Raw genomic sequence first — 114,509 nt, forward strand, 5'->3', positions numbered from 1 at the left:
CATCATCGAGAGCCATATCACGTAGTCCTTCGACTCCGAGGAAAGCATACTTGGCCATCTCCCCCAACCCGCTCCGGTACTCACGGGGGGGAAGAGTGGTGAGGGTTTCGGTGTCACAGAGAACCGCGCCTGGTTGCCAGAAGGCACCGACGAGGTTCTTGCCTTCGGGCAGGTTGACCCCAGTCTTCCCGCCAATCGCGGCGTCGACCTGGCCCAACAGAGTCGTAGGGACGTGGATTACGGCCACTCCCCGGTGGTACACCGCAGCGGCGAACCCCGCGACGTCGGTGACAACTCCCCCTCCCACTGCGACGACGACGTCTGCGCGGGTCAACCCCCACGCGGTGAAACCGCGACAAAGCTGCTCGACCGACTCGAGATTCTTTGCCTCCTCACCTTGATCGAGAGTGAAGGTCCGCTGTTCGATCCCGGAGTCAACTTGCCAGGGGATGGACTCCTGTGTGACTACGGCTGCCCTGTTGGACTTTGGCGGGAGGTACTCGAGCACGCGGTGGCGGGCGCCCGACCCGACGATGACTGGATAGGAACGGTCACCGAGCTCGACGTTCAGCTCGCGCATTGGTGCTCCCTCACCGCCTTGGCAACCCGCCGGGCGACCTCCCGAGGGTTTACCCGGTCGACATCGAAGACCAGGTCGGCGATGCCCTCATAGATCGGGGCCCTGGCCTCGCTGAGCTCGTTTAGCGCTTTTGCGGGGCCTCCCTTCAACAGCGGTCTTCCCCGGCCATCGCCCACCCGCTTGGTAAGGGTGTTCGGGTCGGCGCGTAGCCATACAACAAGCCCCGCGGACTTGATGGCCTCGCGGTTCCTCGGGTCGAGCACCGCGCCTCCACCGAGGGCCACCACCAGCTGGTCCGGCCGGGAAGCCAGGTCGGCGACGACCTTCACTTCAAGGGAACGGAATCCAGATTCCCCCCCCTGTTCCCAGAGCTCAGCGAAAGGTCGGCCGGCGACCCGGACGACTTCTTCATCGCTGTCGATTTGGGGCCACCCAAGGGCTTCAGCCAGCAAACGACCCGCGGTGGTCTTGCCGACTCCCATCATCCCGATCAGGAAGACCTTCTCGACCCGATCGCTCACCGGCGAAGATGATCTAGGTACGACTCGTGGTTGCGAAGCACTTCCGGCATCGAGTCACCACCGAATTTCCGCAGTGCCTCGCCAGCCAGTACGAGCGACATCATCGTCTCGGCTACCACTCCCATCGCCGGTACGGCAGTCACGTCAGTGCGTTCCTTGAAGGAAACGGTCTCCTCTTTCGTGTCCACGTCTACCGTCTTGAGGACAGGCCGGTTCAATGTTGCGAGCGGCTTCATGGCCACCCGTGCGACGATCGGCTCGCCGTTGGTCATCCCGCCTTCAATTCCACCGCTTCGATTAGTGCCACGCCGGTATTCGCCAGCCGGAGCATCCCAACCGATCGCGTCATGGGCCTCCGAACCACGCCGGCCGGCCACATCCATCGCATCACCGATCTCGACGCCCTTGACTGCTTGGATGCTCAGCAGGGCCTGAGCCAGTAGCCCGTCGAGCTTGCGGTCCCAATGGACGTGGCTGCCCAGCCCGACGGGTACGCCGTAGGCGATCACCTCGACGACACCTCCAAGCGAGTCCCCGACCTTGGCCGCTGCCTTGATCTCGGAGATCATCGCCTCTTCCGCCTCTGGGTCGAAGCAGCGGACCTGGGACTCGTCCACACTGGAAAGATCCTGAGGCAGCGGCCGCTTGGCGGACTTGGAGACCACCGGCCCCATCTGAACGACGTGGCTGACCACCTCGACACCGAGTTCCCTCAGAAACGCCTTGGCGACGGCGCCCGCGGCCACTCTCGCCGCGGTTTCCCGGGCCGACGCCCGCTCCAGGACGTCGCGAGCGTCGTCGAAGCCATACTTCTGCATCCCCGGCAGGTCGGCGTGACCGGGCCTTGGCTGGGTGAGAGGCTTGTCGGTGCGCCCTGGCGCCGGGGACATCTCCTGCTCCCATTTGGGCCATTCGGTGTTGCCGATCTCAATCGCCACCGGGGAGCCGAGTGTCCGCCCGTGACGAATGCCCCCGATGAGAGTCAGCTGGTCCTGCTCGAACCGCATTCTCGGTCCTCGCCCGAATCCCAGCCGTCGGCGGGCCAGCTCGTCCTGAATCTGCTCCGTCGTGATCTGGAGGCCGGCGGGCAAGCCTTCGAGGATCACAACCAGGCCTTGGCCGTGAGATTCGCCGGCGGTTAGGAAGCGGAGCATCGCCGACGATCGTACTGGCAGATTCAGATGGATCCCGAGCCAAATCGCATTCGGCTGCTGGAATCTAAGGGACGGTGAAGCTCCTCGGATTGATCTGCGAATAACCCGAGATAGACGGCGGGCCGTAGAGTGACGACAGCGCGTTGTCGTAATAGACCTGGAGGTGCGGACCGCCGTTGCAGGTCAGGGTATTTATCGTGAGCGAACCGTAATACGCGCTCTTGCACCCGTTGCCAACAAGGTTCGCCTCTGGAGCGTATATCACGCCGCCGAACGTGTACGGGCCGTTGGCGCCTCCGCCGTTCGCACTCCCCATCGTTCCGGTGCTGTTGCTCAGAATCTGGAGTGCCGAGGCAACCGGGAGAGTGGTGCCAGCGGGTGGAGTCCCGGCGGTACCGTCGAATCCAGTGTTCACGGTTGACCCGCCGGCGATGTTCAGGGTTTGGACACCGTTGTTTATGAAGGCGTTGTCGGTTGTGGCGTTCAGGATGATGTATAGCGTGACATTGGGCTGGACCAACACTGTTCCTGCGATCGTCACCGCCGCGTTCTGGCAGAGATAGGTCCCAGCGGGAAGCGAAGAGACACCGTAGGTTGAGCCGAGCTCGTAAATGGTGTCGCCCTTTGCATCAGTCGTTTGAATGCCCGGGCAGGTGCTGGCGGAACTGGGGGCGGTGGGAACAGGTAAAACGTACTTCGAGCTGTTGGCGATTGGACGTGCGCACGAACTCGCCCCGCCTCCACCCGTGTAATACACCTCGCCTACGTTCGTTGGAAGCCCGCCGGCGCATTTGATGGGTCCGTTACTCCCTACCTGAATACAAGACGCGTCGTCCGAGTCCCCGTCATTGTCGCCTCCTAGTGCTCCGCCATTGTCCCCGTCTGAGTCGGAGCAGTCGCCGGTCGCCGTGTCAGGATTCGAGGTAGAGGAAGTGCTCTTGTCGTTGTATGCGCCAAGGGTGTTGCCACTCTGTCCGTTGAAGTCCAGGCCGCCGTTTCCGAAGATCGCGAAAGGATAGAGAACACTGTAGTTGACAGTCTCCTGTACTGCGCCCAACACTCCGTTCACGACCGCCTTGGCCTGAAGAGTCCAGCTTGTGCCTCCGGCGTTCGGAGTCGCCACGTAGCTGACTCCGGTGAGACCGCCCTGCGCCTGGTCACAGGTCGCCGTGCCGACGGTGCCGGTGCCCGTCGCGTCCATGCAGAAAGCGCTCCCGGTAGCGGGCGCCAGCTGGTCAAGTCGGAAGACCGCATCCGAAAGCCCGGCGTCGGCGGCGGAAACGCTCGAGGCCGCGTTGGACTTGGACACGATGTTCAGTTGGTTGCCCGCTACTTCTACCCCGATCGCAGAAACAAGTAGGACCAGTACGAAAATGACTGCTAGGGCGACAACCAGACTTCCGCGCTCGTCACGAGGCTGACGTGTTCGTTTCATGAGCACGGAAGTGACCCCCACTGGTTGTCTTGGTCCGTGATGGCGACATCGTTCCCGATCTGGAACGTCGCGACGCCCGAGATGCTCTTCTGGGTACCAACGGTCAGAGAAACCAAGACTCGAGTGGTACAGGTTTGAAGGCTTGATGGGCTATCAATGGTGGTTATCTCGGATCCGTTGCCCTGGAAATACCTGAAGACTGGGCTTGCCGAGCCGTTTACGACGTTGACTGGTGTGGTGATGGTCGGGTTAGACACAGTGAACGGCCCCGACGCCGACGATGAGGCGTAGCGGGTGAGTGTGTGCGCACCTTGAGTCGTCCCGTTGACTGTTGCAGCTGAGGGCGTATAAACCCACTCGACCCACGTACCAGCCGGTTGGTTCATCTGCAACTCGATCTCTTGAGTGGGTGAGGGAGACGAGTAGCCCACGAACGTGACCTGGTGGGCGCTACGGATGTCGCGTGACACCTGCGCTAAGACTGTGCTTGCCTGTTGTTCGTCGGTGACAGTCGTGTCGTTGCGGGTCGCTGTCTGTTGCAGTGAGAACAGGGCTGTACCTGCAATGACCAGCATGATCGACATGAGAAACAGCACGACCGAGAGCTCGATCAGTGTCATGCCGACATCGGACTTTCGGCGCGCTAGCAACTCTTGGCGGTGCATGAAATTTGGACCTGTGCGGCATCGGAAGTCTGGGCGCCGCCGACGTAGAGAGTAAAGACGATCGTGCCGGCCGCCCATTTCGAGGCGGACGTGTTCCAGGTGAGGGACCCGCTTCCAGCGGGCGCGGAGTCGGTTATAGGTTGATTCTTGAGTTGCGGATCGTATGACACGTAGATGTTGTTGCATGCACTTGTAACCTGCACCGACACCTGGAAGGCCGAGATGCCGATAAGTGTCTTGCTACTCCCGATGGAGGCTGTGCTCGGTGAAACGGTGAAGTTTGAGTACGCGCAGCTTTGGGAGGCGCTGGCCGTTGCTTGGCTCACGACTACCGCGGCTCCCGGAGTTCCGTCGCAGGCGACCTCGAAGACCTGGAACCAATACGTCGTGGTTGCGACCAGGCCATCGACGTTCTGGCGGGGCAGCCCGGTCTGCGAGAACGGAATCCATGGACCACTCGGGCCGTTGCTGCTGTAGTTGACCTGATACTGGACCGGCATCACGGATGAGAAAGTCTCTGATCCTTCTGACCAAGTGAGATCGACCGTGGAGGTGGGGCTGGTCGGGTCTTGGGAAGCGGCCAGCGACTTCGGTGTGGCGGGCAGCGAGCCGCTATTGGTGCAGGCTGGGGCGCTTGGGTTGTTGTTGTTGTGTCCCCCCGACCCATATGTGCCCTCGCCTCCTGGATAGATCGCTGACGTCTGACTGACGTGCCATGGGATACCTCCGACACTCCACGACACCCCCACCCAGGTCAACTTGTAAGCGGCTGAGCTCCCGGTGGAAGCGCTCACCCAGTAGACGCATCGGCTAATTGTGAATGTGACGGGTGAAATCGTCTGGGTGGTCAGGAGGTTGTTGTTGACGTTATCTAGTGCGGATCCCCCTGTCAGCTTCACCGGTTCTAACCCGGCTCTCGTGTTCCAGGCCGGCGCCGTACCGCCAGTTTGGAATGTATTGGATGGGGAAACGCAACTGAGCGCGGTGCTGCCGCTGGTGGAGTAATCACCCTGATTCCACCCGATTTGGTAGAAGGGAAATGCTCTCATCTCCTCGATCGCCCCGACTGCGAGCCCGTTTGCGGTGCTCCGGTAGTTGGCGGCTGCGGTCGCCTTGAGCTCGCCGTAGAAGGCCGGAGCCAGGGCAACCATCACTATCGCGAGGACAAGCATGGCGATCATCAGCTCGACGATGGTGAAGCCTCGTTCGCGCCCGGCTTTGACCAGCTTGCCCACGGTTGGTGTCATCGGTCCTTTAGGGAGCAACCTTTACGATTGCCGGGATTGCTTCCTAAGTGCGCCGCGGGCACTTTGGCCCTAGCAGGACGGTCCGTAGGACCGCGTCAGATCCACGGGAGGCGAGCAACGAATGCGTTGGCCTGCCCTCGGGCGCTGCAGACGAGGATTTGCCCGATTGGAGCAGTGCCTAACGCGGCGATCGCCGGGGACCCGAACGGGTTCTCAGAGAGATCGTGTCTTACACCGTGCGGGTACCAGGGGCGAATGGTGCTGTGGAGGTGGTTAGCGGAGACAAGGCGTGGACGTGGACGTCATGGTGGTGTAGCTCCTTCACCCAAATCAACCACGCTGCGACGACTATTGCGGCCAGGAGAAACACCCCCGTAAGGATCCGCTTCCACAAGGGGCGCGGGCTACGAGAAGCGTCGATCATGGCCGTCGCACCTCAGGGAGAAGGCTGCCCGGCGTAGAAGATACGTGCTGTGATGTTCGCAGCCGAGTTCCCGACGCCACTAATCGACACTCTGTCGATCACGACGGTACGAGACATCTTCGAAAGCGCTCCCACGAAAGCTTTGAGCTGATTGAAGGGGCCGATCGCGCTTATCGTTAGAGTGACTGCCGGGGGTCCTGACGCCTGCGAGCCAGAACTCGAACTTGAACTCGGCCCCGATCCGCTAGCGGCCTGTGACGGTGTCAGTGTTGCGATCGTAACCGCATTCTGAAGTGCCGCCTGGTGCATCAGATTCAGGGTTTGGTCGAGTTGCGGGTTGTCGGGTAACTGTTGTTGAAGTTGGGCGAACGCCGCATTGTCGGCTGGAATTTGCTTCACCAAGCCCTCTAGCTGCCCAACCTGCGTTTGAAGGTCACTTACCTTCTGGTCAGCTGCAGCGCGGGCCTTGTGGGCCGACTTGAGGCTTTTGGACTCCGGTGACCAAAGGAGGAAGAACCAAGCAACAACGAGGACGAGGGCGGCCCCTACCGCGATCACGGATATCTTTCGGTTGGCGGTCATTACGGATTGACACCTCGATCTCTATGGCTTAGTGCATTTGGCGTGAGGCTGGTCGTCGACGCGAAAGTCACCGCACCACCATTGGTCGTTTCGGCGATTCCGGTCACCCATGTCCCCTGCACCGACGGATCCTTTTGCAAGCCGTCCAGCCAAGCAGCCGTGACGGGAAGTCCACCGTTTCCAGTCAGGGATACTCCAATAGATCCGGTACTCGATCCCGAGCTGGCGGAGCTCGTGGAGCCGCGAGTTCCCGTGAAACTTTCGATCTGGAGGCTTGCGGGCATCGAGTTCTGTATTCCGGATATGACACTGACCCAATCGACGTCACCCTGTAGCGCAGACTTGACCAGGTGAGCTCGAGCGGCCACCCTGGTATGGATAGCGGTCTCAACCTGAAGTTGGGTGACCTTTGCTTGAAGCGAAGCTGCCTTCGCTTGAGCCTCGTGGACTTTCGACCTCTCGAGGTGCACTGCCACGGCTTCCGCGCCGCCGACGAAAGCCAGGAGACCCGCGACACCGGCCACGCCCGCCGCTGCGAGAATCGCCAGACGGCGTGTGCGGCGGGCTTCGGCGACATCGCCCGGGAGAACTGATAGACGGCGCCCCGGAGCGTCTGCTGTCCAAAGAGCAAGGCCCACCGCAGTAGCGCTAGTTGCACGCGCTCTGCGAAGGGCATCCTCGTCCAGTCCAAGATCATCGAGAGTGACGACTGCAAAGGGATCGATTCGCCTGATGTCGACGTCAGTTGTTCCGGCAAGCTCCTCTGCGAGGCCCACCGTCATTGACGCGCCCCCTGTGATGAGCAAGCGATCGATGGGGCCTCCTACAGCTTGGCTGAGAAAGAAGTCCATGGTTGCTCGGACATCTTCGCCAAGGTCGCGCAGTTCCGAACCCATGGCTTTGCGAGCTTGCGCGAGTTGAGGAGTTCCATTAGGGACAGCTCCTCGTTTGAGCGTCTCGGCGATCGCAGGTTCGACGTGCAGCGCCGAAGCGATTCCAGCCGTCAGCTTGCCTCCACCTATTGCGAGACTACGAATGAAACGAGGTATTCCCGCTTGGCGAACAGCGACCGTGGTCAGCTCAGCCCCGATCGAGACGATTGCTTCAACGCCTGAGTCTGCCGCGGGCGGGACTACCCGCATCAAGGCGAGCGGTGAAGCGTCAACTGCAACGGCTTCCAGTCCGGCTTGCTCAAGCGCCGCGAGGTGAGCCTTGAGCATCTCGCGATGGGCAGCAACGATGAGGATCCGCATGGTTGCACGGCCATCGTCGTCGGTGCTATCGCCACGCTCCAGGATCTGGAAGTCGAAATGAGCATCCTCCATGGGAATGGGAATGAGCTCCTGTGCGTCAAAGCGGAGCGAAGATCGTAGATCCTCTTCGTTCAATGCCGGAACATCTGCTTGGCGTACGATCAGCCGGTGACCTGAGACGCCCAATACGACTTTTCTCGAGGAGAAGTCGCCCGCGTCCCACAGCCGGCGGAGGGCTTCCGCCACCACCAGGGGATTGACGACCTCTCCATCGACTACGGCTCCAGACGGAAGCCCGACCTGGGCGTAGCGCCGCAGGCGGCAGTGGTGTCGCTCGATCCGTATCTCGGCAGCTCGGACCGCGGATGAGCCGATGTCAAGGCCGATGCTGTTGGCTTCCATCGTTTCCCCTACGCGCCCGTCGACTTGGTACTCACAGATGGAGATATCGGCGCCTGCGGCCCGGGCTTTACCGAGACTCCGGAATATCTCGCGATTGGCCCGCCTATTCCGAGGTCAGTGAACGAAATGATTGCTGTACCAATGGATGATTGGCGCAGCGAGGAGCACCGCGAAAAGTGAGCCTGCGGCAAGGAAGACGCCGTACGGCAAGGCCGTCTTACGACCGGCTTTCCCAGACGCCATAAGAGCGATCCCAACGAGAGCACCCGTGAGGTTGGCGGCCATAAATCCAATGAAAAGGTACCAAGGTCCAAGCCAGCCCAATGCCAGGCCGATCAGACCGGCCAGACGAACGTCTCCGAAGCCCATCCAAGCAGGCCTTATGAAATTGATAGCGAAGAAGAGCCCGAAGGCGATGACTGCACAAACCACGGCGATCCCCAGGCGTCGCCACTCTCCCTGGGCGGCAGCCGCCAGAAGGAGAAGTCCGGCGACGATCGCGGACGTTGGATACAAGATTGCCCGTGGCAAAAGGAACCGCTCGAGGTCAACCGCTGCCAAGGCCATTAGGCCCCCGGAAAAGGCAAGCTCCGGTGGCAATGACCAGCTCGGGCCGAACCGCACTGCAACAAGCGTGAAGATCACCGCCGTCAGAGCTTCCACCACGGGGTATCGGGCTGATATCCGCGCCGAGCATGAACGGCAGCGTCCGCCAAGTATGAGCCAGGACAGGACCGGAATGTTGTCCCGAGGACTCACCGGTGTGTGACATGACGGACATGCCGAGGCCGGAGACACAATGGACATCCCGGCCGGGACCCGGTAGATCACGACGTTTAGGAATGAGCCAATCGCGAGACCGAGGAGCGCGGCCGCCAGCACTGTCACGGTAAACATATTCAAACTCTCAGAGGGTTAGGGCGTAGGCAAGGATAGTTGCTTTATCCGAAAGGGCCCCACCATAAGGTGGGGCCCTTTGCTGTTACAACGGTTGGCTGTGATTGATTAGAAGGCTTGCTCCCAGTTGCCAACTGACTGATGAGCAGTTGTGGTGCCTGGTCCGCCGCCCGGCGTAGCCGGGGTGGAGCATCCACCGGCGGCGTTCTTGCCGGTCTGGAAGTACTGGGTTCCGGCGGGAACGCTCGTCGCTGCGCCACCGGCTGGCGTGAAGGTGGCCGGCTGGTCAAGCGCGAAGATCGTATAGCAGTTGTTGTCCTTGCCGAGGCCGGTCAGGAAGACGCCGTTGGTGTTGGCGTCGATGGCCACCAAAACGGTGTTCGGCTTGGGGGCCGCCGGCCAGGCGGTCTGCCAGTCGAGGTTCGACTCGATACCGGACATGTCAGCCACCACCGCGTCGAATGCCTGGTTGTTCGTCCACTGGGTCTGCTCCGCGGTGAGAGCGTTACGCAGGTTGGACTGGGTCGCCCTGGCGTTGGCGCTGTTACGGGCCCCGAGGAACGTGGGGATAGCGATCGCCAACAGGATCGCGATGATCAGCACGACAACCATGAGTTCGATAAGGGTGAAGCCCTGCTCGTCGTCACGGCCGAGGCGCTGCTTGATGGATTCCAGCATGTGTTTGCCTTTCGGGTTCGGTTCATGACAGCGAGCCTGCTTTTGAACCCCTGGCCCCTCCCCCCGGCAAAAACCCGGTTCAAGTGCTCCAGGCAGCCCGGCTGGCCCTCGTCCATGACGTCTGGCCCCGTGGCTTTGCGTCACCGCCTCTCGACGGCTTTGCCTTTTTCTCGAGCGCTGCTCGCACCCACAACATCGGCGCGTGAGGTATCAACCTGAGAAGTTTCTGGGATCCGACCCTGAGAAATGTCTCAATCTGGGATCCGACCCTGAGAAATCTCTCAATTTGGACTCGACCATCGCTGACTGCCGCCTTACCCCCCCGGCAGGGTCGTGGTACTGCTCACGTTAGAAGCGCTCGTCGGTACCGTAGTTGTACTAGTAGCCGGCGGCGTCGTGGTAGTTGAGCTTCCAGGACTGGATGAGGGAGTCGTAGTTGACGTCGTCGTGCTGGCGTTTGTGTTAGATCCGCCATTCCCGGTTCCGTCAACAACTATTGGCGTTGTCGAACCTGGCTGAGGCTGCCAACCAGGAGGGGGCTGCGTCTGGGACGGGACGTTGCCGGCGGTCGAAACTACTGCGGGAGCTGCCGGTTTTGACGGCGTGGGTGCCAGATGAACGGGCACAGGAACGTTTGCGTCGTGGACACGACCGAAACCAGCAAGGTCAGACCACCAGATGGAACTGACCCGTACGACATCGCCCGTGTGTGGTGCGTTGATCATCAAGCCGCTGCCGATGTAGATCCCGACGTGATGGATGTCGCTCTTGCCGAAGAAGACGAGATCTCCGGGAAGAAGCTGCGAAAGCGGAACCGGGACGGTCCAGTTGTCCTGGTCCGCCGCTACTCGGGGAATGTCCACGCCCGCCTGGTGCCAGACGAACTGTGTTAACCCTGAACAGTCGAACGTGTCGGGACCTGTGGCGCCCCAGACATACTGCTTGCCGAGCTCGGAGAACACCCAGGCGAGCGCGATCGGCGTCGTCGATACCGGCGGCGGCAGGGGTGACGCGGGGGTGAACTCGAGTCCAGCTGTGGAGAGCAGCTCTTGACCGGCCTGGCCGGCCAGGGCAGTCGTCTCAGCCATCAGCTGGGGACTTGACGCGGCTACCACCGCCGCCAGCTGGGTTTCCAGAGCCGCTTCAGCTGCTCTCTCGGCGGCCACTGCGACAGCAGCCTGCTGTGCAGCCTGATCGGCTTGCTGCTGCGCCGACTTGGCGACGGCCAATTCCGATTTCCGGATCGACGCGTCGTACTTTCTGGTCGAGAGGATGCCGCCAGGCGTCAACGCCGTGCTGGCGTAGTCAGAAGCGTAGGCGAGCTTGTCACCGGCCCCGGGGTTGACGCGGACGTATGTCGGACCGCTCGTGTACATGAACAGGACTGCGTGCTTCAGCGCGCCGTCGAGGTCTGAGTATGCCCGGGCAGCCGCTTCGGCATGGGACTCGGCGTTAGCGGCTTCGGAGTCAGCTGCGGCTTCAACCGCGGCCGCCTGGGTGGCTGCTACGGCGTCGGCATCGAGCTGCTTCTGGGTGGCTGCGATCTGGGAGCGAAGCTGAGCGCTCAACGCGCTGTCGGAGCTCAAGCTCAGGGCCATGGCGTACAGGGACTGGATGGGCTGGCCATCCGTGATGTCAGGCGAGACAGTGGGAAGCGGTGGAACCGAGTTCCCCGGCGGGGAGGGCGCCGGAGCTGGAGACGGTGGGGCTGCCGGCGAACTACCTGCGGCGCCCGCGGCTACACGAGGGAGGCCGACCAGGCAAATGATCGCCACGGTTGCACCACCCGCGCGCAGGCGACCGCCGCTCGCCTTCAACCGCATCGATCGAGATGATTTCATACGTGCCAAAACAGAAATCCCAGAAACCGCCCAACTGATCGTCAATTCATCGGCCAGCGGTCCCCTGTTCCTGAAGTCGCTACCAGCGATTCATGCGGCCCGAACCGCCGTCACCAGCTTCGAGAGGGAGTCCTTGGCGTCCCCAAAGAGAAGCACGGTCTTCGGGTCGTAGAGAAGGGCGTTGTCGACCCCCGAGAACCCTGGTCGCATACTTCTCTTCATGAACACGACATGCGCTGCCTCGTCGGCGTTCAGTATCGGCATTCCATATAGCGGGCTGCCTGGATCGTCGCGAGCGGCCGGGTTGACCACGTCGTTTGCGCCGACCACCAGCGCAACGTCCGTACCGGAGAACTTGGCGTTGGCCTCGTCGAGATCGTCGAGGTCTTCGTACGGGACGTTTGCCTCTGCAAGAAGTACGTTCATATGGCCTGGCATTCTTCCTGCCACCGGATGTATCGCGTACGAGACTTCGACCCCCCTGGTTTCGAGGGCCCTCGCGAGCTCTACGACCGTCTGCTGTGCCTGCGCGACAGCCAGTCCATATCCCGGCACGATGAGCACCCGTCTGGAGTAGGCCAAGAGGGTGGCGATGTCATCTGCGTCGGCTGACCGGACGCTTTGAGCCCCCTGTTCCCCTCCGAGCAACTCGGTTGACCCAGCGGTCGTCAAGCCACCGAGAAGGATGTTCGGCAGCGACCGCCCCATCGCGTCACTCATCATCTTCGTTAGCAAAGCCCCAGAGGTGCCTACGAGGGTGCCCGCCACGACGAGGATCATGTTTCCCAAGGCGAAGCCATCCGCGGCCACCGCCAGTCCAGTCAGGGAGTTGAGCAGTGAGATTAGAACGGGTGTATCTGCACCTCCGACCGGAAGGCAGATGTCCACGCCCAAGGCCAGCGCAAACATCGCAAGAAGCAGAAGCCCTGCGACATGAGGATCGACTACCATCCAGATCCCCAGCGCAAGGAGCGCGACGAAGGGTGCCACATTCGCCTGGGGCTGCCCGGGAAACGTTATTGGGCGGCCGGTCAAGGTTCCCTGGAGCTTGGCAAACGCAATCAGGCTGCCGGATAACGACACGCACCCAATGACCAACCCGAACGTGATCTCGACCAGGTGCAAGTCACTCGGACTTGAAGACTGAGTCGAGAGAAAATGGACGACCGATACGAGCGCTGCCGCACCACCCCCAACTCCGTTGAAGATCGCCACAAGCTGGGGCATTGCGGTCATGTGGACCAGACGGGAGGCGGGAACGCCAATCAGCGTGCCGATCACCATGCCTATCGGAATGATGCCGTAGGGTCCGGCATGACTGTCGGCCAATGTGAGACCCACGGCGACGGTCATCCCGGCCACGCCGACCAAATTACCTAGCCGTGCCCTTCGAGGGGAACTGAGAGCCTTCAGCGCGACGATGAAGCAGACCGCGGAGACGAGGTAACCCCCAACGAGACCGTTGTTGGCGAGAGTGGCGCCGATCACTTCTCGCCCGATGTGCCCGGCTCGTGCTGTCGGTCACGACCTTTGAACATCTCAAGCATGCGGTCGGTGACGACCACCCCGCCGACTATGTTCAGCGTCGCAAGGATGACCGCCATTAGCGCGAGGAAGATCTGCAAACCACCGCGCGCCTCATTCGCGATAACCATCGTCCCCACGAGGATCACTCCGTGAATCGCGTTGCTGCCGGACATCAACGGAGTGTGCAGGATGCTCGGCACCTTTGATATCACTTCGTAACCGAGGAAGGCGGCGAGGACGAACACGACGAGAAGGTCGAGCCCGGTGTCGATCATTCTGCAGTCCCTTCCATTGCCGCCCTGGTCGGCTCGTGCTGCACTCTTCCCGCTCCGGTCAGTCGCATTCCGACGAGAACCTCATCGTCGGATTCACTGACGATGTCACCGTCGCGAATCAATAGAGCAAGGAAGTTCGACACGTTCCGCGAGTAGAGCGCACTTGATGAAGTTGCAACGTCCGATGCCAAGTTCCCCGCACCAATCACTAACACTCCGTTGTGTTCCACTTCCTCGCCGTCACGCGTCAGTTCGCAGTTACCACCTGATGCGGCGGCCATATCTACTATGACCGCTCCTTGGCGCATTCGCTCGACGGTCGCTCTGGTAATGAGCCGTGGTGCAGGCCTACCAGGGACTGCCGCGGTTGTTATCACTGCGTCCGACTCGGAGACCCTGATAGCCACTAGCTCTTGCTGTCGGGCCAGAAACTCCTGGCTCTGCTCAGCTGCGTACCCGCCAGTGCCTTGAGCGGCGTCGAGTTCTAACTGCACGAATCTGGCACCCAGGCTACGCACCTCTTCGGCGGCCTCGGGCCGGATGTCGTAACCGGACACTGACGCCCCGAGCCTTCGCGCAGTGGCGATGGCCTGCAGGCCTGCCACCCCCGCGCCCAGCACGAGCACCTTCGCGGGCGGAACGGTGCCTGCAGCGGTCATTAGAATTGGAAACATCCGCCCAAGGCGCCTAGCCGCAAAAATCGCAGCCTCGTACCCCGCGGCGCTCGCCTGTGAGCTGAGGGCGTCGACCGACTGGGCGCGGCTGATCCTTGGTACGAGATCGAAGGAGAAGGTTGTTATGCCCCGATCCCGGAGCCGCCCGACGATTCTCAAGTGAGTGGCGGGCGGGAGGAAGCAAAGCAGCGTGGAGTGCTGCGGCAGGTTGGCCACCTCCGACTCACTCGGCGGCCTAACCTTCACAAGCACACCAGCTGCCTTGTCCAGAGCTCCCGGGAGGGACGCGACAGCCGCGCCGGCAAGTTCGTATTCCGAGTCTGGGTGTCCGGCTGGATCTCCGGCCCCGCTCTCGACAACCACCTCGAGGCCCAGGTTGGCCAGCCGGGTCAAGTCCGCTGGTACGAGGGCAACCCTCCGTTCGCCAGGCTCGGTCTCCCTGAGTACGACGAGTCTCGTCACCGCATCGAATCCTGCCATGCGGACCGCAATCAGCCGCGCATGCTCTGAAGTCAGCGGTTAACCGTTATTTCCGACGAGTTTGATGATGTCGAACATGGGCAGGTAGAGAGACACGACCATCGCGCCGACAGCGCCACCCAGAACAACAATCAGGAGAGGCTCCAGAAGCGACGTGAGCGCCTCCACGGTCCGCGCTACCTCCTGCTCGTAGAAGGTCGCAATCTTTCGCAGAAGAGTGTCCAACGCGCCGGTCTCCTCTCCGACTGCCATCATCTGCGTAACCATCGGAGGGAACACCGGATGCTCTTCCAGAGGCCGTGTCATCGCCTCGCCCTTTTTGGCTCCCTCTGCGATGGCGCGAACCCCATCGGCGACGACAACGTTCCCGACGGTATCGGCGGTGATCTCGAGAGACTCGAGCACCGGTACACCCGATGAAAGCAATGTCGCGAGTGTGCTGGAGAATCTCGTCATGGCAGTTTTTCGGACCAATCCGCCGAAGATCGGCACCCGGAGAAGCACGCGGTCGCGCGCCTGACGACCGGTAGCCGTGCGCACCCAACGACGATATGCATAAACAACTCCCGCGACTGTGAGGATGACGAAGGGGAAAGCATGCACGAAGATGTTCGAGATGCCGACAAGCATCCGGGTCGGGAGGGGAAGCGTTCCCTTGAGAGAGTCGTACATCTTTTTGAAGATCGGCACAATGAACAAGAGCATCGCAGTAAGGATGCAACAGACGAGAGCGAGGACCATCGCCGGGTAGGCCAACGCCGAACGAATCTTCCCACGAAGCTCGACCTGCTTCTCAATAGTGGTCGCCAATTCGTTCAGGGTGATGTCAAGGTTGCCGCCTGTTTCACCCGCGCGAACCATCGCAACATACAGCCGGTTGAATTGTTTCGGGTGTCTGGACATCGCCTGCGAGAGGGAGGATCCGGACTGGATGTCCGCTCGGAGCGAATCGATTACGGTCGAGAAGTACTGGCTCTCGGTTTGCACCACCAGAATCGACAACGCCCGGAGCAAGGTCAAGCCCGAGTTGATCATGGTGGAAAACTGCCGGCTAAAGATTGCGATGTCTTTTAGCTTTACCCGATTGGAAAACCCCGGGATCTGCAAGTCTTTCTTGACGCCGGCGCCCGCCTTCTTGTCGATCGCGATGGGCACGTAGCCCATCTGGCGGAGGCGGTTTGCTACAAGCGCAGTGTTATCGGCGTCGATCGTGCCTGAGAGGACCTTCCCGGACCTGTCCCGAACCTTGTATGCGTACGTTGTGGACATCAGCGAGCTCCTGCGACTAGCCGGCGTAGTTCGTCCTCGTGGTGGCAGCGCTCTAGGGCTACCTCGAGAGAGATTTTTGAGCCGCGGACCAAATCGGCGAGGGATTGGTCCATGGTCTGCATCCCGAACTTCCCACCGCCCTGCATGGCGCTGTAGATCTGGTGAACTTTGCCCTCACGAATCATGTTCCGGATGGCGGGCGTGGCAATGAGAACTTCGCAAGCCACCCCTCGACCCTTGCCACCGAGCCGTGGAAGGAGCTGCTGACAGACCACCGCCTGCAGTGCCGCCGCCAGCTGGACACGAATCTGTTGCTGCTGGTGGGCCGGGAAGACGTCGATCACGCGGTCAATCGACTGCGGTGCGTCCTGGGTGTGAAGGGTGCCGAACACCAGGTGGCCAGTTTCTGCCGCCGTAAGGGCGGTGGAGATGGTTTCGAGGTCCCGCATTTCGCCCACCAGAATCACGTCCGGGTCCTGCCGAAGGACGTGCTTGAGGGCGGCTGCGAACGATTTGGTGTCTTCGCCAACCTCTCGCTGGTTAACAACCGATCGCTTGCTGGTGTGAACGAACTCGATCGGATCCTCGACGGTCATGATGTGGTCGGGTCGGGTCGTATTGACGATGTCAACTACAGACGCCAACGTGGTCGACTTGCCGGAACCAGTTGGCCCACAAACTAGAACGAGACCTCGCGGAAGGTTGGCCAGGTCACCGACGACCGCGGGGACCCCTAGCTTGTCCAGCGGGACGATCTTGAACGGAATAGCACGGAGGACCGCACCAACCGAGTCCTTCTGGAGGAAGACGTTGAGCCGGAACCGACCTGCGTTTGGCACCGAATGAGAGGTGTCGAGCTCGAGTTCTTCCTCGAACTTCTCACGCTGGCGTTGGGCGAGGATCCCGTAAACGAGGCGCCTTGTTTCCGATGGGGTTAGTACGTCGTAGCCCTCCATCGGTCGCAAATGCCCATCAACGCGGATGCACGGAGGCAGACCGGCGCTTATGTGAAGGTCGGAGGCGCCCGAGGCCACCATTTCGGCAAGCAACACGTTCAGATGAAGCTCCGCTGGAGGGGGCTCCTCCCCCACCGCGACATCTGGCTTGGCGGCGGCCGGCGCATCATCGACGTTGTACAGAACTTCTATCGCGAGAGAAATATCCGCCGCGGCCGCGAGTACGGCCTCGACCGTCCAGCCGGTCTCACGGGATATCTGATCTATTGCCGACTGGTCGGTCGGGTTCTCCATCGCGACACGTAGCAGCGTGGTGTTCATTCCCACCGCGACGGCCCGTAAGCGCTGAGCCATCGCCAGTGGAAGCATGCCAGCGACCATGCTTGGGATGGGGTCACGGTCAGGATCCCACACCGGAATGCCGAGGTGGGCGCCGATGGCGGCGATCAGGTCACGCTCACCGACGAGGCCCTCAGAGGCGAGGAGCTTTGTAAGAGGAATGCCGGTCTCCGCCTCACGGACCAGCGACTCCTCGAGAACATCGCGGGAGAGGACCTTGCGGGATACGAGGAACTCCCCCACCACCCTGGATGCGGCGATCATGACTATCCCTTCGGAATGAAATGGTCGGGGCTGTAGCGGATGCTGACCCGCTCAGGCGACGACCCGGAGGATCTCTTCGATCGAAGTGCCGCCCTGGCTCACGGCCACTAAACCGGCCTGCCGAAGGGTGAGCATCCCCTGGCCAATAGCGAGCTTGCGGATGTCATCGGAATGCCCTCGTTCGACGATCAGCCGTTCGACTTCCTCGGAGATTGGGAGGACCTCGTGAACCGCGAAGCGTCCGTGAAAACCGGTTCCGCCACAGGCTCCGCAACCGTGAGACCGAAAGATCTCGGTCGACTTGTCGATCTCCCCCAGGCGCTCGACGTCCCATCCAACGGACACGAGTTCTGACATCTCAGGCTTGTACGCCTTCTTGCACTTGTCGCAGAGCCGGCGAGCCAGGCGCTGAGCCACTACACAATCGAGCGCGCTGCCCACCAGGAACGGCTCGACGCCCATCTCGATCAAACGTGATGGAGTGGATGCCGCATCGTTGGTGTGGAGCGTGGAGAGGACGAGGTGCCCGGTCAGAGCGGCCTCGATACCGATAATCGCTGTCTCGCGGTCGCGGATCTCCCCGACGAGAACGATGTCGGGGTCCGAACGCAGAATGCTTCTCAGTGCGGCCGCAAACGTGAGGCCGGCCTTGGAGTTCACCTGCACCTGGTTGATACCGGGGAGCTGGTATTCGACAGGATCCTCGACCGTGATGACGTTCTTCGACTCGTCGTTCAGAATGTTCAGCGTCGCGTAGAGGGTCGTGGATTTCCCTGACCCGGTGGGCCCCGTCACGAGAATCGTCCCGTACGGCTTTCGATAGGACTCCTCGTATCGGGACATGTTCTCGGGGAGAAATCCGAGGTCCGACAGTCTGAGCAATGCGGTTGACTTGTCGAGCACGCGCATGACGACCTTCTCGCCGTGCACGGTGGGAAGCGTCGCTACGCGTAAGTCGACGTGGCGTCCGTCGATCATCGTGGTGATCCGCCCGTCTTGCGGGATCCGTCGCTCGGCGATGTTGATGTCAGCCATCACCTTGAGGCGACTGACGATCCCGGATTGGATGCGTTTGGGAGGGCGCATCACCTCGTGGAGCACACCGTCGATGCGGTACCTGACACGAACATCGTCCTCGCCGGGCTCTATGTGGATGTCCGAGGCCCGGTCATTGATCGCCTGGGTGACCAAGAGGTTGACCAACTTGACGATCGGCGAGTCCTCGGTGATCTCACGGACCCTGGAAAGGTCTGCCTCACCCTCGAAGGTGCTCGCCGCCTCTGCGCTGACGTCCTCGGCTTCGCTGTCGACTCTGTGGAAGCGACCTATGGCGGCCACGACCGAGCCCGCCGTTGCCACGGCGATGCGGATCTCTGCACCGGTGACCGTACGGATGTCGTCGACAGCAAAAACGTTCGACGGGTCGGCCATCGCCACGATCAGCCGGCCCTCGTACCACCCGATCGGAAGAGCCATGTAGCGCCTGGCCATCGAGTCGCCGATCAACCGGGCCGCGGCAGCGTCGACCGGATACTCGGTGAGGTCGACGAACTCGAGCTTCAGGTGCCTGGCGAGCGTGGCGACCAGATCGGTCTCGCTTACCAGCGAATCGTCTATGAGGATCCTTGCAAGATCCTGGCCACGCTCAGTCCGTACAGAAAGTGCCTTCTGGCACGCCTCCTCCGTGAGCAGGCCCGCGTCGACGAGGAGCTTGCCGAGAAGCTCATCGTCTGTGGGGGCGGCAGGTTCCACCCCCAGGGAAGGGGCAGCCATCGTCACGGAAGGAACCGTTCTACGAGCGGACCGACGAGAGGAACTTCAGGAGCAGACCACGGTTGACCTGTTCCGGCTTGTGTTCGGCCTCTTCTTCCTCGTCGGACTCGTCTACCGACTCGGAATCGACCGCTTCGTAGTCGTGGGCCGCCGCGTCGTGGCCGGCCGCTGAAGCGACTTCGGGTGCTTCGACGTCGTACGGGGCGTGGGAGGAGGTCACCTCGAACGACCCCCAGGAAGTCGTCTCCTGATGCTGTTCCTCCTCGTGCCACGTGCTCATGTGGGCGAGTTCGTTCGACGTCCATGGCCCGCGGTCGGCGAGACCGTCTGGAAGTTCGTGCGGGGTCTCGCTTTCTTGATCGTCCGCCGGGATCTCGGCGATCAAGGCCTCGAGAGCCGCCCTGGCGTCGTGCGACTCGCTGGCCTCGGCATCGTCGTGAGTCTCGGGATACGGCACAGGCTGGGGCACGTAGTCCGTGTCGTCGGACCCGTTGGCGGGCGAATCGTCGAGCGCGACGCTCCACGGGGCTAGTTCCTCGCCGGTTTCCTCAGTGTACGTTGGCTCCGTTGCCGTGGAGGCGCTGAAGACGTACTCATGGGGATCGAGCGGGGCCTCGTAAGTCTCATAAGCGGGCACGTCGGTGACTTCGGCAGAAGGCGCGGCCTCAAAGGCAACTGGAACTTCGCTCTCCTCGGCGACGGGATCTTCGACTTCGGGAACCTCCTCGACGACCTCGGCAACGTCTGCCACCGGATCCTCGACGATCGCAACTACGGGCTCCACAACGGTCGCCAGGCCGGTGTCGACCAGGGTCTTGAGCGACTTGCAGCCGTCGAACTCGGGCAGCGAGCCCCGACCCAGGATTTCCTGGACCGGACGGCCCTCTCCGATGGCGACGATGAGAGCCCATTGCGCTGCGTCTAGGTGAAGCCGTGCCCGCGGCGCCTCGTCGGCGAGACGGACCACGTGCTCGAGCGAGGGCACCACGGCGATGATCTCGGTCCACTCCGCGAGGCGGGCCTGAGCTACCTCCAGGACCGGACGGACCTCTCCATCCTCGTCGTCAACTTGGTGGGCATCCTCTGGGCGCTCGGCGTCTGCCTCGAACTCGAACCTGCCCTCGCGGTTGCGCAGCAGGTCGAAAAGGGCATCGGCCGCCTGGTCGGTGCCGGCTACCTGAAAGCCGCTCAGCCGCCCCTGGCCGAACCAGAGCCTTCCGTCGCCCCTGTCGCCGCGAACGAGCAGCTCACCGGTCTTGGACGTGTCGGACAGCAGTTGTAGCACCTCAGGTAGCGCAACTGTCTCAAGAGAGCCTTCGAGTGACACGGGAACCTCCGAAGCTGATGGTGATATATCAATCGGCACGGATCCCGCCCAACCTGAATCTCTTCGCGGACTTCGCGCCTATGCCGCTCCCTTGGGCTAGCGGGGACTCCCCAGAACTAGGCCTCTGAGCTGGTTATCGGCGTGAAAGCGCAGCTAGCGCTGCCGCCGACAGCACATCGAGGGGGGCTACGCGGCCGGTCCAGATTTCGATCTGGCAGGCAGCCTGATGGATCAGCATGCCGAGCCCATTTGAGGCCAATGCTCCCTTTTCGCGGGCCGCCGCGAGCAGTGGTGTCGTCGCCGGAAGGTAGATGAGGTCGACGATCACCTGATTCGGGTGAAACCAGGCCGGCTGCAGGTCGAACGGCAGGCCGTCGCCGGAGGCCATGCCGACGGGGCTGGCGTTGACGATGAGGTCGGCTTCTCGTGCGGCCTCCTCTAACAGCCCGGGTATCGGCTCGACCGATGCTCCCGCTTCGCCCGCCAACTCAGCGCTGGCAGCGGCCGCCTCGCGCCGGCGCCCGACGACTCCGACGTGTGAAGCTCCTGCCTGGGCGAGGGCGAGGGCGACGGAGCGCCCAGCGCCACCCGATCCAAGGACGAGGCACCTCTTGCCCAGCGGGTCGAATCCATCGTCCTGGGTGAGGGCGGATAGGAAGCCGGTCCCGTCGGTGCTGTCGCCGACGAGCTCGAAACCCTCCTCTGCAGGGCGTCGGGTGATCGTGTTCACAACCCCGAGCCTGGCCGAGGCGTGTTCGAGCCGATCGAGGCGTTCTACGACTGCGGCCTTGTGCGGCATGGTGACGGACAACCCGGCGAGGCCGAGGACTCTCATCGCGTCGACGGCGGATGCGCCTTGCCCGGCGGGGACCGGGAACGCGACGTATACCCAGTCAACACCGAGCGCTCGGTAAGCGGCGTTGTGGATCGCCGGCGAGATGGAATGGCGCACAGGGTCACCGATTATCCCGGCGACCTCAGTAGCGCCGGTCGGCCTGATTAACAGAGCTTGGCGGCCCGGCACTGCTTCTGGAGTTGTACGAATCCGGACGATGTCGATGCGAACCCAATTTGGCCGTCGGGGTTGATTTCAACGAAATACAGATAGCTCGTGGACGGCGGCGAGATCGCGGCTTGCAGTGAGGGCAAGCCTGGACTCGCAATCGGTGTGGGCGGCAACCCTTTGTTGAGTCGTGTGTTGTATGGACTGGCGAGATTGTCCTGGCGGGCGGTCGGGTTTACACCGGGTTGGGTCAGGCGCAGGTAGTAGGCCTGGGTGGAGTCGGCTCCGAGCGGCATCCCGGCGTGCAGCCGGTTGTAAAGGACGCTCGCGACATTCGGACGGTCGGGATCTCGTTTGGCTTCACGTTCGACGATCGACGCGAGGGTGATGACCTGGTAGGGGTTGAGGCCCATCGCGGAAGCCGCCTGGTCGATGCCGAGGCTCGCCGCATGATCGTCGAACGATCCGATCATCTGTTCGAGCAGGTCGAGCTCGCTCTCCCCCTTCCGCACGTCGTAGGTCGCCGGAAAGAGCAACCCTTCGAGATTGTTCGAACCTGCAGGTTCGTACGGGCTTCGAACCGTTCCGCTCGACGCCGCTTCGAGGAACTTCTGAGCGGAAAGCCCGACCCCCGGAAGGGCTCCAACCGCGTCGGCGATTTGCTGGACGGTGAACCCTTCTGGCACGACAAGCTTGTCGACGAGGATCTTGGGCCCCGCCTCGAGGGCTTTGATGGCCGAGTGGTAGCTAGAATTCTTGGGAAGGTTGTACTGACCCGGGAGCAACGGGCCGTCGCCGCTGAGCTTCACGTACACGGAGAACAGGAAGCCTTCGTGTATGACGCCCGCATGAGCGAGGATCGAGCCGATCCGCGAGGTCGAAGCCCCTTTCGGAATTTCGACGCTCACCAGCTTTCCTGCCTTGCCCGGGTTGATCTGCGCGTTGGCCCAGACCAGGCCGACAGCAGCGAGAACGACCAGGATCGCGGCGATGGCGGCGAGGCGCTTGAGCAGGCGGTTTCGCGGCGCTCTCCGGCGGCGGCGGTGCGCGGGACCCGTCTCGAAAGCCGAGCCCTCTTGTTCGTATCCAGAGGAAAGCAGATCTTGCTCACCCTGAAGTCCGTCGCTCACGCGAGGGGCGCCTTCCTACGCTCGAGCCATGTTTGGAGCAGCTCAGCGGCCGCGAACTGATCGATCAACTCACGCTGCTTGCGAGAGTCCCGTCCGGAGGCTCGCAGAGTCCCTGCCGCCGCTGTTGTTGTGAACCGTTCGTCTACGGTTTCCACTTCGACGTTCAGCCTGGATCTCAGCTCATCGACCTCCTCCAACACGGCCTGTGCGGCGGGGCCCACCTCGCCCGAAAGCGACACAGGGACTCCCACAACCGTGCCTATCGCACCGTACTCGTCGACCACGCCGGCGATGGCGCGATGGTCTTGCTCCACGGTTCGACCTCGGCGGAGAGTGGTTACCGGTGTGGCAACCGACTGGCCCGTATCGCTGATGGCAATGCCGATGCGTCGCGACCCAAGGTCAACGCCGACGACCCTCCCCTCGGGAATCATCCGGCGTCTCTCAGCAGCTCCCGCACCTGCTCCAGTGCCTCGTCGAGTTTGGAAGCATCCCGACCGCCTGCACTCGCCTGCTCCGGGTTCTTCCCACCGCCGCCCCCACCTACGGTCCTCGCGGCATCCGCAATGAGATCCGGAGCGCTCGGGCTCTCGCCCTTCGCTACGAGCGCCACGAGAGCGGCCTTCTCACCGTCCGGGGTTCCCCCGAGCACGACTGTGTTGAGCGAACCCAGTTGCCGTACCTGATTCGCCAGCTCTCTCAGCAGGTCTGGGGCCAGACCGTCGGCACGAGCAACCAGCCAACCATTCGAGGCTTCCGAAGCAAGCGAACGAGCCCGGTTAGTCAACGCCGCCTGCTCCGCCGACCTCAAGCGGCTTTCGGCCTCCCTCAACTCCGAGAGCTTCCGTTCCACCGCCGAGGTCAGCTCGTCTGGGCGCACCCGCAGCAGTGCTGACGCGTTGGCAACCCGCCGCTCGGCGTCGCGAAGGCGTTCGAGCGTCGCTGTTCCGGTGGTCGCTTCGAGTCGCCTCAGGTTCGAACCGATCGACCCCTCCGAGACGATCTCGAAGGGACCGATCTGTCCGAGACGACTGACGTGGGTGCCGCCGCAAAGTTCCATCGATTCGGAGCCTGCTCGCACGACCCGGACCTCATCGCCGTACTTTTCGTCGAAGAACGCGATCGCGCCGGCGGTGTCGGCCTCCTGCTTGGTCATCATCGAAGTGGTGACGTCTTCATCCGCCAGGATTTGCGCATTCACCAGATCCTCGACTCGAGCGATCTCGTCCTCCGACATCGGGTTGTAATGGGTGAAGTCGAAACGGAGGCGATCCGGGGCGACGAGGGAACCCTGCTGCTTTACGTGATCGCCCAGGACGGACCGGAGCGCCCAGTGCAGGAGATGGGTTCCGGTGTGGTTGCGCCTTATGGCGGTGCGCCGGTCGGCGTCGATCGTCGCCGACGCGGCCTGACCCGCGTGGATCGTTCCGTCCTCGATGCGAGCGAGGTGCCTGGTAAGTCCGGGTAGTGCAGCCGTGGTGTCGACGACGCGCGCTGTTCCGGTGTCGGTCTCGATCACGCCGTTGTCCCCTACTTGGCCGCCACCTTCGGCGTAGAACGGGGTGACGTCGAGGAAGATCTCAACTTGCCCGTCCCCTGCGTCCAGCACCTCGAGCACTTGACTGGTCGAACTAACATCCGCGTATCCGCTGAACTTGGTCGGACCGTAGCGGTCGAGGACCTCCCGGTAAGCCTGGACGCGGTCTACCCCGCCCCCTTCCTGACCCCTTCCAGCTTGGCGCGACTGCTCCCGCTGACGGCTCATCGCCGCCTCGAAAGCGGGGTCGTCAACCGTGGCATTGCGTTCCGCGGCTATCTCTCGGGTGAGTTCGATCGGAAATCCGTGCGTGTCGTGGAGCCGGAAGGCCACATCACCGGAAACGGTCCCGTTACCGCTCGCCAACTCGGCTTCGAGCATGGCCAGCCCGGAACGCAGGGTCGAACGAAACCGGGATTCCTCTTTGTCGGCCACCTCGGCGACGAAGCCGGAGTTGCGCACCAGGTCCGGGTAGGCCTCGCCCATCACGTCGGCAGTCGCGGCGACAAGTTCGGCGGCAACCGGGCGCTCCACCCCGAGGGTGTAGGCCTGGCGGACCGCGCGACGTATGAGGCGGCGAAGCACGTAGCCGCGGTCCTCGTTGCTGGGGAAGACCCCGTCCGAAATGAGGAAGGACATCGACCTCGCATGATCGGCGAGAATGCGAAGCGCCACGTCCACCTCGGGGTCGTCGCCGTAGGTCCGTCCGGTCAGCTGTTCCGCCCTGGCGATGATCGGCCGGATGACGTCCGTCTCCCAGATCGAAGGGGTGTCCTGGAGGACCATCAGCACGCGCTCCAGGCCGAGCCCGGTGTCGATGTTGGGCCTCGGCAGCGGCTTGAGGGATCCGTCCAATTGCCTGTCGTACTGCATGAAAACGAGGTTCCACAGCTCGACGAACCTCTCCTCGCCTCCGCCGCCTCCTGGGCCGCCGTCAGGACCCCACTCGGGTCCACGGTCGAAGTAGATCTCGGAGCACGGCCCCGACGGGCCGGTGTCGCCCATCTCCCAGAAGTTGTCTTCATCCAGGCGCTGGATCCTGGAGATCGGAACCCCGACCTGCTGGCTCCAGATCTCCTCCGCTTCATCGTCGTCCCGGTAGATGCTCACCCACAGGCGGTCGCCATCGAGCTTGTAGACGGTAGTTAGCAGCTCCCAGGCCAGAGCAATCGCTTTCTCTTTGAAGTAGTCGCCGAAGCTGAAGTTCCCCAGCATCTCGAAGAAGGTGAGGTGCCGGGTGGTGCGCCCGACCAGGTTGATGTCGTCGTGCTTGCCACGCACTCTCACGCATTTCTGGATGCTCGTCGCCCTCGGGTACGGCGGGCGCTCCTCGCCGATGAGATAGGGGATGAACTGGTTCATCCCCGCATTGGTAAAAAGGGGCGCCAACGGGTGGTGCGGGATCAACCCGGCCGATGCGACCGCAGTGTGATCACGCTCCACGAAAAACCGTGTAAAGGCGCGACGAACAGCGTTGGCGTCCATGTGCCTCCAGCCTAGTTAGTGCTTGGACGGTTCAACGGTGGCGGTGACGCCTTGTCGGGCGAAGGTGATTGCGGCGAAGCTCGGCCTCTCGCTGGCGCATCGCCTCCCGACCCTCCGCGAACGCATCCCGGATATCCCCCGGAAGCGAGATCGCACGGTCGACCGCGTCCCCCGCTCTACCGACCGGCTTGTAGCGGTCGGCGACGTCGTGGACCTTGCGCTGAGCCCAGAGCACCGCGCCCGCCCCCAGCGCTGCTCCGGCGCCGATCCAGCGCGCCCGCCTGAACACCTATCCAGCCCTCCGTACCCGGCTTAGCCTGCGACTTCGCTCGGGTTCCGGGCGCCCCCGTAGCCGCCTGCCCGCCCGTGCGGTACCGGCACCGAGCGCCATCAGCTTGATGAGCGGGGCCGACATCGCCGCGTGGGCCAGCCTGCTCGCGGAGCCGACGGTGTCGGACAGGACCTCTGCGGACCCCACCAGGTCGTCCACGCGATCGAGCTCCTCACGGGCTCTGGCGACAGTGACTTCCACATCGGAGAGTACCGCTCCCGCGTGTTCGCTCAGCTCCTCCGCCAAGGCGCGAAGCTCCGAAGCAGTCCTGGATAGGGAAACCGCAGAAGCGATCAACACCGCGATCACGACCGTCACCGCTACTGCGGCGAAGATGGGCCAGACCGAACTCGAGGCGCTCGCGATCAAGGCGAACAACCTTAGCTAGGTGGCCGCCTGCGATCGCGGAGCCACTCTTGGAACCGTTCGGGTTCTTCACCGTGGTTCGACGGGCGGTAGTACGCGCGGCCCTCGAGGTGGTCCGGCCGGTACTGCTGATCGACCCATCCCTCGTCCTCGTCGTGGGGGTAGCGATACCCGACGCCGTGGCCCAGTCGCGATGCGCTGCGGTAGTGGGAGTCGCGGAGGTGGGGCGGGACGTGGCCGGCTGGCTGCGACGTCACGTCGTTCATCGCAGAACCAAGCGCGCCGATGACCGAGTTGGACTTGGGAGCGCTCGCCAGATAGATGACCGCGTGGGCGAGATTCAGCTGCGCCTCGGGCAGCCCGACGAACTCCACCGCTCGCGCCGCGGCGTCCGCCACCAGCAGACCCCTAGGGTCGGCCATTCCCACGTCCTCGCTCGCCAGAATCACCAATCGCCTGGCGATGAAGCGTGCGTCCTCCCCCGCGGCAAGCATCCGGGCGAGCCAGTACAGGCCGGCGTCAACGTCGGAGCCGCGTATCGACTTGATGAACGCGCTGATGACGTCGTAGTGGTCGTCTTCCTCGTAGCGAATGATCCTGGCGTTGCGCGCCGCCTCGATGTGATCAGGCGTGAGTTCGGCTCCGTCGGCGATTGCCAACGCGACCTCGAGCGTCGTGAGCGCAGCTCGGGCATCCCCGTCAACCAAGGCGACGATCGCGCCGATCGCCTCGGCCTTTGCCTCGGCTCCTTCGTGCTTCAGCGCCCTTTGAACGAGCTCGGCTACGTCGGCGTCGGAAAGCGGCTCCAGCCGGAACAGGGTTGAACGGCTGAGAAGGGGCGCGTTGACCGAGAAGTAGGGATTTTCGGTAGTCGCACCGATCAGGATGAGCGTTCCATCCTCGACAGAAGGGAGGAGGGCGTCTTGCTGTGCCCGGTTGAACCGGTGAACCTCGTCGAGAAACAGGATCGTCCCCTTGTCCTGCTCGGCGAGGTGTTGTCGAGCGGCTGCGACCGCGTCGCGGACATCCTTCACTCCAGCAGTAACCGCGGAAAGGGGAATGAACTGCTTGTGAGTCGAACCGGCGATCAGGCGCGCCAGCGTCGTCTTGCCCGTTCCCGGTGGCCCCCACAGGATCACCGATGAAAGGCGGTCCGCCTCGATTAGCGCCCGTAGTGGGCGACCCGGGCCCAGCAGCTGCTGCTGCCCAACCATCTCGTCGAGCGTGCGGGGCCGCATTCGCGAAGCGAGTGGTGCTTGAGCGGCGAGACGTTCTTCGAGAGCCGAGGAGAAAAGATCGTCGCCGGCATCGTCTCGCGGCTTCGCCACTTCTACCTACCGAGAATGCTGAGGACCTCTTTGACGACGTCCTCGCTTTCAACGGAGAGCTGCTCGGCGTCGCTGCCAAGGTCTTTGATTCCGACCTTGCCGGACTGGAGCTCGTCTGGCCCGATCACCAGCGCCAACCTCGCGCCAGAGCGATCGGCAGCCTTGAACTGCGCCTTCGGTGACCGCCCGTCGAAAGCCCGGTCGGACCGAATTCCGGCGGAGCGCAGCTTCGCCGTGAGATCTCGGGCTGCTTCCCCTCCGGCGAAGTCGACGACGAACACGTCGATCCCGCGGCCGCCTAAGAGTTCTTCGGTGGCACCTTCAGCTTCGACGGCTAGCAGTATCCGCTCGATTCCCAGTGCGAAGCCGATGCCCGGAGTGTCTTTACCGCCCAAGGCGGAAACGAGACCGTCGTACCGACCTCCGCCGCCGAGCGCGTTCTGAGCGGACTCCAGCGCAAGGCCGGCGTATTCGAACGTCGTGCGCGTGTAGTAGTCCAAGCCCCGCACGAGAAGCGGCGCGATGGTGTATTGGATGCCGAGCGCCTCCAGCCCGGATTTCACCCGGTCCAGGTGCCGTTGGCAAGGCTCGCACAGATGGTCGATCTGCAACGGGGCGCCGGCGACGACCGCTTGGCAGGAAGGCCGTTTGCAGTCAAGGACGCGTAACGGGTTCTCCTCTAGCCGGTTCCGGTGATCGTCGCAGAGCTCGTCGCGATGTTCTCGCAGGTACTGCAGAAGCAGTTCGCGGTAGGCGGGTCGGCAGTTCCCGTCTCCTAGTGAGTTCAGCAACAGCTCGACCCGCGTGATGCCGAGCTTCTGGAAGTACTCCAGACCGAGCGCGATCACCTCAACGTCGAGATCGGGGTCCTCCGTCCCGAACGCCTCGATGTCGAGCTGGTGGAACTCCCGGTAGCGCCCTGCCTGGGGCCTCTCGAAGCGGAAATTCGAGCCCGCAGACCATGCCTTCCACGGCAGCGGAGGCCTGTGCTGGATGTACGCCCGGGCGATCGCAGCAGTCAACTCTGGACGTAATGCGACATGACGGCCACCCTTGTCCTCGAAGTCGTACATCTCCTTCCGGACGACGTCCGTCGACTCCCCCACCCGATGGAACACCGCGATGTCCTCGAACGTCGGAGTGATGATCAGCCCGTAGCCCGCCGCCTCCACCACCTGGGCGAAGATGGCCAGCATCGCTTCCCAGGGAGCAGAATCCGCGGGCATGACGTCGAAGGTGCCGGGTGGGTTACGCAGCTCAGACACGGTCGTTCGAGGGTACCCGCAGGGGCTCCCTACCCAGAGGACCGGTTTGCTAGGTCAGGTAGATCCAGAACCAAACCGCAACTGAGATCGGGGCCAACACCGCCGAGGCGCTGATGCCAACTATCGATTGGAGCCTTCCCTTGCGCCACGGCTGGACCGACAGGTACCGGAGGGACCTGACCCCGAGAACGATGCTCGGAACGGCCAGCACGGGGAGGAACAGGCTGAAGAGCCCGAGGATCATGGAGCCCGTCGCACGGGGGTTTTCCACCCCCGACCGTGAGTCTTGCTCCCAGGATTGCCATCTCTCGACTACCGAACGCGCCCTCTGCACCCAGGAATGCGCCAGAACGACCCTCACCCAGTCCTTGGAGTGATCTTTGGGCAGCTCCGGAGGTGGGAAGTCCAGCTGAGGCATCGCCGTTGCTTCGTCAGTCGCGTAAAACTCAGGCTGCGAGGGCGGCGACGACTCTCGGATCCGCTTCCCGTTCAACGGCGGAGACACCACCGGAGCAGACGGCACGGGAACGACCGGCACGGACGGCTGCGGGCTCGGCGCGGGAAGCGCCGCGATCGGCTCCGCGCTCGCGGCGTTCGGTGCTTGGCGGCCGCGAAAGTCGGACAGGAAGTCCATCAACATGCCCGTCGTCGCGCAGACGCAGGTTCTCTCGTCCCCCCCGCATTCCGCACAGATCACTTCGTAACGTGTCGGCAGTGATGGCGCCGCCTGAAAGGCTCCGCCGTGAACGAGCAACAAGCGAATAATCGGCCAAACAAGCAGGTCGACCTGCGCTCACTACCATCATTCCCAAACGGCTGGTCGCGCCTACGCCGTTTCTTCGGGACATCTGGCATCTGTGTGACAGAACAGCGAGGGTGATGTCGCACTGGTCCCACAGAATCCAAATGTCCGAGAAAAACCCGCCTCGCCCGGCATCGCTTCCAGATCATCGGGCGAAACCAGACGACCAACGGCGGCGATCGCCAAAGCAGGCGAGGGGCCTACGAATCACGGGGGCCGGGTCGTTTTGCCGAAGGGGGACGCCCGGCCAAGTGAGCCGTAAGCCGATCAGCCTCCCTTGTTCGGCAGCACGCGATAGGCGTCGTAGACGCTGTCGATCCGCTTGAGCGAGGCGAGCAACGAGTCGAGGTGGGCGGGGTCGGCCATCTCGAACTCGAAGCGCATGCGGCTGACACGGTCGGGCCCGGTGATCGAGTCGCTGCGGACGATGTTCAGGTGGTTGTCGGAAATGACCTTCCAGACGTCGACGCCAAGGCGGGTGCGATCGAGGGCCTTCAGCTCGACGGCGGCGATGAAGCTGCCGGCGCTTCCCCGGTCCCACTCGACCTCGATCATGCGACCGACCTCGTCGGCGGACAACGCCGCCGCATTCGAGCAGTCGCTTCTGTGGACGCTCACGCCTCGGCCGCGGGTCACAAAGCCAATGATCTCGTCACCCGGCACGGGCGTGCAGCACCGTGAAAGCCGCACCATGACGTCGTCGAGTCCCTCGACGTGCACGCCGATGCCCTGCCTGGCTCCCACACGGCGGGGCTGCCGGGCCGTGCTCGGCAGCTGGACCTCGAGCTCCCCGCCGCGAAGTTCCCGGGCGACTCGCTGCGCAATCGACTGGGCCGAGACGTGGTTCTCCCCAATCGCGGCGTAGAGCGCGTCGAGATCGGAGTAGTTCATCGTCTCTGCGATCCGGACGAGGTCCTGCGATCCGGTGAGCTTCTGCACCGGAAGGCCTTCCTTGCGCAGCGCCTTGGTGAGCTCCTCCCGCCCGTTCTCGATGGCGTCCTCGCGGCGCTCCCTGCTGAACCATTGCCGGATCTTGTTGCGGGCACGCGGGCTGACGACGATCTTCAGCCAGTCCCTGCTCGGGCCGGCCGACGGAACCTTCGACGTGAAGATCTCGACGCTGTCGCCCGAAGTCAGGTGCGAATCCAGGGGCACCAGCCGCCCGTTCACCCGCGCTCCGATGCAACGGTGACCGACCTCGGTGTGAATGGCGTACGCGAAGTCGATCGGCGTCGAGCGCGCCGGGAGCGTGATCACGTCTCCCTTGGGAGTGAAAACGAATACCTCGTCGGTCTCAAGGTCCAGCTTCAGGGTCTCGAGGAACTCGGCGGGATCGGTGCTGTCGGCGGACCAGTCGACGATCCGCTGCAACCAGGCGACGTCAGAGGCAGACGCCTTCTCCTTGTAGCCCCAGTGCGCGGCGATCCCCCACTCGGCGCGGCGGTGCATCTCGACGGTCCGGATCTGCGCCTCGATGGTCTTCCCTTGAGGGCCGACAACCGTCGTATGCAACGACTGGTACAGATTGAACTTGGGGGTGTTCACGTAGTCCTTGAACCGGCCCTGCACCGGGGTCCACGCGCCGTGGATCGCTCCGAGCGCCGCCCAGCAGTCTTTTACCGACTCAACTAGCACGCGTACCCCGACGAGGTCGTAGATCTCGTCGAACTCCTTGCCCTTGACGATCATCTTCTCGTAGATCGAATACAGGTGCTTCGGCCGGCCGGTCACCTGAGCTTCGATCCGGGCGGCACCCAGCCGGTCGTTCACCTGGGCGATCACCTGGGCGAGGTAGATGTCCCGCTCTGGCGCTCGGGTGGCCACCATCTGCTCGATCTCGGCGTAGCGGCGCGGGTGCAGAGCGGCGAACGCGAGGTCTTCGAGCTGCCACTTCATGTCCTGGATCCCGAATCGGTGGGCCAAAGGCGCGTAGATGTCGAGGGTCTCCTGCGCGCTGCGCTTCTGCTTCCATTCGGGCATCGCAGCGATGGTCTGCATGTTGTGCAGGCGGTCGACCAGCTTGATCAGAAGGACCCTGGGATCCTTGGCCATTGCCACGAGCATCTTGCGCATGGTGGCGGCCTGCTGAGCCTGGCGGGAGTCGAACCGGACCCGGTCGAGCTTGGTGACCCCATCCACGATCGAGGCCACGTCTGAGCCGAACTCCGTTTCGATCTCCTCAAGACCGAACCCGGTGTCCTCGACCGCGTCGTGGAGGAGCGCGGCGGCGATGGTCACATCGTCGAGGCCTAGGCCGGCGAGGATCGTCGCGACCGACAGCGGGTGCGATATGTACGCTTCGCCTGAGTTGCGGAGCTGCCCGTGATGCGCACCGGCCGCGGCCTCGTAGGCCTGGACGATCAGTGCGGTTTCGTCCTTCGGGTGGCGTTCCCGGAAGGCGCTCAGAAGCGGGCGGAGGGCGTCGTCGGTCTGAACCTGGCGGCGCCATGGGAGTACGCGCTCGACCGTCGCGACGGCTCGTGCCCGGCTCGGGCCTTCCGTGCGGGTCAAGGTTTGTACTCCTTTCTCACTCATACCTCAACAATGAAACAGCATCGAGGTCGCCAAGCTTCCCTCGCCCTCCCAGGAAGGCCAGCTCGATCACGCACCCGAAACCGACTGTCTCGGCTCCGACGCTGGATACGAGCCGAGCGGTCGCTGCGGCCGTTCCGCCAGTGGCGAGGACGTCGTCGAGGATCAGAACTCGCTCGCCCTTCGAGATCGCGTCGCTGTGGATCTCTAGCGAATCCGTCCCGTATTCCAGCTGGTACTGCTCGCGTTGGACCTTCCAAGGGAGCTTTCCAGCCTTGCGGACCGGCACGAAGCCAGCTCCGAGACTGACCGCTACCGGCGCGGCGACGATGAAGCCCCGCGCTTCGATGCCGATGACCTTGTCGACCGGGTGGTCGCAGAAGGCGGCGGAAAGCGATTCGACGCAGCTGGCTAGCGCGTCTCCGTCAGCCAGGAGGGGTGTGATGTCCTTGAACACCACGCCGGGCTGGGGGAAGTCCGGGATGTCACGGATGTAATCCTTCAGCCAGCCGAGACCTTCCTCCATACTTCCAAGGTAGTGCTTGCACGGTGCGGACCCGGTGCACTGACAGGCAGTGTCACGGCCGGGCGGCGGGTTGAGGTCCCCACGCTTCCGGAGGAGCCTGGGGTTGGGGCCCCAGGCGGGACCGTGTCACCGTCTGGGCGTGGGGTTGGGGTCCCCACGCTTCCGGAGGAGCCTGGGGTTGGGGCCCCAGGCGGGACCGTGTCACCGTCAGCGCCGGCGGCCCTTCTTCCTCGGCCGTGGAGGCGGCCGGTTGCCGGAGCGCGGCGGGATCGACGCGGACGCCGGGGTCGGCGGGGGCGGCGCAGGCGCTCCGATCCCGCCGCGGGCGTCGTCATCCCCTAAGTGGTCCTCTGGTTCTCGGCCACCGTCGCCTGTGGGAACCTGAGCGCGACCTTCCTGTTCGTCGCGAGCATCCGCGCCGACTCGGACTGGCTGGGCGACGGGAGCCGTGACCGCTCCGGTTGCCGCAGCGGCGGGAGTGAGGCGGCGGGACGCGGCTGCGCCGGCACTCGGCTGGCTCTGGAGGCGCCGGCGGATCTCGGCGTAGCGCGGTTCCCTTTCTTTAAGGAGCGCCAGCAACGGCGAGGCGATGAAGATCGACGAGTAGGCGCCGGACGTGAGACCGACGAAGAGGGCGAGTCCGAAAGTCTGCAGGCCGGTCGCGCCGAGTATCCACGCCCCGATAACGAGAACCGCGGTGATCGGCAGGATCGCGACCAGGGAGGTGTTCAAGGACCGCGCCAGCACCTGGTTCATCGAGAGGTTCACCGTGTCGGTGTAGGTGAGCCGGTTGGTGGAGGCCAAGCCGCGGGTGTTCTCCTGCACACGGTCGAAGACAACGATGGTGTCGTACAGCGAGTAGCCGAGGATGGTCAGGAAGGCGATGACCGTGTCGGGGCTGACTTCGAACCCGGTCAACGAGTAGATGCCGGCAGTGACCAGGATGTCGTGAACGAGCGCGACGAGCGCGGCGACCGCCATCTTCCCTTCGAACCGGAGCCAGATGTAGCCCGAAACGACGACCAGGAAAACGATGACCGCGACTATCGCCTTGTGGGTGATGTCGGATCCCCAGGACGGGCCGATCGCTTGAACGGTCACGTCGTTGGTCGACACGTTGCCCATCTTCGCCAGTGCATCGGTGACCGCGGAGATCTTCGCGGACTGGCCTGCGAACTTCGCAGGGGCGGCGACCTTGATGGTCCGCTGATGGGTCTGGGTGTTGGTGAGGACCTCGATGGTGGCCTGCCCGAACCCAGGCACTGCACCGTCGACAACCGACCGGGCTTTGGAGACGCTTGCGGTCGACGGCACCTCCCAGACGGTCCCGCCTTTGAAGTCGATGGAGAAATTCATGCCCCGGACACCGAACGAAACCAGGCCGGCGAGGATGATCACCCCTGAGATCGCGAACCAGGTCCTCCACCTGCCTGCGAAGTCGTAGGAGGTTTCACCTCGGAACAGGCGGGCGAAGGCGGCGCGGGGATGAGCCATCTCAGGCCTCCCTCGTGGCGGCCCGAGCACCGAGCCCGCGAGCCACGCCCAGATAGCGCGCCTCGGTGAACGCCCGCCGGCGCCCGACGAAGATGACCATCGGCCGGATGAACAGGTACGCGGTCACCACGTCGAGGATGGTCGACAGCCCGAGCATGAAGGCGAACCCTCGAACGTCACCGACGGTGAGTGCCCAGAGGATGAGCGCGGCCATGAACGCCACCAGGTCCGCAGTTAGGACGGTCCTGAAGGCGCGGTTGAAGCTTCGTTCCACCGACTGCCGAATACTTCGCCCTGCGCGGACTTCATCTTTTAATCGCTCGAAGTAGACGACGTACGAGTCGACGGTGATGCCCACCGAAACAATGATGCCAACCACGCCGGCGAGAGTCAGGGTCAAGTGGTAACTGCTGTGGCTCAAGCCGGTAATGATCGAGTACAGCAGCGACCCGCCGACTGCCAGACCGAAAACCACGACGAGCCCGAGAAGCCGGTAGTAGAGGATCATGTACAGAAGCACCACGACGATCCCGCCGATACCGGCAGCGATGCCCGCGTGGAGCGAGTCCTTACCGATCGTGGCGGACACGGTCTGCAGTGACTGCGGGACGAAGCGAAGCGGCAACGATCCGTACTTCATCGCCACGGCCAGGTCGTTGGCCTGCTTGTAGCTGAACGGGGCGCTGGTGGAGCCGCTGATCACCGCGGTTCCGTTGAAGCTCTGCGCCTGGATCGTGGGAGCCGAGTACACGGTGCCGTCGAGCTCGAACGCTTCGAGGCTCTGGTAGGGCGGGTTGGACTTGTTCTGCGCGTAGAACGGGTAGCGCTGCGAGGCGATCTTGTCGAACTCGCTCGAGCCCTTCCCGGTGAATTGGAGCTGCACCTGGTACTGCCCGGTTTGGTCCACGATGACGTTCGCGGTCGACACACCCGAGCCGCTCATGTCCGCCGGCCCCAGAACGTACCGAGGGCTCTGCGACGGGCTCAGGTAGAAGGGAAGGATGACTGCCGAGGTCGAGGTGTCGTTTTCGACCGGGGTGGAAGGGATCTGCGCCGAGTTGGACGCGCTGCAAGTCGCCTGCGAGGGCGGGCTGTTCACCGGAACCGGGGACCCGCCCGAGCTCTGACTGGGAACGATCGTGGTCGCCGGCGTCGAAGTGGTCGGTGGTGTCGTCGCCTGGGAAGGCGGAGACAGCCCGGACGCGGGCATCTCGGCTGAGTCCAGCCGGTAGTCCGGGGCGGCGCCTATCGCCTTCGGGGTGGTGCTGCCCCCCGACGGCACAGTCGAGCTCGGGCTGGCCGAGCTGCTGGACCCGCCGGCGTACGGCGCGATCTCGCACAGGACCGGGCGGAAGAACGCCTGCGCGGTTTGGCCCAGCTGGGAGAAAGCCTGCGCGGAGTTCTTGACACCGGGCAGGCTGATGACGATGTCGTTACCTTGACGGGTGACGCTGGAGTTGGAAACGCCGAGGCCGTTCACCCGGCGGTCGATGATCGACACCGATTGGGTCAGCGCGCCACTGGTGACGTGACCTTGCGGGCGGAGGACGACTGACAACCCGCCGCGAAGATCCAGTCCGAGAAGCGGCGTCGCCCCGACAGCCACCGTCACGGCGAGGGACACGATGGCCGCCCCGATGATCAGTACCAAAGACCAGACCAGGCCTCGGCGCATGGCTAGCCCGCGGCTCCGCCGGCGCCGCTCGGGCGGTCCTGTTCGTCAGGACCAGCCTCGTTCTCACCTTCTGCATTGTGGGCGGGACCTTCATCCGTCACACCGCCATCTGGCACATCGTGGGCGCCGGCGGATGGGTTGCTGATGTCCGTCGAGCTCGTCGAAATAGAGGAGTTGCCCGCGGAGCCGGTCGACGAGGCTGAGCCGGTCGAGGAAGCGGGGCCGGTCGAGGAGGCGGGGCCGGCCGATCCCGGACGCGCGCTTATCGCCCGTTTGAGGAACGTCAGCACCACGCCGGGTGCCACCTCCACATCGGCCAGGTCGTCGTGCAAGGAGACCAGCTTCCCGTGGATGCCGCCCGCGCTCACCACTTCGTCCCCGACTTCGAGTTGCCGCGCCGCAGCCTGCTGCTGGCGCAGCCTCTGCTGGCGGGGCCGGATGAACAGCAGGTACACCGCCGCGAAAAGAACGATGATCAACAACAGCGTGTAGCTGCCGCTGGTGGACTTTTTGCTTTTGGCCACTGTCGTCGTGGTCTGAGCGAGGATGGAGAGAGCCAGGTGCATGAAGAGGGGCCGATCCTGTCCCACCCGGGACTGGGACCGGGAGACATTAGCGCAGGGAGCCCGGCTCCCAGATAGCAGCGACGCGTTCTCGCAGGTCAGAAAGGGTGCCCGATTCGATCGCTGCGCGGATCCGCTCGACGAACCTGAGCAGCCACCAGAGGTTGTGCACGGTAAGTAGTCGCCCGCCGGTCGGCTCCCCTATCACCAGCAGATGCCTGATGTACCCGCGGCTGAAACGCCCGCAGACCAGGCACCCGCAGCCCGGATCGACGGGGTTTGGATCGTCGGCGTAGCGGGCGCCCTTCAGCTGGAACCGGCCGGCCTCGGTCAGCGCGGTGCCGTGTCGAGCCAGCCGGGTCGGCAGGACGCAGTCGAACATGTCGACGCCCAGAGCCACTGATTCGACGATGGAGACGGGATCACCGACGCCCATCAAGTACCGGGGCCGATCCCCCGGGAGCTCGGCGATCGCCGACGCGAGCGCGGGGAGCATCTGCTCGCGGGGCTCGCCAACCGACAGACCGCCGATCCCGTAACCGTCGAAGTCCAGCGCAGCGGTCTGCGCTGCGTTCTCCGCCCGAAGATCCAGCGAGACCCCGCCTTGCACGATCCCGAAGAGGCTCTGATCGTTTCGCGTGTGAGTGTCGCGGGCTCGGGCGGCCCAGGCGAGTGTGCGTTTTGTGGCGAGCCGGACTTCTTCGTCCGGTGCGGGCAGGCCGGTGCAGATGTCGAGCACCATCTGAATATCGGCGCCGAGCGTCTCCTGCAACCGGACGGCGGATTCGGGGGTCAGTCGTTGGGTCGACCCGTCGTAGGTGGAACGGAACGTGACGCCTTCCTCGTCGACGTCAGGGCTCAGGGAGAACACCTGGAAACCACCGGAGTCGGTGAGAATGTGCCCGTCCCATCCGGTGAACCTGTGAAGCCCGCCGAGCGCGGCGACCGTTCCGGCGCCCGGCCGCAGCATGAGGTGGTACGTGTTGGCGAGGACGATCTGGGGGCCGAGGGCTTCGAGGTCGCGGGCATCGAGCAGCCGCACAGTTCCCCTTGTTCCGACGGGCATGAATGCGGGAGTTGAAAAAGTCCCACGGGCGGTGCTCACCCGCCCAACCCGGGCAGGACCGTCGGTTGCTTCGACATTCAGATGGGCGGGGTTCAACGCCGGCCCGCAATCATCGCATCGCCAAAGGAGAGGAACCGATAACCGGAATCGAGCGCAAGGCGGTAGAGATCCCGCCATCTCGGTCCGCAAAACGACTCGATCAGCAACAGCAGCGACGACCTCGGCATGTGAAAGTTGGTGAGCAGAACGTCGACGACACGGAAGCGAAAATCCCCGCGGATGTACAGGCGGCTCTCTCCTTCCAGGTCTCCGCTCGCGGCGGCGCTTTCAAGAGCGCGAACGGTCGTCGTCCCGACAGCGATCACCCGGTCGGCGTGCTCGCAAGCCTTCATGGTCTCCTCGGGTACGCGGTATCTCTCCGAGTGCATGACGTGCGCGTCCGCGTCACTCGTCGCGATCGGCTTGAAAGTGGCGAGCCCCACGGCAAGGTCCACCGCGGCAACCGAGGCCCCTTTTTCCCGACAACGATCTAGCAGCGCGTGGGTCAAGTGCAGCCCCGCGGTGGGAGCGGCGACCGACCCGGGGTCCTCTGCGTAAACCGTCTGGTAGCGGTCGAGGTTCTCGAGCGGCTCGTGGATATAGGGCGGGAGCGCCACGGTTCCGGTCTGCTCCATTATCTCGGCCTCGTCGCCGAGAATCGTGATGTAGCGGCGGGCGTCGTCGGATTGAGGGTCGACTTGTTTTCCGATCTCGAGCACCGGCGGACCGTAAGGTTCAGGATGCAGTTTCGTGCCGGGAGGCAGGCGGCGGCCCGGGCGCACGAGCGCGGTCCACGCACCGGGGCCGTGGACCGGCTCGGGTCCGAGGAGCAGCACTTCGGCGGCCCCGCCGGTCTCCTTGAACAGGCGCAGACGAGCCGGCATGACCCTCGACGTGTTGACGACCAGCAGATCTCCTGGGCGGAGTATCTCGGGGAGGTGGCGGACCTGGCGGTGCACGATCCGGCCGGATCGGTCGGTCGCGTCGAGTAGCCGCGCTGAGTCCCTCGGCTCCGCGGGATGCTGCGCGATGGCGCGCTCGGGCAGGTCGTACTCGGGCACTTCCACTGCGGAGGGTCTAGTTCAGAACAGGCTCTCGCCGGCGGCGCCCTGTCCCGGGGTGACCGGCGGGGGGTCGAGGCCGAGGTGCTGCCAGGCCAGCGGCATCGCGACTCGGCCGCGGGGCGTGCGGGCGATCATCCCGATCTGAAGGAGGTAGGGCTCGTAGACGTCTTCGACGGTTTCACTTTCCTCTCCGACGCTCACTGCGATCGTGGAAAGTCCGACCGGACCACCCCCGAATCGCTTGCACAGTGCGTCGAGGATCGCCCGGTCAACCTTGTCGAGTCCTCTTTCGTCGACGCCGAACAACTCGAGTCCCTCGCGCGCAGACCTGAGATCGATCGCACCGTCGCCGCGCACTTCGGCGAAGTCGCGGACGCGCTTCAGCAACCGGTTGGCGATCCGGGGAGTTCCGCGGGAGCGGCCGGCGATCTCCTTCGCTCCCTGGGCGTCGACGGTCACGTCGAGGATGCCTGCTGCGCGGCGGATGATCGCCTCGAGGTCGCCCGCGCTGTAGTAGTCGAGCCGGGCGACAAAGCCGAAGCGGTCGCGCAGCGGCCCTGTGATCAGCCCGGTCCGAGTGGTCGCTCCTACAAGCGTGAAGCGAGGAAGCTCGAGACGGATGGTGCGTGCGCTGGGTCCTTTGCCGAGGACGATGTCGAGCTGGAAGTCCTCCATCGCCGGGTAGAGGATCTCCTCGACCGCCCGGCCTAGCCGGTGGATCTCGTCGACGAACAGGACGTCACCCTCGACGAGGTTGGTGAGTATCGCGGCCAGGTCGCCCGCCCTCACCAACGCCGGCCCCGACGTGACCCGAAGGCCCGCACCCATCTCGTTGGCGACGATCCCGGCCATGGACGTCTTCCCCAACCCCGGGGGCCCGGCGAACAGCAGATGGTCGGCGGGCTGACCGCGCCGGCGGGCGGCCTCCAGCATGATCTCGAGGTGCTGCTTCAGCTGGGGTTGGCCGACGAACTCGCCGAGCCGGCGGGGTCGGAGGGTGACCTCCTCGGCGGCTTCGATCGGATCCGCCGAAGGCGTGATCGGCCGGTCCAGGCCCTCCTCTCTCATGGGGCTTCTCTCATTGGGCCTGCCTCATCGGGCAACGGCGAGATCGCGCAGTGCGAACCGGATGCAGTCCTCGACGGATCCGCCTTCCGGCAAGCGGGACAATGCCTGGCGGATCTCGTCGGCGGCGTAGCCGAGACCCGCGAGAGCCGCTCTCACCTCCTGCCGGATCGCGGCCGGATCCGGCGCGTCTTGGTCGCCGTTGCCGTTCCCCTTGCCGTTGCCAGCGGATCCGTTGCCGCCGCCGGTGACCACGTGGAGATCCGGCCCGTCCGCGTCCGCCTCGAACCGGGACTTCAACTCCATCAGCAAACGCACCGCGGTCTTCTTGCCGATACCGGGCACCAGCATGAGGGCGTCTGAATCCTCGTGGGCGACGGCGCGCCGGAGTGCGACCGGCGAGTGGACCGAGAGCAACGCCAGAGCGACAGCAGGCCCGACTCCATGCGCCCCGATCAACATCTCGAAACACGCCCGTTCGTCGCGCGTCGGGAACCCGAACAGGATGATCGCGTCCTCTCTGACGTGCGTGTGGACGTGGAGGAACACCGGTTCGCCCGGCTCGGGGATCTGCGACAAGGCGCCGGCCGGGACCACGGCCCGGTAACCCACGCCGGCCACCTCCACGAGGACGTCCCCCGACTGCGCGTTGCGTGCGGCCCGTTCGAGGACCACCCCCCTGAGCGACCCGATCATGGAACGCCGGCTTTCGCACGCAGACCGGCACCGCTCAGGTGACATACCGCGAGAGCGAGAGCGTCGGCCCGGTCAGCGGGCCGCGGTGCCTCGGGCAGGTCCAGCAACACCTTCACCATCTCTTGTACCTGCTCCTTGGTCGCGGATCCGTAACCGGTGACAGCGAGCTTGACTTCGTTGGGGCTGTACTGCACGACCGGGCGACCGGCGCGCGCCGCAGCCGCAAGAGCGAGACCGCTGGCCTGACCCACCGACATCGCCGTGCGCGCGTTGACCTGGAACAGCACCCGCTCCACCACCATCACGTCCGGCTTCAGGTCGTCGATTAGCGAGTGGAGATCGTCCCAGAGCATCGCCAGCCTCTCGGCCAGGGGAAGCTCACGGGGCGTGGTCAGATGGCCGAACGCTTCCGCTCGAAGTGCTCCGTTCTGGCTTCGCACCGCGCCGTAACCGCAGCGCGACAAACCAGGGTCTACACCTAGGGCGAACACCAGTTCGAACGTAGCAGGGTCGCCGCCGTAGTTGGTGGACCGGGTGCTAGGCCTCTACGAGTTCGAGTATGCGATCCGGAATGTCGAAATTCGCGTACACGTTCTGCACGTCGTCGTGGTCTTCGAGGAGATCGATGACACGCAGCACCTGGCGGGCGTCGCCCTCGCTCTCGAGCGGCACGCTCGTGGTCGAGACCAGCGTGACGTCGGCCGAGTCAACCGACATTCCTGCTCCTTCTACCGCGCTTCGGACCGCCGGGAGATCGTGCGGTTGGGTGGTGACCTGCCACTGATCGCCGGCGTCGGTGATGTCCTCGGCACCCGCGTCGAGTGCAGCGAGCATCAGGTCGTCTTCGGTCACCTCACCGGACGTCCCCTTCTTGGCGACGAGCATCACGCCCCTTCGCTCGAACTGCCACGACACCGCGCCCGGTTCCGCCATCGAGCCGCCGTGCTTCGAGAAGATCGACCGGATGTCGGAACCGGTTCGATTGCGGTTGTCGGTGAGGCACTCGACGATCACCGCAACGCCGTGGGGCGCGTAACCCTCGTACGACACCTGCTCGTACCGGACGCCTTCCAGCTCGCCCGTGCCGCGCTTGATGGCCCGCTCGATGGTGTCCATCGGCACCGATGCTTCACGCGCCTTCTGGAACATCGTTCGCAGGGTCGGGTTCGCATCCGGGTCCCCGCCTCCCTCCCGGGCAGCAACTTCAACCTGGCGGATCAGCTTGGCGAACAACTTCCCCCGCGCCTTGTCCGCTGCGCCCTTCTTGTGCTTGATGGTCGCCCACTTGCTGTGACCTGACATCGCTCGAATCGCCTCCTTGCCGGCCTAACAGGGCATCGGGGCGGCCAGGAATTCCTGGTGCAGCCTCAGATCGCCCGACAACTCAGGATGGAACGCCGCCACGATCACCGGCCCTTGGCGGCACACGACCGGCCGCTCTTGGCCGTCTTTGCCCGTGACTGTGGCGAGGACCTCGACATCCGGACCGACCCATTCGACTATGGGCGCCCGGATGAACACCGCGTGCAGCGGTCGATCGAAACCCTGAACGTCGAGCTCGGTCTCGAACGAGTCCACCTGGCGGCCGAACGCGTTCCGCCTCACGCCGATGTCGATAGCGCCGAAACAGCGCTGGTCCGCTCGGCCGTCCACGACCTCAGACGCTAGGAGGATCATTCCCGCGCATGTGCCGAAGGCCGGCATCCCGAGCTGCAAGCGCTCGCGGACCGGCTCGAGCAAGCCGGAAGACTCGAGGAGAAGCGACATGGTCGTCGACTCACCCCCGGGCAGGATGAGGGCGTCGACCTTCCCGAGGTCGCCAGGGGTCCGGACCTCTACCGGTACAGAACCGAGCTCGGCGACCGACCGGGCATGCTCACGGACGTCGCCTTGGAGCGCGAGGATCCCGACCCGCTCGGGGCGTGACGCCGCAACGTTCACCTGGGGGGACCTTTCGCACCGCGCTATTTTACCCGCGCCGCCGGCTACCAGCCCCGCTCGGACAGCCGGGTCTCGACCTCGTTGGCCTCCTGCCCGCGCATGGCGTCGCCGAGGCCGCGACTCACCTTGGCCACGATCTGCGGGTCCTTGTAGTGGGTGGTCGCCTCGACGATCGCGCGGGCGAAGCGCGGCGGGTCGGAGCTCTTGAAGATCCCGCTACCAACGAAGCAAGCCTCCGCCCCGAGCTGCATGACCAGCGCCGCATCCGCCGGCGTGGCGATCCCGCCGGCGCAGAACAAAGGCACCGGCAGGCTTCCCGTCTCCGCCAGCTCCTGCACCAACGTCACCGGCGCCTGGAGCTGCTTGGCCCAGCCGTAGACCTCCGCCGAGTCGGCCTGGGTGATCTTGTTGATGTCGCCGCGGATCGAGCGGAGATGCCGCACCGCCTCCTTGATGTCGCCCGTCCCCGCCTCTCCCTTGGACCGGATCATCGCGGCGCCCTCGGAAATCCGGCGCAGCGCCTCACCGAGGTTGGTGGCGCCGCAGACGAACGGAATAGTGAACTTCCATTTGTCGATGTGGTGCGCCTCATCCGCGGGCGTGAGCACCTCGCTCTCGTCGACGTAGTCCACGCCGAGAGCCTCGAGCACCTGAGCCTCCGCGAAATGGCCGATCCGAGCCTTGGCCATGACCGGGATGGTCACAGCCGACTTGATCCCCTCGATCAGGGCGGGGTCGCTCATGCGCGCCACTCCCCCGTCGCGGCGAATGTCGGCCGGGACCCGCTCCAGCGCCATGACTGCAACCGCGCCGGCGTCCTCGGCGATCTTTGCCTGCTCGGCGGTGACGACGTCCATGATCACGCCGCCTCGCAGCATTTCGGCCAGGCCGCGCTTAACAAGATCGGTTCCGGTGCGACGGGTGTTGTCGGTGGCTGCCATACGACTCAAGTCTACGGCGGCACGGGTCGGAGGCCGGTGGGATTACGCAGGCATCAGGGGTTCAGGGCTGGGACGTTGCCGATCGGAAGCAGCTCGACCCAAGTCTTCCCGGGGAGGAGCGTGATCGCCTGGCCGGCGCTGTCGGTGTAGACCGCCTGGGTGTTGATGCTCGAGCGATTCCAGGTCCCCTTGACGACCTGGTTGCCGCTCAGGACCCACGCTTGACCGGTGCCGGTCATGATCGCCGCCGGGATCGGCTGGGGCCCGACTCCTTCTCCGGCGACTATCCCTGATGTGAAGTAGTTGACGAACAGCACGACCACGTTCGGCGCTGCGAGTTGGGTGCGCGTCGAATCAACATCTGCGGTGCCGTTCTGACCGCGCATCCACAACCCCGACTGAGGGTTGAAGTCCCACGTGACGGAGGCCCCGGGCAAACCGATCCCCAAGTGGCTGGCGGACGCTGCGCCGGCGCCGGTCATCGGCGTTCCAGCCGATCGGTACTGGAACAGCGGGGACGGCGGCTGATGGACCGAGTCGAGCTTGGCGACCGACGCGACGTTGGTGTACTCGTTGTGGGGGGCGATCCCCGCACCGCGGTAGAACTGCTCGCCGTGGTTGTTGCCGTCGACGTCGGTCCACGGCTGCGCACGAAGCTGGGGCAGGAACACCGCGTTGGTGCCCGACATGACGTAGACGGGGTGGTTCAGGTCGTCGCCGATGCCCTCGTCGGTGAGCCGGCCTGAGCGGACCGGCCCGACCGTGGTCGGGTAGCTCGACTGGAAGATGGCGGCGAGACGGGTGAGCCCGCCTTCCACTTCTTCCTCATACACGACGTCTGCCGCGGCGATGCCAGTTTGGGGACGGGCCTGGTCGATGTTGTCGATCTTCACCAGGACGGCCGAGGCTTGCATCTGGTTGGCGTCCGATGCGGGCAGCCCGGTCAGTGGGTACACCGGCGGGACAGTCGTGGTCGTGGTGGCGGGGACCGTCGTTGAGGTGGTGGTGGGCGGTGCCGCCTTGACGTGGTGCCCTCCGCACCCTGCGAGCAGGGACACGCCGGCCGCGCCGGCCGCCAAACCCGCCATGCGTGCGTTGCGCCCGCGCTTGCCAAGACCGGTGCTCGTCGACTTCGAAGACATCAACTACTACTTCCGTTCGTTCACAGCTCGCGCAGAGCCTCGATTCGTTCGCTGAGCGGCAACCGCCCGGCGTCTTGGGGCACCCCAGGACGTGGATCGGCCAGCCAGAGCGAAGCCATGTATGCAGGCTGCCCCGGGACCTCCCAACCCTTGGCCTCGACCTTTTCGAGCGCCGAAGCCAACGCCGGCGGGTACCTCGTCAGGGTAACCGCCGCTTGATCGGCGAGGGCGTCGCGATCGCTGGCAATCGCCAGGCGGCGGCCGAGCCCGAAAGTCGCCACCGCCACCGTTGGCGCGACCGTGTCACCACGGCGGATCTGGCTCATCGCCTCGGCGAGCACCGCTTCGAGCTCGATTCGGTCCAGCTCGGCCAGGAGACCGCTGGTGACCGCGACCACGGCCTTAGAAGCGCTTGTTCCGGCTGCCAGCGCGTTCAGGCCTGCGGCTTCGACCACGAGCAGTCGGGGCTGGCGCACACCCGCGTTCATGCTGAGCCCCTCCACCATGTTCGCCAGCCGAGCGTCGCGGACAGGGTCGGCCTCTCGGGCGCCTAGCGACGACAACGTGGCAGCCACCCGCCGGTCGCCCCACGTCAGGGCCCACCAGGTCAGGGCTCCAGCGACAACCACGAACACGACTGCGGCGGCGACAAGGCCGCCCGCCACCCAGGCGACCAGCGCCAGCGCCACGGCCGGCGCCGCGGCGAAACCCGCTGTGATACGCGCCACCCTGGCCGAAGAAGAGTTCACGGGCCCGCCCGGTCCATAAGCGATGAATGCTAGAGGAGCCGTCGCCTCCGGCGGTGGACACCCCCGGTCGTGCCGGTCGCAGCCGCGAGAGCCCTGGCGTACATGTTGGCGTAGTGCTCCGCGAGGCTGTCGAGCGAGAACTGGGCGGATCTCTCCAACCCGTTTTCCACCATGTTCTTGATGTCCGGCCCGCCGTCGAGCGCGATCCTCAGAGCGCCGGCGAGGGCCTCAGCGTCGCCGGGAGGCGCGGTGAGAGCGTCAACACCCGGGCGGGCGACCCGCCGGTAACCCTGCAATTCACTCGCTACGACCGGAGTCCCTGCTGCCATGCCCTCGAGCAGGATGACCCCGAAGCTCTCGCCGTGCAGCGAGGGAGCGCAGAGAACGTCGGCTGCACGCATCCGCCGGATTTTTTCCTGCTCGCTGATCATGCCCAGCCATTCGAATCTCGGTTCAGATGCAGTCGCATGGCGAAGCCGTGCGGTTTCGGGGCCTTCGCCGGCGATCCATACCTTCACGTCGGGGCCGACCAGGCGCATCGCTTCGATGAGCACGGCCAGACCCTTGCGAGGCTCGTGCCGTCCCACGAACATCACGACGTTGTCCTCGCTGGGCCAGGGCTTGGCTCCCTGGTAGAGGTCGATGTCAATGCCGTTCCAGACCAGCTCGTAGGTGCCGCCGAGCGCCCGTTGAGCGGTGTCGAGGGCCTCCTCGGAGACGGCCGCCCGGATGGTGAGGTGGTTGGCCCGCCAACGGATCAGCGGTTTGAGCACCTCGTACCAGCCGCTGTCGCCGGAGCGGTGAAAAGTGCCGACCATCGTTCCGTAGTTGAACAGCAGAGCCGTCAGAGTCGGGCCGGGTGCGAGCGGCTCGTGGATGTGAACCACGTCGAACTGCTCGTCGCGCAGCGCCCGGATGGTCCGGAGCGCGGCGGAAGGGTCAGGGGCGATCGCAGCCATCGAACCGTTGGAGGCGGTCGGAATGGAGTTGCCGAGCGGGGTGACGGCCGTGTCCGGCGGGGGGCCGTCGCAGGGCGCGAGGATCCTGGCGTCGATGCCCAGCCGCCGGAGCGCTCTGCCCAGACCGAGAACCTGCCCCTGCACGCCGCCGGGAAGGCTCAGGCTGTACGGGCAGACCAGTCCGATCCGCACCGTTAGAGGCTACTTCACCAAATGCGTGTCGCTCGCGGAGCTCTCCGGCGCGGCCCGGCCGGGGGGCGTGAACCCCGGGTCGCTGGGCCAGTTGGGCTGCATCAGGTGCCACTGGGACGGCGCCCGCCGAACCAGCCCTTCGAGCTCCGCCGCCAGCAGCTGGGTGCCCGCGGTCACGTCGCCTCGGAGTCGCCCGGTGCGCTTCAGCGGCAGCGCCGGTCTGACCACGCCGAGGTGACCGTGCGAGCGGCCGTCGAAGAAGACGCCGGCCGGGATGAGTGCCGCCCCGGTCCGGAGTGCGAGCGTGGCGGGGCCGCCGGGGAGCAGGGTCCGTTCTCCGAAGAACTCGACCTCCACGCCGGCGACGCCTCCGACGACGCGGTCACAGAGCAGGCAAAGCACTCCGTTGTCGGCCAGCGCCGCGGCGCACTGGGACGCGGCCTGCGGCCCCACCGGGATCACCTTCATGCCGAGCGACTCCCGGAAGGATACGAACCACTCGAACACGTCTGGGGGCTGGAGCGGCTCGACGACGACGTTCATTTTCAGGCCGTACTGGGCCAGGTGGGTTCCCGCCCACTCCCACCCGCCGAGATGGGGCAGGGCGAGGATGACCCCTTTGCCCGCGTCGAGCCCGTTGAGAATGCCGGGAAGGTTGTCGTAGCGGATGCCCGCGGCGACCTGGTCGACGCTCAGCGACGGCAGCTCGAGACTCTCGGCCCAGTAACGGGCGTAGTAGGCGAAGACCTGGTCGACGAGCCGCACCCTTTCGATCCGCCCCAGCGGCCGCCCGTACACCCGCTCGAGATGCTTGGTGACGATCGCACGCCTGCGGGCCATGCCACCGAGGCGGCCCGGCGCCGGCGGGATCCTGGCCGCAGTCACCCCCGCGGTGCGGGCGATCATGGCGGCGACGGGTGTGGGCAGAGCCTTGGCGGCAAGGGCGCCGGCCTTGAAGGCGCGAAGCGTGTTGCTCATCGGTTAGCCCGTCGGCTCGATCGGCCGGATCGGCTGGATTGGGTGGCGCGGCTGCCCCGGGTCCGCCACTCAGGGCCGGCGCGGGCCGCTGCCGCGGCGGGCCGGCGACGACGCGTCGGTCTGGTCGTACGGAATGCGGCCCCGGCGCGCCAAGCGGGCCTGGCGGCGCTCGTGCCAGCGTGAGGTCGCGCTACCCGGGCGAGACGTCTCTGTGTAGCGAGCCCAAAGCGTCGGTCGATCGGACCGTGCCGCCCGGGTGTTCGCCTCTCTCCACGCACGCCAGCGTGCTCCCACGGCGGTGATCTCGCCCTCGCGGCCTTCGCGGCCTTCGCGGCCCTCGCCGCCCTCCCGCCCCTCTCGGCCCTCGCGCCCCTCTCGGCTGCGCGCACCGTGGAAGTAGCTCGCCCGGCGGACGAGGATCGGCCGCTCCGCCGGCGGTGGCCCGTCGCCAGCAGCCGTCGCCTGCCGCCACACCTTCACGAAACGCTGGATCGCGGTCACCGACGTCAGCGCCAGCATCAGCCACAACAACGGAACCATCACAAAGCTGAACGCCAGCGCCGCACAGGTCACCACCACGCGCTCCGCCCGTTCCATCAGGCCGCCCTTCGCCTGGTAGCCCAGCGCCTCGGCCTTCGCCCTCTCGTATGAGATCAGGAAGGAAGTGCCGAGAATCGCAAACGGCAGCAGGGCGACATGCCCCCGATGATGGTCGAGCAGGTACCAAGCCAGCGCCCCGAGGATCAGCGTGTCGGTCACCCTGTCGGCGACGGAGTCGAAGAACGCGCCGCGAACGCTCGACCTTCCTGACGCCTTGGCGACCGCGCCGTCGAGCAGGTCCGGGACCGCCGAGGCGATCAGGAGGCCAAGCCCCAAGCCGAGCCGGCCGGAAGCAATTGCCCACGCTGCGGGAATCGCCAGAAGGAGCCCGAGCCCTGTCAGATGGTCGGGCGAAGCACCCGTCCGCTGGAGGGCGCCACCCACGGGCTGTACCGCCCGGTCAACGCCCGAACGGAATCGTCCGTCGAACACTCGCTGTCGGCTCCTGAAACACCGGTCCAAAAGAACGGGGCGACTCCCCGGCTCCGGGCCGTTCCTCCACTTCAGGCTACCACCGGCGGCGGTTACTCTGGCTGTTCAAGCGGTAGCCGGCGGGGGCCGGACACCCAGGGAGGAGGACCATTGAAGGCCTACCCACCGGCTGCGATCCGCAACGTTGCGTTGGTCGGCCACGGCGGCGCCGGCAAGACCACCCTCACCGAGGCGCTGCTGCACTGCGCCGGCGCCATCGGCCGACCGGGGCGGGTGGAGGACGGTTCGACGGTCTCCGATTTCGAGCCGGAGGAACAGAAACGGGCCCTGTCCATTTCGGTGTCCGTCGCCCCGATCGAATGGGAGGGCCACAAGATCAACATCCTCGACTGCCCGGGCTACGCCGACTTCGCCCAAGAGGCGCTGGCTGCGTTGCGGGTGGCGGACATGGCGGTCTTCGTCGTCAGCGCGGTCGAGGGCGTCGAGGTCCAGACCGAGGTGATGTGGAAGGCCGCGGCCGGGCTGGGGTTGCCGCGCATGGTCTTCGTCAACAAGCTCGACCGGGAGCGCGCGTCGTTCGACAGAACGCTCGATCAGCTGCGCGAGATCTTCGGCGCCGGCGTTGCCCCGCTCGAACTGCCGATCGGTGAGGAGGCGTCGTTCTCGGGAGTGGCCGATCTGTTGTCCGACACGGCGATCACCTACGACGGCGGGAAGGCGACCACGGGGGCGATTCCCGACGAGATGGCGGTGACCGAGCATTCGGTTCACGACGCCCTCGTGGAGGGGATCGTCGTGGCCGACGACGAGCTCATGGAGAAGTACCTCGAGGGCGAGATACCAACGGTCAAGCAGCTCGAGGAGACGCTGGCTCACGGCGTCGCATCAGGTCAGGTCTTCCCCGTAGTTTGCGGGTCGGCGGCCAAGGAGATCGCCGTCGACCGTCTAGCCACGTTCATCTGCGAGATCGGGCCCTCGCCGCTCGACGGTCGTCCGATCACCGTCCAGGCCGGAGACAAGACGACCGAGGTCACGCCGACCGACGGCGGGCAACCACTGGCCTGGGTCTGGAAGACGATCGCCGATCGTCACGTCGGCAAGATCAGCCTGTTCAAGGTGCTGTCCGGCAAGATCATGCCCGACGACACCTTGGTCAACTCGAGGACCCACTCCGACGAACGGCTTCACGCCCCGTTCACCCTTCGGGGAAAGGAGCAGATCCCGGTCGACCACCTCCCCGTCGGAGACATCGGCGCCGTCGCCAAGCTGGCCGACGTCGAGACCGGCGACACCCTTGCGCCAAAGGGCACTCCGGTAAGCGTGCTTCATCCGCCGGCGCCTGAACCGGTGATCACCATCGGCATCCGGCCGAAGTCCAAGGGCGACGAGGACAAGTTGATGACGGCCCTCCACCGCCTGCAGGAGGAGGATCCGGTGCTCTCGGTCCGCCGTGACGACGAGACCCACCAGACGTTGCTCGGCGGGATGGGCGAGACCCACCTGGGTATCGCGACCGAACGGCTGTCCCGGAAGTTCGGGGTCGAGGTCGAGACCGAGCCCGTGATCGTCCCTTACCGGGAGTCGATCACCAAACAAGCCGAGGCCGAAGGCAAGTACAAGAAGCAGACCGGCGGGCACGGCCAGTTCGGTGTCGCCAACATCAGGATGGAACCGCTCGACCGCGGCTCGGGGTTCGAGTTCGTCGACCAGATTGTCGGCGGCGCGATCCCCCGCCAGTTCATCCCTGCCGTCCAGAAGGGAATCGAAGAGGCGATGGCGTCGGGCGGCGTCCACGGCTGGCCGGTCATGGATGTGAAGGTCACCCTCTTCGACGGGAAGTTCCACTCGGTCGACTCGTCGGAGATGAGCTTCAAGATGGCTGGGTCGCTTGGTTTTCGGGAGGCGATGGAAAAAGCCGGCCCTGTCATCCTCGAGCCGATCTCCAAGGTGGAGGTCACGGTTCCGAACGCCTATCAGGGTGACGTGATGGGCGACCTCAACAGCCGGCGTGGTCGGGTGCAGGGAACTGAATCCGGCAACGACGGGGAGTCGATCATCACCGCCCTCGTCCCGACGTCGGAGATCCTTCGCTACTCCATCGACTTGCGCTCGATGACCGGCGGGAGGGGGCGCTTCTCCGCCGAGCACGACCACTACGACGTGCTGCCCCAGAACCTGTGGGGCGCGGTGTCGCGGGATACGGCGTCGTCGGGCTGAGCCGCGAGCCTTACTTTCTCGGTGACTCGGCAACCCGAGGTCGCCTCGTTTTTTCCGGTACGAATGAGTTCTGCGAGACAAAACGACGTGCTGATGTCGCGGTTGCACCGGAGAAACCAAATGTCCCAGAGAAACGAGCGGGCACAAAGCCGGCGGGGGTCGAGGGCGGTCGCAGCGCATGGGCCGGATCGTTTTCCCGAAGGGGACGTCCGGCCGATGTGTCGCGGATCGGACCTCGACCCGACTCAGGCTCTGGGCCAGGCCTCCCGCACCTTCTTGGCGGTCACCGGCAACGCCTCTGGGAGAACCCGGGCGTCGGCTACCGAGGTCATGAAGTTCGTATCGCCATACCAGCGGGGAAGCGCATGGATGTGGAAGTGCCCCGGAACGCCGGCGCCGGCGGAGCGTCCCAGGTTCGCGCCGACGTTCAAGCCGTCAGGGCCGTAGGCGGTCTTCAATGCGACGACCGATTGGCTGAGTCCTTGCCATAAGGCGGCGGATTCTTCGACGGTGAGAGCCTCGAGTTCGCCGACGTGGCGGGTCGGCATCACCATCAGGTGGCCGGTCGAGTACGGATAGGCGTTGAGGATCGCGAACGCCAGCCCTCCGGGGTGTCGCCACATGATGTGGGTCACCTCGTCGGGCTCGCCGCTGTTGAGGATCCTGCAGAAGACGCAGTCGTCCGGTTCGCTTTTGCCCGCCGGCTTTCCGCTGACCGATTCGATGTACTCGCTGCGCCAACCGGCCCACAGCCGCTCGAGCGAGCTCACGTTGAGGAGGGCGACAAGCCGTGCGCCTCGACCTCGGCAACCACCGAGGACAGAAAGGCATCGAGGGGCACGCCGCGATCCGGCCGTTCTTTGTCCCTCGAATTCACGCCCACAGTGCGCGCAGCGACATCCTCGTCGCCGACCACGAGCACGTACGGGATCTTCTCCAGCTTCGCTTTGCGAACCCGCCCGTTGAGCGGCTCGTCGGCAGGCAGGACCTCGACTCTCAGGCCGGCGGAACGGAGGGCTGCAGCAACCTCCGCCGCGTACTCCTCGTGGTCGTCGCGCACCGGCAGGACCGAGACCTGCACCGGTGACAACCACGTCGGCAGCGCGCCGGCGAAGTGCTCGATGAGGATGCCAAAGAAGCGCTCTATCGATCCGAACAGCGCGCGGTGGATCATGTACGGCCGGTGCCGGGCATTGTCGGCGCCGACGTACTCCATGTCGAACCGCTGCGGTTCCTGGAGGTCGACCTGCAGGGTGGAAACCTGCCAGCGCCGTCCGATCGCGTCGCGCACGTGCACGTCGATCTTCGGCGCGTAGAAAGCCCCCTCGCCCTCGGCGACGACGTACGGGATTTCCGCGGCTCCGAGCGCGTGGCGGAGAGCATCGGTGGCGATGTCCCACTCCTCCGGCTCGCCGACGAACTTCTCCGGGCGCGTCGCCAGCTCCGCCTCGAACTCGGTGAGACCAAAAGCGCGGAGGATGCGAAGGACGAACGCGAGCAGATCGGCGAGCTCCGGCGCGAGCTGCTCCGGGGTGCAGAAGATGTGGGAGTCGTCCTGGGTTATCCCCCGGACGCGGAGGAGACCGTTGAGCACTCCGGAACGTTCGAACCGGTACACGGTCCCGAACTCGAACAACCTGATCGGCAGCTCGCGGTAGGAATGCTGGCGCGCCTTGTAGATCAGGATGTGCATCGGGCAGTTCATCGGCTTGAGGTAGTAGGTGGCACCCTCCATTTCCATTGGGGGGTACATGCCGTCCTTGTACCAGGCGAGGTGGCCGGAGGTTTCATAAAGGTTGGACTTGGCGAGGTGAGGCGTCCAGACGAACTGGTAGCCGGCCTTCTCGTGCTCCTCCCGGCTGTAGTCCTCCATCAGCTTTCGGATGAGCCCGCCCTTCGGATGGAACACCGGCAGCCCGCCGCCGATTTCGGGCGGGAAGTGGAACAGGTCGAGTTCTGCGCCCAGCCGGCGGTGGTCACGCTTCTCGGCTTCCTCGAGGCGGTGCAAGTGGTCCTCGAGCGCGGCCTTCGACTCCCAGGCGGTGCCGTAGATGCGCTGGAGTTGGGGCCTTTTCTCGTCCCCGCGCCAGTACGCCGCGGCAACCTTCATGAGCTTGAAGTTGCCGAGCCGCCCGGTCGACGGGACGTGAGGACCGCGGCAGAGGTCGACGAACTTCTCGTTGTTGCGGTACGCAGAGACTGCGCTGGCGCTCACGCCCTCCTCGGCGTCGGCCGGGTCGACCGCTTCGATGATCTCGCGCTTGTAGGGCTGATCGGCGAAGATCTCGAGCCCCTCGTCGACGCTGTGCTCCTCGCGGACGAATGGCTGATCTTCCTTGATGATCTCGCGCATCCGTTGATCGATCCTCTCGAGGTCGTCAGCGCTGAAGTGCGCTCCACCGGGAAGTTCGAAGTCGTAGTAGAAGCCGTCCTCGATCGGCGGGCCGATCGCGTATTTCGCCCCGGGCCAAAGGTCCGTCACCGCTTGCGCGAGGACGTGAGCGGTGGAGTGGCGCAAGACGTGGCGGCCGGCCTCGGTGCTATCGGTGATGACGGAGAGGTGGTCGCCGTTCTTGAGAGGCCGGTTGAGGTCGGCTTCGGCTCCATCGATCTCTACTGCCACCGCCGCCTTGGCCAGCCCGCGCCCGATGGATGCGGCCAGGTCGGCGCCCGTGGAGCCGGCGGGCAACTCTTTTGAGGAACCGTCGGGAAGGGTGACTGTTATCTGGTCGGCCATGGCCTCACGAGATTACGGGAGCGGCTGGTGAGTACCGGTCTGTTTCCATCGGGTTCGATCTGAGCCTTGCTAACGATCTCCGTTCGGCTTGAGCGTGATGCCGAGGAGCTCCGCTGGCTCGGATACACCCCTTCCCGACGAGGCCGCCGAATCGATCGCCGCTATCGCCGCCGGAGTGTCGAGGTCGTTGTCGAGCGCTGCTCGCACCTCCTCGAGAGCAGCGTCGCCTGCGCCGGCAGCCCGCCAGCGCTCGATCCGGTCGGTCGCTTCACGCATGAGTCCGTCGTCCCAGTCCCATTCGTCTCGGTAGTGGTGGGAGCTCACCGCGAGACGGATCGCCTGCGGAGCCCAGTCCTTCAAGAGGTCGTGGACGAACACCAGGTTGCCGAGCGACTTGGACATCTTCACCCCATCCAGGCGGACCAGCCCGACGTGCATCCAGTGCCGAACGAAACGCGAACCTGTCGCTGCTTCCGACTGCGCGGCCTCGCACTCGTGGTGCGGGAAGATAAGGTCGCATCCCCCACCGTGCAGATCGATCGTCTCCCCGAGCTCGCGCAACGCCAGCGCGGAGCACTCGATGTGCCAACCCGGCCGGCCCGGACCCCACAACGACTGCCACTCCGGCTCGCCCGGCGCCGACGGCTGCCAAAGCACGAAATCGAGAGGGTCACGTTTGTGAGGATCGTCAGGGTTGCCCCCGCGCTCGGCAGCAAGCTCGAGCATCGTGGAGCGGTCGAGATGGCTCACCTGCCCGAACCGGGAGAACGACGACACGTCGAAGTAGACACCGCCCCCAGCCTGGTAGGCGTGACCGGATTCGAGGACCATTCCGATGAAACCGAGGATGTCGGGGATTGCCGACGTTGCTCGGGGCTCGGAGAATGCAGGCAGCAGTCCCAGGGCGGTCATGTCGGCGTCGAACCTGCTGACCTCCTCGGCGGCAAGATCGAGATAGTGGACGCCTAGCTCCTTGGCCTTGCGCAGAATGTCGTCGTCGACGTCGGTCACGTTGCGCACGCAGCGTGTCTCGTGGCCGAGGTCCCGCAGCCTCCGTTGCAGGATGTCGTACGCAATGTAGGTGGCGGCGTGTCCCAGGTGCGCGGAGTCGTACGGGGTGATGCCGCACGTGTACATGCGGACGACGTGTCCCGGTTCGAAATCGACTACTTCGGCCCTCGCCGTGTCATAAAGGCGCACGGGTCCGTCAACCTCCCGGGGTGAGCGCCTGTTCCCGACCGGGAAGGTCGCGTTCCGGGAGGCCCGTGATCCGGATGGCAGCGTGGGTCTTGTAGTGCCGGTTCACCTCGAGCAACGCCGGAGTGAGAGCCTCGATCGCCAGCGCACTGGAGGCGCCGCCTGAGTCGACACCGCGTAAACCCGGCAGCTGGTCGATCAGGCCGATCACCGTCGCGGCTGCGTCGCGGTCGTCCGAGCAGACCATGACGTCGGCTTCGAGAGGGTGGTCGAGGTCGCTCCAGGGACCGGCAGGTAGATGGTGAAAGGCGCCCACCACCCTCGATCGGGGCAGCGCCCGGACGACGGCAACGGTCACCGAACCGGTAGGAGGAAGGAGCGGCACCATCTCCTTGCCCCATCTGGTGAGGGCGTTGGCCATGGTTATGACGATCTTCCCAGCGAGCTTGGATTCGTGGGCGGTAACGGTGGCGAGGATCCCTTCCCAGGGTGTGGCGACGATGACGAGTTCGGCGTCGGCGGCGGTGTCGTTGTCCGCCGGGACCAGACGCAGGTCCCGATCCTGCCACCGGTCGCGCAAGTCGCGAACCGTCTCCTCAGCCCGCTCGAGCGCTCTCGATCCGACCAGGACCTCGTGCCCGGCGCCGGCGAACTGCACAACCGCCGCGTGTCCTGCCGGTCCGGTCGCTCCCAAAACTCCGATCTGCACCCGGGCAGACTTGCACGGGAGGGCCGGACGGGTCGATTCGACGCATCCGACCCTCCGACCAGCTGGACATCGTTTTCGCCGTTAGCGTTGGAAGGTGGCACTTGTCGATTCGCTGCGATCCAGACTACGACGGGCCGTTACTACTCCTCGGGTTCCTCGGGTAGTCGGCGGCGACTTGCGGAGCCGGCCTCTGCCGCCCGGGTCGCCGGCTCCGGCGATATCAGGAGTGTCGCCGAACGGCTCGCCGGTGGGAGTGGAGACAAATGTCGCCAACTTGAGGGTGGTCTTCCTCACCGCCGAGTGCAAAGAATGTCAGGAGTCATGGCGGTGCTTGTCGGCGGAGCCAAGCGCCGCCACGATCGTGGTGACACCGGGACCGGAAACCGAAAGCTCCCGCAGGATCGCTGACTTGTCCCGGTCCAAGCCGCCGATCACCGCACCGGGACAACCGTTACGAGTCGTGATGTCATCTGCCACCTGGCATGCCTACGGGGTCACGAAGGCACCGTGGCGGGTGGAGATAGAGGCTGGGAGGGTCGCCAGTAGCAAGCCGCTCGAGTAGCGGAAAACCTTCCTTAGCTCACCCGAGGCCGGCCTTCAGCGCTTCGTTCCAAATCGCCGCCGAGCAGATGCTCAATCCGCTCGACCGCGTCGAACACATCAACGAAACGGGTATACGCCGCCGCCGGCCCCAGTCGGATCGTGTCGGGCACCCGGAAGTCGGGCACCACCAAATCCCGCGCGATCAGGGAGCTACAGATCGGCCACGCCTCCGGGTGGATCAGCGACACATGGGCCCCTCGCCTCGACGGGTCGGCCGGCGACCCGAGCCGAACACCAAGCGGCTCGAGGCGTTCGGCGACCAGATCGACCAGCCTTTCGGTCAGGGCCTGCGACTTCTCCCACAGCCTGTCGAGGCCCGCCTCCAGCAGGACCGAGACGGCCGCGTCCACTGCTATAAGACCGAGCACAGGCGGCGAGCCAGCCGCAAAACGACCCACCCCCTCCACCGGCTCGAACACCTGCCCCATCTCGAACTGGTCCCGCTGGGCAAACCAGCCCGAAATCGGCGAGCGCAGCCGAGACTGCAGATCGCGCCGCACGTAGAGAAACGCCGGTGCGCCGGGCCCGGCGTTGAGGTATTTGTAGGTGCACCCGACGGCCAAATCCGCCTCTCCACCATCGAGGTCGACAGGAACCGCGCCGGCGCTGTGGCAGAGGTCCCACAGCATCACGGCGCCTCGGCTGTGAACCAACGAGGTGACCTCGGCAATGTCGAGGCGCGCAGCGGAGCGGTAGTTGACATGCGAGAGGCACACAAGAGCGGTTTGGTCGTCCACGGCTGAATCGAGATCTGCGACGTCGACTCCCTCGATTGGATCAGACCGGATCTGTCGAAGTTCGGTTCCTCGGAGGCCTGCTAAGACGTAACGGTCGGTCGGAAACTCGTTCTCGTCGCAGACGATCACCGAACGGCCCGACTGGAGCGAGAGCGTCGCGCTGGCGAGCTTGTACAGGTTCACGGTCGTGGAGTCGCCCACCATCACCTGACCTGGCGCTGCCCCGATCAGCTGCCCAACCTGGTCCCCGACCGCGAAAGGTAGTTCGACCCATTCGTGCCACCCGCCGACCACCTTCGAGCGCCACTCCCCCATGCCCGAGCTCAACGCATCCGCTACCCGCCGCGACAACCTTCCCAAGGAGTTGCCGTCCATGTATATCGGGCCGCTCTCGTCGATGAAGAACTCGTCACGAAGAGACGCGAGCGGGTCCGACCGGTCCAGCGCCTCCGCCCGCGCTCGGTCCACGCCTCCAGACGGTTCCTCTTTCAGCGGCGGCCGGCGCGTTCCGACTCGATCGACGAGATGATGTCGTCGAACACCTTCTCGACCGGCTGCTGTCCGTCGATGTCGACGACCAGGCCCCTGCCGGCGTAGTAGCCCAACAACGGCTCGGTCTCGTTGTCGAAAACGTCGAGCCGGTGCTCGATGATCTCGATCGTGTCATCGGTTCGACCTTCCGCTTCGGCGCGAGCGAGCAGACGTCGAAGCAGCTCGTCGCGGCTGACGATCAGATGAACCACGGCCTGGAGCTCCACGCCCTCGACCTGCATGGCCCACGCGTACGCCTCCTCCGCCTGGCGCAAGGTGCGCGGGAACCCGTCGAGCACGTATCCACCCGCCCGCGCGGCGCGCAGCACCGGGCCGGCGAGCATTTGCATCACCAGATCGTCGGGAACGAGGTCGCCGCGCTTCAGGTAAGCCGCTGCAATCCGTCCGATTGGCGTGCCGGCCGCGACTTCTTTACGAAAAAGGTCCCCGCTCGACAGGTGAGCGACCCCGTAGTGGGAGGCAAGCTTTGCAGCTTGAGTCCCCTTGCCCGCACCCGGCGGAGCCACCATCAACAAGCGCATGCGACACCATACAAGCGGGCTCGCGGAAGCGGGGCTGCCGGGAGCGACCCACTCGATGGCAACACTCAGGCCACCGGCCCGGTCCGTTCGCGCGCCACGCGCTCGACCGTGCCGGCCGGGTTGTCGCTGAACGCGCCGGCAGGAACATGTTGCGCTCCCATGCGTTCGGCCAGCTGCCTGGCGAGCCCGAGAATCGGGCCGCCCCCGGCTCCTTCCACGTCCACGATGACGGAGTCCACGCCCGCCCGACGGATCGCATCCGCGGCGCTCGTGGCCGCCTCGAGCGGGTCCAGCCCGTCGGGGGCGAAGGTCGCCCGGCCGTCGGTGATCACAACGAGCAGCGGTCGATGCGTCGACGCCTTCGTCTTGGCGATTTCTAGCGCACGGGTAAGTCCCGCATGCAGAGGTGTGCGTCCGCCTGTCGGTAGAACCTGGAGCCGCGCTCTTGCCACCTCCACGCTGGACGTCGGGCGCAGCAGCAGCTCGGCCCCCTCACCCCGGAAGCTGACGAGCGACACGAGATCGCGGCGCTGGTAGGCGTCGACCAGGAGCCCGAGGACGGCAGAGCGGGCAGCTTCGACCCGCTGGGGGGCGCCCATAGATCCCGAGGCGTCGACCGCAACGACGACGTGATGAGCCTGGCTGTGCTCCCTCACCGCCTCACGCACATCTCCCTCTGCCACGAGGGGCTGATCCGGTTCTGCAATCGCCGAACGGCGTGCTGCCGCCGCGCGCACGGTGGCACCAACCGCGACCGAGGCGATCGGGCCGCGTGGAACCCGGTCGCCTATGAGCCGCCCGCGAGAGGCCCGAGCTTTGCTGCCCCCGCCGGCGGCGGAGGTGCGCGGCCCATTCCCTCGGGAAGGCAAGGGGATCAGGCCCGGACGGGGTTCCCTCGGCTCCGCACCATCACTGGCCTCTCGGCGATCACTGGCCTCAGGGTGATCCCTGAGCTCTCCATGATCTCCGGCGGCCGTTTCCTCGCCCGCCCCGAGGTGCTCGTCCATAGCCGAATCGAGCTCATCATGATCGATCCCTGCTGGATCGAGGGGATCCCGCCGAGCGCGGTGCACCAGCGCCATCGGAGCTACCCGACGCACATCCTCGGAGGTCGTTGCGTCCCTTCCCTCCCAGCCGGCGAGCGCGGCCGCCGCGCGGCAGATGGTCAGGTCCGCTCGGAGTCCCTCGGCTCCGACCGACGCGCACAACGCGCTGATGCTCGCGACGAGTTCGTCGCAAAGCGTCGCCGGCGTCGCAGCCGAAAGCCGCTTTGCGAGCGCGGCCTGTGCCCCGGCGAAGTCTTTCTTCACAGCCTCTGGATCGGCGTCGAACTCCAACCGCCGGCGCACTGCCGTCGCCCGGTCATCGGGCGCCGTCGAGGAGCGAACATCCACGGCCAAACCGAAGCGGTCCAGCAGCTGCGGGCGCAGGTCTCCCTCTTCGGGGTTCATGGACCCGACCAGCAAGAAACGGCTGCGGTGCGAATGGGAGATGCCCTCTCTTTCGACGAAGTTGACCCCGCTCGCCGCTACATCCAGAAGGACGTCGACGAGATGGTCGGGCAGCAGGTTGACCTCGTCGACATAGAGGACTCCGCCGTCGGCAAGCGCGAGCAGGCCCGGATCGAACCGCTTCTCTCCGCCGGTGAGAGCAGCCGCCAGGTGGATCGTTCCGACGACGCGGTCCTCGGTCGCTCCCACGGGCAGCTCCACGAACGGTGACGACCCGGGAAGCAGGTCCGCCAGCCCCCGCGCGAGAGTTGACTTCGCGCTGCCCTTTTCCCCTCGTAGGAGAACGCCACCGATCTTCGGGTCGACTGCGTTCAGCAAAAGCGCGAGCTTCGCTTCCTCCTGGCCCACAACTGCCGAAAAGGGCAGCAAGTTCACCTCGACTCCTCCCAACCCTCAGCTTCGAGCACGGCGCCGCGGAGCGTTTCGAGCGCGCCAGATGAGGCAGCCCACATTCCACGGTCGGCGGCTTCGAGAAGGCGCTCTGCCATCGATCGGAGCGCCCACGGATTCGATTGCTCCAAGAACTTCCTGACCTCCGGGTCTCCCACATAAGCGTCGGTAACCCGCTCGTACATCCAGTCCCGAACGATCCCGGCCGTCGCGTCGTAGCCGAACAGGTAGTCGACCGTCGCGGCCATTTCGAATGCTCCCTTATAGCCGTGGCGCATCATCGCCGAGATCCACTTCGGGTTGAGGACGCGAGTGCGCACCACTCGCGCGGCCTCCTCTTCCAACGTCCGGACCCTCGGTCGGGCCGGATCGGCGGAATCTCCGAACACCGCCGCCGGCGCACGACCGGTGAGAGCGCGGACGGTCGCGATCATCCCGCCGTGATCTTGCAAGTAGTCGTCGGAGTCGAAGATGTCGTGCTCGCGGTTGTCCTGGTTCTTGACCGCGACGTTGATGGCGGCGAAGCGTCTGCGCATCGCTTCTTCGGCCGGAAGGCCGAGACCACGACGGCCGTAGGAGTAACCGCTCCAAGCCATGTACACCGCGGCCAGATCCTCGTCGGTCCGCCAGTCACGGCTCTCGAGCAACGGCAGTATCCCCGAACCGTACGCGCCCGGCTTGGCCCCGAAGATCCGGGGATCGCCGTCGGCAAATCCGGCCAACTCGACCGCTTCGTCGAGCAGGGCGATGAGGTGCGGGAACGCGTCGCGGAAGAACCCGGAGATCCTGAGCACGACGTCGATGCGAGGCCGCCCAAGTTCTTCGTCGGTTATCAGCTCCACGCCGGTCACCCTGCCCGACTCGTCCTGCCATACCGGTCGAACGCCGAGCAGCGCGAGCGCCTCTGCGATGTCGTCGCCACCTGTCCTCATTGCGGAAGTTCCCCAGACGACGAGCCCGACGCTTTCCGGGTACCGACCCTCGTCGGCCAGGTACCTGTCTAGGAGGCGATCTGCGAGGCCGCGCCCGACCTCCCAGGCCAGCTTCGACGGAAGGGCCTTCGGATCGACGGAATAGAAGTTCCGTCCGGTCGGGAGGACATGCGCCATGCCCCGGGTTGGAGCGCCACTCGGTCCGGGCGGCACCCACCGGCCGTCAAGAGCAGCGAGAACGTTGTCTATCTCCTCGGGCGTCCGGTCGAGGGCCGGCGTGGCGAATTCGTCGACCCATTCCAGGACTGCGCGTTCACCATCGGATCGTGGTTCCGCTTCGCGGGTCAGAAGACGCCGGCACTCCAGTTCGACTGCATCGACGTCCTCGCGAGATGAGCTCTCGCCAAGTTCGGCTCCGAGCCGTTCCGCGACGGCGGTTCTGAGCGAGGGAACGGAGCCTTGAGGCAGGCGGGTCAACGCCGCAAGGAGGTCGATGCGAGCTTCGGCGGCGGGCGGGTGACCGAGAACGTGGAGTCCCCCACGAATCTGCGCGTCCTTCAGCTCGCAAAGGTACCCGTCGATGTGGTTGACCAGCTCGTCGAACGAGTCGCCTTCCGGCGGCCGGTCAACGCCGAGGTCACTGTGGAGGTCGGCGGAGACGACGAGGTCCCACACCTTTTCCCGGATGGCGGGGAGCTTCGAGGGGTCGAGCGCGGCGACCTGAGCGTGCTCGTCGAGCAGCTGCTCCAAACGGGCGATCTCGTCGTAGGTGTCGGCGCGGGTCATCGGAGGTACCAGGTGGTCGACCACCGTGGCGTGGGCGCGGCGCTTGGCCTGGGTGCCTTCGCCGGGATCGTTGACGACGAACGGATAGACGAGTGGCATGTCGCCCAGAGCCGCGTCGGGGTAGCAGGCCGCCGAGAGGCCGACGCCTTTGCCGGGCAGCCATTCGAGGGTGCCGTGCTTTCCTACATGGACGATCGCGTCGCCTTTCCAGACAGCGTCGAGCCACCGGTAGAAGCCGAGATAGTGATGGGTCGGCGGGAGGTCAGGCGAGTGGTAGATGGCCACCGGCTGATCACCGAATCCCCGCGGTGGTTGGACCGTCACCAATACGCCGCCGAGGTCGAGTCCGGCGAATGCGAGATCGCCGGTGACCGGGTCGCGGTAGGCGGTACCGGGGGCGTCGCCCCAGTAGCCCTCGACATCGGAGCGGAGTGCGGTCGGGAGGGTGGACCACCAGGAGAGGTAGTCCTCTTCGGGTAGCCGGCCGGGGGCGTTCGCAAGCTGGGTCGTCGTCATGGCGTCCCGTTCGTAGGTGAACGCTTCGATCAGCTCAGCCATCAGGGCGTCGCCATTCTCGGGTATGCGGTCCACTCGGTAGCCGGCGCCTCGAAACGCGCGAAGCAGGGCGATGACAGATGCCGGCGTATCGAGCGCGACGGCGTTCCCGATGCGGCTTCGCTTGGTCGGGTAGGCCGAAAGGACGAGCGCGATCCTGCGATTGCTGGGCGGCGTGTGGCGGAGCTGCGCCAGACGGACGGCGAGCCCGGCGACACGTGCGACCCGATCGGGCACGGTGCGGTAGGCGTTTACCGGTATGCCGAGGCTGTCACCGTCGTCGACCTCCTCGTTGAAGGAGAACGGGGCAGAGACGATCCGCCCGTCGAATTCCGGGATCGCGACTCGCATGGCGACGTCGATCGGGGAAAGCCCGGTGGATGCGAGTTCCCATTCCGCTCTAGATGTCGTTGCGGTCACCGCTTGCACCACCGGGACGCCGAGGGATCCGATCGCCGTCGCGTCCCACGACAAACCGTCGCCCGCCGAGCCGCCCGAAACAAGGACGGTGGTGATCACGCAGTCGGGCTTGTTTTCCCGGACCAGTTCGAGGGCGGGCACGAAGCCGGCCGCGTCGGGGCGCAGCGTGTAGCACCAGATCGCGGTGACCTGCGCGCCCTTGCTCTCGAGTTCCGCACACATGTCGTCCACGAACCTCGTGTTACCGGCAATGAGATGGGCCCGGTAGAAGAGGACTATTACATGGGGATGGTCTGGGACATGGGGATGGTGTGCCACGTCCTGCAACTCGGGCGTGGTCGTCGAGCGGTAGTACACGCCCGTCGCCGGAACCTCTGACGGAGGCTCGAAGCCGTACCCCGACATGAGGACGGTGTCTGAGAGGAACAGCAGGAAGTTCTCCAGGTTGGCGAGGCCTCCGTGCACCAGATACTCGAACGCTTGAGCAACGGTGGCGCTCGGCACGGTCGACGCAGCGGTCATCTGCGCGTCGGGAGCCGCTTCTCCGCTAAAGCTCACGAACGGGACGTCCAACCGAACGCAGGAGTTCCGAAACTCGGCGAACGCCGGCCACGCGGTTGCGCCCCCGAGAAGCCGCACCACCACAAGTGAAACCCCTTCGAGGCTCGGGACTGCTTGCATGACCGACGGGTTGGCGGCTCTCACGTCGGGAAAGTCGTCCGGTAGACCTTCGACGATCGAGCGCAGCGCGAGGATCTCGGTCGGCGCGTTGGTGAGGAAGAGGATCATGAGCCGGTGTGACCTTCACCTATGGACGCTTCCTTGATCAGCCGCTCGACAGTTGCGACGTCGAGGTGCTCTTCCACAGCGTCCGCGATCCGGTCGTAACGCGCTTGCCGTGCGGCGTTGAACGACACGCGGGTGGGTGTCCGGGTCCTTCCGGCGCGGCCAGCTATATCGGCGAGGAACGCGTGCCGGAAGGCATCGGATTCGAGGAGACCGTGAAGGCTGGTACCGAGGATCCTTCGGTCGCGGGTGCTGCTGCCTTCGTGCCGCGGGTTGCCTCCCGTATCGCCGAGCCTGATCCACGGTTCGCTCGAAGCCGTCCTGCCGTGATGGATCTCGTAACCCGTAACCGTTTGGCCGAACGCGATCCCTGCTTGCCGCTCGGTGATCTTCGTCGGCTGGAAGATCGTGGAGACGGGCAGGAGCCCGAGTCCAGCTGCGACACGAGGCTTTGGTGACTCGACGGCATCCTCGATCCGTTCCCCAAGCATCTGGTAACCGCCACATATGCCGAGGACGACCGGCGGGTTTGAACCCTGACCGACGAGTTCAGTGATCGCACCGGCCAGCCCGGTTTCCTTCAGCCAGTCCAGATCGGCGAGCGTCGACTTGGTACCCGGCAGGACCAACAAGTCCGGTTGCCGGAGGTCGCCCGGGTGTTCGACCAACCGGACATTCACGTCGGGCTCGAGTGCGAGCGCATCGAGATCGGTGAAGTTGGAGATGTGTGGGAATGCGATCGCTGCGACATCGACCACCGAACCTTCTCGCCGCGCGTGAATCTCGCGGTGTAGACGCCGCAGCGCCAAGGAATCCTCCGAGTCGAAGTCGACGCCTTCGAGCCACGGAAGAACCCCGAGTGTGGGGACTCCAGTGCGGTGCTCCAAATCCTCGAGTCCTGGAGAAAGGATCGACCGGTCGCCGCGGAACTTGTTGATCACGATGCCACGGATGCAGCCGCCGAGGTCGTGCGGCAGGAGCGCGAGCGTCCCGAAGATGGACGCAAAAACTCCTCCCCGATCGATGTCGCCGACCAACAGCGCGGGCAGTTCGGCGTGGCGCGCCAATCGCAGGTTGACGAGGTCGTGCTCGAGCAGGTTGATCTCGGCCGGGCTTCCGGCCCCCTCGCAAATGACCGCGTCGAACCGAGTTCTGAGGTCCGCAAGCGCCGAGGTGACGACGGGCCACATCTCGGTTTTGACCTCCTGGTAGGCGCGAGCGTCCAGGCTCGCCCACGGCCGCCCCATGACGATCACCTGGCTGGTGTGGTTGCCGGACGGCTTCAAGAGGATCGGGTTCATCGCGGCCTCCGGCTCGACGCCGGCCGCCTCCGCTTGTGCCGCCTGCGCCCTACCGATCTCCGCCCCACTTGCCACGACCATCGAGTTGAGGGCCATATTCTGCCCCTTGAACGGTGCGACCTTGAGTCCTCGTCGCGCGAGGACCCGGCACAAACCGGTAACCAGCGTGGTCTTTCCGGAGTCGCTGGAAGTACCGCATACCATCAGTCCGCCGGCGAGCCGATCCGAGCCGCTCACGCCGGGGTTCCATCAGATCGATTGGGACATCGATTGGGACGTCCAGTGGGACGTCCACTGGGACGTCGGTGGGCCAAGGCCACTTCGAGCCGCTCGAGGCCACCCTCGGGCGGGACCGCGATGCGGACCACGCCGGGCATACCGAAGCTGCTGCAGTCCCGGATCAGGATCGCCCGTTGGGCGAGCTCGTCTCGGAGACCGGGCGCTTCCAGCAGCAACCAGTTGGCGTCCGAAGGGCGCGGATCGAAGCCAGTGTCGCGCAGCAGGCGCTCGAGATCCCCCCGTAGCTGTGCGACCGAGCGGGCCCAACCGCGAAGGTCGATGGTCTCGAGGAGCTCAGGAAGCCCCGATGCGGCCAGGCCGTTGAGAGGCCACTGCGGCTGGCGCGACCTGATCTTGCCGGCAACCTCCTCGCTCGGGCAGATGACGTATCCGATTCGCAATCCAGGGCAGGCCAGCAACTTGGTGAGCGAACCGATGACGATTGACCCGTTGTCGGCGTCACCTCTGGTCCAACTGCCGGTCGCCAGCTGCCAGAACGCCTCGTCCCACACTTCAGCGGTCTCGTCCCATCCGGCGAGGAGGCCGCTCGGATTGTTCGGGTTGGACCGCCAGCGCGGCGCGTTGGGCTCAACGTGGAGAAGGTGCCTGCGATACAACGAGAACTCGGGATCCTCGATCCAACCGCTCTGCAGCTCGGCGGCGACGAGCGCGATCGCTTCAGCGCCGCCGTTGGTCAGAACGAGGCGGCCGGGATCGACCCCCATCGCATTCGCAAGAGCGTTGGTGGCGTCTGTCACATCGGGGTACCGGCTCAGCGACTCCAGATGCCGTGCCAGCAACCTGCGTACATCCGGAGCTACCGGGTTGAGGCTTGCGGACAGGTCGAGCACGTCGTCGACGGGTATGCCGAGGCTTTGGGCGAGACGGGCACCGTCTCCCCCGTGGGCGCTCGGCGGAGGGGCGTGGCCTACCGAGACCATCAGCCGTCTTTCCTTTCATTGCCGCGCGCCCCGCGCCCGCGACTCGCTCTCATGACGCGGATGATCGAAGGGCCGCTCAGGAGCGCGGCGAGAAGCGCGACCACATCCCGGCTCAGAGCGGCGGCGCGCCCGATGTCGCCGATTGAAGCCGGGGGTCCCTGCCCGAGAAGAGGCCGCTCTTCGACCCGGGACCCGTACACGTTGACTCCTCCGAGCCGGCACCCCAGCGCGGCCGCGAAGGCCGCCTCCGCCACTCCGGCATTGGGGGACGGGTGAGCCGGCGCCTGAAGCCGCACCGCCCGCCAGACCCGCGACACCGACGCCGGTCTCGAGCATGCGACGACAACCGCGGTCAGCCTTGCCGGGATCCACCCCGCGAAGTCGTCGGCCCTCGCTGCCGCCCACCCGAAGCGCAGGTAGCGATCAGAGCGATGCCCCACCATGGCGTCGAGGGTGTTGACAGCTCGATAAGCCAGCACCCCGGGCGCGCCGGCGACAGCACCCCAGAAGGCCGGCGCAACGACGGCGTCGACGGTGTTTTCGGCCAGTGACTCGACGACCGCCCTGGAGATCTCCTCGGTACCGAGGCCCGATGGGTCTCTTCCGACCAGCTCCGGCAATCGAGCTCGCGCCAGCGCGAGATCTCCCTGCGATGCCGCGTCAGCGACGCGAGACGCCGACTCTGTCAACGCCCGACCGGCGACGGCAACGTACGTCGCCGCCGACAATGCGGTCCATGACACCCGTTGGGACCCGAATCGGGACACAGCTCTGCGAGGGCGGCTGATGATTCGCCCGAGCGCCGCGGCGCCGATGACTCCCAGACCCGCGTAAACGGCGCCCGCCGACCGCCGGTTCGAGTACAGCCTGTGCTCCGCCGCCTGCATCGTCTTTCCGAAAAGAGCCACCGGGTGGATCGCGGCCGGCGGCTCGCCGAACAACCGGTCCGCGGCGAGCCCGGCTGCCACCGCCGCCGATCGGGTCAGCACAGCAGTCATCGGCAGATACCGGTACTCGTGCTCACCAGCGCGCGGCCGCCACAAGCAGCCCGGCGGTCTCGGCGACCATGCCGAAGGCTCCGAGTACGTCTCCCGTGTAACCCCCGATGCGCCTGAACGCGAGCCACAGGACTCCCCCACCAGCCACGGCGGCGCACGCGACCGCGACCGGTCCCGCAAGCGGCCGCCAAGCGCACGCCAGCCCGATGGACCCCGCCACTCCAAGGACGATCGCCCAAGGTCTGGGCTTGCCGGCGAAGGCGGTCGCCAGGCCGCCCTCGGCACGTGCGTACGGCAGGTATCGCACAGCGGCGGCCATTCCGGTGCGAGAAAGACACCACAGACCCGCGATCAGCAGGAGCGTAGGCCTGATCGCGGCGAGCGCTGCCCAGCGAAGCAGCAGCGTGGCGCCGCCGGCGCCAACCGCGAAGGCACCGGTTTCGGGAGAAGCCATCACGTCCAGGCGGCGATGCCGGTCCATCGGAGGCAGCAAACCGTCGGCGGAGTCCAGGAGACCGTCGAAATGAAGCATCCCCGTCAACGCGAGATCGGCAATAACGAGCACTCCCGCAGCGACCCAGACTGTCCACGCCTTGCCCGCCGCCCACCACACCAAGCCGAGGAGCGCTCCGAGTGCCGCTCCCACCGCTCCGAACCAGTCGAGCGTCCGAGGGCTCGGACGTCGAGCTCCTCCGACAGAGGTAAGAAACGCGACCGCCGCTCTCATCCGAGCACGTCTTCGGCGAACGGTTTATCCAGACGGAGGGTGCATCCGGCCACGACGAACAGGATCTCGTCGGCGACCTGCGCGACGGATCGGTTGAGGGTGCCCAGGGCGTCACGGAATCGGCCTCCGACGTCCGTCGACGGGTGGACTCCTAAGCCGACTTCCTCGGACACGATCACCAGGTCTCCGTGGTGAGCAGTGAGCACCTCGCCCAGAGAACGAGCATCGACCGCGAAGCCGGGCAGCGAGGCCACCCAGGTGCCGAGCGAGTCCACCAGAACCGTGCCGCTCAGGTCCCGCAGGCTCTCGATCAGATCCTGCCCGGATTCGACGGTCTTCCAGCCCGCAGGCCGGCGGCGCCGGTGCTCCTCGATCCGCCGGGCGAAGTCCTCGTCCTCCCCCGGATCAGCGGTTGCCACGTAAGTGACCGGGGTTGGAAGCCCGGCCGCGATCCGTTCAGCGAGCTCTGATTTTCCGCTCCGCGCCCCACCGAGCAGAAGGGTGATCACCTGACCAATTCCGATTTCACGTCCTCGCGCACCTCCGACATGCGGGCAGACAGGTTTCCTGGCTCCCGGATCCGCTCCCCTCCGGCCTTCCCGCCCCGAGGGGCCGTGGCCATTCGATGGAGGATTGCTCCCCGGTGACAGTTGCGGGACAGCCCCGGATTCGCACCGGGTTCCCTGCGCTGCGGCTATGACACTAGCCGCGTCTCACTTCAGCGGCTCCGAAACGAAAGCGGGTACATCGCCGGCGCCGGCTGGAGCGGCGTGCCGGGCGGTCGTTTTCCCGCTCCGTCAGGAGCGGGGACGCCGCGAGGCGGGGCGAAACAGCTCGGCGCGGGCCCCCGACGATTTAATCTTCGGAGCCGATGGCGCGATCTGAGTCGCTGGTCCTTCTCAACACCGGGCACGGCAAGGGAAAGTCGTCGGCCGCATTCGGGGTCATGGCACGCGGGTGGGCGCGGGGCTGGAAGGTCGGTGTGGTCCAGTTCATCAAGGGCGGTAAGTGGAAGACCGGCGAGCGGAAGCTCGCGGATCATCTCGGCATCGAGTGGCACACGCTTGGCGACGGGTTCACCTGGGAGTCCACCGACATCGACGAGACCGCGGCAAAGGGCCGCCATGCGTGGGAGGTCGCCGCGGAGAAGCTTCGCTCAGGTGAATACGACCTTCTGATACTCGACGAGATCACTTACGCGGTGAAATACGGATGGGTCGACGTCAAGGACGTCGTCGACGGGGTCACCAACCGCGCGCCCCGCACGAACGTCGTGCTCACGGGTCGAGATGCTGCGCCGGAGTTGCTCGAGCTCGCGGACACGGCAACCGAGATGCGCAAGCTGAAGCACGCCTACGACCAAGGGATCAAGGCCAAGAAGGGCATCGAGTACTGAGTAGCTGCCCCGGCGAGGCGAGCGACTCCTACCCGAACGTGAATACGTATGCCTCGGCGCCCGGCTCGAGGAATCTGATCTCCACGGTTCGCTCCACGACCGCACCCCGCTGGCGCACCAGTTGGTAGAGACGGCCTTCCCGTAAGGTCGCCATACCCTCCTCGTCGACGTCAACCCCGTGAGCGGATCCGGGCGCCTCTCCGTCGAGTAGCACCCGGAATGGAATCGGATCCGTGGCTTGGCTGTCGAGCACGAGATGCGCGTCGCGGGCGTGGAACCGGAAGACGATGCCGCTGCCTGACTTGTCAACGACCACGCTCTCGAATCCGATCGTCCATGCCCCGCTGAGCCCCCACTGGTTGAGGCGGAGACGCTCGGGCAGCTCATAGCTGCCGGGTTCGTCGAGCAACGCCTTACCGGGTGACGCGAAGTTCTCCGATCGGCCGCAGCCGAGATACGTCTCGGGTGTTCGCAGGTGGGACCAGTCGGCTTCCGCCTCGACGCCGGCTCCTTCAACCTTGATGAGCTCACGCTGCACTCCGAGGAGCCGTTGGATCGTGCGCTCGGACTGCTCGTAGCGTCCCTCCCCGAAATGCTCGTCGCGAATGACGCCGTCAGGATCGACGAAGTAGAGCGCCGGCCAGTAGTGGTTGTCGAACGCGGTCCAGATCTTGTAGTCGTTGTCGATCGCGACCGGATAGTCGATTTCTCGGTCGAACACGGCCTGTCGCACGCCGTCGACCTGGTGCTCGAAGGAGAACTCGGGAGTATGGACGCCTATAACGATCAGCCCGTCGTCTCGGTACGCGCGCGCCCAACCTCGGACGTACGGCTCCGTGCGAAGCCAGTTGATACACGTCAACGTCCAGAAATCGACCACTACGGCGTGGCCCCGCAACTCGGCAGTGGTCAGAGGCTCGGAGTTGAGCCATTCGGCCGCACCGTCGAGGGCCGGCATGTGACTTCGTCGGAACACGTTTCCAACGATGGTGGACTGGTCTCGAAGTCGCGCCCGTCGAAGACCCTGGTTTTCCCCCGGTTCTGCCGCTAGAGCGCGCTTACCGGCAGCTCGACGGCGGACGGATGCTCGGAATCGTGAAACACCTCGAGAACACCCGGGAAGAGAGCCGCTGCGGTTCCGAGCGGTTCGCCTCCCCCGAGATTCCGTGCATATAGCGGGTGGGCGGCGCTCGATAGTTGCACCCGGATCCGGTGCCCGGCTTTGAAGGTGTGGGCGGTCGGCCAGAGCGCGAGGCGCACCCGGACCGAACCGTCCGGCGAGGTTTCGATGTCGCCTTCCTTGATCCTGATGATCCCGTCGCAGATGTTGTACGAGTTCCTCCGCTCAGTAACGTCGCAAAGCCTGACGAAGAGGTCGTAAGCGGTCCGGCTGCAGCGCACCCAGACTTCGGCGTTGACGGGCCCGGCCACGGTGAGATCCCTCGTCAAGGCGGCGCTCGTGTAACTGAGCACGTCGGGCCGTGACTCACGCCGTCGCTGCTTCCTTTTTCCTGATCTGATCGGGTCGAGGCTGGGGCCCCCGAGTCCGGGCGCCGGGTCCGCCGGGTCGTAGCGGAACTTGTCCGGCACTCCACGCGACGGCCGGTCCACCGACAACGACCGCCCCCCTTGCAGGTTCCACCTCTCCACTTCGAACGCCGGTGGCCAGTTCGCCGCCTCGACCCATCGCTTCGACCCGGTCACGAAGTACCGAACGGGTTGTCGCTGAGTCGCCGGCCCGTTCCGCAGATGGGTCCCGAACCAATCGAGCCCGTCGCGGATCGACGTCGAGCCCGCTCCGATGCTGGTGTGGGTCCAGGGACCGATGGTCAGACGCGCCTCCCTACCCGCGTCCCGAAGCCGGCGGAAGTCCTCGAGCTCTCCGGGAAGGAAGATGTCGTACCAGCCGGCGATCATGGTCGCCGGCGGGGTGCGGTCGACCTCTTTGGACCAGTCGAGCGGCTCCCACCACGGATCGTCGATCGCGTCGTGGACGAGCCAGTCCTGGTAGTAGGGGACTTGCGACCCGAGCACCTTCGTGTCGGCGTCCTCGAGCGGCAGGGTGGTGTAGGCGAGAGCCAGCTTCCGCCGGCCCGCCAGCATCCGCCACAGCAACTTCCGCACCGGAAGCTCCTGGATCTGCACCTGATTGACCCAAAAGGCGCCGGTTTCGAGGGCGAACGAGCCTCCGGGATACACGATGTCTCTGACCCGGGCGGTCGTCACCTGCAACGACATCGCCTTGACGAAGGGAGGAGGGTCGGCGGCGACGGCCCATTGGACGAGTCCCAAATAGCTCGGCCCGAACGTACCCACGGACCCGGTGAACCACGGTTGGTCGGCGAGCCATTCGAGGGTCGATTGTCCGTCGGCACGCTCGTTGCGGAACGGGTCGAACGACCTCCCTCCCGAGCCGAACGTCCCCCGGCAGCTTTGGATCACCACTTGGTAGCCGCGTTCGGAAAAAAGGCGGCCGTAGACGCCTAGCTGGCGCCTTCCGTACGGCGAGCGGAGCAGCAGGACGGGATCGGAGTCCGCGGTGGCCGGGGCGTACCAGCGGTCGGCCAGGAGGATGGCGCCGTCGGGCATTTTTGCCTCGAGATCACGGTCGACTCGCACTTCGGTGGATAGCGCCGGCGGCAAACGGCCGATCTTCGCGAACACCCAGCTGGGAAGAGACATCCCCACCTCCTGATCTGCACTCGCACGGTACCCGCCCGGCGCGACGTGACATCATGCTGGCGATGAGCAAGATGCTGGAAGGACGATTCGCGGGCGGTCGGTTGTACTACCGCCATTGGGATACGGGAGCCCCGGCGAAGGCGCAGGTGGTGATAGCGCACGGCTTCGCCGAGCACTCCGGGCGGTACTCGCACGTCGCGTCCGCCCTGAACGCCGCTGGCTTCTCCGCGTGGGCGTTGGACCACCGGGGGCACGGCCAGTCCGAGGGTGACCGGGCCGACATCGGGTCGGTGGCGGCCGCGGTCGCCGACTTGGACTTGTTCGTCAATCTGGTGAGGGATGCAGCCCCATCGGGCCCGCTCTTCCTGGTAGGGCATTCGATGGGCGGGCTGATTGCGGCCGCGTATGCCGAGGATCATCAGGATCGCCTGACCGGGCTCCTCCTTTCCGGAGCGCTGTTGTATGTGGCGCCGGAGATCGTCGCCCTGGCCGACCTCGAGGAGATTCCCGATCTCGGGCTGGCGGATGCGGTGTCGAGCGACCCGGCGGTGGTCCAGGCCTACAAAGACGACCCGCTCGTGTATCTCGGACCGCCTCCCCGCAGGTTCATCGAGTCCTTCGCTCAGGTCGAGGGGGTCCGCTCGAGACTGAAGGAGCTGACCCTGCCGATCCTGGCGATGCACGGCAGCAGCGACCTGCTCGTCAGCCCGCAGGCGTTGCGCGATCTGGTGGCGTCCGCATCTAGTGAGGACATGACTTCGGTGTTGTGGCCGGGCCTGTGGCACGAGATCTTCAACGAGCCGCGGAACAGCGACGTCATCTCCACGATGGCGGCGTGGATCGCGGCCCGCACCGGCTAGGCCATCTGGTCTTCCCGCCGGACTTCCTTCGGTTTCTTGTCCGGACGCAGCCCCTGGAAGCTCGGATGGCGCAGCCTGCCGTCGGTCGTCCACTCGGTGAATGAGATCTCCGCGACCAACTCGGGCCGGACCCAGTGGGCTTTCTTTTCCTTCACCGTCTCAGCAACCGGCGGCTGTTGGACCTCGGCCTTGGCCAGCCGACCGTGCAGATCTTTCAGCGTCTTGTCATCGAAGCCGGTGCCCACCTTGCCCGCGTAGTGGATCGTGCCCTTATCGTCGTAGTAGCCCACTAGCAGCGCTCCGAACCCGATGCGTGATCCCGTGGGGTCGGTCCAGCCGACGACAACCAGCTCCTGGCTCGCCGAGCACTTGACTTTGCGCCAATCGTGGCTCCGGCCGGACTGGTATGGGGCTGATGTCCGCTTGGCGATCAGACCCTCCCAGCCGTTCTTGCAAGCGTCGTCCAGGAGGGCCTGAGGCTCGCCGTTCAAACGTTCGACGAGGGATATCCGGTCGTTCGCCTGTTCAAGTACTTGCGCGAGAAGTTTGTGGCGGTCTGTCAACGGCAGGATCGTCGTGTCCTTGCCGAGCAACTGGAGAAGATCGAATACGCAGTAGACCGGCTTCGCAGTTCGGCCGGGACGTTGCAGCTCGGCGAAGCTGGTGCGGCCCCTGACGAACGCGACGACCTCTCCGTCGATGGTGAAGTTGTCCGCGGGCAGCTTGCTCAACGCTTCGACTATCTCCGGGAACCGAGATGTGAATTGGAGGTGGTTGCGTGACCAGAGCGTGACGTCCTTGCCGTTGCGGACGGCGAGGCACCGAAGCCCGTCAAATTTTCGCTCGTACTCCCATTCGTCGTCCGAAATGGCACGCAGCTCGGTCTTCTTGAGGGGCTGTGCGAGCATCGGCGGCATCCAGGTCGCCGTTTCGCGGGTCCACGTGTCGGGGTCGGGTTGCTCGGCGAGATCCTCGATGTTGAGGCCTGACTTGACCGACTCGGGCGCCGTCTCGGTGATGTTCTTCGAGGGATCGGCATACTCGTCAGAACGTTTGATGAGGAGCCAGTTGTCGTCGCCACCGGTCCTGGTGAGCGACCAGCCCCCCTCGAGCTTGGTGCCTTCGAGCCATATCGAAAGGTGCCCGGCTTTGACGGCACTTGTGACGTCGACGGGCTTGCCCCGTTTCTCGGTGATGTTTCTGTAGGTCCCACGGTCCCACACCACGACACTGCCCGACCCGTACTGAGCCTCTGGGATGATCCCTTCGAAGTCCTCGTAGTCGAGCGGGTGGTCCTCGACGTGGACGGCTAGACGCTTCTCCTTCGGATCGTACGACGGGCCCTTCGGTACAGCCCAGGAGATGAGTACCCCGTCCGCCTCCAACCTGAAGTCGTAATGCAGCCTCCTCGCAGCGTGCTTCTGAACAACGAAGCGCGGTTGGTCCCGGTGGTCGGCTTCTTCACCGGTTGGGGCGCCCGACGGTTCGGGGGTGGTGTCGAAACTCCGCTTGGCGCGGTATCGCTCCAGCCGGTCGGATGGCACGCAATCAACGTACCCAGGGCCTGGCTGCTACGCGGCTGGCAATCCAGTTCCCGTGAAATCCCTCGGCACCGGCGCTGGTCGTTTTCCCAAGGTCGCATCAAACGATCCGGCCGAGCTGGCCGTCGAGGTATGGGCACTCACTCACGGTCTGGTCAGCCTGTAACTCGCCGAGCTGCTTCCCGCAGAACAAGCCTCGGCCACCTCGAATCCGGAGCGCAGACTGATCCCCCAAGCCAGGAACTGGCTCGGGCGTGCGCTTGACAGGCGAACGTCTGTTCGATAGTCTGGTGAGTGGCGCCTCGAGGCCGGGCGTGTCAATGCTTTGAAGCGGCCTCCTCCAGTACAGGTTTGTTTTGCGCGCCTTGGAGGAGGTGTTGTGCCGGCATCCATCATCGAAGCAGTCGATCGTCTACTCGACGCCACCTCGGGTTTCGACGCCGGCATCTACTCGGGTGCTGACTGTGCGCTGATCGCCGAGAGAGTCTCGTTGGCCGAGAAGGCCTGTGCGGGTGTCCGGCTTTTGGCCGCGGCGCGTGCGGTGGAGTGCAAGGCCCATGAGCAGAAGGGTTATGCCGACGGGGCGGACTGGCTCGCCCGCCACTCCGACATCACCCCCGGTGAGGCGAAACGGAAGCTGAAGACCGCCGGCAATATGGGGGACAAGACCAAGGACGCTCTCCTGGGCGGGAAGCTGTCGCTCGATCAGGCGGAGGAGATCACCAACACCGCCCAGGAGGCCCCCGGAAGCGAGGGTGAGCTGGTTGAGCTTGCTCCCACGACGGATCTGAGCCGCCTGCGCGAAGAGGCACGGGACCGGCGTCTCGCGGCAATCAAACGTGAAGAGCTTCAGGAGCGGCAACGAAGAGCCCGCTGTTTCCGGTCCTGGACCGACGGCATGGGTATGGTCCGGTTCCAAGGTGCCCTGCCGCCTGGGACCGGTTTGCCGCTGGTTCGGCGCATCGAGCTGGGGGCTTACCGGTTGCGCAAGGCAGCCAAACAAGACGCCGATACCGAAGTCGAACCTCTCGACGCCTACGCAGCTGACTCGCTGGTCGACATGTTGAACAACTGCGGTGACTCCAAACGTTCGACCAACGTGGAGCTGACCATCCTCTGTGACAACCATCCTCTGTGACATTCGGGCCTGGCGGCGCGGCCACACTCACGAGGGTGAACCCTGCCACATCGTCGACGGCGGTCCGATCACTCCGGAGCTGGCCAAAGAACTCGCCAAAGACGCGTTCATCAACGCGGTGCTTCATGATGGGGTGGACATCATCAAGCTCGCCCGATTCGGCCGGCACATCCCGGCCCACCTGCGCGCAGCGCTCGACATCGGCGACCCGCCCGACTTCGACGGCAAGAAATGCGCCGACTGCGGTAAACGCCACCGACTCCAACTCGATCACGTCGACCCAGTCGCCAACAACGGGCCCACCAGCTACAAGAACCTTCAACCTCGCTGCTACACCGACCACCAAGCCAAGACCGAACAAGACCGCAAGGCCGGATTGCTAAAGCGAAGTGGAAGGCCACGAGGTGACAGGCAAGAAAGCAAGCCCCCTTAGAAGACCGACGTTTTCGTTCCCACTGAACATTCTTGAAAGGAGGCCGCCGGGTGTGTGCCTTTTGTGAAGGTGAGACGCATGAAGATTTCGTCGACAGCCTGCGGTGCAAGGTATCGAGGTTCGGCTTCACGCTCATGAGCGTCGGGGACGGCCCCGAAGACCGAGGCGTGGTGTACACAATCGGGTTGATCGACGAGTGCGATCATCCCGAACTCCTTATCAGCGGTTATCCGATCGCGGACGCCGCCGAGATCCTCTGCGACGTGGGCAGATTTGTGAGCCGAGGGCATCGAATTGACCAATGGCGATCATTTCGATACAAGCGCGCCGCCAAACTTGGTCTCGTTCAAATCGACGAAGAACATCTCCGAGACGGGCTCATGGCCGCGTGGAACTGGTGCTACGGGGACGTCGATGTCGGACGGCTCACTGCCCTGCAGGTGCTTCTACCTGATGGAAGTTGTTGCTTCAGGCACCAAACCACTCAGCCGGTCCTGGGACCACTGAAGGTTCGACGGCACCCAAATTGGATGCAGCGTGACGACAACCGGGTAGTGATCAGGCTCCCACAGTCGGTGTAGCCAAATATTTGGTGTCGTTCGTATTGATACCGCCGACAACTGCAACGCCGCTCACTGCGGTCGCAACCCGGTAGTACAGGGCCTACGTCGACGGAGGGCACCTGGTGCTTCAAAAGAAGGTCGGGTCGACGTTGACCAACCTGGCCTCAGTGAGCTTCCCCGCCGGTGGTGGTGTGAACTACACACTGCGATTCCAGGCGATCGGGACCGTTCTCTACGCCAAGGTTTGGATGACCGGTAGCGCCGAGCCGGGTTGGATGGTCCAGGCAACCGACCCCAACATTCCCCTCCGGTCAGGAAGCCGAAATGCGGCCTAAGGCGCGGTGTGGCGGGAGGGTGCTGTCGTGAACCAAGCCGCAATGAGGGCGATGACAGCGAGGGTCACGGAGGCGATGCCGTGCTTGATGTGGTGATGAGCGGACCCCTTGAGGTGGCCTGGGAAGAACGACGGCAGGTTGGCGGCGGTGGTCGTGAAGTACACGACACCGATCACGACCAGGGCCACGGCGACGAGGATCATCAGGCCCGTCAGGGGCCGAAAGCGAACTGACACGAATCTCCCTTCGGTGAAGCGGTCCAAGGTTAATCGACGCACCCGCCGGCCACAGTGGACCGCGAAAAAGGTGGATTTGCCTGTTCCCGGACGCGGCCCTGCCGTGCTAATGGTGTGGGCATACAACTGCTCCGCTAAGACAGGAGGAACGGAAGTGGCGAAGCCAATCCCCGACGAATACCCCCGAGTTATGCCTTACCTGCATGTCGACGGCGCAAAGGCGGCCATCGACTTCTACACGACAATCCTCGGCGCCAAGGAACGAATGTCGATGCCGGGTCCCGAGGGCAAGATCGGGCATGCCGAGCTGATGATCGGCGACTCGGTGATCATGCTCGCCGACGAGTTCCCTGAGATGGGCGCCCCGTCACCCAAGACGGTGGGTGGGTCCCCGGTCACGATTCATGTCTACGTCGAGGACGTTGATTCGACCTTCGACAAGGCGATCAAGGCCGGCTCAAAGTCACTTCGGCCCGTCGAGGACAAGTTCTACGGGGACAGAGGCGGTGAGTTCGAGGATCCCTTCGGGCATCGCTGGAGCATCGCCACTCACATCGAGGACCTGACTCCAGAGCAGATGCAGGAGCGCATGGGGCAGATGCCCGGGTAGCAGCCGACGGGCTCAGCGCACCGCCGATCAGCTCTGAATCGATTCGGCTGTTTGGTGGAACCCTCCGTCAGCGGTACGGAGTCGGCGCGCAAGCTGCTTGGAAAGCACCGGCGAGATCGCTTCGTTCGAGATGAACGAGGTGAACGTCGCTTGGCCCATGACCAGCACAGTCATGGGAGTCGCTGCCTGGACCGTGGCGGTCCGCGGACCGCCGATCAACATGGACACCTCTCCGACGAAATCGCCGGGCCCCAGTGACGCGATGACCTCGCCTTCGATAGCAACGTCCGCCCACCCCTCGGCGATTACGAAAGCCTGCTTGTCATACCGGCCTTGCTCGGTCAGCGCCTGGCCTGACTTGATGTCGACAACGTCGACGAGGGGCACCAGCTTTTTGAGCTCACGGTCGGTGCGGGACGCGAGCGAAGGAATCACGCGAAGCATTTCGACAGTACGGTCCGTCTTCAACGCACCATCCTCCTAGTCATAGTGGCCTCCTGGCCAGAGTGATCTGTCGACTGGAAGGCGCTACATCGGGACGAGCGATGCACCCGGACTTTCCGCGCCGTCGACCTCGGAGGAGGCATCGCTACGCCAGGCGTAGCGCCGGGAGCCCCTTGTGAGCCGCAACCCCCATGCGTGTTGGTGGGCGTGCCGGGCCTCGATCCCGGGACCTCGTCGGTGTGAACGACGCGCTCTACCAGACTGAGCCACACGCCCTGGTGCTTTCACCATAGCCTCCGATGGCAAACGGGGGGCGGGAGCACCGGCAGCCACCTGCCGGGGCCCATCCCAGAGGCCGACAAACCGCCAAGAAGGACGAAATAACCAGCGCGGGGTAGGACAGATCACGTATCATGTCCGTCCGCAGCAAGGGCCAGCGTCGTCCCTTCGTGCGAGGACCAGTCGGATCGATCCCCGGAAGGACGCATATGGCTCTCGGTTCGCCGCGAGATTTATACGCACCTGAATTCGAGCACGACTCGTGCGGCGTTTCCTTCGTCGTGGACATGCACGGCCGGCGCAGCCACGACCTCGTCCGCAAGGGGCTGAGCAGCCTCTGCCACCTCGAGCACCGCGGCGCGTCCGGTGCGGAGGTCAACACCGGTGACGGGGCGGGAATCCTCATCCAGGTCCCTGATGCGTTTTACCGGGCGGTGGTTGACTTCGAGCTACCGCCTGCCGGGGCCTATGCAACGGGGGTCGCATTCCTGCCGACGGATACAGAGGCGCGTCAGAAGGCGGAACGCGAGATCGGGAGGATCACCGCGTCCGAGGAGATGGCCGTCGTGGGGTGGCGGGACGTCCCCATCGACTCGTCGGACATCGGCAGCATCGCCCTGTCGGCCATGCCGGTATTCCGCCAGGTGTTCGTCGCAGCACCCGGACATAGCGGGCCCGACCTAGAGCGCCGTGCCTTCATCCTGCGCAAGCGGATCGAGCACGAGCTCGAGAACGTCTACTTCGCTTCCCTCTCGTCCAGGACGGTCGTCTACAAGGGGATGCTCACCGCGCCCCAGGTCGAGACTTTTTTCCTCGATCTGGAGGACGAGCGCCTCGACACGGCCCTGGCCCTGGTCCACTCCCGGTTCTCGACGAATACGTTCCCCAGCTGGCCTCTCGCCCACCCGTACCGCTACATCGCCCATAACGGTGAGATCAACACCCTCCAGGGCAACCGTAACTGGATGAGGGCCCGGGAGGCGCTGCTCGAGTCGGACCTGTTCCCCGGTGACCTCGAGCGCGCGTTCCCGATCATCACTCCCGGCGCCAGCGACTCGGCCACGTTCGACGAGGTCCTGGAGTTGCTGCATCTCGGCGGCCGGAGCCTGCCGCACGCGGTGCTCATGATGATCCCGGAGGCCTGGGAAAACCACCGCACCATGAGCGCCTCTCGCCGCGCCTTCTACCAGTTCCACAGCTCGATCATGGAGCCATGGGACGGTCCCGCCTCGATCGCGTTCACCGACGGGACGCTGATTGGCGCCGTCCTTGACCGCAACGGCTTGCGTCCCTCGCGGTACTGGGTCACCGACGACGGTCTCGTGGTCATGGCCTCCGAAGTAGGCGTGCTCGACATCGACCCTGCGAAGATCGTCGAGCGTGGCCGGCTGCAACCCGGCCGGATGTTCCTCGTCGATACGTCGCAGGGGCGGATCGTCACCGATGACGAGATCAAGAGCGTGCTGGCCGCCGAGCACCCCTACGGCGACTGGCTCGAGGAGCGGCAGATCCATTTCGACGACCTCCCCAACCGCTTCACGCTCACCCCCCAGCACGCGTCGGTCGTCACCCACCAGAGGCTGTTCGGTTACACATCCGAGGAGTTGAAGATCTTGGTCGCGCCGATGGCCAAGACCGGGTATGAGCCGATCGGGTCGATGGGCACCGACACCCCTATCGCCGTGCTGTCGGAGAGGCCCCGCGTCCTGTACGACTACTTCCAGCAGCTGTTCGCCCAAGTGACCAACCCTCCGCTCGACGCGATCCGCGAGGAGCTGGTCACGTCGATCCACAAGACCCTCGGGCCCGAGCGCAACCTTCTGGCTCCCGAGCCCGACAGCTGCAACCAGATCGTCCTGCCGCAACCGATCCTCACCAACGAGGAGCTCGCCAAGCTGCTCTACATCGACGAGGACGGCGGAGTGCCAGGGTGGCGGACGTTCGCGATCGACGGCCATTTTCCGGTGGACACACCCGATCCGGGAGAGGCGCTGCGCCAATCGCTCGGCAGCATCTGCGAGAAGGTCAGCGAGGAGATCGCGCTCGGCGCGAAGGTGATCGTCCTGTCCGACCGTCACAGCTCGGCCGAGTTCGCGCCCATCCCCGCTCTGCTCCTCGTGAGCGCGGTGCATCACCATCTGATCCAGGAAAAGACGCGCACCCGCGTCGGTCTCGTCGTCGAGACGGGAGAGGCCCGCGAGGTGCACCACATGGCGCTTCTTCTCGGCTACGGCGCTTCGGCGATCAACCCGTACCTGGCGTTCGACTCGATCGTCGACATGATCGGCGACGGGATCGTCACGGGGGTAACGCCGCGCCACGCGGTGCACAACTACGTAAAGGCGTGCGGCAAGGGAATCCTCAAGGTGATGTCCAAGATGGGTATCTCCACGGTCGCGTCTTACACGGGTGCACAGGTATTCGAGGCCATCGGGCTATCCCGAGAGCTGGTAGACCAGTACTTCACCGGCACGGTGAGTCGTATCGGCGGCATCGGCCTGAATGAAATCGCTGCCGAGGTTCTTGCTCGTCACGCGAAGGCGTGGCCGGACCGTCCGACCGAGCTCGCCCACCGCGACATCGAGGGCGGCGGCGAGTACCAGTGGCGGCGCGAAGGCGAGTACCACCTCTTCAACCCGACGACGGTCCACAAGCTGCAGCACTCGACGCGGACACAGCGGTACGACATCTTCAAGCAGTACACGCGCGCGGTCGACGACCAGGCGACACGCCTCGGGACCTTGCGTGGGCTGTTCCGGTTGCGGTCTGCCGCCGAACTCGGGCGAACCGCGATCCCGATCGACGAGGTCGAGCCGATCGCGTCGATCGTCAAACGGTTCAGCACGGGTGCCATGTCCTACGGGTCGATCTCCGCGGAGGCGCACGAGACGCTCGCGATCGCGATGAACCGCATCGGCGCGCGCTCGAACACCGGTGAGGGCGGCGAGGACGCGGACCGCTACACCCCCGACCCCAACGGCGATCTGAGGCGGAGCGCGATCAAGCAGGTGGCGTCGGGTCGTTTCGGAGTGACGAGCGAATACCTCGTCAACGCCAACGACCTGCAGATCAAGATGGCTCAGGGCGCCAAGCCCGGCGAAGGCGGGCAGCTGCCGGGGCACAAGGTGTACCCGTGGATCGCCAAAACCCGCTACTCCACGCCTGGCGTGGGCCTGATCTCCCCTCCGCCGCATCACGACATCTATTCGATCGAAGATCTGGCCCAGCTGATCTACGACCTGAAGAACTCGAACAATCGGGCGCGGATCCACGTCAAGCTCGTCGCCGAGGTCGGCGTCGGGACCGTCGCCGCCGGCGTATCGAAGGCCCATGCGGATGTGGTGCTGATCTCGGGTCACGACGGAGGCACCGGTGCGTCGCCGCTGACGTCGATCAAGCACGCGGGCGCACCGTGGGAGCTGGGTCTGGCCGAGACCCAGCAGACCCTCATGCTGAACAAGCTGCGCGATCGGATCGTGGTGCAGGTCGACGGCCAGTTGAAGACCGGCCGCGACGTCCTCGTCGCCGCTCTGCTCGGCGCGGAGGAGTACGGGTTCGCCACCGCTCCTCTCGTGGTCAGTGGCTGCATCATGATGCGGGTCTGCCACCTGGACACCTGCCCGGTCGGGATCGCGACCCAGAACCCCGAGTTGCGCAAGCGCTTCACCGGGCGGCCGGAGTTCGTGGTCACCTTCTTCGAGTACGTCGCGGAAGAGGTGCGCGAGCTTCTCGCGTCAATGGGTTTTCGATCGCTAGACGAAGTGATCGGCCATCCCGAGTTCATCGATGTCCAGGCGGCCGTAAACCACTGGAAGGCGAACGGCTTGGACCTGAGCCCGATCCTCGCCGAGCCCGATGTCGACGAAAGCGCTGCCCGTCACCGCGTCATCGAGCAGGACCATGGGCTCGACCGGGCCCTCGACCAAAAGCTGATCGAGTTGTGCCAGCCGGCGTTGTCCGACGTTCGGCCGGTAAGGCTGGAGATGCCGATCAGGAACGGGAACCGCACTGTGGGAACGATGCTCGGCGCCGAGATCTCCCGCAGGTACGGAGCGGCCGGGTTGCCGGAGGGCACCATCGACATCTCGTTCACCGGCTCGGCCGGCCAGAGCTTCGGCGCTTTCGTGCCCCGCGGCGTGACCCTGCGGTTGGAGGGCGACGCCAACGACTACCTCGGCAAGGGCTTGTCCGGGGGCCGGTTGATCGTCCGGCCGTCGAAGCGTGCGCCGGCAAGTTTCGTTCCCGAGAAGCAGATCATCGCCGGCAACGTGATCCTGTACGGAGCCACGGGAGGCGAGGCGTTCATCCGCGGCTTGGTGGGAGAACGATTCTGCGTTCGCAACTCGGGCGCGGTCGCGGTCGTCGAGGGTGTCGGCGACCACGGCTGTGAGTACATGACAGGCGGGCGGGTTGTCGTGCTGGGCCCAACCGGGCGCAACTTCGGGGCCGGCATGTCGGGCGGAATCGCTTACGTGTGGGACCCCCGCGGTTCGTTCGGGGCCAACGTCAACGGTGAGATGGTCGATCTCGAGGATTGCGACGAGGACGAGGTGGGCTGGCTCGGTGACATCCTCGAACGCCACGCCAACGAAACCGGGTCGTCGGTGGCGGGACGGTTGCTCTCCCGCTGGCCGAGGGCTTCCGGCGAGTTCGTGAAGGTCATGCCCCGCGACTACAAGCGGGTGCTCGACGCGATGCGCCGTGCGAAGGAAACTGGACAGTCGGTCGACGAAGCTGTGATGGCTGCCAGCCATGGGTAAGCCGACTGGATTCATGGAGGCAGGACGGGAACTCCCCCATCGCCGGCCGGTGCCTGTGCGGCTGCGCGATTGGAAGGAGGTTTACGAGCCCTTCCCGACGGAGCGGCTGCAGGTGCAAGCCAGCCGCTGCATGGACTGCGGGATCCCGTTCTGCAACGACGGCTGCCCGCTCGGGAACCTGATTCCGGACTGGAACGACCTCGTATATCGCGACCAGTGGAAGGCGGCGATCGAACGCCTCCACGCCACCAACAACTTCCCGGAGTTCACCGGCCGCCTCTGCCCGGCTCCCTGCGAATCAGCTTGTGTGCTCGGCATCAACTCGGACCCGGTCACCATAAAGCAGGTCGAAGTGAGCATCATCGACCGGGCGTGGGACGAAGGTTGGGTGGAGCCGATCCTTCCCGAAAAGCAAACCGGCAAGCGCGTTGCCGTCATCGGCTCCGGTCCCGCCGGGCTCGCCGCGGCGCAGCAGTTGACCCGAGCCGGCCACTCGGTGACCGTGTACGAGCGCGACGACAAGCCCGGCGGCCTCCTTCGATACGGGATCCCGGAGTTCAAGATGGAGAAGCGCCATCTGGACCGCCGCCTGGAGCAGATGACGGCCGAAGGCACCGCGTTCGTCTGTGGTGTGTCGGTCGGCGCAGAGACCGCCCCGGGGTCGATTTCCGCCGCGGACGTTCGCGCTGCGCACGATGCGGTCGTGATCGCCGTTGGCGCGACTGTTCCGCGTGAATTGCCCATCCCGGGTAGCGACCTGGCGGGCGTCCACCACGCAATGGAGTACCTGCCGCTCGCCAACCGCGCGACGTACGAGGATGATCCGCCGGCGGCAACCCCGATCAGCGCAGCCGGCAAGCGAGTGGTCATCATCGGCGGGGGCGACACTGGGGCCGACTGCCTCGGAACGGCTCACCGGCAGGGTGCGCTGTCGGTGCACCAGTTCGAGATCATGCCCAGACCTCCCGACTTGCGGGACCCCTCGACTCCCTGGCCGACCTGGCCACTGATGTTCCGCACATCGTCCGCGCACGAGGAGGGCGGCGAGAGGCTGTTTTCCGTCAACACGCTCGAGTTCGTGGCGGACCAGGACGCAACGGTTGCAGGGTTGCGCGCCTGTGAGGTGGAGATGGCGATGGTCGACGGGCGCCCCCGCTTCGATCCGGTGGAAGGAACCGAGTTCGATCTCCCCTGCCAATTGGTGCTGCTCGCCTTGGGTTTCGCCGGCCCCGAGCCTGCACTGGCATCGGCGTTCGGAGCGTCCCTCACGCCACGCGGGACCATTGCAAGGTCGGCGTCGTACGAGACCGACGTGCCCGGTGTTTTCGTCTGCGGTGACGCCGGGAGAGGTCAGAGCCTCATCGTGTGGGCGATCGCGGAGGGACGTTCGGCGGCCGCCGCCGCGGACCAGTGGCTGGAGAGCGAGACGCTGCTTCCCTCGCCGTTGCCGCAGGGTTAGGCCGAACCCGGCCCTCTCCCGCGGAGCCGAGACAATCTGCCTCCGGTACGTTGAAAGGGTGGATCACGGAGAGGAGTCAGGCGAGCAACGTTTCTCGCGTGACGACGACCCGAGCGGCGAGGCCTGGGAGCCCGACGACGAGGCCGGCCATCCTGCTTGGGACGACGGCAGCCAGGAGCTGTGGGATGACGCGGAGCCCCAAGGTGAAGGCCCGGACGACGGCCCACACACCGCTCTGCCGCCCAAGGTCGAGGCCTGGCGCCGGCGGAGCGCGACCGGTGCGGTCCTTACCGGGTTCGCCTTCGGATTGCAGCAGGTATTCGAGCCTCGAGAACAGCCGGCGATCATCATGGAGACCTCCGGCGACCCGCCGAAGGACCTTCCAGTCGACGCGGATCTCGAGTACGGGCGCCCGCGACACAGCGTGGTCAGCATCCGCCCGTGGCTGTTCCAGGATGACCAAGTGCAGAACGAAGGAACGCCCGACCCGGAGCCGGCCGAACCAGAACCGGCCGCACCGGAGACCCGAGAGCCTGAACCCGGCCGGGATCAGACGACCGACCAGGATCAGACCACTGAACAGAACGGCTCCGGAAGTTGAGCGATCCCACGAGCGAGCCTGAGGACGTCGCGCTCAAACCCACTGCGATGCGGGGCTCCGAGTTTCGGTACGGGGTCGGCGTCGCAGCGATCCTGGTGCTCGTGGCGGTGCTGAACCTGGCGGTGCGGCACGGCGCCGGCGCCCCAAAGCACCCACAGACCGGTTTGGCTGTAGTTGGTCTGGTTGCCGCGCTCGCGGTTTTTCCTTTATTGCGAACTCGGAACCGGTTCATTGTCCCGTTTGCCGCGGTCGTGGCAGCGTTCTTTGTGACCCTTCCGAGTGGTCCGAATTCGGTTAGATCATTGCACGTTGTAGCGATCGCGTTCCCCCTGGTATATGCGCTGGTGCTCACCCAGCGACAACGCAAGGCCGCAATGGCACAAGCGCGCTCGAAAGCCTCATCCCGAGCGGAATCTGAGCCCGGGACGCCACGATCCGGCCGGCGCCGAAAGGTCGAAGGGCAGCCTGCCGGGCCGACGGCGAGTCGGCGATATACCCCTCCTAAACCCAAACGTGCAAGGCGTTAAGAGAAGCCAAAGCCTTCCCTGTTTGATACTGATATAAGGCACGGGAGATTCCGGTCCGTGGGGTCAGGAAGCGCGGAAGAGGGGGCGATTTGCTCGGCTTGCTCGAGCTCCCAGGGCGGCTCGGCCGGCGTGCCGGTTCTCGAGTTGCCAGGCCCGTAACTACCCGACCGTAACTACCGGGCTTAAATACCGGTCGAAGAACCGGGATGGTAGACACAGCGGATGCTACGTGAGGCTCTCGCGGGCCGGAGAATCGCCGTAACCGGCGGAACCGGCTTTCTCGGCACCGCTCTCGCCGAGCGCCTCCTGCGCTCCATTCCGGGCTGCGAGGTCGCCCTTCTGGTCCGTCCGGGCCGGCGGGGCGCCGCGGACCGGGTTCGCCGTGAGATCCTCCGGAACAACTGCTTCGACCGGCTCCGGTCCGAGCTCGGCGACCAGTACGACGCAGAGATGCAACGTCGGGTTCTCGTGATGTCCGGGGATGTCGGCCTCGACGGTCTCGGGCTCGACGGCGCCGGCGAGGAGATCCTCCGGTCCTGCCAGACGGTGATCCACTCGGCCGCCGCGGTCAGCTTCGACTCGCCCCTGGACAGCGCGGTCGAGATCAACCTCCTCGGCCCGACCCGGGTGGCCGCAACGCTGAACCGCCTTCACGAGGGCAGCAAGGACAAACCGCACCTGATCGCGGTTTCCACCGCTTACGTCGCAGGCAGCAGGCGGGGACCTGCCCCCGAAGCCACGCTCGACAAGACACCATGGTCCACCGACGTGCCCTGGAAGGCCGAGGTCGAAGCCTCCAGAAGGGCTCGGGCTGATGCGGACGCCGACAGCCGCGACCCCAAGATGCTCAGCAGGTTCAACCGGAGGGCCCGGTCGGAGCTGGGGGCCGCCGGCAGCCCGCTGCTGGCCACCAAGGCCGAAAGGCTCCGCGAGGAATGGGTCAAGGACCGGATGGTCGAGATCGGCAAGTCCCGCGCGCAGGGACTGGGCTGGCCGGACGCTTACGCATACACCAAGGCCCTGGGCGAGCGCGCCCTTCTCGACACCCGGGGCGACCTTCCCCTGACCATCGTGAGGCCGTCGATCATCGAATCGTCCCTTGCCGAGCCGGTCCCCGGATGGATCCGGGGTTTCCGCATGGCGGACCCGGTGATCATCTCCTACGCCAAGGGACTGTTGAAGGAGTTCCCGGGAGTTCCGGAAGGGATCATCGACGTCATCCCGGTCGACCTCGTCGTCGGGTCGATCCTCGCCGTCGCAGCCCGAGGACCGCTCGCGGAGCCCGACGTGTTCCACTCGGCGTCGGGCGCACGCAACCCGCTTCGCTACCGCCAGCTCGTCGACCTGGTCCGTTCGTGGTTCCTGGACAACCCGCTCGCCGACAGCCACGACCAGCCGATCATGGTGCCCGAATGGTCGTTCCCCGGACGCCGGCGGGTACAGCACCAGCTGGAAAGAGCGACCAAGGTTCTCGAACGGGCCGAGCGCACCCTCCAGTCGCTGCCCCTCCGGGGCCGCCAGGCCGATCTGAGCGCGCGGCTCGAGGAACGGCGCGAGGAGGCGGAGCGGGCCCTGTCATACGTAGAGCTCTACGGCGCCTACGCCGAGACCGAAGCGGTGTTCACCGTCGACCGCCTGCTCGAGCTCTCCGACAGCCTGCCCGACGACGACCGCGCCGAGTTCTGCTTCGACCCCGCCGTGATCGACTGGCGCCACTTCTGCCACGACGTCTACCTCCCTTCCGTCGTCGCCCACGCGCGGGTTCGCCAGGCACCCAAGGCCGGCACTCCCGCCCGATCGTCCAAGGGCTCGACCGGGCTAACCCGGCAGGAGCGAGGCCGGCGGGCGGTGCTCTCACCGGACCGGCAGCTGGCCGTGTTCGACCTCGAGAACACCCTTATCGCCTCGAACGTCGTCGACTCGTACGCCTGGCTCGCCACCCGCCGGCAGGACGATGCCGAGCGGGCCCGCTTCGTCGTTCGCACCCTGAAGGAGGCCCCGCGCCTGCTCGCCCTGGACCGCACCGACCGGGGCGATTTCCTCCGTTACTTCTACCGGCGCTACGAGGGCGCGCCGGTCGCCCGACTGCAGGAAGACGGGTGGGAGCTGTTCAGCGACCTCATCCTCACCAAGTCATTCCCCGCTGGCATCCGCCGCGTACGTGAGCACCGGGCCCTCGGTCACAAGACACTCCTGATCACGGGCGCCCTCGACGTGGTGATCGAACCCCTTCGACCGCTGTTCGACGAGGTGGTGTGCGCCAGACTTGGGACAAAGAGCGGGCGCTTCACCGGCGAGCTCCTCGATGCCCCTCCGACAGGCGAGGCGCGGGCGTTGATAATGGCCGACTTCGCCAAGAGCAACGGACTTGACCTCGAGCAGAGCGTCGCTTACGCCGACTCGGCAAGCGACCTGCCGATGCTCGAGGCCGCCGGGCACCCTGTCGCAGTCAACCCGGAGACCAAGCTCGCTGCGATCGCCAGAAAACGAGGCTGGCACGTCGAGCACTGGCCCAAGGCTCCCGAAGGTCCGCGGCCACTTCTGCCGATCGGACCTCGCGCATGAAAGCGCTCCAGATCGAGCGGTCGTTGCCGCGCTTCGCCGCGGCGCGGCTGGCGTCGGGTTGGAAGCCGGGAGGTGGTGGACGATTCGGGGCGTTGCGTCTCGCCGAGGTCGAACCTCCGGAGTTGCCTGGCGCTGGCTGGAAGTTCCTCCGCCCCCGGCTCTCGGGGATATGCGGGAGCGACCTGTCGACGGTCGACGGAAGGTCGTCGAGGTGGTTCGAGCCGATCGTCAGTTTTCCGTTTACTCCCGGCCACGAGGTAGTTGCCGACGTCGAGGACGGCAGCCGGGTGGTGGTCGAGCCGGTGCTTCACTGCGCGGTTCGGGACGCGCAGCCGCTTTGCGCGGCCTGCGTTTCGGGCCAAACCAACCGCTGCGAGCGGCTGGCCGGCGGGCACCTTCAGCCGGGACTGCAAACGGGGTTCTGCGCGGACACGGGCGGCGGGTGGTCGCTGGGGTTCGTGGCTCACGAGTTGCAGCTGCACGATGTGCCTGAGTCGTTCAGCGACGAGGCCGCCGTGATGATCGAGCCGACCGCGTGCGCGGTCCACGGCGCGCTGGCTGTGCCCGCCGGCGAGGAGGTCACCGCGGTTGTGATAGGGGCCGGGACGCTCGGCCTGGCGACGATCGCAGCGATCAGACGCCTTCGCGAGGACGTGGTGTCGTTGATCGCGGTCGCCAAGCATCCGGAGCAGAAGCGGCTCGCGCGCGAGTTGGGCGCCAGCCACGTGGTCGAGCCCGACGAGCTCCGCCGGGCGGTGCGAAGGGCGACCGGCAGCTGGATCCTCGACAACGGCCAGCTCACCGGAGGCGCACCCGTGGTGTACGACTGCGTCGGAAGCGCGGGGTCTTTGTCCGAAGCCTTGGCTGTCGTCGCACCTGGCGGAACCGTGGTGCTGATCGGCATGGCCGGGCACGTCGAAGTCGACCTGACCGGACTGTGGCAGCGCGAGGTGAAGCTCGAAGGGGCGTACGCGTACGGGCCCGAACCTTCGGCCGGCGGGCGGCACAGCTTCGACCTTTCGATGGATGTGATCGACGCCGTCGGCCTCGAGCGGCTGGTCAGCGCCCGGTACAGCCTCGACCGTTACGCCGACGCGATCGAGCACGCCGCGACCGCCGGGCGGAGGGGCGCGGTGAAGGTCACCTTCGACATGCGTGCCGAGAAGAGAAGATAGAGGTACATGCCCCGCCCCGGTTTCGTCCTCGAAGTCGACCGTTCGACCCCACCGATCCTCACCTGGCACGGTGAGGGGTTCCGCCTGGAGCGCCTGCCCGCGGGGCGTTCCCGGGTGATCTACTCCCCCGAGCCGCTCGACGCGCTCGAGGATCCGGATCAAGCCGTCCGGGACGCGCTGACGAATCCGCTCGGCGACAGCAGCCCGTTACCCGAGCTGCTATTCCCCGGGATGCGGCTGACGATCGCGTTCGACGACATCTCGCTCCCCTTGCCGCCGATGCAGCCGCCGGACAACCGCCAGCGGGTGATCGAAGCGGTGCTCGATATGGCGGCTGCAGCCGGGGTCGACGACGTGGTGCTGATCTGCGCCCTCGCACTCCACCGGCGGATGACCGAGGCCGAGCTCCGTCACGCGATCGGTGACCGGGTGTACGACGCGTTCGCGCCTCACGGGTTGTTGCTGCAGCACGACGCCGAGGACCCCGTTGCGTTGGTGTATCTCGGAGAGACTGACCAGGGCGAGGAAGTCGAGATCAACAAGCGTGCCGCCGAGTCGGACCTTCTCGTCTACGTCAACATCAACCTGGTGGCGATGGACGGCGGGCACAAGAGCGTGGCGACCGGCTTGGCGAGCTACAGGAGCCTCCGCCATCACCACAACGTGAAGACGATGCGGCACAGCCGGTCGTTCATGGATCAGGAGAACTCGGAGCTGCACACCTCCAACTGGAGAATGGGAAGGCTGATTGCTCAGTCGGGGGTGAAGGTCTTCCAGATAGAGACGACGCTGAACAACGACGCTTTCCCGTCGCAGATGGCCTTCCTGCAAAAGCGTGAATGGGAATGGTCAGCTCGCGATCGGGGGCTCTACGTCGCGACGACGCGGAGTTTGTCGATCGCGCCGCCGCGGGTCGCGCGGGGGATCTTCCAGTCGATCAAGGCGCCCCACCAGATGACCGGCGTTCACGCGGGTGAGGTGGAGGCGGTTCACCGGGCGACGACGGAGATGGTCTACCGCCAGCAGATGGTGCACGTCGAAGGGCAAACCGACATCGCGGTGTTCGGCTTGCCGCACCTCTGCCCCTACAACGTGAACTCGATCATGAACCCGATCCTCGTCATGTGCATGGGGCTCGGCTACCTGTTCAACCTGTACCGAGGGAAGCCGCTCGTCCGTAGCGGCGGGGTGGCGATCCTTTCGCACCCGACACCGTGGGCGTTCCATCCGGTGCACCACCCTTCGTACATCGACTTCTTCGAGGAGGTGCTGGCCGACACCACCGACCCGGTGGAGATCGAGAAGACCTACGAGGAGAGGTTCGCGACCGACGAGTGGTACCGGCACCTTTACCGGACCAGCCACGCCTACCACGGGGTCCACCCGTTCTACATGTGGTACTGGGGCGCGCACGCGCTGGAGCATCTGGGGCGGGTGATCATTGTGGGTGGGGAGCCGCGGTCGGTGCGCCGGCTCGGCTTCTCTCCGGCGTCAACGCTGACGGACGCTCTCGAGATGGCTAGCGACGTGGTGGGCCGCGACGCGACCATCACCCACTTCCACTGCCCGCCGATCATGCTGGCGAACGTGCACTAGTGCCCGAGCCAACGCGCCGCGCTACGGAGCTTTCCGGGTCGAGCCGCCCGGACCGGCGCCTTCCTGTCACGCCCGATCTGGTCTCGGCGGTCCGGAGGAGGGTGGGGCGGAGGCCGATGGCGTTTCCGTTTTCGGCGCCGACGTGGCCGGGGGGCATTCCTCGCCCACCGGTCGAGAAGACGCTTGGCGTCGATTACGACAGCGACTGGGCTCGCCGGTACCCGGGGAGGGTGGCCCGGTCCGTAGTGCAGGATCTGGTCGCCGGCCCGCTGGTGCGTGCGGTAGCCCGGCCATCTGTGAGCGGGTTGGATCGGATTGCCCACCTCGACGAGCCGGTCATCTTCGCCGCCAATCACGCCAGCCACGTGGACGCTCCGCTGCTGGTGTCGGTGATCCCCTCACATTGGAGGGACGACCTCTTCGTCGCCGGCGCCGCCGACTATTTCTTCGACACGCGCGTGAAGGCCACGGCTTTCGCGTTTCTTTTGAACGCGGTGCCGATCGAGCGGCGGCGGGTCAGCCGCGACTCGCTCGAACGGGTCGAGGAGCTTCTCGACGACGGGTGGAGCCTGCTGATCTTCCCCGAAGGCGGCCGGAGTGTCGACGGCTGGGGCCAGCCGCACAACGCCGGCGCCGCGTGGCTCGCCTCCCGATCCGGTCGGCCCGTCGTCCCGGTGTACGTGAGCGGGACGAGGGAGATCCTTCCGAAGGGCGGCACCAGGATCCAGCCCGGGCGTACGAGGGTGACCTTTGGCCGGCCCCTGCGTGCCGGAACTGGGGGGCCGCTGCGTGCCGGGGCGGGTGGCTCTGCCGCCGCCCGGGAACTCGCCGGCGAGATGGAGCGGGAGATCTCAGCCCTGGCCGACGAGCAGACGACCGACTGGTGGACCGCCCGCCGGCGGGCAGCGGCGAGAACCACGCCGTCGTTGACCGGGCCCGACGCCGGCGCTTGGCGGAGGTCGTGGGCGCTGGGTGCCAAGGACGGGTCGAAGCGACGCTCCGCTGGCCGGCGGGACACGCGCCGGTGGGCGGCGGACTGATCCGACGGCGGACTGCTTGCCGCGGACTGATTGCCGCGGACTGATTGCCGCGGACTGGGTAGCCGGCCGGGTCAGCGGGTAATGCGGTCCGGAGTCGGGGTTGCCCGAGTCCTCGTTGCCAGTGACTCCCGGTGCGCCCACCACGCGGCGATGCCGGCGAGGCCGATGACGCCGACGTAGCCGAGCAGGCCGGCGACGGCACGGTCGATGCCGTGGCCAAAGTTGGACAGCTCGACTAGCACGTCGAATGCTGCCGCCGTACCTGAGACGATCGCGGCGGCGAGCAGGGCTCCGGGAAGACGCGACCTGAGAGGCCCGGGCTCCGCTGGAGCCAACTCGAAGTGGCGGCCCGCGGCATGGAGAGCCACCGCGAGGACAACTGCGGCCGCCCAAACGAAGTTTCCGGGTGCCAGCAGAAGGAGCACCCGGTCCTGCCCGGTCATCGCCGGCGCATGTTGGAACGCCGTCAGTATCGAGCCGAGCCAGTAGGCAGCCAACGCGAAGAGGAGCGCGGCGGACCCCAGCATCCACGCTGACTCGTCCTTGAGGTGGCCTTCGACAACCCGCGCGACCTTCCGGCCCTTGGTCATCATCGCCACCCCGCCAGGCCCGGCCCTTTCCCACCCCCGGTAGGCACCGTTTTCACGATCGTCGTAGGCGCCGGGCGTGTCCTTCGACGATGCGCCTGGTGGAGGGGGGGGCTCCCCTACTACGGGGAAACCTGCATCGATGTGGTCCGGCCCAGTGACGATGGGTTCAGTCCGGTCCGGCGTGGCGCCTTCGGTCATGTATCAACGATTCCCTCTGCGGCGATCCGGCTAACCGCTCTAGCCTCTTGCCGCCTACCGCGGTGGGACCTCCGTGCCGGGTGGGTAAGTCCGGGCAAGCTCGTCCGCCGTCGGGATCCGGCGCAGCTTCGCCTCGGGGGGCAACAGCTCGGAGATGGCTTCCATGATCTTGTCGGTGTCGGCCTGGAAGTCGGTTCCGCTCAGCCCGCGAACCGGCGGACCGATCCTCACCCTCACCGTCGGCGGGCGGATGATGTTAACGACGTTTGGCACCCTCGACGAGCGCGGCCATACGTGCTCGGTTCCCCAGACGCCCATCGGGATAACGGGCGCACCGGTGCTGGCCGCGAGCCGCGCGGCGCCCGTCTTGCCCTTCAACTTCGGATCGAAGAACTCCTCGCCGCGTGGGATCGTGCCCTGGGGGGCGATGATGAGCACCTCGCCACTCCGAAGCGCGGTTTCGGCCGCTTCATAGGCGGCCTTGCCAGACCGTTTCCTGTCCACGCAGATGGCGCCGGAGGCGCGGATCAGCGTTCCTATGAGGGGAGCGTCGAAGAGCTCCTTCTTGGCCAGGCCCCGCGGGTTCCGTCCCCCCCTGAAGACGCCCATGCCGTAGGCGATTGTGTCGAAGTATGAGCGGTGGTTGGCCGCGACTATCGCCGGTCCGCGGGAAGGGATGTTCTCTGTGCCGGCGATATCGAAGCGGGCGAAGGGCCAGGCGAACTGCGAGAAACCGACCCTCAATACGTCGAGCGGTTCGGCACCGAGAACCTTGGGCACGCCAACCGGGCTGTCGAGGTACAGCACCGGCCAGCGCCGCAGCGTCGCAGCGGCGTGGAGGCGGTAGTCGGGGTTGACGGCGTTCGGGTGTCCCACACCCATGAGAAGCGGGAGGTCGTAAACGCTGTCGGAGTAGGCATAGCTCTCTTTGAGATCGACGCCCGCGGAGGCCGCCCACCGACGGACTGCCTGAAGCTTGCCTTGCGCCCAGACGAAACCGCCATCGATGGTTCCGGTCATTCGCTCGACGCCCTGCGCGCCCGGTTCGGTTCCGTATCTGGTCGCGATGATCTCGTTGAAACCGAGGCGGTGGGCGAACGGCTCCACCAGCTGATAGGGCGTCGTGGTGGCGAGAACGAGAATCCTCCCCGCCGACCGGTGCGATTCCAGAAGCGCCGGCACATATGGCAGAACCTGCCGTTCGAGGGTGTCGGCGGCCGCCTCGGCCGCCTTGGCGACCTCCTCCACGCGCCACCCCTTCGAGGCGAACGCCGCCGCCCGTGCCAGCGCCATCGAGGGGAGCGACTCCCCGAAAACGGCGTACATCCGCATCATCAATCCCTGCCCAGGAAGGGATGAGCGCTGGACCAGCCCCTGCTCGAAAAGGGCGCCGTTGATCGCTGTGGTGCTCGAGGTTCGGAGGAGTGTCCGGTCGAGATCGAAGATTGCCGCGGTTGCGGACATGCGCGCAGATGCTATCCCTGTCAGGAATGGACCTTCGACAGCTTCAGGCGTTGATAGCAATCGCCGACCACGGGAGCTTCTCGAACGCCGCTGCTGCGCTCCACACGGTGCAGTCGAACGTCTCCAGCCACGTGGCTCGGCTCGAGAAGGAGCTGGGCGTCCAGCTTGTCGACCGTCACGGAGGGCAGATAACCGAGGAAGGGCAAGCAGTCGTCGAGCGTGGCCGGCGGGTGCTGGCTGAAATCGACGCGGCGGTCGCCGACGTCGCTGCGCTCCGGGACGAGGTGATCGGCACGGTACGCATCGGCATGATCGGAACCACGGCCCGCTGGCTGGCGCCCTTGCTCCTCGACAGCATGGCCGTTGTCCACCCCAAGGTTCGGCTGGTCCTCGGCGACGGGACGACAGCCATCCTGGAGCCTCATTTGACCTCGGGTTTTCTGGACGCGGCTGTGGTGAACCTCCCTCAGGGCAACCCGGAACTAGTAGAACGGCCGCTTTTCGACGAGGACCTGATCCTCGTGGTCCCGGTTGACCATCCTTTCGCCGGCGCCGGCCACGTCGAACTCTCGCAGCTGGACGGATTCCAACTCCTGCTTCCCGCTCCGGGGACAGCGTTCAGGGAAGAGATCGACGACGCCTGCCGCACGGCAGGCGTCACCCTCGTGCCCCGCGCAGAGCTCGACGGGGTGCGGCTCATGGCGTCGTTGTCGGTGCGCGGCTTCGGGCCGGCCATCCTCCCGGCGACCGGCGCCAGCGAGGGCTTTCATCGATCCGCCAGGGTCAGCGTCGGCGGACTCCGCCGGCGGAGGGTGGGAGTCGTGGTTCGCCGGCGCGGCCGCCCCAGCGCGCCCGCCCGGGCAACACTCGAACTGCTCGAGGATGTGGTCAGGGAGAACCTCGACCCCGCCCTCGGACTCCATCCTCCGAGCTCCTAGCACGTACAGTGAGCGTTTCAGCACTTGACGTGGCGGGTAAAGTTTGACTTCAGCGGCCTTCGCGCGCAGTTCAAGCGAAGCCCTTGCCAGCGATTGCCGAAATTCGAAACAGGAGTTGAAATGCGCTTGAAGGTCGTGAAGTTGAAGGTCGCCGCGCTCGCCGGGAGTGGCGTTCTCGTGCTCGGCGGAGGGGCGGCAGCCGCTTCAGGGATCGTTTCCGCCTCGGACTCCCATAGCAACAATCCCGGGTCTGGCATCGTAAGTTCGCTGCGAGCGGCGGATCTGAGCGAATCGGCGTCCGACGCCGAGAACGAGTCGACCACCACGTCGACATCGAGCACGACCTCGACCACGACGACCGCCCCCAATCACGACGTCGAAAAGCCGCAAACTCCGCTGAGCGCCGGCCCCGCGACCGCGGCCGATGACGACAGCCAGACCGACAACGACAACCAGGGCGCCGAGACCGACACCGACACGGATAACGAGGGCACTGAGGCCGCTGAAGCACCAGAAACCGAAACGCCGACAACCGAGGCGCCGGAGACCGATAAGCCCGAGACCGAGACACCGGAACACGCAGCGCCGACTTCCACAACTTCGACCGCCGGGGACTCGCACGAGACCGAGCAACCGGAGAGCGGGACGAGCGGCTCCGGCTCCCGAGGAGACTGACCGCTAAACGGCCGGCCACCGCCGCCGGCCGACTCTGATTCCGCCGGCGGAGTCGATTGGTCCGATCAGGTCAGGCCTGTCACCCTGAGGCGGCCGGCGTTTTTCTGGGACATTTGGGTTCTGTGAGACAGGCGACGCTCGATGGGGTGGCCGTTTGTACCGCAGATGCGATTTGCACCGGAAAACTCGGAACGAACTAACACGAAACTGGTCGAAAACGCGCGCCGGTCCAAACCGCTCGCCGATCCCCCGATCCCCCGATCCCCCGCCGATCCCTGGATCCCCCGAACCCCCGCCCCGGGGGCTACAGCCGACTAACCCGCCCGGAGCTGGCGCAGCACGTACTGGAGAATGCCGCCGTGGCGGTAGTACTGCGCCTCCTTGGGCGTGTCGATCCGCAGCACCACCGAGAACTCGCGACCGTCGGCCTTCACCGACAGCTCCTTCGGCAGGGAGGCATCGTCGGCCAGTCCCTCGAGGCCGGTGATGTCGATGACCTCCTCTCCCGTGAGGCCGAGCGACTCGACCGTGTCGCCTGGCTGGAACTGGAGGGGCAGAACGCCCATACCGACGAGGTTCGACCGGTGGATCCGCTCGAAGCTTTCCGCCAGCACGGCCCGGACGCCGAGGAGGTAGGTCCCTTTCGCCGCCCAGTCGCGGGAGGATCCCGACCCGTACTCCTTGCCCGCGAGGATCACCAAAGGAATCCCGTCCGCTTCGTAGCGCTTGGACGCGTCGTAGATCGACATCTGCTCGCCTTCGGGGAGATGTCTGGTCACACCTCCTTCGGTGCCGGGTGCCAGTTGGTTGCGCAGCCGGATGTTGGCGAAGGTCCCGCGGATCATGACTTCGTGATTGCCCCGGCGAGAGCCGTACGAGTTGAAGTCAGAGGGGTCCACTCCCCCGTCGATCAACCACCGGCCGGCGGGGCCGTCCCGCCGGATGTTTCCCGCCGGCGAGATGTGGTCGGTGGTGATGCTGTCGCCGAGCTTCGCGAGGACCCGGGCGCCGCGAACGTCCGACAAGGGCGCCGGCTCGAGAGCCATCCCGTCGAAGTAGGGCGGGCGGCGAACGTAGGTCGAAGTCGAGTCCCACTCGTATGCGTGGCCGGTCGGGACATCCAAACCACGCCACCGGTCGTCTCCGTCGAACACCGAGTCGTAGGACTCGCTGAACATCTTTGACTCGATCGACGAGTCGACCACCGCTGCTACTTCTTGCGCGCTCGGCCAGATGTCCCGTAGGTACACGGGATCGCCGGCGGAATCCGACCCCAAAGGCGACTTGATCAGGTCGACGTCCATAGTCCCGGCAAGCGCGTAGGCGACGACCAGCGGAGGCGAAGCGAGGTAGTTCATCCGGACGTCCGGACTGATACGCCCTTCGAAGTTCCGGTTCCCGGACAACACCGAAACCACCGCGAGATCCCCGTCCGCAACAGCCTGAGAGATCTCTGGCAGGAGAGGCCCGCTATTGCCGATGCAGGTGGTGCATCCATAGCCGACCAGGTCGAAGCCGAGCTTCTCCAGGTAAGGGATCAGGCCGGCGCGGTCGTAGTAGTCCATGACCACCTTCGAGCCCGGCGCCAAGGTCGTCTTCACCCAAGGCTTGGCCGAAAGCCCTTTCTCCACGGCCTTTTTCGCCAGCAATCCAGCGGCGACCATCACCGAAGGGTTCGACGTGTTGGTGCACGACGTGATGGCTGCGATGACGACGTGACCGTGATCGACGTCGAACTTGGTCCCGTCGGAAAGCGTGACGGGCATCGGGTTCGAGGGCGGCGCTCCTCCCCCACTTTTTCCGAGCGACTTGCCGACAGAAGCGCGGTAACCGCTCTGCGCCTCGTCCAGCCGCACCCGGTCCTGCGGCCGGGCAGGACCTGCCAGAGACGGAACGACGGTCGAAAGATCGAGGCTGAGCTTCTCCGAGTACTGGGGCTCTTGCGAGGGGTCGTGCCACAGGCCCTGCTCCTTGGCATAGGCCTCCACCAGCGCGATGCGACCCTGCGGGCGTCCAGTCATCTCCAGGTAACGGAGGGTCTCCCTGTCGATCGGGAAGATCGCGCAGGTCGAGCCGTACTCCGGGGACATGTTCCCGATCGTCGCCCGGTTGGCGAGCGGGACCGACGCGACACCGTCGCCGTAGAACTCGACGAACTTGCCGACCACGCCGTGCTTGCGCAGCATCTCGGTCACGGTCAGAACCAGGTCGGTCGCCGTCGACCCCTCAGGTAGGGATCCGGTCAGCTGGAACCCCACCACCCGCGGGATCAGCATCGACACCGGCTGGCCGAGCATCGCCGCTTCGGCCTCGATGCCACCGACTCCCCAGCCGAGAACCCCGAGCCCGTTGATCATCGTGGTGTGCGAGTCGGTGCCGAGAAGGGTGTCTGGGTACGCCGTGCCGTCCTCGGCGAAAACCACCCGGGCGAGATATTCGAGGTTCACCTGGTGACATATACCGGTGTTCGGGGGCACCACTTTTAGGGTCTCGAACGCGCCCTGGCCCCAGCGCAAAAACCTGTATCTCTCCTCGTTGCGCTGGAATTCCAGCTCCGCGTTCTTCTTGAACGCGTCGGGAACGCCGTATACGTCCGCGATGATCGAGTGGTCGATGACCAGCTCCGCGGGGATGAGCGGATTGACCTTCGCCGGGTCGCCGCCGAGCTCCGACATCGCCTCCCGCATGGCGGCGAGGTCGACGACGGCCGGCACCCCGGTGAAGTCCTGCATCAGGATTCGGGCCGGCGCAAAGGCGATCTCGGTGTCCGGCTCCGCGGAAGGATCCCAGCTGCCAAGCGCTTCGATGTCCCCGCGGGAGACGGTGAGGTCGTCTTCGTGGCGGAGCATGTTTTCCAGGAGGATCTTGAGCGAGTAGGGCAAACGCGCCGAACCTTCGACAGCGTCGAGCCGGAAGATCTCGTAGGTGGTCCCGCCTACCGATAGGTTTGCCCGAGCCCCGAAGCTGTTGCGGCTGCTACTCGCCATCGCACGTCTCCTGTGTTCGTATTCCGCTTGACTCGGGCTCAGTCTGTCGCAAGCCGCCCTACTAGGAAAAAAGGGCGGGGCCCCGCCGGTATTTCCGATTTTGCGTGATTTGGGACGCGTGCGCTCAAGAAATAGAAAGCAGGAGCCGTGACTTACAGGTCGAATTCTTCCCCCAGCGAGGCGCTTCATCTATCCTTTGCGCCGTTCGTGCCACTTGGGCCACTTTGAAGTGAAAGGCTGGGGAGCTAAAAAATGAATCAGCGAATGGGGCGGTTTGCTGGACTCGCGGGCGCAAGCGCGCTCATGTTGTCAGCGCTTACGTTTGGAGGGGGGTCAGCGTCGGCGACACCTGTGGGGGCAGTGCCGTTCAGCCAGGCCGTTTTCAATGGCTACGCGACCGGTGACGAGCTTCACCTCGGGATCCCTGTGCTCGACCAACTCCTTGGGTCGACCGGAGTCAGCGTCAGCGCCCTCGACCAGGGGCTGTCGTCAGCTTCGACGTCGACTGCAGGTTTGACATCCAACCTGACGTCTGAGCTCGGGACGCTGGTGCAACCCGCGCAGTCGTCGTCTGTTAAGGCCTTCAACTTGGGCCAGGGACTCGCGCTCAACCTCGGGCAAGTGGGCAGCACCGTCAATTCCGTGCTGGCCAACCTCAAGCAATCCTTGCTGCCGGCGATCTCAATCGCGCCACCGGACCTGCCAGCGTCGGTGACTCAGCTCCTCGACCTCCCCCTCGAACCGCTGCTGCACGCGGGACTAATCCAGGGCGAGGCACAGGCAGCTTGGCCGGGCGCGGCCTGCCCGACCGGGAACATTTCATATGGACTCGGAAATCTCGCGACGGCCAGTGTCCTGCCAGGACTGCCGGCGATCACTTCGCTGCCGTCGCTCACTTCCGCGGGGGTTTCGACTCTCCCGCTGCTCAGCACCGCGGGGTCCGGGGGACAGGCGGTGGCGCAAACCAAGTCACTCACCAGCCTGGTTTCCAACGGTTCGGACGGGAGCTACGGCATCCAGACCCAGGCCCAGGACATCATCGCTCCACTGACTGTCAACCTGGCCGGGATCGCGACGCTCAAGGTTGGTGTCCACGCCGCTAACGGCAACCTCGATCCCGTCACGCTGACGGCTACGACAAGTGGCGAGAAGAGCGTTCCGGCATCGCTGAACCTGTCGACTGACGACATCCTCGACGTGACGCTGTCGGCACTCGGTCAAAACGTCTCCCTGGTCCACCTTCCGCTATCCACCGTCGGGGCCAACGGGGTCGACATCCCGCTGACCTTCAAGGGGATCGTCAACGGTCTGGCCAGCCTGGACGTGCCCAACGTGCTGATTTCCACGCTGAACCAGGTCATCAGTGGTTTGAACCAGCTCGCGAGCTCAACGCCGGTCAGCAGCGCTATCCAGACGATCACTGGTCTGATCCAAAACCAGCTGACCCCCGCCCTTACTCAGGTCGGCACCACACTGAGCGACACGATCACTCAGGTCGTCCAGACGCCGACGGTGCAGCAACTGCTGAACTTCATCCAGGGAACTGTCAACCTGAATCTCGGAGACCTCCGCGTCGATGTGAAGCCGCACGCCATCGGCAATCCGAGTGCACCTGCGGTGGCGTCGGCCGACGGCACACAGGCCTCAGGCGCTCTCGACCTGCTTAACCTCCATCTGGGATTGCAGGGCAGCTCGATCAACATCGGTGGCCAAACCATCCCTGCCAACCTCATCCCGGGGGTCAGCCAGGCAATCACTATCCCGTCAATCCTCGACATCCCGTTGTCGACGCCTCTGACGGACAAGATCGCCAACCCGGTGCTCGGGCATCTCGAGGCGTCCTCGACGCTGCAGAACCCGATCGCCTGCACGGTGGCACAAACCACTACGACGCCCCAGCAGGCTGCGCCGGCACCCCCGGCCCCTCACCAGCCCGCGCTTCCCTTCACCGGTGGTCCCGGTGGTCTGTGGCAGCCGGCTACCGGTGTGGCGCTCCTCGGCATCGGCGGTGGGGCTCTCGCCCTGGTCCGCAGGCTGCGGAGGAAGTCCGGCATATAAAGCTGGTTTGACTCAACTAGCAGTTATCTAACGGAACCCCCGCCGGCATCTCCGGCGGGGGTTCTGTCATAAGCAATGACACTGTCCCGCACGGGGCGCCAACCCCGTGCTCCTCCGGAGCGTGGGGTCCCCACCCTCACGCCCGGCCGTTAGCCTGCACCGTGTCATGGAGCCGACTCGCCCCCTAGCCGTCAACCAATATCGAGACGTCCGCGGAGGAGATCTCCGAGCCGAAGACATCGGGCGCAACGTCCTTCTGGCCGGGTGGCTCGCGGCAAAGCGGGACCACGGCGGCCTTCTGTTCATCGACTTGCGCGACGCGGGCGGCATCGAAGCAGGCGGCATCGTCCAGCTGGTCGTGCACCCCGACGTGCCGGCGTTCGAGACTCTCAGCAGCCTGCGCGTGGAGAGCGTGGTCAGTGTCCGTGGCGAGGTAGCTGCAAGGCCGCGCGAGACCGTCAATCCCAAACTGTCGACCGGTGAGATCGAAGTAGTGGCCGGCGAAGTCGAAGTCCTGTCCCGGGCCGACGTTCTGCCTTTCCCCGTGGAGCGCGACACCGAAGTAGGCGAGGAGGCACGGCTGCGGTACCGCTATCTCGACATGCGCCGGGGACCGGTGACCGAACGACTCGCCGCGCGGGCCAGGTTGGCCCAAGTGGTTCGGAGTCACCTCACCTCCAGGGGATTTCTCGAGATCCAGACCCCCGTCCTGACCGCGTCTTCTCCCGAAGGAGCGAGGGACTTCTTGGTTCCCAGCCGCCTCTACGCGGGCGAGTTCTACGCCCTCCCTCAGGCACCTCAACAGTTCAAGCAGATCTTGATGGTCGGCGGAGTCGAGCGCTACTTCCAGATCGCCCCCTGCTTCAGGGATGAGGCGAGCCGCGCCGACCGCAGCCCGGGCGAGTTCTACCAGATCGACCTCGAGATAGCCTTCGCCACCCAGGAAGACGTGTTCCAGGAGGTCGAGCTTCTTATGGGACGGATCGTCTCCGAATGCTCGTCGAAGAAGGCGCCGGACACGTTCCCGCGTTTGCGTTTCAGAGAGGCACTGGAACGGTACGGAACCGATAAGCCCGACATTCGATTCGGGCTGGAAATCGCCGACGTGACCGCCGACCTGGGCGGCAAGACCGAACTCCCGCTCTTCGCGCAGGCCCCCGAGAAGGGACACTCGATCCGTGTGCTGCTCGCGCCCAGCGCAGCCTCACGGTCGCGGAAATGGTTCGACGCCTTCGCTGACTCCGCACGAAAACAAGGCGTCAACGGAGCCTGGCTCCAGCTCGACCCCGAAGGCAACCGTGGTTCCCTCGCCAGCAAGCTGACCGCGGAGGAAGCAACGGTCCTCGCGGTTGCGGTCGAAGCCGGTCCGGGCGACGCGATTCTGTGCGCCATCGGTCCCCCGATCGCGGCGTCGATGACCCTCGGCGAGCAGAGGACGGCTCTCGGCAGGGAACTCTCCCTAGGCGACCCCGATGTGATGTCGTTCTGCTGGGTCGTCGACTTCCCGATGTACGAGCCCAACGAGGAAACGGGCGGGTGGGACTTCTCGCACAATCCGTTTTCGATGCCGCAGGGAGGCTTGGAGGCGCTCCAGACTGACGACCCCGGGGACATCCTTGCCTACCAGTACGACCTCGTGTGCAACGGGGTCGAGCTTTCATCCGGAGCGGTGCGAAACCACCTCCCTGAAGTGATGGAGGCCGCGTTCGCGATCGCCGGTTACGGGCCTGAGCGGATCCGCGAGTCGTTCCCGGCCCTCTGGAATGCCTTCCACTACGGACCTCCGCCGCACGCCGGCATCGCCCCAGGCTTTGATCGCCTCCTCATGCTTCTCGAGGACCAGGCGAACCTGAGGGAGGTCATCGCGTTCCCCCTGAACCAGACCGCGCGCGACCTCCTCATGGGCGCGCCGAGCCCGGTTTCCGAGACGCAGCTGAAGGAGCTGCACCTGCGAGTCGTGCCGCCGGCGGAATAGGCATTAACCCACCAAGGAAAAAGGACACCGGTTCCGCGGTTGCAGCCCGCTGCTAACGTGCACCTGGGTCTCGTTCGTTTCGGGGCTTTGGACCCGCCCCCGCTGACACGTTCAATGAAGCGGAGGTGGATCCGGTGTATGACTGGCAGGAGCTTGCGCGCAACGCGCTCGAGGCGCTGGGCGGTCACGTTCAGAGGCAGGGTTGCCCGACCTGGTTGCGGATATTCGAGGATCCGGAGGAAGACTCTGGGCTGCGGCTGGAAGCCGACGACGACTCTCTCGGGTTCTTCGGTTGGGTGGCTCCAGAAGCCTGCTTGGCGGTCGGCGTCGTCGCGACCGGCCGCGCAACGGTTTCGGGAGAACAGTCGACATCCGTAACAGGCGAATCCGGCACATGTGAGTCGGATGCGTTGTCCACTCGCGTCAACGATGCAGGCGGGGTCCTCCCCCTCCGCATCGCTTGTGTGGTCTCGCGCTCGGGGGGTCTCGGTTGGTGGATGGAGCTTCCTGACGGGACCCGCCGTTCAGACCCGCCACGTGCGGGGCGGTTGCTCGACGTTCTCTTCCGCTGCCTCGGCTTGCCGACTTCGCCACCAGAGGTGCCGGCTTCGGAGATCCACTCGGCCGCATGGCTCGCATCGGTGATCGAAGGCGGTCTTGCTTCGGATCGGCGCCTGACTTGGAGCGACGTCGAGCGACTCCATCCGCTCGCCAGGGTGCTCTCCGGCGATCTCGAACTTCACATCGGGAAGAGCGACGACGGCGACGGAGTGGCGCAGGAAGAGCTAGAGGATCTCCTACGAATCGCAGCTGCGGCGTGCTCCTGGGAAGAGATCCATTTGCAAGCCGTCGAGGGCGAGCTGGACGCGTTCATCGACGCCGATGTGGCCGCCTGGATGGACGAGGGCATGCTCTCGCGCTGGCTCCTGTCGATGATCCCGCCGATCGATCAGCTGCTGGAAGCCGCAAGACCTCTCTTGGTCCCCTCCGCCGCGCGGCGCCTCGCCCACGCGGTGCGGCGCCACACGCCGGCACAACCGGCGCGCTCCTCGACAGGTGGCTGAGCCTTCTTGTGCGCCTCCTATCTATCGGTAGGGATTCGCCGCCCCTGGCAGCAACAACGGCACAGCGTCCGTGCCGGCGTCGACGAAATTGTTGCGAAATCGCTGTCGGCCCGCTGGGGTTTCTCAACCAGCAGCCTTGGAGCACGCTCGGAGTGTCCGCAAGCTGGCGCACAACTCCGGCAATCTAGGAGTTTGCCTTGTTGATCGATTCGATCGGCTCGTGGACACGGGCCCGCTGGTCGTCTTCGCTCATTTCTCCTCTTCCTCGACTTGAATCGAAGAGGCGTCGCGCGGAGATTATGGGGCTTTTTCTGGGACTGGTGGTCCCCTCGGATCGTGAGTTCTATCCGGATTGTCGATTGCGGTGGTGATTTTCTGTCCAGATTTCGGTGCGTGCAGCTTCTTGGCTGCTCAGCGATTTGAGCGCACGGTTTTCTCAAAGGTTGGGACCAACAAAAGTCTGAACGATCGGTCAACCAGTCAGCGCGACTCTCCGAAGAGCGGGTGCGTGTCTGGTCACAAGTCATGAAGCCCCGTTCTTCTCCGAGCAGACGCTCAAGTTCGATGTCCGGGACGCGCACTCTCCGACCGAGTCGGATGACGCGCAGCCGCTGATTGTCAGACAGGACGATCTGATCACAATCAAGGTGACTGTAGAGAGTGTCGGGATGGCAGCCGAGGATCGCTGCGGCCTCTGCGACTGACCGGGTTCGGCGCATTGGATGGACAGCGAAACCGTTAAGAGCGAACCGTCAATGCGCTGTGCACTTGGGTTAGCAGATCATTCGTTCGTTTCAGCTCGGCGAGGAGGGCGTCGAGACGGTCGTTGGTCTCTCCCTGCCCCTTCTTCGCCTGGTTGAGGATCTGCGATTCAGTGCCAATGCCCATCCCCCGAGGATGGCAGGGAGGGCGCACCTAGCTGGGGTTGAGGCTGTCGAGGACGTGCGGGTCGCGGTCAGGGGCTGTACGAAAGTCTGATTCTTGAGGCGCGCTCAGGCGGGCAGAGGTACTTTCCGCTGGGGGCAGTGCGCTCCGCTAGTAACAGGGAACGACGACCGGTGCAGCTCACGCCGATCGCTAACGACTCACGGAGGGCAAATCATGCGAATCAAATCCCTGGTGGCCGGGCCGCTCATGGGTGTCGTCGTAACGGCGTTCGTCGCCGTGAGTGCCTATGCCACCCTACCGGTGACGAACGCAATCGCCGAGACCCACGCCAACTGTGCAACGTTCGACAACAGCGGGAATATCACCAGCGTCACACCGAACTGCAGCGAGACGAACCACTTCACTTCACCGCCGATGACGTTCACCGCACTCGATCCGTGCACGAGCACCCTCGTGACGGTCACGATCAACGACGACCACTCGGTGTTCCACATCACCGTCAACGGCGCAGGCGATGTATGGATTACCGGCACCGACGGAGGCACAGTCACGGTCTCCGGTCCGCCAGACGGAAGCGGTACCTGGATCACGTGGTTCGGATCTTCTCTCAATAACAAGTCGGCCGTGTTCCACAGCACCTTCAACCAACACATACGACTCTCAGACGGGACGTCGGCCGACTTCCACGACACCGCACATACAACGTTCACGCCGAACGGTCCGGGGGTCTCCTTCGACAAGCCCGACATGGCCTTCAACTGCGGCTGAGCCGAGATCACGCCGGGTGTTCGGAAGGGTCTGTTCTGCACTGACCCTGACCAGGTCGAAGCCCTTCGGTCGTTGACTGGAAGCCGTCCGTTAATTGATGTCATGAAGAAGCGCTGCGCTGCTTCTGCGTGATCCGGTCCGGTGGTGCGGGCTGGGGCGCCGAGCGGTGCGAGGGGTTTTTTCGTGGCTAGGTCTGTTGTGAATCGCCAGGGTTCCTTCCATCGACGGAATCCGAGGCTGCGAGGCACACTCGGGTTTCCACACCAACCCGGAAACGGAAGGAGACCCTGGTGGAACAGCTGCAACGGTATGTCGGTATTGATTTGCATCGCCGCCGGTAAGTGATTGTCCGGATGAATGACGCCGGCGAGGTGCTTGGCGCTGCCCTATGCTCCGGTGTTCGGCTGCGTAAGCGCAGGTCAAGCCGGTGGGCGCAGAGGGAGTCGAACCCCCGACCTCATGCGCGTCATGCGACCCCCAACTACAAATGGCTGTCAGACCGAAGAAAGAAAGTCCAGCTAAACGGGGGTATCGAGGCTCCGGGCCGTTAAGCCTTGTGAGTCCGTGTCAATCCGCTTGGCTGCCAGTTTGGCTGCCAGGCAGAGGGTGCAAAGGGCGGCTTGACGCCTTTTTATGAACTGGGCTGATCGTCGTCCTCTAGGTCTTCCTCCAAATCATCTTCTGGAATGAGGACCGCCGAGTAGTAGATGAACTTGCCGTCCGCTGGATTGCGCGTGCTCGGAATCCCCAAGCGATCATTGACCCGTTGCATCTTGAGGTTATTCCTGTGGACCTCCGACAGAACCTTCGTCGCTCCAGCTTGGGTGCAGTTATCCATGACCTGTCGCTTGAGGTCCTTGCCGATTCCGCGATTTTGCTTCGCGACGGCGACACCCATCGAGATGACATAGCCGAACCCCCGATAGTCCCGCGGGTTGAAGATCACTACCCCGATGACGACTCCATCTTCTACGGCGACCAGGCAGTCCAGTTGAGGTTCATATCCGAGAAGATCTGCCGCATCACGAATCGACTGTTGGGCGCGCTTCGAATAGACGCTCGACGTTGACTTTGCACAACGAAACGCCCGGATGGCGTCTAGATCGTCAGACATCCACCTCCGGACGTCCCAGACGGGCGCCGGATCCCCGGCCAGTTAGCTAGATTGCCCGAGACGGGCGCGTGTAGACCGGGCTTGAGCTCGCCAGCAGTTCCTCGATAGCCGCAATCTGCTCGCGCGACAGGGAGGAGGTGTCAAGTTGTAACTTCCCGTCCTTACCTGGCCTACGCACTAGCTCAACCTCCATGGGCCACCTATCGGCACAAGCGATACGGCTACTGTACCCCATTTCCGAAACCGACTGTCTTCGGGGTACCCCGAAGATGGTACAAGAAACGCCAAACGGGTTTCATGGTTTTTGATCGTCGAGGGTGTCAAGGAGTTGGCGGAGCTGGGCGACGATCTCCCGGTAGCGGCGGGTCTCCGCCTTGGAGGTCTGTAGCTCCTCGACAAGTCCTAGCGCAGCGTCCTTGGTCAAGGGCCCGACGCTTTTTCCTTTAGCGCGGGATCTGGAGAAGCAAAAAGGGCCGTTTCTGGGCGCTCCGAGATAGCTGGCCGCTCCTCAACTTACCTGGCGTGCATGAGATCACACGTGCTCTGACCTGCGTGTTTGTCACTCGCTCGTGCTCTGGCAGCCAACTTGGCAGCCAACGCTCTGGTCTGCAGCTCGCGTGAGCGGCTTGTGTAAAGCGTCTTTCGCGCATCGATCGGTGGATGCGGCGTGGCTTCCGCATACTGGGCAGGTTGTCGGCCAGAGGACGGTGGGTTGCGACTGGTGCCCGGCACTGGTTCCGTTCCCACCCTGTAAGGGTGGTGGGAACCGATGGAAACCAGTAGTGGTGCCCAGTGGTGCAGAACCAGTGGGAACCGGTCAGAGTGTTTGGGCATCTTCCGGTCCTTCCGCTCTGTAGAGACGGCTGTTACGCGGTCCGTTGCGGACAGCGATACGTCCCGCGTCGACGAGTTGTTCGGCGGCAACCGAGACCGTGGCCTTGCGGTACGACTGACCACGCGCCTTGAGCTTGTCGGTCACGGCGTTAGTCGATAGCTCGGCGCCGGGGGCCTCTTCGAGAAGTTCGAGGATGGCGTCGGCGCAACGTGTCGGCCCGTGCCAGGGTTGCTCGTCCCGGTCGATAGCGGTTGGGGTCCACGGGAAGACCCCGCCACGAGGTCACGGTCATCCCGGGCCGATCCAAGGTCAACGATTAGAAGACGATCGAGCAATACGAGCGGATGCTGCGGGTCCACATCCGGCCCGCGCTCGGCTCGGTCAAACTGGCCGATCTGACCGCCGAACAGGTCGACGACTTCCTCGCCGCCCGGTCCCATCTAGCGAAGACTTATGTCGGGCGAATGCGCTCGTTCCTGATCGCCGGGCTCGACCACGCGACGAAGCGCAACAAGGTCGCCCGGCACGTCGCGGTCCTGTCGACCATGCCGAAGTTCAAGGAGAAGGTCGAGCGCCAGCCGATGACCCCCGATCAGGTCGCCGCGTTCGAGACGGCCGCCCGCGGTGAGCGCCTCGAGGCGCTGTTCGTAGTCGCCTTCGACAGCGGGCTCCGCCCCGGTGAAATGACCGGACTCACCCTGGCCGACCTTGACCTCGACGACAGGCCGCCGACCATGAACCTGTCTGGTGCGATCCACCTCAAGCCGCGCCGACGGCAGGACGCCAAGGAGGGCGAGAGCCCCTACAAGGGCTACGAGGTCGTCAGGGGCAAGGTGAAGAAGTCGACCAACCCGAACCGGACTATCGAGCTCTCCCCCGCTGCCGCCGGGGCACTGAAGGCGCACAAGGCACGCCAAGCGGTTGAGCGGCTCAAGTCACAGCTATGGCAGGACCATGGCCTCGTTTTCTGCACTGAGGTCGGGACGCCCATCGACCCAGGCAACCTGCGCCGGACGTTCGACCGGATCGCCAAGAAGGCGGGACTCGGCCACGTCTTCCCCTACGCCATCCGGCACACGACCTCCAGCCTGCTCCTCGACTCCGGGGCCAGCGTCGAGGAGGTAGCCGACCTGTTCGGCGATGACCCGATCACCCTCTACCGGCACTACAGGCATCGGGTGAAGAAGGTCGCCTCAGCGGGGACCCGGATGCGTGGCCTCCTGTCTGCCACGCCTCCGGAACTGACTGCCGAAGGTATCTGACCCTAGACCTTCACGACTTCCGCCTCAGCGACCCACCGGGCGAACAGACTGAGGGCAGCTAGTTCTTCGAGAGCGCGCTGTTCGTCCAGGTGCAGATCGTGGGTCGCCAGATTGCGTATTGCAGCGAGGCATCCCATCCCAATGAACCGGGCACCGTTGTGGACGTTCTTCCAAGAATCAGAACCTTCGGAGTAGCCAGGGATCCGGAGCCGATGTTTCCCGGCCGCGGGCGGTTCGAGGTCGAAAGCCTGGTTTATGAGGTCCAGCGGCTTGCCGTCTGTCTCCAGCTTCGCCGGAAGGTGCGAGTCGAAGAGGGCTGTCGCTGCTCGTTGGACCGCCTCACGGTGATGACCGTCAGACCAGAGATCGACCGCGGCGTTCCAAACCCACGGGTGGAGGTCTTTCGCCGCCAGCCCAGGTCCCTTAGGGGTGAATATCGCGTCCGCGTCAGCTTCCCCCTGAAGGATGCCGACCATCTCATCCAAGACGGCGATTTTCGGTTTGTGAGGCCAGCCGCGCGTATTGCTTAGGCGGATGCGGGTCTTGAGCCTGTCGTCGAGGGTCGTCGCAATCCGCTCAATAACAGGGAGCTTCTGGTTAATGAGCTGTTCCTGAACTTTCCATTCCTGGGTCTCGAAGTAGTACAACGGCGCGCCCGCACTTGTCGCCCGAGTCCCGTGCCTCTCATAGATCCCTTCGCTGCCCAGCAAGAGCGCTTGGAAGTGGCGAACTTGTTGGAGTGCCAACTCCGCATCGAGGTCTAACGGCATGTCGGTCGCTCATCCGTTTGGCTGCCAGTTTGGCTGCCAGGCTCAGCCATCTGCCCCGTTCCTGTTCGTCTCTCAAGGTGAATCCGCAGGTCAAAGCCGGTGGGCGCAGAGGGAGTCGAACCCCCGACCTCATGCGCGTCATGCATGCGCTCTAACCAGCTGAGCTATGCGCCCGGGTGCGGACGAGCACCCTACCACGACCCTGCCGACCCGCCCTTTCGATGTCGGCGATCTAGCTTGTGCGCCGTGAACGTCGTGGCGGCGCTGCCGTCGTTGCTTCCGGCATACATTCCCAGCCCGTCGACGAGCGGCGTGAGCATCGGCCCGGTTCGCCTCCATCTCTACGGGGTGATGATCGCGATCGGCATCGCGGCCGCGGTCTGGCTTTCACAGCGGCGGTGGGAAGCGATAGGCGGAAAGGGCGGGACGATGTCGACCCTCGCCCTTTGGGGCGTACCGGGTGGTTTGATCGGCTCCCGCGTCTACAGCCTGGCCACGAGCTGGCAGGTGGACACTCAAGGGCATTGGTACCGAGCGTTCGAGATATGGCGCGGTGGTCTGGGGATCTGGGGCGGAGTGATCGGCGGAGTTGCCCTCGGCGTCGTGGGCGCGCGCCGTCACCGGCTACCGATCCCGCCCCTGCTGGACTGCGTCGCTCCGGCCCTTGCACTCGCCCAGGCCATCGGCCGGTGGGGCAACTACTTCAACCAGGAGCTCTACGGGCGACCTTCGAGCCTCCCGTGGGCAGTAAGGATCGACAATCCGCCGGCGAAGTACCTAGGCCATCACACCTTCCAGCCGACGTTCCTCTACGAGTCGATCTGGGACTTGATCGTCGTCGGGTTGGTGATCTGGATCGAGCGTCGGTTCCGGATCAGGCGCGGGTACCTGATCCTCGCCTACGCCGCGTCCTACACGTTTGGCCGGTTCTTCACGGAGTACCTGCGGATCGACACGGCGCACCGTTTTCTGGGGCTCCGGCTCAACGATTGGACGAGCATCGTCGTCTTCGCCGCCTCGGTGGCAGCGCTGCTCAGGTGGGGGCGCGCCAGACCTGGAGAGGACCGCGCGGGCGACCCGCTTCCCCGGACGCTCACCGAAGGGACCGAGATTGACTCGCGGAAGCCTGCGCCCCCGGCGATGCACGAGGGCAGCGACGTAGAGAGCGTCACGCCGGCCGCGGGCCTACGTAGTAAGCCCGAGACCTGAATCTCGACGGGTCGGCGTACTCCTCCAGCGCGTGCGCCAGCCACCCTGCGATCTTCGCCAGCGTGGCGATCGCCTGCCCCGACTCCGGCGGCATGCCCGCGCAGAACGAGAGCGCCCCGAGACCCAGGTCGACGTTTGGCGGCGGGAAACCGCGTTCGGAAGCGATCGCCAGCACCCGATCGACGACTTCATGCTTCTCGGCCGGTCCCCCGACCTCGCCGAGTCTGGACAACAGCTCGGCGCCCCTCGGATCCCCGTCCGGATACAGCGGCATCCCGAAGCCGTGTGGGACACTTCCCGTGCGCCGAAGCCTCTCCCCAACTGCGCGCTCGGGTCCCACTTCGAGGCAGTCCTCGAGCATCGCCTCCACTTCGCTCGGTGCTCCTGTGCTTCCCGCCGCCCAGCTCCCGCTGGCCGGACCGAGGCCCGTCGAAACCACCGCGTAAGCATCGGCCCGGAACGAGGCTGCCACCCGGGCCGCCATGGTCGAAGGGGCCAGTTCATGGTCCGCCGAAAGCACCAGAGCCGCGTCGAGCAGCGACACTCTCGAACCGGTTGGCGGGAGGTCGCTCAAGCATTCCCATGTCCGCCCGGCGATCGACCTCCTTTCCGCCGGCGAAGAATCCCGACTCCGTCCTTCCCGCCCCCGAGCATCGAGGGTCTCGCTGAGCAAAGCGATCAGACCCCGGCCGATCACCGGAACCGCCGCCGGGCTGAGATCGTGACGGAAGTCGTCGCTCAGGGCGGCGACGACGACCGCGATGGCGAAACGCTCCAAAGGTCGCGCTCCCTCGTGTGCCCCACGCAAGGCGGCCTCAACCGCTGCGCGGGCGGCCGGGGGGGTCAGCCACGGCTCGACTCGCTCACCATCGGCGGGAGGCTGCGGCCATTGACCGTTCCACAGCCACGAAGCCACCTCCTCGAAGGTTCGCTGCCTGCTCAGTTCGACCGCGTCCAGACCACGAAAGTAGAAACGCCCGTCCTGTATGAGCGTGAGCTGGGTGACGAAGAGTGGTTCGCTCGGTTGGGTCTCAGCGGGGATCGTCGTTCGAAACCCCGAGGGCCCCTTCGACCTCGGGGCATCCGACCGGGTCCGGCCGGACCGGGACAGTCGTGCGACGTCGCGGGGATCGAAAGTGCTCGCCTTTCCGTCTTTCTGCCTCTCCAGGAGGCCACGACTCACATAGGCATACAGGGTCGCCGGCTTCACTCCGAGCAGGTCCGCTGCCTCGGCCGCCGTGAACCGCCCATTGATCATTAATCAATCTTGATCTATATAACGGGTGAGATCAAGATGTATTCATGGAAACAGGTTTTGAAGAAGGATCCGGCCCGACGAAGGTCCCCGCCGGGTTGAAGGGCGTTCAGGTCACCGACACCGAGATCGGCGACGTCCGGGGATCCGAGGGCTTCTACCACTACCGGCAGTATTCGGCGGTCGAGCTCGCCGAGAAACGTTCACTCGAGGACGTCTGGCAACTCCTGCTCGACGGGTCGTTGCCTTCTGATCAGTCGGAGAGCGAGAACTTCCTCGCACTGGTCCGCTCCAACCAGAGCCTGCCCGGCGCAATGGCCTCACAGCTCCCGGGGATTGTCGCGGCCGGGCCTGCCGCCAACCCCCTGGATTCGCTGCGCACCGGCTTGTCCCTGCTCGGATCCGCGTGGGCCCTGCGACCGATATGGGACCTGACGGAGAACGAGATCCGCGGAGACCTGATCCGGATCGCAGCCGCTACCCCGACGATCGTCGCCGCGGCCCACCGTCTGTCTAAAGGGCTCGATCCGGTCGACCCCGACCCGAGCCTGTCACACGCAGCCAATTACCTGTACATGCTCACGGGAGAAACGCCGGAGCCCGACGCCGCCAGGGCCCTCGAGCAGTACCTGATCCTGACGGTGGACCACGGGTTCAACTCCTCTACCTTCACCGCTCGGGTGATTGCGTCCACCGGGGCGGACGTCGCGGCGGCCGTCGTCGGTGCCGTCGGCGCCCTGTCGGGTCCGCTTCACGGCGGTGCGCCGAGCCGGGCGCTGGACACCATTCATGCCATAGGGACCCCCGAGCGCGCCGAGGAGTACATCCGAGGACTGCTCGGGCGCGGAGAGCGGATCATGGGCTTCGGCCACGCGGTGTACAGGACGGAAGACCCCCGCTCGGCGATGCTTCGCGGCGTGGCGCAGCGCCTCGGGGGCGGCCTCGTAGACCTGGCGGTTCAGGTCGAAAAGACCGTGCTGGAGGTCCTCGCCGAGACCAAGCCGGAGAGGCCGCTGTACACCAACGTCGAGTATTACGCGGGTGTAGTGATGGACCGTTGCGGCCTTCCGGAGGAGATGTTCACCCCCACCTTTGCGGTCAGCCGGGTCATCGGATGGTCCGCCAACATCGCCGAACAGGCAAGAGAGCGAAAGCTGATCCGGCCGTCCGCTCGTTATGTCGGTCCGCCGCCGCCAGCACCTGTTCCGCCCGCGATCTGAGCTCGCCAGCGTGATGAAACGGCTTCCTTATGCCGGCTGGCGTTCAGCGACCAGCTTCCCGTAGCGCTCGAGCACCTCCATCACCTTTGTTTCGGGGGCCGCCGGCAACCGGAAGACGCACTCGGTGACGCCGATCTCCTCGAAGTGGTCCAGCTTCCCGTGGTCCGGAAGCGATCCGAACGGGACGATTTCCAGTCCCGACGGGTCTCGGCCGGCACCGGACACGGCCTCACGCAGCCGGGGAATCGCCTCGGTCAAACCGGCGCCGCCGATCGGGATCCATCCCTGAGCGAACTCCGCGACATGCGCGAACAACGACGGACCCGCCGCCCCGCCGACTAGCACTGGCAGCGGACGTTGCCGCGGCTTCGGCCACGACCAGGTTCCCGGGAAGCGCACGTACTCGCCGTCGAAGGAGGCGACGTCGTCTTCCCATAAGGCTCTCATCGCGAGAAGATGCTCCCGGGCGTGAGCTCGCCGGTTAGGCGCATGCACCCCGTGGTCCTCCATCTCGTCCACGTTCCAGCCGTAGCCGATCCCGAGCCGGAAACGGCCGCCGCTCTGCCAGTCGATCGTGGCCGCTGCTTTAGCGGTGACGATCGGGTCTCTCTGGGCTACGAGCGCGATGCCGGTTCCGACGGTGAGGCTGCGGGTGACGACCGCGGCAGCGCTCAGAGCAACGAAGGGGTCGAGCGACCTGCGGTACTCCTCCGGCAGGGGCTCCCCCGCCGGCGCTGGGGTACGTCTGCTGATGGGTATGTGGGTGTGCTCCGGCACCCACAGAGAGTGGAATCCTCTCTCCTCCGCTGCCCTGGCGAGGGTCAGCGCGTCGATGGTCTGGTCGGTGAGGAATATGGTCACCCCGTAGCGCACGGGGGCACCTTACGACGGGGCGCCTGGCGGAGTTGTGCCCGGCGGAGTTGTGCCTGGCGGAGTTGTGACGGGCTACTGGAGTTCGGCGGGCCCGAAGCCGGGATCACCCGGCCCGCCCGAACCTCCGAAACCCCCGCCCCAAATCGCACCGGTAGAGCCCGCAGGAGGATTGGTTGTGGTTCCGTTCGAACCGCCGCTCCCGCCGGCGCCCTTCTTCCCTTCGCCGAAGCCGAAGCCAGAACGGCTCGACTGCACCTTGGTGAGGTCGACGATGTTCACTGCGGTATCGCTGCCGTTCTGCTGGGTTGCCAAGAGCCGCACTTCGTCGCCCTTGGCGACTGAACCGATGCCTCCCGCCTGGGCATCGACGACTGTCGACGGGACCACCTTGTAGGTATGGCTGTAAGTCCCGCTGGCGACAGTGATCGAACCGCTGCTCACGTCCGACACGCTGCCGGACTGGAACTCGACCGTCTTCAGCGTGCCGTCAGGCTGTTGAATGGTCGCCTGACCGTAGAGAACCCGGCCTCCTCCGATCCCGGGTATGCCGAAGCCGGCACCGCCGAATCGGAGACCGCGGTGGGCCTTGGGGGGCCCGTCGGGCGTCGAAGACGGTGTGCTCGTCGAGGGAGAGGTGGCGGCTGCCGGTGTCGCCTGGGACGATCCCCCGGAGGTTGCCGCGTAGGCGAACCCGGTGCCACCTAGGGCCACCGCGGCGGCGATGCCGCCGGCCAGGGCGAGCTTGGGGAATCGGCGTGGCGGG

At 65.2% G+C, this 114,509-nt stretch carries 98 protein-coding genes, 2 tRNA genes and 2 riboswitches; of the genes, 24 read left to right on the plus strand and 76 right to left on the minus strand.

From position 1 onward, the window contains the following. The 44 genes from VFZ97_10860 to VFZ97_11075 form a co-directional block, all read right to left on the minus strand. Window positions 1-580, minus strand: a 580-nt coding sequence (locus tag VFZ97_10860; protein ID HEX6393934.1) for an iron-containing alcohol dehydrogenase, incomplete at its 3' end; no start/stop codon positions are given. Further along, window positions 568-1,101: a shikimate kinase gene (locus VFZ97_10865; protein ID HEX6393935.1), complete on the minus strand. Its 534-nt coding sequence runs from the start codon at window positions 1,099-1,101 to the stop codon at window positions 568-570. The genes VFZ97_10865 and VFZ97_10860, both read right to left, overlap by 13 nt. Then, a complete protein-coding gene (gene aroC / locus VFZ97_10870) occupies window positions 1,098-2,255 on the minus strand; it encodes a chorismate synthase (GenBank protein HEX6393936.1) in 1,158 nt (385 codons plus the stop codon). Before aroC ends, VFZ97_10865 begins: the two co-directional genes overlap by 4 nt. A 64-nt stretch (window positions 2,256-2,319) precedes the next feature. Next, window positions 2,320-3,690 carry a hypothetical protein gene (locus VFZ97_10875; GenBank protein HEX6393937.1) on the minus strand — a complete coding sequence of 457 codons (1,371 nt, stop codon included), beginning with the start codon at window positions 3,688-3,690 and terminating at the stop codon, window positions 2,320-2,322. Further along, window positions 3,687-4,310, minus strand: coding sequence for a type II secretion system protein (locus VFZ97_10880; GenBank protein HEX6393938.1), 624 nt, complete (start codon window positions 4,308-4,310; stop codon window positions 3,687-3,689). Before VFZ97_10880 ends, VFZ97_10875 begins: the two co-directional genes overlap by 4 nt. A gap of 23 nt (window positions 4,311-4,333) precedes the next feature. Continuing rightward, complete coding sequence (locus tag VFZ97_10885; GenBank protein ID HEX6393939.1) at window positions 4,334-5,602, minus strand: type II secretion system protein; 1,269 nt, start codon at window positions 5,600-5,602, stop codon at window positions 4,334-4,336. Window positions 5,603-6,607: 1,005 nt separating this feature from the next. Beyond that, window positions 6,608-8,263 (minus strand): type IV pilus assembly protein PilM, encoded by a 1,656-nt coding sequence (pilM, locus tag VFZ97_10890; GenBank protein HEX6393940.1) that lies wholly within the window; start codon window positions 8,261-8,263, stop codon window positions 6,608-6,610. A gap of 114 nt (window positions 8,264-8,377) precedes the next feature. Then, a complete protein-coding gene (locus VFZ97_10895) occupies window positions 8,378-9,160 on the minus strand; it encodes a prepilin peptidase (protein ID HEX6393941.1) in 783 nt (260 codons plus the stop codon). A 108-nt stretch (window positions 9,161-9,268) separates the two neighbouring features. Beyond that, window positions 9,269-9,838, minus strand: a complete 570-nt coding sequence (locus VFZ97_10900) for a prepilin-type N-terminal cleavage/methylation domain-containing protein (protein HEX6393942.1) — start codon at window positions 9,836-9,838, stop codon at window positions 9,269-9,271. A gap of 88 nt (window positions 9,839-9,926) precedes the next feature. Further along, window positions 9,927-10,012, minus strand: a riboswitch (cyclic di-GMP riboswitch). Window positions 10,013-10,152: 140 nt separating this feature from the next. Then, window positions 10,153-11,661 (minus strand): C40 family peptidase, encoded by a 1,509-nt coding sequence (locus tag VFZ97_10905; protein HEX6393943.1) that lies wholly within the window; start codon window positions 11,659-11,661, stop codon window positions 10,153-10,155. Between the two features lie 108 nt (window positions 11,662-11,769). After that, a complete protein-coding gene (locus VFZ97_10910) occupies window positions 11,770-13,167 on the minus strand; it encodes an NAD(P)(+) transhydrogenase (Re/Si-specific) subunit beta (protein HEX6393944.1) in 1,398 nt (465 codons plus the stop codon). Then, on the minus strand, window positions 13,164-13,481 hold the full coding sequence (locus VFZ97_10915) for an NAD(P) transhydrogenase subunit alpha (protein HEX6393945.1): 318 nt from the start codon (window positions 13,479-13,481) through the stop codon (window positions 13,164-13,166). Before VFZ97_10915 ends, VFZ97_10910 begins: the two co-directional genes overlap by 4 nt. After that, on the minus strand, window positions 13,478-14,617 hold the full coding sequence (locus tag VFZ97_10920; GenBank protein ID HEX6393946.1) for a Re/Si-specific NAD(P)(+) transhydrogenase subunit alpha: 1,140 nt from the start codon (window positions 14,615-14,617) through the stop codon (window positions 13,478-13,480). Before VFZ97_10920 ends, VFZ97_10915 begins: the two co-directional genes overlap by 4 nt. A gap of 57 nt (window positions 14,618-14,674) precedes the next feature. Beyond that, complete coding sequence (locus VFZ97_10925) at window positions 14,675-15,904, minus strand: type II secretion system F family protein (GenBank protein HEX6393947.1); 1,230 nt, start codon at window positions 15,902-15,904, stop codon at window positions 14,675-14,677. Continuing rightward, window positions 15,904-17,463, minus strand: coding sequence for a PilT/PilU family type 4a pilus ATPase (locus tag VFZ97_10930; protein ID HEX6393948.1), 1,560 nt, complete (start codon window positions 17,461-17,463; stop codon window positions 15,904-15,906). The genes VFZ97_10925 and VFZ97_10930 overlap by 1 nt, the downstream gene beginning before the upstream one ends. Before the next feature lie 51 nt (window positions 17,464-17,514). Further along, window positions 17,515-19,236 carry an ATPase, T2SS/T4P/T4SS family gene (locus VFZ97_10935; GenBank protein ID HEX6393949.1) on the minus strand — a complete coding sequence of 574 codons (1,722 nt, stop codon included), beginning with the start codon at window positions 19,234-19,236 and terminating at the stop codon, window positions 17,515-17,517. Window positions 19,237-19,255: 19 nt separating this feature from the next. Continuing rightward, the gene (locus VFZ97_10940) at window positions 19,256-20,563 is read right to left on the minus strand and encodes a DUF4388 domain-containing protein (GenBank protein HEX6393950.1); all 1,308 of its coding nucleotides are present in this window, start codon (window positions 20,561-20,563) and stop codon (window positions 19,256-19,258) included. Between the two features lie 133 nt (window positions 20,564-20,696). After that, window positions 20,697-21,587, minus strand: coding sequence for a shikimate dehydrogenase (aroE, locus tag VFZ97_10945; GenBank protein HEX6393951.1), 891 nt, complete (start codon window positions 21,585-21,587; stop codon window positions 20,697-20,699). Then, the gene (mltG, locus tag VFZ97_10950; GenBank protein ID HEX6393952.1) at window positions 21,563-22,696 is read right to left on the minus strand and encodes an endolytic transglycosylase MltG; all 1,134 of its coding nucleotides are present in this window, start codon (window positions 22,694-22,696) and stop codon (window positions 21,563-21,565) included. Before mltG ends, aroE begins: the two co-directional genes overlap by 25 nt. Continuing rightward, window positions 22,693-23,130 (minus strand): Holliday junction resolvase RuvX, encoded by a 438-nt coding sequence (gene ruvX, locus VFZ97_10955; GenBank protein ID HEX6393953.1) that lies wholly within the window; start codon window positions 23,128-23,130, stop codon window positions 22,693-22,695. The genes mltG and ruvX overlap by 4 nt, the downstream gene beginning before the upstream one ends. Continuing rightward, window positions 23,127-25,718, minus strand: a complete 2,592-nt coding sequence (gene alaS / locus VFZ97_10960; GenBank protein HEX6393954.1) for an alanine--tRNA ligase — start codon at window positions 25,716-25,718, stop codon at window positions 23,127-23,129. The genes ruvX and alaS overlap by 4 nt, the downstream gene beginning before the upstream one ends. Before the next feature lie 31 nt (window positions 25,719-25,749). Next, entirely contained in the window at window positions 25,750-26,007 is a 258-nt protein-coding gene (locus VFZ97_10965; protein ID HEX6393955.1) for a hypothetical protein, read from the minus strand. Next, entirely contained in the window at window positions 26,008-26,418 is a 411-nt protein-coding gene (locus tag VFZ97_10970; GenBank protein HEX6393956.1) for a hypothetical protein, read from the minus strand. An 11-nt stretch (window positions 26,419-26,429) separates the two neighbouring features. Beyond that, window positions 26,430-27,743: a replication-associated recombination protein A gene (locus VFZ97_10975; protein HEX6393957.1), complete on the minus strand. Its 1,314-nt coding sequence runs from the start codon at window positions 27,741-27,743 to the stop codon at window positions 26,430-26,432. 2 nt (window positions 27,744-27,745) lie between these two features. After that, entirely contained in the window at window positions 27,746-29,008 is a 1,263-nt protein-coding gene (gene hisS, locus VFZ97_10980; GenBank protein ID HEX6393958.1) for a histidine--tRNA ligase, read from the minus strand. A 49-nt stretch (window positions 29,009-29,057) separates the two neighbouring features. After that, complete coding sequence (locus VFZ97_10985) at window positions 29,058-29,642, minus strand: hypothetical protein (GenBank protein HEX6393959.1); 585 nt, start codon at window positions 29,640-29,642, stop codon at window positions 29,058-29,060. A 435-nt stretch (window positions 29,643-30,077) separates the two neighbouring features. Next, a complete protein-coding gene (locus VFZ97_10990) occupies window positions 30,078-32,321 on the minus strand; it encodes a bifunctional (p)ppGpp synthetase/guanosine-3',5'-bis(diphosphate) 3'-pyrophosphohydrolase (protein HEX6393960.1) in 2,244 nt (747 codons plus the stop codon). Window positions 32,322-32,337: 16 nt separating this feature from the next. Further along, entirely contained in the window at window positions 32,338-32,868 is a 531-nt protein-coding gene (locus VFZ97_10995; GenBank protein HEX6393961.1) for an adenine phosphoribosyltransferase, read from the minus strand. A 207-nt stretch (window positions 32,869-33,075) separates the two neighbouring features. Next, entirely contained in the window at window positions 33,076-34,362 is a 1,287-nt protein-coding gene (secF, locus tag VFZ97_11000) for a protein translocase subunit SecF (protein ID HEX6393962.1), read from the minus strand. A 1-nt stretch (window position 34,363) separates the two neighbouring features. Beyond that, window positions 34,364-36,037, minus strand: coding sequence for a protein translocase subunit SecD (gene secD / locus VFZ97_11005; protein HEX6393963.1), 1,674 nt, complete (start codon window positions 36,035-36,037; stop codon window positions 34,364-34,366). A 2-nt stretch (window positions 36,038-36,039) separates the two neighbouring features. Further along, window positions 36,040-36,603 carry a preprotein translocase subunit YajC gene (gene yajC / locus VFZ97_11010; GenBank protein ID HEX6393964.1) on the minus strand — a complete coding sequence of 188 codons (564 nt, stop codon included), beginning with the start codon at window positions 36,601-36,603 and terminating at the stop codon, window positions 36,040-36,042. A 46-nt stretch (window positions 36,604-36,649) separates the two neighbouring features. Further along, complete coding sequence (tgt, locus tag VFZ97_11015; GenBank protein HEX6393965.1) at window positions 36,650-37,762, minus strand: tRNA guanosine(34) transglycosylase Tgt; 1,113 nt, start codon at window positions 37,760-37,762, stop codon at window positions 36,650-36,652. Continuing rightward, window positions 37,759-38,772: a tRNA preQ1(34) S-adenosylmethionine ribosyltransferase-isomerase QueA gene (queA, locus tag VFZ97_11020; protein ID HEX6393966.1), complete on the minus strand. Its 1,014-nt coding sequence runs from the start codon at window positions 38,770-38,772 to the stop codon at window positions 37,759-37,761. Before queA ends, tgt begins: the two co-directional genes overlap by 4 nt. A 15-nt stretch (window positions 38,773-38,787) precedes the next feature. Beyond that, window positions 38,788-39,837, minus strand: a complete 1,050-nt coding sequence (ruvB, locus tag VFZ97_11025) for a Holliday junction branch migration DNA helicase RuvB (protein ID HEX6393967.1) — start codon at window positions 39,835-39,837, stop codon at window positions 38,788-38,790. 24 nt (window positions 39,838-39,861) lie between these two features. Beyond that, a complete protein-coding gene (ruvA, locus tag VFZ97_11030) occupies window positions 39,862-40,530 on the minus strand; it encodes a Holliday junction branch migration protein RuvA (protein HEX6393968.1) in 669 nt (222 codons plus the stop codon). Then, the gene (ruvC, locus tag VFZ97_11035; protein HEX6393969.1) at window positions 40,527-41,021 is read right to left on the minus strand and encodes a crossover junction endodeoxyribonuclease RuvC; all 495 of its coding nucleotides are present in this window, start codon (window positions 41,019-41,021) and stop codon (window positions 40,527-40,529) included. The genes ruvA and ruvC overlap by 4 nt, the downstream gene beginning before the upstream one ends. A gap of 46 nt (window positions 41,022-41,067) precedes the next feature. Next, complete coding sequence (locus tag VFZ97_11040; protein ID HEX6393970.1) at window positions 41,068-41,832, minus strand: YebC/PmpR family DNA-binding transcriptional regulator; 765 nt, start codon at window positions 41,830-41,832, stop codon at window positions 41,068-41,070. A 24-nt stretch (window positions 41,833-41,856) separates the two neighbouring features. Next, entirely contained in the window at window positions 41,857-42,471 is a 615-nt protein-coding gene (pdxT, locus tag VFZ97_11045; GenBank protein ID HEX6393971.1) for a pyridoxal 5'-phosphate synthase glutaminase subunit PdxT, read from the minus strand. A gap of 44 nt (window positions 42,472-42,515) precedes the next feature. After that, the gene (gene pdxS, locus VFZ97_11050; protein HEX6393972.1) at window positions 42,516-43,412 is read right to left on the minus strand and encodes a pyridoxal 5'-phosphate synthase lyase subunit PdxS; all 897 of its coding nucleotides are present in this window, start codon (window positions 43,410-43,412) and stop codon (window positions 42,516-42,518) included. 53 nt (window positions 43,413-43,465) lie between these two features. Then, window positions 43,466-44,554 (minus strand): DUF3048 domain-containing protein, encoded by a 1,089-nt coding sequence (locus VFZ97_11055; GenBank protein HEX6393973.1) that lies wholly within the window; start codon window positions 44,552-44,554, stop codon window positions 43,466-43,468. A 20-nt stretch (window positions 44,555-44,574) separates the two neighbouring features. Beyond that, window positions 44,575-45,303 (minus strand): M48 family metalloprotease, encoded by a 729-nt coding sequence (locus VFZ97_11060; GenBank protein ID HEX6393974.1) that lies wholly within the window; start codon window positions 45,301-45,303, stop codon window positions 44,575-44,577. 29 nt (window positions 45,304-45,332) lie between these two features. After that, complete coding sequence (locus VFZ97_11065; protein ID HEX6393975.1) at window positions 45,333-46,454, minus strand: glycosyltransferase family 4 protein; 1,122 nt, start codon at window positions 46,452-46,454, stop codon at window positions 45,333-45,335. A 9-nt stretch (window positions 46,455-46,463) separates the two neighbouring features. Beyond that, the gene (locus tag VFZ97_11070; protein HEX6393976.1) at window positions 46,464-47,432 is read right to left on the minus strand and encodes a phosphatidylinositol mannoside acyltransferase; all 969 of its coding nucleotides are present in this window, start codon (window positions 47,430-47,432) and stop codon (window positions 46,464-46,466) included. Window positions 47,433-47,501: 69 nt separating this feature from the next. Then, window positions 47,502-48,464 (minus strand): CDP-alcohol phosphatidyltransferase family protein, encoded by a 963-nt coding sequence (locus tag VFZ97_11075; GenBank protein ID HEX6393977.1) that lies wholly within the window; start codon window positions 48,462-48,464, stop codon window positions 47,502-47,504. A gap of 150 nt (window positions 48,465-48,614) precedes the next feature. Between VFZ97_11075 and fusA the strand changes: the two genes are divergently transcribed. Further along, complete coding sequence (gene fusA / locus VFZ97_11080; protein HEX6393978.1) at window positions 48,615-50,681, plus strand: elongation factor G; 2,067 nt, start codon at window positions 48,615-48,617, stop codon at window positions 50,679-50,681. 245 nt (window positions 50,682-50,926) lie between these two features. Here the strand turns inward: fusA and VFZ97_11085 are convergent, their stop codons facing one another. The 14 genes from VFZ97_11085 to VFZ97_11150 all read right to left on the minus strand — a co-directional run bounded on the left by VFZ97_11085 (window position 50,927) and on the right by VFZ97_11150 (window position 67,872). After that, window positions 50,927-51,451: an HIT domain-containing protein gene (locus VFZ97_11085; protein ID HEX6393979.1), complete on the minus strand. Its 525-nt coding sequence runs from the start codon at window positions 51,449-51,451 to the stop codon at window positions 50,927-50,929. Continuing rightward, the gene (gene thrS, locus VFZ97_11090; protein HEX6393980.1) at window positions 51,448-53,418 is read right to left on the minus strand and encodes a threonine--tRNA ligase; all 1,971 of its coding nucleotides are present in this window, start codon (window positions 53,416-53,418) and stop codon (window positions 51,448-51,450) included. The genes VFZ97_11085 and thrS overlap by 4 nt, the downstream gene beginning before the upstream one ends. Window positions 53,419-53,487: 69 nt before the next feature. After that, the gene (gene cysS, locus VFZ97_11095; GenBank protein HEX6393981.1) at window positions 53,488-54,618 is read right to left on the minus strand and encodes a cysteine--tRNA ligase; all 1,131 of its coding nucleotides are present in this window, start codon (window positions 54,616-54,618) and stop codon (window positions 53,488-53,490) included. Between the two features lie 7 nt (window positions 54,619-54,625). Next, window positions 54,626-55,324: an NADPH-dependent F420 reductase gene (npdG, locus tag VFZ97_11100; protein HEX6393982.1), complete on the minus strand. Its 699-nt coding sequence runs from the start codon at window positions 55,322-55,324 to the stop codon at window positions 54,626-54,628. 312 nt (window positions 55,325-55,636) lie between these two features. Further along, complete coding sequence (locus tag VFZ97_11105; GenBank protein HEX6393983.1) at window positions 55,637-55,801, minus strand: hypothetical protein; 165 nt, start codon at window positions 55,799-55,801, stop codon at window positions 55,637-55,639. Between the two features lie 98 nt (window positions 55,802-55,899). Then, window positions 55,900-57,132, minus strand: coding sequence for a kynureninase (gene kynU, locus VFZ97_11110; GenBank protein HEX6393984.1), 1,233 nt, complete (start codon window positions 57,130-57,132; stop codon window positions 55,900-55,902). Window positions 57,133-57,152: 20 nt separating this feature from the next. Then, window positions 57,153-57,737, minus strand: a complete 585-nt coding sequence (locus VFZ97_11115; GenBank protein HEX6393985.1) for an adenylate kinase — start codon at window positions 57,735-57,737, stop codon at window positions 57,153-57,155. Between the two features lie 65 nt (window positions 57,738-57,802). Then, complete coding sequence (locus tag VFZ97_11120; GenBank protein HEX6393986.1) at window positions 57,803-59,623, minus strand: VWA domain-containing protein; 1,821 nt, start codon at window positions 59,621-59,623, stop codon at window positions 57,803-57,805. Further along, the gene (locus tag VFZ97_11125; protein ID HEX6393987.1) at window positions 59,620-63,120 is read right to left on the minus strand and encodes a cobaltochelatase subunit CobN; all 3,501 of its coding nucleotides are present in this window, start codon (window positions 63,118-63,120) and stop codon (window positions 59,620-59,622) included. Before VFZ97_11125 ends, VFZ97_11120 begins: the two co-directional genes overlap by 4 nt. Next, complete coding sequence (locus VFZ97_11130; protein HEX6393988.1) at window positions 63,117-64,655, minus strand: cobyric acid synthase; 1,539 nt, start codon at window positions 64,653-64,655, stop codon at window positions 63,117-63,119. Before VFZ97_11130 ends, VFZ97_11125 begins: the two co-directional genes overlap by 4 nt. Beyond that, window positions 64,652-65,638 carry an aminotransferase class I/II-fold pyridoxal phosphate-dependent enzyme gene (locus tag VFZ97_11135; GenBank protein HEX6393989.1) on the minus strand — a complete coding sequence of 329 codons (987 nt, stop codon included), beginning with the start codon at window positions 65,636-65,638 and terminating at the stop codon, window positions 64,652-64,654. The genes VFZ97_11130 and VFZ97_11135 overlap by 4 nt, the downstream gene beginning before the upstream one ends. Next, on the minus strand, window positions 65,638-66,636 hold the full coding sequence (cbiB, locus tag VFZ97_11140; GenBank protein ID HEX6393990.1) for an adenosylcobinamide-phosphate synthase CbiB: 999 nt from the start codon (window positions 66,634-66,636) through the stop codon (window positions 65,638-65,640). Before cbiB ends, VFZ97_11135 begins: the two co-directional genes overlap by 1 nt. A gap of 22 nt (window positions 66,637-66,658) precedes the next feature. Continuing rightward, window positions 66,659-67,363 carry an adenosylcobinamide-GDP ribazoletransferase gene (locus tag VFZ97_11145; GenBank protein ID HEX6393991.1) on the minus strand — a complete coding sequence of 235 codons (705 nt, stop codon included), beginning with the start codon at window positions 67,361-67,363 and terminating at the stop codon, window positions 66,659-66,661. Continuing rightward, window positions 67,360-67,872, minus strand: a complete 513-nt coding sequence (locus tag VFZ97_11150; protein ID HEX6393992.1) for a bifunctional adenosylcobinamide kinase/adenosylcobinamide-phosphate guanylyltransferase — start codon at window positions 67,870-67,872, stop codon at window positions 67,360-67,362. Before VFZ97_11150 ends, VFZ97_11145 begins: the two co-directional genes overlap by 4 nt. Before the next feature lie 30 nt (window positions 67,873-67,902). Further along, a riboswitch (cobalamin riboswitch) is annotated at window positions 67,903-68,088 on the minus strand. Window positions 68,089-68,234: 146 nt separating this feature from the next. Here VFZ97_11150 and cobO point away from each other — a divergent pair. Beyond that, window positions 68,235-68,759 carry a cob(I)yrinic acid a,c-diamide adenosyltransferase gene (cobO, locus tag VFZ97_11155; protein ID HEX6393993.1) on the plus strand — a complete coding sequence of 175 codons (525 nt, stop codon included), beginning with the start codon at window positions 68,235-68,237 and terminating at the stop codon, window positions 68,757-68,759. Window positions 68,760-68,787: 28 nt separating this feature from the next. Here the strand turns inward: cobO and VFZ97_11160 are convergent, their stop codons facing one another. Then, window positions 68,788-69,735, minus strand: coding sequence for a redoxin domain-containing protein (locus VFZ97_11160; protein ID HEX6393994.1), 948 nt, complete (start codon window positions 69,733-69,735; stop codon window positions 68,788-68,790). Window positions 69,736-69,806: 71 nt separating this feature from the next. Beyond that, the gene (locus VFZ97_11165; protein ID HEX6393995.1) at window positions 69,807-71,441 is read right to left on the minus strand and encodes a CocE/NonD family hydrolase; all 1,635 of its coding nucleotides are present in this window, start codon (window positions 71,439-71,441) and stop codon (window positions 69,807-69,809) included. Window positions 71,442-71,503: 62 nt separating this feature from the next. Between VFZ97_11165 and VFZ97_11170 the strand changes: the two genes are divergently transcribed. Then, window positions 71,504-72,301 (plus strand): alpha/beta hydrolase, encoded by a 798-nt coding sequence (locus VFZ97_11170; protein HEX6393996.1) that lies wholly within the window; start codon window positions 71,504-71,506, stop codon window positions 72,299-72,301. On the opposite strand, the gene ligD is transcribed toward VFZ97_11170, so the two are convergent. Beyond that, window positions 72,298-73,845: a non-homologous end-joining DNA ligase gene (gene ligD / locus VFZ97_11175; GenBank protein ID HEX6393997.1), complete on the minus strand. Its 1,548-nt coding sequence runs from the start codon at window positions 73,843-73,845 to the stop codon at window positions 72,298-72,300. The two genes, VFZ97_11170 and ligD, sit on opposite strands and share 4 nt — an antisense overlap. A 376-nt stretch (window positions 73,846-74,221) precedes the next feature. On the opposite strand from ligD, the gene VFZ97_11180 reads away from it, so the two are divergent. The 4 genes from VFZ97_11180 (at window position 74,222) to VFZ97_11195 (ending at window position 76,311) form a co-directional block, all read left to right on the plus strand. Beyond that, a complete protein-coding gene (locus VFZ97_11180) occupies window positions 74,222-74,980 on the plus strand; it encodes a hypothetical protein (GenBank protein HEX6393998.1) in 759 nt (252 codons plus the stop codon). Next, window positions 74,961-75,413, plus strand: a complete 453-nt coding sequence (locus VFZ97_11185) for an HNH endonuclease signature motif containing protein (protein ID HEX6393999.1) — start codon at window positions 74,961-74,963, stop codon at window positions 75,411-75,413. The genes VFZ97_11180 and VFZ97_11185 overlap by 20 nt, the downstream gene beginning before the upstream one ends. 50 nt (window positions 75,414-75,463) lie before the next feature. Beyond that, complete coding sequence (locus tag VFZ97_11190) at window positions 75,464-75,994, plus strand: DUF4262 domain-containing protein (protein HEX6394000.1); 531 nt, start codon at window positions 75,464-75,466, stop codon at window positions 75,992-75,994. Between the two features lie 104 nt (window positions 75,995-76,098). After that, window positions 76,099-76,311: a hypothetical protein gene (locus tag VFZ97_11195; GenBank protein ID HEX6394001.1), complete on the plus strand. Its 213-nt coding sequence runs from the start codon at window positions 76,099-76,101 to the stop codon at window positions 76,309-76,311. Here VFZ97_11195 and VFZ97_11200 read toward each other — a convergent pair. Continuing rightward, on the minus strand, window positions 76,308-76,547 hold the full coding sequence (locus VFZ97_11200) for a hypothetical protein (GenBank protein ID HEX6394002.1): 240 nt from the start codon (window positions 76,545-76,547) through the stop codon (window positions 76,308-76,310). The genes VFZ97_11195 and VFZ97_11200 overlap by 4 nt on opposite strands. A 154-nt stretch (window positions 76,548-76,701) precedes the next feature. Here VFZ97_11200 and VFZ97_11205 point away from each other — a divergent pair, with 154 nt between their 5' ends. Further along, window positions 76,702-77,157 carry a VOC family protein gene (locus tag VFZ97_11205; GenBank protein ID HEX6394003.1) on the plus strand — a complete coding sequence of 152 codons (456 nt, stop codon included), beginning with the start codon at window positions 76,702-76,704 and terminating at the stop codon, window positions 77,155-77,157. A 27-nt stretch (window positions 77,158-77,184) separates the two neighbouring features. Here VFZ97_11205 and VFZ97_11210 read toward each other — a convergent pair whose 3' ends face one another. Further along, window positions 77,185-77,625, minus strand: a complete 441-nt coding sequence (locus VFZ97_11210; protein ID HEX6394004.1) for a cyclic nucleotide-binding domain-containing protein — start codon at window positions 77,623-77,625, stop codon at window positions 77,185-77,187. Between the two features lie 175 nt (window positions 77,626-77,800). Next, window positions 77,801-77,877: transfer RNA gene (locus VFZ97_11215), tRNA-Val, on the minus strand. A 173-nt stretch (window positions 77,878-78,050) separates the two neighbouring features. Between VFZ97_11215 and gltB the strand changes: the two genes are divergently transcribed. The 7 genes from gltB to VFZ97_11250 all read left to right on the plus strand — a co-directional run bounded on the left by gltB (window position 78,051) and on the right by VFZ97_11250 (window position 91,603). Then, window positions 78,051-82,640, plus strand: coding sequence for a glutamate synthase large subunit (gene gltB, locus VFZ97_11220; protein ID HEX6394005.1), 4,590 nt, complete (start codon window positions 78,051-78,053; stop codon window positions 82,638-82,640). Then, window positions 82,633-84,099: a glutamate synthase subunit beta gene (locus VFZ97_11225; protein ID HEX6394006.1), complete on the plus strand. Its 1,467-nt coding sequence runs from the start codon at window positions 82,633-82,635 to the stop codon at window positions 84,097-84,099. Before gltB ends, VFZ97_11225 begins: the two co-directional genes overlap by 8 nt. 58 nt (window positions 84,100-84,157) lie before the next feature. Further along, window positions 84,158-84,700, plus strand: a complete 543-nt coding sequence (locus VFZ97_11230; GenBank protein ID HEX6394007.1) for a hypothetical protein — start codon at window positions 84,158-84,160, stop codon at window positions 84,698-84,700. Window positions 84,701-85,449: 749 nt separating this feature from the next. Beyond that, on the plus strand, window positions 85,450-87,792 hold the full coding sequence (locus tag VFZ97_11235) for an HAD-IB family hydrolase (GenBank protein ID HEX6394008.1): 2,343 nt from the start codon (window positions 85,450-85,452) through the stop codon (window positions 87,790-87,792). Beyond that, entirely contained in the window at window positions 87,789-88,967 is a 1,179-nt protein-coding gene (locus tag VFZ97_11240; GenBank protein ID HEX6394009.1) for a zinc-binding dehydrogenase, read from the plus strand. Before VFZ97_11235 ends, VFZ97_11240 begins: the two co-directional genes overlap by 4 nt. A 6-nt stretch (window positions 88,968-88,973) precedes the next feature. Next, window positions 88,974-90,563 (plus strand): lactate racemase domain-containing protein, encoded by a 1,590-nt coding sequence (locus VFZ97_11245; GenBank protein ID HEX6394010.1) that lies wholly within the window; start codon window positions 88,974-88,976, stop codon window positions 90,561-90,563. Next, on the plus strand, window positions 90,563-91,603 hold the full coding sequence (locus tag VFZ97_11250; GenBank protein HEX6394011.1) for a lysophospholipid acyltransferase family protein: 1,041 nt from the start codon (window positions 90,563-90,565) through the stop codon (window positions 91,601-91,603). The genes VFZ97_11245 and VFZ97_11250 overlap by 1 nt, the downstream gene beginning before the upstream one ends. A gap of 71 nt (window positions 91,604-91,674) precedes the next feature. Here VFZ97_11250 and VFZ97_11255 read toward each other — a convergent pair whose 3' ends face one another. After that, entirely contained in the window at window positions 91,675-92,391 is a 717-nt protein-coding gene (locus VFZ97_11255) for a hypothetical protein (GenBank protein ID HEX6394012.1), read from the minus strand. 54 nt (window positions 92,392-92,445) lie between these two features. Continuing rightward, window positions 92,446-93,855 carry an HAD-IB family hydrolase gene (locus tag VFZ97_11260; protein HEX6394013.1) on the minus strand — a complete coding sequence of 470 codons (1,410 nt, stop codon included), beginning with the start codon at window positions 93,853-93,855 and terminating at the stop codon, window positions 92,446-92,448. 26 nt (window positions 93,856-93,881) lie between these two features. Here VFZ97_11260 and VFZ97_11265 point away from each other — a divergent pair, with 26 nt between their 5' ends. Continuing rightward, window positions 93,882-94,793 (plus strand): LysR family transcriptional regulator, encoded by a 912-nt coding sequence (locus tag VFZ97_11265; protein ID HEX6394014.1) that lies wholly within the window; start codon window positions 93,882-93,884, stop codon window positions 94,791-94,793. Between the two features lie 120 nt (window positions 94,794-94,913). Beyond that, window positions 94,914-95,468 carry a hypothetical protein gene (locus VFZ97_11270; protein HEX6394015.1) on the plus strand — a complete coding sequence of 185 codons (555 nt, stop codon included), beginning with the start codon at window positions 94,914-94,916 and terminating at the stop codon, window positions 95,466-95,468. A 314-nt stretch (window positions 95,469-95,782) separates the two neighbouring features. On the opposite strand, the gene acnA is transcribed toward VFZ97_11270, so the two are convergent. Then, a complete protein-coding gene (acnA, locus tag VFZ97_11275; protein ID HEX6394016.1) occupies window positions 95,783-98,455 on the minus strand; it encodes an aconitate hydratase AcnA in 2,673 nt (890 codons plus the stop codon). Window positions 98,456-98,707: 252 nt separating this feature from the next. On the opposite strand from acnA, the gene VFZ97_11280 reads away from it, so the two are divergent. The 3 genes from VFZ97_11280 (at window position 98,708) to VFZ97_11290 (ending at window position 103,552) form a co-directional block, all read left to right on the plus strand. After that, entirely contained in the window at window positions 98,708-100,513 is a 1,806-nt protein-coding gene (locus tag VFZ97_11280; protein ID HEX6394017.1) for a hypothetical protein, read from the plus strand. Between the two features lie 166 nt (window positions 100,514-100,679). After that, window positions 100,680-102,488, plus strand: coding sequence for an aspartate--tRNA ligase (gene aspS / locus VFZ97_11285; protein ID HEX6394018.1), 1,809 nt, complete (start codon window positions 100,680-100,682; stop codon window positions 102,486-102,488). A 134-nt stretch (window positions 102,489-102,622) separates the two neighbouring features. Next, on the plus strand, window positions 102,623-103,552 hold the full coding sequence (locus VFZ97_11290) for a hypothetical protein (GenBank protein ID HEX6394019.1): 930 nt from the start codon (window positions 102,623-102,625) through the stop codon (window positions 103,550-103,552). Window positions 103,553-104,290: 738 nt separating this feature from the next. Here the strand turns inward: VFZ97_11290 and VFZ97_11295 are convergent. Continuing rightward, window positions 104,291-104,440 (minus strand): hypothetical protein, encoded by a 150-nt coding sequence (locus tag VFZ97_11295; GenBank protein HEX6394020.1) that lies wholly within the window; start codon window positions 104,438-104,440, stop codon window positions 104,291-104,293. Between the two features lie 213 nt (window positions 104,441-104,653). On the opposite strand from VFZ97_11295, the gene VFZ97_11300 reads away from it, so the two are divergent. Further along, a complete protein-coding gene (locus VFZ97_11300; GenBank protein HEX6394021.1) occupies window positions 104,654-105,208 on the plus strand; it encodes a hypothetical protein in 555 nt (184 codons plus the stop codon). A gap of 631 nt (window positions 105,209-105,839) precedes the next feature. Here the strand turns inward: VFZ97_11300 and VFZ97_11305 are convergent. The 3 genes from VFZ97_11305 to VFZ97_11315 all read right to left on the minus strand — a co-directional run bounded on the left by VFZ97_11305 (window position 105,840) and on the right by VFZ97_11315 (window position 107,301). Beyond that, window positions 105,840-106,322 carry a GNAT family N-acetyltransferase gene (locus VFZ97_11305; GenBank protein ID HEX6394022.1) on the minus strand — a complete coding sequence of 161 codons (483 nt, stop codon included), beginning with the start codon at window positions 106,320-106,322 and terminating at the stop codon, window positions 105,840-105,842. Between the two features lie 295 nt (window positions 106,323-106,617). Further along, complete coding sequence (locus VFZ97_11310) at window positions 106,618-106,746, minus strand: hypothetical protein (protein ID HEX6394023.1); 129 nt, start codon at window positions 106,744-106,746, stop codon at window positions 106,618-106,620. 393 nt (window positions 106,747-107,139) lie between these two features. Continuing rightward, on the minus strand, window positions 107,140-107,301 hold the full coding sequence (locus VFZ97_11315) for a hypothetical protein (GenBank protein ID HEX6394024.1): 162 nt from the start codon (window positions 107,299-107,301) through the stop codon (window positions 107,140-107,142). Window positions 107,302-107,483: 182 nt separating this feature from the next. Here VFZ97_11315 and VFZ97_11320 point away from each other — a divergent pair, with 182 nt between their 5' ends. Continuing rightward, window positions 107,484-108,419 (plus strand): tyrosine-type recombinase/integrase, encoded by a 936-nt coding sequence (locus VFZ97_11320; GenBank protein HEX6394025.1) that lies wholly within the window; start codon window positions 107,484-107,486, stop codon window positions 108,417-108,419. A gap of 2 nt (window positions 108,420-108,421) precedes the next feature. Here the strand turns inward: VFZ97_11320 and VFZ97_11325 are convergent, their stop codons facing one another. After that, window positions 108,422-109,189 carry a TIGR02391 family protein gene (locus VFZ97_11325; protein ID HEX6394026.1) on the minus strand — a complete coding sequence of 256 codons (768 nt, stop codon included), beginning with the start codon at window positions 109,187-109,189 and terminating at the stop codon, window positions 108,422-108,424. Between the two features lie 100 nt (window positions 109,190-109,289). Beyond that, window positions 109,290-109,363, minus strand: a tRNA-Val gene (locus tag VFZ97_11330). A 72-nt stretch (window positions 109,364-109,435) separates the two neighbouring features. Between VFZ97_11330 and lgt the strand changes: the two genes are divergently transcribed. Continuing rightward, window positions 109,436-110,398, plus strand: coding sequence for a prolipoprotein diacylglyceryl transferase (lgt, locus tag VFZ97_11335; protein ID HEX6394027.1), 963 nt, complete (start codon window positions 109,436-109,438; stop codon window positions 110,396-110,398). Here the strand turns inward: lgt and VFZ97_11340 are convergent. Beyond that, window positions 110,358-111,656 (minus strand): citrate synthase, encoded by a 1,299-nt coding sequence (locus VFZ97_11340; protein ID HEX6394028.1) that lies wholly within the window; start codon window positions 111,654-111,656, stop codon window positions 110,358-110,360. The two genes, lgt and VFZ97_11340, sit on opposite strands and share 41 nt — an antisense overlap. A gap of 44 nt (window positions 111,657-111,700) precedes the next feature. On the opposite strand from VFZ97_11340, the gene VFZ97_11345 reads away from it, so the two are divergent. Then, window positions 111,701-112,873, plus strand: coding sequence for a citrate synthase (locus VFZ97_11345; GenBank protein HEX6394029.1), 1,173 nt, complete (start codon window positions 111,701-111,703; stop codon window positions 112,871-112,873). Window positions 112,874-112,900: 27 nt separating this feature from the next. On the opposite strand, the gene VFZ97_11350 is transcribed toward VFZ97_11345, so the two are convergent. Both VFZ97_11350 and VFZ97_11355 read right to left on the minus strand, forming a co-directional pair. Further along, window positions 112,901-113,746: an LLM class F420-dependent oxidoreductase gene (locus VFZ97_11350; protein ID HEX6394030.1), complete on the minus strand. Its 846-nt coding sequence runs from the start codon at window positions 113,744-113,746 to the stop codon at window positions 112,901-112,903. A 72-nt stretch (window positions 113,747-113,818) separates the two neighbouring features. Then, the coding region (locus VFZ97_11355) for a hypothetical protein (protein ID HEX6394031.1) at window positions 113,819-114,509 on the minus strand (691 nt) is incomplete at its 5' end.

Source organism: Acidimicrobiales bacterium (assembly GCA_036378675.1).
Lineage (GTDB): Bacteria > Actinomycetota > Acidimicrobiia > Acidimicrobiales > Palsa-688 > DASUWA01.

Coding starts and splice junctions, on each gene's coding strand:
- aroC (HEX6393936.1), bottom strand. CDS start 2,255: ATGCTCCGCTTCCTAACCGCCGGCGAATCTCACGGCCAAGGCCTGGTT.
- VFZ97_10875 (HEX6393937.1), bottom strand. CDS start 3,690: ATGAAACGAACACGTCAGCCTCGTGACGAGCGCGGAAGTCTGGTTGTC.
- VFZ97_10880 (HEX6393938.1), bottom strand. CDS start 4,310: ATGACACTGATCGAGCTCTCGGTCGTGCTGTTTCTCATGTCGATCATG.
- VFZ97_10885 (HEX6393939.1), bottom strand. CDS start 5,602: ATGACACCAACCGTGGGCAAGCTGGTCAAAGCCGGGCGCGAACGAGGC.
- pilM (HEX6393940.1), bottom strand. CDS start 8,263: ATGGAAGCCAACAGCATCGGCCTTGACATCGGCTCATCCGCGGTCCGA.
- VFZ97_10895 (HEX6393941.1), bottom strand. CDS start 9,160: ATGTTTACCGTGACAGTGCTGGCGGCCGCGCTCCTCGGTCTCGCGATT.
- VFZ97_10900 (HEX6393942.1), bottom strand. CDS start 9,838: ATGCTGGAATCCATCAAGCAGCGCCTCGGCCGTGACGACGAGCAGGGC.
- VFZ97_10905 (HEX6393943.1), bottom strand. CDS start 11,661: ATGCGGTTGAAGGCGAGCGGCGGTCGCCTGCGCGCGGGTGGTGCAACC.
- VFZ97_10915 (HEX6393945.1), bottom strand. CDS start 13,481: ATGATCGACACCGGGCTCGACCTTCTCGTCGTGTTCGTCCTCGCCGCC.
- VFZ97_10925 (HEX6393947.1), bottom strand. CDS start 15,904: ATGTCCACAACGTACGCATACAAGGTTCGGGACAGGTCCGGGAAGGTC.
- VFZ97_10930 (HEX6393948.1), bottom strand. CDS start 17,463: ATGATCGCCGCATCCAGGGTGGTGGGGGAGTTCCTCGTATCCCGCAAG.
- VFZ97_10935 (HEX6393949.1), bottom strand. CDS start 19,236: ATGGCTGCCCCTTCCCTGGGGGTGGAACCTGCCGCCCCCACAGACGAT.
- ruvX (HEX6393953.1), bottom strand. CDS start 23,130: ATGATTCCCGAGGGGAGGGTCGTCGGCGTTGACCTTGGGTCGCGACGC.
- alaS (HEX6393954.1), bottom strand. CDS start 25,718: ATGGACGCCAACGCTGTTCGTCGCGCCTTTACACGGTTTTTCGTGGAG.
- VFZ97_10985 (HEX6393959.1), bottom strand. CDS start 29,642: ATGGACTTCCTGTCCGACTTTCGCGGCCGCCAAGCACCGAACGCCGCG.
- VFZ97_10995 (HEX6393961.1), bottom strand. CDS start 32,868: ATGGAGGAAGGTCTCGGCTGGCTGAAGGATTACATCCGTGACATCCCG.
- secF (HEX6393962.1), bottom strand. CDS start 34,362: ATGGCTCATCCCCGCGCCGCCTTCGCCCGCCTGTTCCGAGGTGAAACC.
- secD (HEX6393963.1), bottom strand. CDS start 36,037: ATGCGCCGAGGCCTGGTCTGGTCTTTGGTACTGATCATCGGGGCGGCC.
- yajC (HEX6393964.1), bottom strand. CDS start 36,603: ATGCACCTGGCTCTCTCCATCCTCGCTCAGACCACGACGACAGTGGCC.
- ruvB (HEX6393967.1), bottom strand. CDS start 39,837: ATGAGAGAGGAGGGCCTGGACCGGCCGATCACGCCTTCGGCGGATCCG.
- ruvA (HEX6393968.1), bottom strand. CDS start 40,530: ATGATCGGGTCGCTCAGGGGGGTGGTCCTCGAACGGGCCGCACGCAAC.
- VFZ97_11040 (HEX6393970.1), bottom strand. CDS start 41,832: ATGTCAGGTCACAGCAAGTGGGCGACCATCAAGCACAAGAAGGGCGCA.
- pdxS (HEX6393972.1), bottom strand. CDS start 43,412: ATGGCAGCCACCGACAACACCCGTCGCACCGGAACCGATCTTGTTAAG.
- VFZ97_11055 (HEX6393973.1), bottom strand. CDS start 44,554: ATGTCTTCGAAGTCGACGAGCACCGGTCTTGGCAAGCGCGGGCGCAAC.
- VFZ97_11070 (HEX6393976.1), bottom strand. CDS start 47,432: ATGAGCAACACGCTTCGCGCCTTCAAGGCCGGCGCCCTTGCCGCCAAG.
- thrS (HEX6393980.1), bottom strand. CDS start 53,418: ATGGCCGACCAGATAACAGTCACCCTTCCCGACGGTTCCTCAAAAGAG.
- VFZ97_11115 (HEX6393985.1), bottom strand. CDS start 57,737: ATGCGCTTGTTGATGGTGGCTCCGCCGGGTGCGGGCAAGGGGACTCAA.
- VFZ97_11125 (HEX6393987.1), bottom strand. CDS start 63,120: ATGATCCTCTTCCTCACCAACGCGCCGACCGAGATCCTCGCGCTGCGC.
- VFZ97_11135 (HEX6393989.1), bottom strand. CDS start 65,638: ATGGTCTCGGTAGGCCACGCCCCTCCGCCGAGCGCCCACGGGGGAGAC.
- cbiB (HEX6393990.1), bottom strand. CDS start 66,636: ATGACTGCTGTGCTGACCCGATCGGCGGCGGTGGCAGCCGGGCTCGCC.
- VFZ97_11145 (HEX6393991.1), bottom strand. CDS start 67,363: ATGAGAGCGGCGGTCGCGTTTCTTACCTCTGTCGGAGGAGCTCGACGT.
- cobO (HEX6393993.1), top strand. CDS start 68,235: ATGGCGCGATCTGAGTCGCTGGTCCTTCTCAACACCGGGCACGGCAAG.
- VFZ97_11165 (HEX6393995.1), bottom strand. CDS start 71,441: ATGTCTCTTCCCAGCTGGGTGTTCGCGAAGATCGGCCGTTTGCCGCCG.
- VFZ97_11170 (HEX6393996.1), top strand. CDS start 71,504: ATGAGCAAGATGCTGGAAGGACGATTCGCGGGCGGTCGGTTGTACTAC.
- VFZ97_11225 (HEX6394006.1), top strand. CDS start 82,633: ATGGGTAAGCCGACTGGATTCATGGAGGCAGGACGGGAACTCCCCCAT.
- VFZ97_11235 (HEX6394008.1), top strand. CDS start 85,450: ATGCTACGTGAGGCTCTCGCGGGCCGGAGAATCGCCGTAACCGGCGGA.
- VFZ97_11240 (HEX6394009.1), top strand. CDS start 87,789: ATGAAAGCGCTCCAGATCGAGCGGTCGTTGCCGCGCTTCGCCGCGGCG.
- VFZ97_11245 (HEX6394010.1), top strand. CDS start 88,974: ATGCCCCGCCCCGGTTTCGTCCTCGAAGTCGACCGTTCGACCCCACCG.
- VFZ97_11255 (HEX6394012.1), bottom strand. CDS start 92,391: ATGACCGAAGGCGCCACGCCGGACCGGACTGAACCCATCGTCACTGGG.
- VFZ97_11260 (HEX6394013.1), bottom strand. CDS start 93,855: ATGTCCGCAACCGCGGCAATCTTCGATCTCGACCGGACACTCCTCCGA.
- VFZ97_11265 (HEX6394014.1), top strand. CDS start 93,882: ATGGACCTTCGACAGCTTCAGGCGTTGATAGCAATCGCCGACCACGGG.
- VFZ97_11270 (HEX6394015.1), top strand. CDS start 94,914: ATGCGCTTGAAGGTCGTGAAGTTGAAGGTCGCCGCGCTCGCCGGGAGT.
- acnA (HEX6394016.1), bottom strand. CDS start 98,455: ATGGCGAGTAGCAGCCGCAACAGCTTCGGGGCTCGGGCAAACCTATCG.
- VFZ97_11280 (HEX6394017.1), top strand. CDS start 98,708: ATGAATCAGCGAATGGGGCGGTTTGCTGGACTCGCGGGCGCAAGCGCG.
- aspS (HEX6394018.1), top strand. CDS start 100,680: ATGGAGCCGACTCGCCCCCTAGCCGTCAACCAATATCGAGACGTCCGC.
- VFZ97_11295 (HEX6394020.1), bottom strand. CDS start 104,440: ATGGGCATTGGCACTGAATCGCAGATCCTCAACCAGGCGAAGAAGGGG.
- VFZ97_11300 (HEX6394021.1), top strand. CDS start 104,654: ATGCGAATCAAATCCCTGGTGGCCGGGCCGCTCATGGGTGTCGTCGTA.
- VFZ97_11305 (HEX6394022.1), bottom strand. CDS start 106,322: ATGTCTGACGATCTAGACGCCATCCGGGCGTTTCGTTGTGCAAAGTCA.
- VFZ97_11325 (HEX6394026.1), bottom strand. CDS start 109,189: ATGCCGTTAGACCTCGATGCGGAGTTGGCACTCCAACAAGTTCGCCAC.
- VFZ97_11340 (HEX6394028.1), bottom strand. CDS start 111,656: ATGATCAATGGGCGGTTCACGGCGGCCGAGGCAGCGGACCTGCTCGGA.
- VFZ97_11345 (HEX6394029.1), top strand. CDS start 111,701: ATGGAAACAGGTTTTGAAGAAGGATCCGGCCCGACGAAGGTCCCCGCC.